Origin of the sequence: Paenarthrobacter sp. UW852, from assembly GCF_024608385.1 — a bacterium.
Classification (GTDB): Bacteria; Actinomycetota; Actinomycetes; order Actinomycetales; family Micrococcaceae; genus Arthrobacter.
Map to the genome: position 1 here is coordinate 1 of NZ_JAMSGY010000013.1, position 115,343 is coordinate 115,343.

Annotated in this window: 100 protein-coding genes, 1 tRNA gene and 2 pseudogenes (1 of these 103 running past the window's edge); 28 read left to right on the forward strand and 75 right to left on the reverse strand. The window is 62.9% G+C overall.

Annotation, left to right across the window (positions count from 1 at the left end; all coding sequences use genetic code 11):
- From NEK97_RS18350 to typA, 5 genes are all read right to left on the reverse strand, one after another.
- Window positions 1-1,271 (reverse strand): citrate synthase (locus tag NEK97_RS18350; RefSeq protein ID WP_257371171.1); only part of this gene is annotated, 1,271 nt, incomplete at its 3' end.
- A gap of 232 nt (window positions 1,272-1,503) precedes the next feature.
- Window positions 1,504-2,652 (reverse strand): succinyldiaminopimelate transaminase, encoded by a 1,149-nt coding sequence (gene dapC, locus NEK97_RS18355; RefSeq protein ID WP_257371173.1) that lies wholly within the window; start codon window positions 2,650-2,652, stop codon window positions 1,504-1,506.
- A 14-nt stretch (window positions 2,653-2,666) separates the two neighbouring features.
- Entirely contained in the window at window positions 2,667-2,993 is a 327-nt protein-coding gene (fdxA, locus tag NEK97_RS18360; RefSeq protein ID WP_211711286.1) for a ferredoxin, read from the reverse strand.
- A gap of 319 nt (window positions 2,994-3,312) precedes the next feature.
- On the reverse strand, window positions 3,313-3,726 hold the full coding sequence (locus NEK97_RS18365) for a hypothetical protein (protein WP_235516901.1): 414 nt from the start codon (window positions 3,724-3,726) through the stop codon (window positions 3,313-3,315).
- 34 nt (window positions 3,727-3,760) lie between these two features.
- Complete coding sequence (typA, locus tag NEK97_RS18370) at window positions 3,761-5,677, reverse strand: translational GTPase TypA (RefSeq protein ID WP_257371175.1); 1,917 nt, start codon at window positions 5,675-5,677, stop codon at window positions 3,761-3,763.
- Window positions 5,678-5,959: 282 nt separating this feature from the next.
- On the opposite strand from typA, the gene NEK97_RS18375 reads away from it, so the two are divergent.
- Window positions 5,960-6,811, forward strand: a complete 852-nt coding sequence (locus tag NEK97_RS18375; protein WP_257371176.1) for an SGNH/GDSL hydrolase family protein — start codon at window positions 5,960-5,962, stop codon at window positions 6,809-6,811.
- Window positions 6,812-6,908: 97 nt separating this feature from the next.
- On the opposite strand, the gene NEK97_RS18380 is transcribed toward NEK97_RS18375, so the two are convergent.
- From NEK97_RS18380 to NEK97_RS18395, 4 genes are all read right to left on the reverse strand, one after another.
- Complete coding sequence (locus tag NEK97_RS18380; RefSeq protein WP_235516907.1) at window positions 6,909-8,624, reverse strand: ABC transporter ATP-binding protein; 1,716 nt, start codon at window positions 8,622-8,624, stop codon at window positions 6,909-6,911.
- Between the two features lie 11 nt (window positions 8,625-8,635).
- Window positions 8,636-9,619 carry an ABC transporter permease gene (locus tag NEK97_RS18385; protein ID WP_257371177.1) on the reverse strand — a complete coding sequence of 328 codons (984 nt, stop codon included), beginning with the start codon at window positions 9,617-9,619 and terminating at the stop codon, window positions 8,636-8,638.
- Window positions 9,609-10,538, reverse strand: a complete 930-nt coding sequence (locus NEK97_RS18390) for an ABC transporter permease (protein ID WP_235516911.1) — start codon at window positions 10,536-10,538, stop codon at window positions 9,609-9,611. Before NEK97_RS18390 ends, NEK97_RS18385 begins: the two co-directional genes overlap by 11 nt.
- A gap of 210 nt (window positions 10,539-10,748) precedes the next feature.
- On the reverse strand, window positions 10,749-12,386 hold the full coding sequence (locus NEK97_RS18395; protein WP_235516913.1) for an ABC transporter substrate-binding protein: 1,638 nt from the start codon (window positions 12,384-12,386) through the stop codon (window positions 10,749-10,751).
- 305 nt (window positions 12,387-12,691) lie between these two features.
- Here NEK97_RS18395 and NEK97_RS18400 point away from each other — a divergent pair, with 305 nt between their 5' ends.
- The 3 genes from NEK97_RS18400 to NEK97_RS18410 are packed head-to-tail and all read left to right on the forward strand — an operon-like array spanning window position 12,692 to window position 14,727.
- Window positions 12,692-13,384 (forward strand): histidine phosphatase family protein, encoded by a 693-nt coding sequence (locus NEK97_RS18400; protein WP_257371178.1) that lies wholly within the window; start codon window positions 12,692-12,694, stop codon window positions 13,382-13,384.
- A gap of 24 nt (window positions 13,385-13,408) precedes the next feature.
- On the forward strand, window positions 13,409-13,960 hold the full coding sequence (locus NEK97_RS18405) for a DUF3090 domain-containing protein (protein ID WP_257371179.1): 552 nt from the start codon (window positions 13,409-13,411) through the stop codon (window positions 13,958-13,960).
- Window positions 13,960-14,727: an SCO1664 family protein gene (locus NEK97_RS18410; RefSeq protein WP_257371180.1), complete on the forward strand. Its 768-nt coding sequence runs from the start codon at window positions 13,960-13,962 to the stop codon at window positions 14,725-14,727. Before NEK97_RS18405 ends, NEK97_RS18410 begins: the two co-directional genes overlap by 1 nt.
- Window positions 14,728-14,817: 90 nt before the next feature.
- Here NEK97_RS18410 and NEK97_RS18415 read toward each other — a convergent pair whose 3' ends face one another.
- Window positions 14,818-15,072 carry a hypothetical protein gene (locus NEK97_RS18415; RefSeq protein ID WP_257371182.1) on the reverse strand — a complete coding sequence of 85 codons (255 nt, stop codon included), beginning with the start codon at window positions 15,070-15,072 and terminating at the stop codon, window positions 14,818-14,820.
- 717 nt (window positions 15,073-15,789) lie between these two features.
- Between NEK97_RS18415 and NEK97_RS18420 the strand changes: the two genes are divergently transcribed.
- Complete coding sequence (locus tag NEK97_RS18420; RefSeq protein ID WP_257371183.1) at window positions 15,790-16,407, forward strand: hypothetical protein; 618 nt, start codon at window positions 15,790-15,792, stop codon at window positions 16,405-16,407.
- A gap of 63 nt (window positions 16,408-16,470) precedes the next feature.
- Here the strand turns inward: NEK97_RS18420 and NEK97_RS18425 are convergent.
- A pseudogene (locus NEK97_RS18425) lies at window positions 16,471-16,769 on the reverse strand (DUF4193 domain-containing protein).
- A 1,104-nt stretch (window positions 16,770-17,873) separates the two neighbouring features.
- Here NEK97_RS18425 and NEK97_RS18430 point away from each other — a divergent pair.
- Window positions 17,874-18,773 (forward strand): alpha/beta hydrolase, encoded by a 900-nt coding sequence (locus NEK97_RS18430; protein ID WP_257371267.1) that lies wholly within the window; start codon window positions 17,874-17,876, stop codon window positions 18,771-18,773.
- 453 nt (window positions 18,774-19,226) lie between these two features.
- On the opposite strand, the gene NEK97_RS18435 is transcribed toward NEK97_RS18430, so the two are convergent.
- The 4 genes and pseudogenes from NEK97_RS18435 to ychF all read right to left on the reverse strand — a co-directional run bounded on the left by NEK97_RS18435 (window position 19,227) and on the right by ychF (window position 24,331).
- On the reverse strand, window positions 19,227-20,000 hold the full coding sequence (locus NEK97_RS18435) for a hypothetical protein (protein WP_257371184.1): 774 nt from the start codon (window positions 19,998-20,000) through the stop codon (window positions 19,227-19,229).
- A 206-nt stretch (window positions 20,001-20,206) separates the two neighbouring features.
- Window positions 20,207-22,111: a hypothetical protein gene (locus NEK97_RS18440; protein WP_257371185.1), complete on the reverse strand. Its 1,905-nt coding sequence runs from the start codon at window positions 22,109-22,111 to the stop codon at window positions 20,207-20,209.
- Window positions 22,054-23,030 (reverse strand): annotated as a pseudogene (locus NEK97_RS18445) (hypothetical protein). Before NEK97_RS18445 ends, NEK97_RS18440 begins: the two are co-directional and overlap by 58 nt.
- A gap of 215 nt (window positions 23,031-23,245) precedes the next feature.
- Window positions 23,246-24,331 carry a redox-regulated ATPase YchF gene (ychF, locus tag NEK97_RS18455; protein ID WP_257371188.1) on the reverse strand — a complete coding sequence of 362 codons (1,086 nt, stop codon included), beginning with the start codon at window positions 24,329-24,331 and terminating at the stop codon, window positions 23,246-23,248.
- Between the two features lie 115 nt (window positions 24,332-24,446).
- Between ychF and NEK97_RS18460 the strand changes: the two genes are divergently transcribed.
- Complete coding sequence (locus NEK97_RS18460; protein ID WP_257371189.1) at window positions 24,447-25,676, forward strand: DNA recombination protein RmuC; 1,230 nt, start codon at window positions 24,447-24,449, stop codon at window positions 25,674-25,676.
- Window positions 25,677-25,751: 75 nt separating this feature from the next.
- On the opposite strand, the gene NEK97_RS18465 is transcribed toward NEK97_RS18460, so the two are convergent.
- Window positions 25,752-26,837 (reverse strand): 4-hydroxy-3-methylbut-2-enyl diphosphate reductase, encoded by a 1,086-nt coding sequence (locus NEK97_RS18465; RefSeq protein WP_235516963.1) that lies wholly within the window; start codon window positions 26,835-26,837, stop codon window positions 25,752-25,754.
- 24 nt (window positions 26,838-26,861) lie between these two features.
- Window positions 26,862-27,725, reverse strand: a complete 864-nt coding sequence (locus NEK97_RS18470; protein ID WP_257371191.1) for a hypothetical protein — start codon at window positions 27,723-27,725, stop codon at window positions 26,862-26,864.
- Between the two features lie 229 nt (window positions 27,726-27,954).
- Here NEK97_RS18470 and xseA point away from each other — a divergent pair, with 229 nt between their 5' ends.
- Complete coding sequence (gene xseA, locus NEK97_RS18475) at window positions 27,955-29,232, forward strand: exodeoxyribonuclease VII large subunit (protein ID WP_257371192.1); 1,278 nt, start codon at window positions 27,955-27,957, stop codon at window positions 29,230-29,232.
- Between the two features lie 41 nt (window positions 29,233-29,273).
- Window positions 29,274-29,531, forward strand: coding sequence for an exodeoxyribonuclease VII small subunit (locus NEK97_RS18480; RefSeq protein WP_257371193.1), 258 nt, complete (start codon window positions 29,274-29,276; stop codon window positions 29,529-29,531).
- Window positions 29,532-29,546: 15 nt separating this feature from the next.
- Here NEK97_RS18480 and NEK97_RS18485 read toward each other — a convergent pair whose 3' ends face one another.
- The 9 genes from NEK97_RS18485 to NEK97_RS18525 all read right to left on the reverse strand — a co-directional run bounded on the left by NEK97_RS18485 (window position 29,547) and on the right by NEK97_RS18525 (window position 39,142).
- Window positions 29,547-30,398 (reverse strand): polyphosphate kinase 2 family protein, encoded by an 852-nt coding sequence (locus tag NEK97_RS18485; RefSeq protein WP_257371194.1) that lies wholly within the window; start codon window positions 30,396-30,398, stop codon window positions 29,547-29,549.
- A gap of 54 nt (window positions 30,399-30,452) precedes the next feature.
- Complete coding sequence (locus NEK97_RS18490; RefSeq protein ID WP_211711254.1) at window positions 30,453-31,673, reverse strand: pyridoxal phosphate-dependent aminotransferase; 1,221 nt, start codon at window positions 31,671-31,673, stop codon at window positions 30,453-30,455.
- 119 nt (window positions 31,674-31,792) lie between these two features.
- Window positions 31,793-32,749, reverse strand: coding sequence for an ABC transporter substrate-binding protein (locus tag NEK97_RS18495; protein WP_235516976.1), 957 nt, complete (start codon window positions 32,747-32,749; stop codon window positions 31,793-31,795).
- Complete coding sequence (locus NEK97_RS18500; protein ID WP_257371195.1) at window positions 32,746-33,489, reverse strand: ABC transporter permease; 744 nt, start codon at window positions 33,487-33,489, stop codon at window positions 32,746-32,748. Before NEK97_RS18500 ends, NEK97_RS18495 begins: the two co-directional genes overlap by 4 nt.
- On the reverse strand, window positions 33,486-34,226 hold the full coding sequence (locus NEK97_RS18505; protein WP_257371196.1) for an ABC transporter permease: 741 nt from the start codon (window positions 34,224-34,226) through the stop codon (window positions 33,486-33,488). Before NEK97_RS18505 ends, NEK97_RS18500 begins: the two co-directional genes overlap by 4 nt.
- The gene (locus NEK97_RS18510) at window positions 34,226-35,320 is read right to left on the reverse strand and encodes an ABC transporter ATP-binding protein (protein WP_306673156.1); all 1,095 of its coding nucleotides are present in this window, start codon (window positions 35,318-35,320) and stop codon (window positions 34,226-34,228) included. The genes NEK97_RS18505 and NEK97_RS18510 overlap by 1 nt, the downstream gene beginning before the upstream one ends.
- Window positions 35,321-35,475: 155 nt before the next feature.
- Complete coding sequence (rsgA, locus tag NEK97_RS18515; protein WP_257371197.1) at window positions 35,476-36,639, reverse strand: ribosome small subunit-dependent GTPase A; 1,164 nt, start codon at window positions 36,637-36,639, stop codon at window positions 35,476-35,478.
- A gap of 217 nt (window positions 36,640-36,856) precedes the next feature.
- Window positions 36,857-37,309 carry an NUDIX hydrolase gene (locus NEK97_RS18520; protein ID WP_257371198.1) on the reverse strand — a complete coding sequence of 151 codons (453 nt, stop codon included), beginning with the start codon at window positions 37,307-37,309 and terminating at the stop codon, window positions 36,857-36,859.
- A 36-nt stretch (window positions 37,310-37,345) separates the two neighbouring features.
- Window positions 37,346-39,142 (reverse strand): beta-galactosidase family protein, encoded by a 1,797-nt coding sequence (locus tag NEK97_RS18525; protein WP_257371199.1) that lies wholly within the window; start codon window positions 39,140-39,142, stop codon window positions 37,346-37,348.
- A gap of 50 nt (window positions 39,143-39,192) precedes the next feature.
- Between NEK97_RS18525 and NEK97_RS18530 the strand changes: the two genes are divergently transcribed.
- The gene (locus NEK97_RS18530) at window positions 39,193-40,224 is read left to right on the forward strand and encodes a pirin family protein (protein WP_257371200.1); all 1,032 of its coding nucleotides are present in this window, start codon (window positions 39,193-39,195) and stop codon (window positions 40,222-40,224) included.
- A 2-nt stretch (window positions 40,225-40,226) separates the two neighbouring features.
- On the opposite strand, the gene NEK97_RS18535 is transcribed toward NEK97_RS18530, so the two are convergent.
- Window positions 40,227-41,162: a BadF/BadG/BcrA/BcrD ATPase family protein gene (locus NEK97_RS18535; RefSeq protein ID WP_257371201.1), complete on the reverse strand. Its 936-nt coding sequence runs from the start codon at window positions 41,160-41,162 to the stop codon at window positions 40,227-40,229.
- 41 nt (window positions 41,163-41,203) lie between these two features.
- On the opposite strand from NEK97_RS18535, the gene NEK97_RS18540 reads away from it, so the two are divergent.
- Window positions 41,204-42,247 carry a nitronate monooxygenase gene (locus NEK97_RS18540; protein WP_257371202.1) on the forward strand — a complete coding sequence of 348 codons (1,044 nt, stop codon included), beginning with the start codon at window positions 41,204-41,206 and terminating at the stop codon, window positions 42,245-42,247.
- On the opposite strand, the gene NEK97_RS18545 is transcribed toward NEK97_RS18540, so the two are convergent.
- Entirely contained in the window at window positions 42,222-43,196 is a 975-nt protein-coding gene (locus tag NEK97_RS18545; RefSeq protein WP_257371203.1) for a LysR family transcriptional regulator, read from the reverse strand. The two genes, NEK97_RS18540 and NEK97_RS18545, sit on opposite strands and share 26 nt — an antisense overlap.
- Before the next feature lie 117 nt (window positions 43,197-43,313).
- On the opposite strand from NEK97_RS18545, the gene NEK97_RS18550 reads away from it, so the two are divergent.
- Together NEK97_RS18550 and NEK97_RS18555 are read left to right on the forward strand one after the other, a co-directional pair.
- Window positions 43,314-44,522: an MFS transporter gene (locus tag NEK97_RS18550; protein ID WP_306673161.1), complete on the forward strand. Its 1,209-nt coding sequence runs from the start codon at window positions 43,314-43,316 to the stop codon at window positions 44,520-44,522.
- A 57-nt stretch (window positions 44,523-44,579) separates the two neighbouring features.
- Complete coding sequence (locus NEK97_RS18555) at window positions 44,580-45,086, forward strand: Lrp/AsnC family transcriptional regulator (protein WP_257371205.1); 507 nt, start codon at window positions 44,580-44,582, stop codon at window positions 45,084-45,086.
- Between the two features lie 10 nt (window positions 45,087-45,096).
- Here NEK97_RS18555 and NEK97_RS18560 read toward each other — a convergent pair whose 3' ends face one another.
- Window positions 45,097-46,332 (reverse strand): MFS transporter, encoded by a 1,236-nt coding sequence (locus tag NEK97_RS18560; protein WP_257371206.1) that lies wholly within the window; start codon window positions 46,330-46,332, stop codon window positions 45,097-45,099.
- Between the two features lie 190 nt (window positions 46,333-46,522).
- Between NEK97_RS18560 and NEK97_RS18565 the strand changes: the two genes are divergently transcribed.
- The 4 genes from NEK97_RS18565 to zapE are packed head-to-tail and all read left to right on the forward strand — an operon-like array spanning window position 46,523 to window position 49,616.
- Window positions 46,523-47,029, forward strand: a complete 507-nt coding sequence (locus tag NEK97_RS18565; protein ID WP_374111552.1) for an Lrp/AsnC family transcriptional regulator — start codon at window positions 46,523-46,525, stop codon at window positions 47,027-47,029.
- Between the two features lie 10 nt (window positions 47,030-47,039).
- On the forward strand, window positions 47,040-47,465 hold the full coding sequence (locus NEK97_RS18570; RefSeq protein WP_235517004.1) for a DUF1761 domain-containing protein: 426 nt from the start codon (window positions 47,040-47,042) through the stop codon (window positions 47,463-47,465).
- Window positions 47,466-47,475: 10 nt separating this feature from the next.
- The gene (gene corA / locus NEK97_RS18575) at window positions 47,476-48,471 is read left to right on the forward strand and encodes a magnesium/cobalt transporter CorA (RefSeq protein WP_235517006.1); all 996 of its coding nucleotides are present in this window, start codon (window positions 47,476-47,478) and stop codon (window positions 48,469-48,471) included.
- A complete protein-coding gene (zapE, locus tag NEK97_RS18580) occupies window positions 48,462-49,616 on the forward strand; it encodes a cell division protein ZapE (protein WP_257371207.1) in 1,155 nt (384 codons plus the stop codon). Before corA ends, zapE begins: the two co-directional genes overlap by 10 nt.
- A 53-nt stretch (window positions 49,617-49,669) precedes the next feature.
- Here the strand turns inward: zapE and crcB are convergent, their stop codons facing one another.
- The 12 genes from crcB to galU all read right to left on the reverse strand — a co-directional run bounded on the left by crcB (window position 49,670) and on the right by galU (window position 58,521).
- The gene (gene crcB / locus NEK97_RS18585; protein ID WP_257371208.1) at window positions 49,670-50,035 is read right to left on the reverse strand and encodes a fluoride efflux transporter CrcB; all 366 of its coding nucleotides are present in this window, start codon (window positions 50,033-50,035) and stop codon (window positions 49,670-49,672) included.
- Entirely contained in the window at window positions 50,032-50,475 is a 444-nt protein-coding gene (locus tag NEK97_RS18590; protein ID WP_257371209.1) for a CrcB family protein, read from the reverse strand. Before NEK97_RS18590 ends, crcB begins: the two co-directional genes overlap by 4 nt.
- The gene (locus tag NEK97_RS18595) at window positions 50,462-50,986 is read right to left on the reverse strand and encodes a universal stress protein (RefSeq protein WP_257371210.1); all 525 of its coding nucleotides are present in this window, start codon (window positions 50,984-50,986) and stop codon (window positions 50,462-50,464) included. Before NEK97_RS18595 ends, NEK97_RS18590 begins: the two co-directional genes overlap by 14 nt.
- Before the next feature lie 60 nt (window positions 50,987-51,046).
- Window positions 51,047-52,753: an AarF/ABC1/UbiB kinase family protein gene (locus NEK97_RS18600; protein WP_257371211.1), complete on the reverse strand. Its 1,707-nt coding sequence runs from the start codon at window positions 52,751-52,753 to the stop codon at window positions 51,047-51,049.
- Between the two features lie 5 nt (window positions 52,754-52,758).
- Window positions 52,759-53,301 (reverse strand): PadR family transcriptional regulator, encoded by a 543-nt coding sequence (locus NEK97_RS18605; protein ID WP_235517017.1) that lies wholly within the window; start codon window positions 53,299-53,301, stop codon window positions 52,759-52,761.
- A gap of 105 nt (window positions 53,302-53,406) precedes the next feature.
- Window positions 53,407-54,225 carry a hypothetical protein gene (locus NEK97_RS18610; RefSeq protein ID WP_235517019.1) on the reverse strand — a complete coding sequence of 273 codons (819 nt, stop codon included), beginning with the start codon at window positions 54,223-54,225 and terminating at the stop codon, window positions 53,407-53,409.
- Window positions 54,218-54,907 carry a helix-turn-helix domain-containing protein gene (locus NEK97_RS18615; RefSeq protein ID WP_235517021.1) on the reverse strand — a complete coding sequence of 230 codons (690 nt, stop codon included), beginning with the start codon at window positions 54,905-54,907 and terminating at the stop codon, window positions 54,218-54,220. Before NEK97_RS18615 ends, NEK97_RS18610 begins: the two co-directional genes overlap by 8 nt.
- Before the next feature lie 144 nt (window positions 54,908-55,051).
- Window positions 55,052-55,124 (reverse strand) — tRNA-Ala (locus tag NEK97_RS18620).
- Between the two features lie 36 nt (window positions 55,125-55,160).
- Complete coding sequence (locus NEK97_RS18625) at window positions 55,161-55,961, reverse strand: SDR family oxidoreductase (RefSeq protein WP_257371213.1); 801 nt, start codon at window positions 55,959-55,961, stop codon at window positions 55,161-55,163.
- 9 nt (window positions 55,962-55,970) lie between these two features.
- On the reverse strand, window positions 55,971-56,852 hold the full coding sequence (locus NEK97_RS18630) for a hypothetical protein (protein ID WP_374111553.1): 882 nt from the start codon (window positions 56,850-56,852) through the stop codon (window positions 55,971-55,973).
- Window positions 56,853-56,982: 130 nt separating this feature from the next.
- Window positions 56,983-57,609, reverse strand: a complete 627-nt coding sequence (locus tag NEK97_RS18635; RefSeq protein WP_257371214.1) for a GNAT family N-acetyltransferase — start codon at window positions 57,607-57,609, stop codon at window positions 56,983-56,985.
- A gap of 6 nt (window positions 57,610-57,615) precedes the next feature.
- Complete coding sequence (galU, locus tag NEK97_RS18640) at window positions 57,616-58,521, reverse strand: UTP--glucose-1-phosphate uridylyltransferase GalU (RefSeq protein ID WP_235517027.1); 906 nt, start codon at window positions 58,519-58,521, stop codon at window positions 57,616-57,618.
- A 131-nt stretch (window positions 58,522-58,652) separates the two neighbouring features.
- On the opposite strand from galU, the gene NEK97_RS18645 reads away from it, so the two are divergent.
- From NEK97_RS18645 to cpaB, 3 genes are all read left to right on the forward strand, one after another.
- Entirely contained in the window at window positions 58,653-59,255 is a 603-nt protein-coding gene (locus NEK97_RS18645; RefSeq protein ID WP_257371215.1) for a 5-formyltetrahydrofolate cyclo-ligase, read from the forward strand.
- A gap of 154 nt (window positions 59,256-59,409) precedes the next feature.
- Window positions 59,410-59,682 carry an FmdB family zinc ribbon protein gene (locus NEK97_RS18650; RefSeq protein ID WP_235517030.1) on the forward strand — a complete coding sequence of 91 codons (273 nt, stop codon included), beginning with the start codon at window positions 59,410-59,412 and terminating at the stop codon, window positions 59,680-59,682.
- A 69-nt stretch (window positions 59,683-59,751) separates the two neighbouring features.
- On the forward strand, window positions 59,752-60,537 hold the full coding sequence (cpaB, locus tag NEK97_RS18655) for a Flp pilus assembly protein CpaB (RefSeq protein ID WP_257371216.1): 786 nt from the start codon (window positions 59,752-59,754) through the stop codon (window positions 60,535-60,537).
- A gap of 23 nt (window positions 60,538-60,560) precedes the next feature.
- Here cpaB and NEK97_RS18660 read toward each other — a convergent pair whose 3' ends face one another.
- The 11 genes from NEK97_RS18660 to NEK97_RS18710 form a co-directional block, all read right to left on the reverse strand.
- Window positions 60,561-64,724 (reverse strand): DUF4011 domain-containing protein, encoded by a 4,164-nt coding sequence (locus NEK97_RS18660; protein ID WP_257371217.1) that lies wholly within the window; start codon window positions 64,722-64,724, stop codon window positions 60,561-60,563.
- 161 nt (window positions 64,725-64,885) lie between these two features.
- Window positions 64,886-66,475, reverse strand: coding sequence for a glutamine-hydrolyzing GMP synthase (guaA, locus tag NEK97_RS18665; RefSeq protein WP_257371218.1), 1,590 nt, complete (start codon window positions 66,473-66,475; stop codon window positions 64,886-64,888).
- A 109-nt stretch (window positions 66,476-66,584) separates the two neighbouring features.
- On the reverse strand, window positions 66,585-67,085 hold the full coding sequence (locus NEK97_RS18670) for a DUF3817 domain-containing protein (protein ID WP_257371219.1): 501 nt from the start codon (window positions 67,083-67,085) through the stop codon (window positions 66,585-66,587).
- Window positions 67,082-67,957, reverse strand: coding sequence for an SURF1 family protein (locus NEK97_RS18675; RefSeq protein WP_257371220.1), 876 nt, complete (start codon window positions 67,955-67,957; stop codon window positions 67,082-67,084). The genes NEK97_RS18670 and NEK97_RS18675 overlap by 4 nt, the downstream gene beginning before the upstream one ends.
- Window positions 67,958-68,017: 60 nt before the next feature.
- A complete protein-coding gene (locus NEK97_RS18680; protein ID WP_211711216.1) occupies window positions 68,018-68,506 on the reverse strand; it encodes a PTS sugar transporter subunit IIA in 489 nt (162 codons plus the stop codon).
- Between the two features lie 48 nt (window positions 68,507-68,554).
- Window positions 68,555-70,309: a glycerol-3-phosphate dehydrogenase/oxidase gene (locus tag NEK97_RS18685; RefSeq protein WP_257371222.1), complete on the reverse strand. Its 1,755-nt coding sequence runs from the start codon at window positions 70,307-70,309 to the stop codon at window positions 68,555-68,557.
- Between the two features lie 131 nt (window positions 70,310-70,440).
- Complete coding sequence (locus NEK97_RS18690; RefSeq protein WP_211711214.1) at window positions 70,441-71,577, reverse strand: GuaB3 family IMP dehydrogenase-related protein; 1,137 nt, start codon at window positions 71,575-71,577, stop codon at window positions 70,441-70,443.
- A gap of 71 nt (window positions 71,578-71,648) precedes the next feature.
- The gene (locus tag NEK97_RS18695; RefSeq protein ID WP_257371223.1) at window positions 71,649-73,541 is read right to left on the reverse strand and encodes an ABC transporter ATP-binding protein; all 1,893 of its coding nucleotides are present in this window, start codon (window positions 73,539-73,541) and stop codon (window positions 71,649-71,651) included.
- A 93-nt stretch (window positions 73,542-73,634) separates the two neighbouring features.
- Window positions 73,635-75,146: an IMP dehydrogenase gene (gene guaB, locus NEK97_RS18700; RefSeq protein ID WP_235517040.1), complete on the reverse strand. Its 1,512-nt coding sequence runs from the start codon at window positions 75,144-75,146 to the stop codon at window positions 73,635-73,637.
- A 242-nt stretch (window positions 75,147-75,388) separates the two neighbouring features.
- Window positions 75,389-77,470, reverse strand: a complete 2,082-nt coding sequence (locus NEK97_RS18705) for an acyltransferase family protein (protein WP_257371225.1) — start codon at window positions 77,468-77,470, stop codon at window positions 75,389-75,391.
- A complete protein-coding gene (locus NEK97_RS18710; protein WP_257371226.1) occupies window positions 77,467-79,566 on the reverse strand; it encodes an acyltransferase family protein in 2,100 nt (699 codons plus the stop codon). The genes NEK97_RS18705 and NEK97_RS18710 overlap by 4 nt, the downstream gene beginning before the upstream one ends.
- 186 nt (window positions 79,567-79,752) lie before the next feature.
- Between NEK97_RS18710 and NEK97_RS18715 the strand changes: the two genes are divergently transcribed.
- Entirely contained in the window at window positions 79,753-80,730 is a 978-nt protein-coding gene (locus NEK97_RS18715) for a DUF389 domain-containing protein (RefSeq protein WP_257371227.1), read from the forward strand.
- Window positions 80,731-81,157: 427 nt separating this feature from the next.
- On the opposite strand, the gene groL is transcribed toward NEK97_RS18715, so the two are convergent.
- The 3 genes from groL to NEK97_RS18730 form a co-directional block, all read right to left on the reverse strand.
- A complete protein-coding gene (groL, locus tag NEK97_RS18720; protein ID WP_235517053.1) occupies window positions 81,158-82,771 on the reverse strand; it encodes a chaperonin GroEL in 1,614 nt (537 codons plus the stop codon).
- Window positions 82,772-82,855: 84 nt separating this feature from the next.
- Window positions 82,856-83,152 carry a co-chaperone GroES gene (gene groES, locus NEK97_RS18725; RefSeq protein ID WP_011775524.1) on the reverse strand — a complete coding sequence of 99 codons (297 nt, stop codon included), beginning with the start codon at window positions 83,150-83,152 and terminating at the stop codon, window positions 82,856-82,858.
- A 192-nt stretch (window positions 83,153-83,344) separates the two neighbouring features.
- Complete coding sequence (locus NEK97_RS18730; RefSeq protein WP_235517056.1) at window positions 83,345-83,707, reverse strand: hypothetical protein; 363 nt, start codon at window positions 83,705-83,707, stop codon at window positions 83,345-83,347.
- 67 nt (window positions 83,708-83,774) lie between these two features.
- Here NEK97_RS18730 and NEK97_RS18735 point away from each other — a divergent pair, with 67 nt between their 5' ends.
- Window positions 83,775-85,001: a class I SAM-dependent methyltransferase gene (locus NEK97_RS18735; protein WP_257371229.1), complete on the forward strand. Its 1,227-nt coding sequence runs from the start codon at window positions 83,775-83,777 to the stop codon at window positions 84,999-85,001.
- Window positions 85,002-85,004: 3 nt separating this feature from the next.
- Here NEK97_RS18735 and NEK97_RS18740 read toward each other — a convergent pair whose 3' ends face one another.
- Genes NEK97_RS18740 through NEK97_RS18750 form a run of 3 tightly spaced genes read right to left on the reverse strand, consistent with a single transcriptional unit; the run spans window position 85,005 to window position 87,160 of the window.
- A complete protein-coding gene (locus NEK97_RS18740; protein ID WP_235517059.1) occupies window positions 85,005-85,817 on the reverse strand; it encodes a shikimate 5-dehydrogenase in 813 nt (270 codons plus the stop codon).
- Between the two features lie 39 nt (window positions 85,818-85,856).
- On the reverse strand, window positions 85,857-85,979 hold the full coding sequence (gene ykgO / locus NEK97_RS18745) for a type B 50S ribosomal protein L36 (protein ID WP_011775528.1): 123 nt from the start codon (window positions 85,977-85,979) through the stop codon (window positions 85,857-85,859).
- Between the two features lie 29 nt (window positions 85,980-86,008).
- The gene (locus NEK97_RS18750) at window positions 86,009-87,160 is read right to left on the reverse strand and encodes a GTP-binding protein (protein ID WP_257371230.1); all 1,152 of its coding nucleotides are present in this window, start codon (window positions 87,158-87,160) and stop codon (window positions 86,009-86,011) included.
- 182 nt (window positions 87,161-87,342) lie between these two features.
- On the opposite strand from NEK97_RS18750, the gene NEK97_RS18755 reads away from it, so the two are divergent.
- Window positions 87,343-88,494, forward strand: coding sequence for a glutamate--cysteine ligase (locus NEK97_RS18755; RefSeq protein ID WP_257371231.1), 1,152 nt, complete (start codon window positions 87,343-87,345; stop codon window positions 88,492-88,494).
- A 59-nt stretch (window positions 88,495-88,553) separates the two neighbouring features.
- On the opposite strand, the gene tsaD is transcribed toward NEK97_RS18755, so the two are convergent.
- The 6 genes from tsaD to NEK97_RS18785 all read right to left on the reverse strand — a co-directional run bounded on the left by tsaD (window position 88,554) and on the right by NEK97_RS18785 (window position 93,835).
- On the reverse strand, window positions 88,554-89,687 hold the full coding sequence (gene tsaD / locus NEK97_RS18760; protein WP_257371232.1) for a tRNA (adenosine(37)-N6)-threonylcarbamoyltransferase complex transferase subunit TsaD: 1,134 nt from the start codon (window positions 89,685-89,687) through the stop codon (window positions 88,554-88,556).
- Window positions 89,684-90,154: a ribosomal protein S18-alanine N-acetyltransferase gene (gene rimI / locus NEK97_RS18765; RefSeq protein WP_257371272.1), complete on the reverse strand. Its 471-nt coding sequence runs from the start codon at window positions 90,152-90,154 to the stop codon at window positions 89,684-89,686. Before rimI ends, tsaD begins: the two co-directional genes overlap by 4 nt.
- A gap of 14 nt (window positions 90,155-90,168) precedes the next feature.
- Window positions 90,169-90,840 carry a tRNA (adenosine(37)-N6)-threonylcarbamoyltransferase complex dimerization subunit type 1 TsaB gene (tsaB, locus tag NEK97_RS18770; RefSeq protein ID WP_257371233.1) on the reverse strand — a complete coding sequence of 224 codons (672 nt, stop codon included), beginning with the start codon at window positions 90,838-90,840 and terminating at the stop codon, window positions 90,169-90,171.
- Complete coding sequence (gene tsaE, locus NEK97_RS18775; protein WP_257371235.1) at window positions 90,840-91,424, reverse strand: tRNA (adenosine(37)-N6)-threonylcarbamoyltransferase complex ATPase subunit type 1 TsaE; 585 nt, start codon at window positions 91,422-91,424, stop codon at window positions 90,840-90,842. Before tsaE ends, tsaB begins: the two co-directional genes overlap by 1 nt.
- Complete coding sequence (alr, locus tag NEK97_RS18780) at window positions 91,421-92,671, reverse strand: alanine racemase (protein ID WP_257371236.1); 1,251 nt, start codon at window positions 92,669-92,671, stop codon at window positions 91,421-91,423. The genes tsaE and alr overlap by 4 nt, the downstream gene beginning before the upstream one ends.
- A 69-nt stretch (window positions 92,672-92,740) precedes the next feature.
- Window positions 92,741-93,835, reverse strand: a complete 1,095-nt coding sequence (locus tag NEK97_RS18785; RefSeq protein WP_257371237.1) for a carbohydrate kinase family protein — start codon at window positions 93,833-93,835, stop codon at window positions 92,741-92,743.
- Window positions 93,836-93,881: 46 nt separating this feature from the next.
- Between NEK97_RS18785 and NEK97_RS18790 the strand changes: the two genes are divergently transcribed.
- Window positions 93,882-95,261, forward strand: coding sequence for a 6-phospho-beta-glucosidase (locus NEK97_RS18790; RefSeq protein ID WP_257371239.1), 1,380 nt, complete (start codon window positions 93,882-93,884; stop codon window positions 95,259-95,261).
- Here NEK97_RS18790 and NEK97_RS18795 read toward each other — a convergent pair.
- Window positions 95,258-95,776 carry a GNAT family N-acetyltransferase gene (locus tag NEK97_RS18795; protein WP_257371273.1) on the reverse strand — a complete coding sequence of 173 codons (519 nt, stop codon included), beginning with the start codon at window positions 95,774-95,776 and terminating at the stop codon, window positions 95,258-95,260. The two genes, NEK97_RS18790 and NEK97_RS18795, sit on opposite strands and share 4 nt — an antisense overlap.
- 111 nt (window positions 95,777-95,887) lie before the next feature.
- On the opposite strand from NEK97_RS18795, the gene mshA reads away from it, so the two are divergent.
- Together mshA and NEK97_RS18805 are read left to right on the forward strand one after the other, a co-directional pair.
- Entirely contained in the window at window positions 95,888-97,132 is a 1,245-nt protein-coding gene (gene mshA, locus NEK97_RS18800; protein WP_257371240.1) for a D-inositol-3-phosphate glycosyltransferase, read from the forward strand.
- Window positions 97,133-97,232: 100 nt separating this feature from the next.
- Entirely contained in the window at window positions 97,233-98,921 is a 1,689-nt protein-coding gene (locus NEK97_RS18805; RefSeq protein ID WP_257371242.1) for a formate--tetrahydrofolate ligase, read from the forward strand.
- Window positions 98,922-99,009: 88 nt separating this feature from the next.
- On the opposite strand, the gene NEK97_RS18810 is transcribed toward NEK97_RS18805, so the two are convergent.
- From NEK97_RS18810 to glmS, 8 genes are all read right to left on the reverse strand, one after another.
- Window positions 99,010-100,095, reverse strand: coding sequence for an inositol-3-phosphate synthase (locus NEK97_RS18810; protein ID WP_257371243.1), 1,086 nt, complete (start codon window positions 100,093-100,095; stop codon window positions 99,010-99,012).
- A gap of 167 nt (window positions 100,096-100,262) precedes the next feature.
- Entirely contained in the window at window positions 100,263-101,300 is a 1,038-nt protein-coding gene (gene mgrA / locus NEK97_RS18815; protein WP_257371244.1) for an L-glyceraldehyde 3-phosphate reductase, read from the reverse strand.
- Between the two features lie 95 nt (window positions 101,301-101,395).
- On the reverse strand, window positions 101,396-103,168 hold the full coding sequence (gene treZ / locus NEK97_RS18820; protein WP_257371275.1) for a malto-oligosyltrehalose trehalohydrolase: 1,773 nt from the start codon (window positions 103,166-103,168) through the stop codon (window positions 101,396-101,398).
- Between the two features lie 58 nt (window positions 103,169-103,226).
- Window positions 103,227-105,539: a malto-oligosyltrehalose synthase gene (treY, locus tag NEK97_RS18825; RefSeq protein WP_257371245.1), complete on the reverse strand. Its 2,313-nt coding sequence runs from the start codon at window positions 105,537-105,539 to the stop codon at window positions 103,227-103,229.
- Window positions 105,536-107,842 (reverse strand): glycogen debranching protein GlgX, encoded by a 2,307-nt coding sequence (gene glgX / locus NEK97_RS18830; RefSeq protein ID WP_257371246.1) that lies wholly within the window; start codon window positions 107,840-107,842, stop codon window positions 105,536-105,538. The genes treY and glgX overlap by 4 nt, the downstream gene beginning before the upstream one ends.
- A 68-nt stretch (window positions 107,843-107,910) precedes the next feature.
- A complete protein-coding gene (locus NEK97_RS18835; protein WP_257371248.1) occupies window positions 107,911-109,488 on the reverse strand; it encodes an NAD(P)H-hydrate epimerase in 1,578 nt (525 codons plus the stop codon).
- A gap of 18 nt (window positions 109,489-109,506) precedes the next feature.
- Window positions 109,507-109,854 carry a holo-ACP synthase gene (locus NEK97_RS18840; protein WP_235517100.1) on the reverse strand — a complete coding sequence of 116 codons (348 nt, stop codon included), beginning with the start codon at window positions 109,852-109,854 and terminating at the stop codon, window positions 109,507-109,509.
- A gap of 4 nt (window positions 109,855-109,858) precedes the next feature.
- Window positions 109,859-111,739, reverse strand: a complete 1,881-nt coding sequence (gene glmS / locus NEK97_RS18845) for a glutamine--fructose-6-phosphate transaminase (isomerizing) (protein WP_235517101.1) — start codon at window positions 111,737-111,739, stop codon at window positions 109,859-109,861.
- A 139-nt stretch (window positions 111,740-111,878) separates the two neighbouring features.
- Here glmS and coaA point away from each other — a divergent pair, with 139 nt between their 5' ends.
- Together coaA and NEK97_RS18855 are read left to right on the forward strand one after the other, a co-directional pair.
- The gene (gene coaA / locus NEK97_RS18850) at window positions 111,879-112,850 is read left to right on the forward strand and encodes a type I pantothenate kinase (RefSeq protein WP_211711187.1); all 972 of its coding nucleotides are present in this window, start codon (window positions 111,879-111,881) and stop codon (window positions 112,848-112,850) included.
- 64 nt (window positions 112,851-112,914) lie between these two features.
- Window positions 112,915-113,697: a D-alanyl-D-alanine carboxypeptidase family protein gene (locus tag NEK97_RS18855; RefSeq protein WP_257371277.1), complete on the forward strand. Its 783-nt coding sequence runs from the start codon at window positions 112,915-112,917 to the stop codon at window positions 113,695-113,697.
- 65 nt (window positions 113,698-113,762) lie between these two features.
- On the opposite strand, the gene glmM is transcribed toward NEK97_RS18855, so the two are convergent.
- The gene (gene glmM / locus NEK97_RS18860; protein ID WP_257371251.1) at window positions 113,763-115,127 is read right to left on the reverse strand and encodes a phosphoglucosamine mutase; all 1,365 of its coding nucleotides are present in this window, start codon (window positions 115,125-115,127) and stop codon (window positions 113,763-113,765) included.
- Window positions 115,128-115,276: 149 nt separating this feature from the next.
- Window positions 115,277-115,343 carry the final stretch of a 30S ribosomal protein S9 gene (gene rpsI, locus NEK97_RS18865; protein WP_024817562.1) on the reverse strand. The gene runs 443 nt beyond the window's last position, so the window shows 67 of its 510 coding nt (coding positions 444-510); its start codon lies off the right edge, out of view — the gene reads right to left on this strand; the stop codon is at window positions 115,277-115,279.

Genomic DNA, 115,343 nt, shown 5'->3' on the forward strand with positions numbered 1-115,343 from the left:
TAGTTGCGCTCCGGCTCCCCTGTGTAGAGCTGCCGCGGACGGCCGATCTTGGTCTGGGGATCGTTGATCATTTCGCGCCACTGGGCAATCCAGCCCGGGAGGCGGCCGATGGCGAACAGAACAGTGAACATCTTCTCCGGGAAACCCATGGCCTTGTAGATCAGGCCGGTGTAGAAGTCGACGTTCGGGTACAGCTTGCGCTGGATGAAGTAGTCATCCGCAAGGGCCTTCTCTTCAAGGCGCATGGCGATGTCCAGGAGTTCGTCGTTGCCGCCGAGCTTGCCAAGAACTTCGTGTGCCGTTGCCTTGATGATCTTGGCGCGGGGGTCGTAGTTTTTGTAGACACGGTGTCCGAAGCCCATGAGGCGGACGCCGTCTTCCTTGTTCTTGACCTTCTCCATGTAATCCTCGGGCTTGATGCCGTCGGCCTGGATCTGGCGGAGCATCTTCAGCACGGCCTCGTTGGCACCACCGTGGGCGGGACCGAAGAGGGCGTTGATGCCGGCGGACACCGAGGCGAAGAGGTTCGCGTTGGACGAACCCACCAGGCGCACGGTGGACGTGGAACAGTTCTGCTCGTGGTCGGCGTGCAGGATGAGCAGGAGGTCCAGGGCCTTGACGACCACCGGGTCCATTTCATACTGCTCGGCCGGAAGGCCGAAGCTCAGACGCAGGAAGTTCTCCACCAGGTTCATGGAGTTGTCCGGGTACAGCATCGGCTGGCCAATGGACTTCTTGTGCGCGTAAGCGGCGATGACCGGGAGCTTGGCCATGAGCCGGATGGTGGAAACTTCCACGTGCTCCGCGTTAAAGGGGTCCAGCGAGTCCTGGTAGAACGTGGACAGCGCGGAAACGGCCGAGGAAAGCACCGGCATGGGGTGGGCGTCGCGCGGGAACCCGCCGAAGAAGCCCTTGAGTTCTTCGTGCAGGAGCGTGTGGCGGCGGATCTTCTGGTCGAACTCTTCCAGCTCCGTGGGAGTGGGGAGGTTCCCGTAGATCAGCAGGTAGGAAACTTCGAGGAAGCTCGAGTGCTGCGCGAGCTGCTCAATCGGGTAACCGCGGTAACGCAGGATGCCTGCGTCGCCGTCGATGTAGGTAATGGCCGAGGTGGTGGCCGCTGTGTTCATGAAGCCGGGGTCATAGGCGACGGCGCCCGTCTGCTTCAGCAGCTTGGAAACGTCGTAGCCTTCGTTTCCTTCTACAACCTTGATGCGCGGCAGTTCGAGTTCGCCGCCGGCATGGCGCAGTGTCGCGCTGGTGGTCTCAGTCATGGAGTCCCCTTCATGAGGCCTTTGGGCCTCTATCGAACGCTTGTCCAACCAACTTCTGGTGTCGCCGCCTTCGGCCCTACTGTTGCAGGGCTCCAACGGCCGAAGTGCTTTCTTAGAGAAGGCCACCATTGATAGTCAGTTAAAAAGCTACCGCCAGTAACCCTGCGGAACTAATCCGTGCCGTCCGGTTACTGGCGGAATAGCGCTATAAGTGGCGCAAGTCACAGCTTTGTTATGAGCCTGTACCCAAGCGCTCGACGGCGGCATCAATACGTTCGTCGCTGCCCGTGAGCGCTACACGGATAAAGCCGCTTCCAGCGTCTCCGTAGAAAACACCCGGCCCCACCACGATGCCCAGCTCCGCGAACCGCGCCACGGTGTCCCACGTTGGTTCTCCCGCAGTGGACCACAGGTACAGTCCGGCCTTGGATTCCTGGATCTGCAAACCGAACTTCTCCAGCGCCGGGACCAGCCTTTCGCGGCGGCCACGGTACAGATCTTTTTGGGCCAGGACATGGCCGGCATCCCCCAGTGCCACCCGCATGGCTTCCTGGACGGGGTAGGGAACGATCATGCCGGCGTGCTTCCGGCTGTTCACCAGGTTGGCCATGATTGCTGAGTCGCCGGCGACAAAGGCCGCACGGTACCCGGCTAGGTTCGACTGCTTGCTCAAGGAGTACACACACAGCAGACCGTCCGTGGAACCGCCGGTAACACGGGGATCCAGGATGCTCGGTACAGCCTCTCCCCCGCGCTGGGCGTCCCATTCGCCCCAGCCGAGTTCGGCATAGCATTCATCGGAAGCCACCACGGCACCAATCTCGCGGGCCTGTGCCACGAGCCGGCGCAGCGACTCAACGTCGCGGACGCTTCCGGTGGGGTTGCCGGGCGAATTGATCCAGATCAGCCGTACCTTCGCACGGGTGGCGGGGTCCAGTGCATCGAGGTCATCCGCGGCAACCGCCGTGGCGCCGGCCAGCGAGGCTCCAATGTCATAGGTCGGGTAAGCAACCGTAGGGCGCATAACGACATCCCCGGTGCCCAAACCGAGGAGGAACGGCAGCCAGGCCACCAACTCCTTCGAGCCCACCGTCGGCATGACATCCTTCGGATCCAGCCCCGGTACGCCGCGCCTGGCCGCGAACCAGTCCACTACAGCTTGGCGAAGTGCCTCAGTGCCGTGGACTGTCGGATAGCCATGCGCGTCCGATGCGTTGGCAAGGGCCTCACGAATCAAGCCAGGAGTGGGATCCACCGGCGTGCCGATGGAGAGATTCACCACGCCACCAGGGTGCTTGGAGGCGGTGGCAACGTAGGGCGCCATGGCCTCCCACGGGTAGTCAGGCAGGTTCAGGCCGAAAGCCGGCGCCGCGGAAATCAACGAAACTACCGCCCTTAGTGGTCTTGGTTCTGCGGGGGCAGTGCCGCAATGAAGGGGTGGTCCTTGCCCGTGTTGCCCACCTTGGCGGCGCCACCCGGCGAACCGAGGTCGTCGAAGAACTCAACATTTGCCTTGTAGTAGTCGGCCCACTCTTCGGGGGTGTCATCCTCGTAGTAGATGGCCTCAACAGGGCATACAGGTTCACAGGCACCACAGTCGACGCATTCATCGGGGTGGATATAGAGGGAACGCTCACCTTCGTAAATGCAGTCGACAGGGCATTCTTCAATACATGCCTTGTCCTTGACATCCACACACGGCTGCGCGATTACGTACGTCACGTCCCAGACCTCTCCACAGTTTGTCCCGGTGATGACCGGGGTAATACGGCCGGCATCATGCCGGGCACTCAACTTCCGAGCCTATTATCCAACAGTGCGCCGACGCCAACCTAGCCCGCGTCTTAGTATGAATCCGTGACTTCGCCGCATTTGCCACCCGGACAGTTCCTTCGCAGCGCAGAGCCGGGAATCCGGGTCGTGGTGCGCTACAGGATCGAAGACGGCTTAACGGACGCGCTGGGCTACCTATTGAGAAGCAGCGACAGCAGCTGCACCGTGCGGACCCGGACGTCCGACGTCGAGATTCCCCTGGCGATGGTCATCGCCGCGAAAGAGGTTCCGCCGCCACCGCCGCGGCGGGCTTCCCGAATCGCAGGCGACTGACAACCACCAGCATGATCATTGTCACTGCGCCGATGCCGAAGACCCACACATTTCCGACGGCGTCGCCCAGCACCAGTTGCTTGGCCGCGCCCGCAGAGGACAGGACGCCGACGGCGGCATAGCTCACCACGCCGGCTACCGCCGTTGGGGCTATCGAGCGCGTCCAGGCGGCCAGCCACAGCTGCACGGACGCCAGAAGCACCAAGGCCGCGGCGACTCCCCACGGGACTTCGACGCCGGACCAGAGCGCGCTTTGACGGTGCAGGGCGGTTCCTGCCGCGGCAACGAAAAGAGCCGCCGGGACGGCCGTGGCAATGCCACGGGCCGCACCGGCGACTCCTCTCTTCATTCAGCTGTTCCTGGCTGGTTCAGGCCAGTACAGGCTAGGACTTGGCGCGGGCGCGGTTGGCCTTCGCGCGCTCGTTGGAGTCCAGGATGACCTTACGGATACGGATGGCATCCGGGGTGACCTCGACGCACTCGTCTTCACGGGCGAATTCGAGGGACTCTTCGAGGGTGAGGTCGCGCGGCGGCGTCAGGTTCTCGAAGGTGTCGGAGGAAGCCGCACGCATGTTGGTGAGCTTCTTTTCCTTGGTGATGTTGACGTCCATGTCATCTGCGCGGGAGTTCTCGCCGACGATCATGCCTTCGTAAACCTCGGAGGTGGGCTTCACGAAGAAGGAACCGCGCTCCTGCAGGTTGATCATGGCGAACGGGGTAACAACACCGGCGCGGTCGGCGATCATGGAACCGTTGGTGCGGTACTCGATCGGGCCGGCCCACGGCTCGTAGCCCTCGGAGATGGAAGCGGCGATACCGGCGCCACGGGTGTCCGTGAGGAACTTGGTGCGGAAACCGATGAGGCCACGTGCAGGCACGATGAACTCCATGCGGCACCAGCCCGTACCGTGGTTGGCCATGTTGGTCATGCGGCCCTTACGGGCTGCCATGAGCTGCGTAACAGCGCCAAGGTACTCTTCGGGCACGTCGATGGTCATGTGTTCCATCGGCTCGTGGACCTTGCCGTCGATGGTCTTGGTGACTACCTGCGGCTTGCCAACGGTGAGCTCGAAGCCTTCACGACGCATCTGCTCGACGAGGATGGCCAGTGCCAGCTCGCCACGGCCCTGGACTTCCCAGGCGTCGGGACGCTCGGTGGGGAGGACCTTGATGGAGACGTTACCGATCAGTTCCTTGTCCAGGCGATCCTTCACCTGGCGGGCCGTGACCTTGGCGCCCTTGACCTTGCCGGCCAGCGGCGAGGTGTTGATACCGATGGTCATGGAGATCGCGGGATCGTCCACGGTGATCAGCGGCAGCGGCTGCGGGTTCTCGGCATCCGTGAGGGTTTCACCGATGGTGATCTCCTCGATACCGGCCACAGCGACGATCTCGCCCGGACCAGCCGACTCGGCGGGGACGCGGGTGAGCGCCTGGGTTGCCAGGAGCTCGGTGATCTTCACGTTCTTGAGCTCGCCGTTGGCACGTGCCCAGGCAACGGTCTGGCCCTTGCGGAGCGTGCCGTTGTAGATGCGGAGCAGGGCGAGGCGGCCAAGGAACGGCGAGGCGTCCAGGTTGGTCACGTGGGCCTGCAGCACGCCGTCCGGGTTGTACGTCGGAGCCGGGATGTGCTCGATGATGGTCTTGAAGAGGGGCTCGAGGTCCTCGTTCTCCGGTGCCGAGCCGTTGGCGGGCTGATCCAGGGATGCGCGGCCAACCTTGGCGGCAGCGTAAACAACGGGAACTTCGAGGACCTTGTCCAGGTCCAGGTCCGGAACTTCGTCCGCGAGGTCCGAAGCCAGGCCCAGGAGGAGGTCCATGGACTCATGGACAACCTCGTCGATGCGGGCGTCGGGACGGTCGGTCTTGTTGACCAGCAGGATGACGGGCAGGTGCGCTGCAAGGGCCTTGCGGAGCACGAAGCGGGTCTGGGGCAGCGGGCCCTCGGAGGAGTCGACCAGCAGGACGACGCCGTCAACCATGGACAGACCGCGCTCAACCTCGCCACCGAAGTCGGCGTGGCCGGGGGTGTCAATGACGTTGATGGTGATGGTCTCGCCATTGGACGACGGGCCGTTGTAGGCAACCGTGGTGTTCTTCGCGAGGATGGTGATGCCCTTTTCGCGCTCCAGGTCACCGGAGTCCATGACACGGTCCTCAACCTCACCATGGGAAGCGAAGGAGTTGGTCTGCTTGAGCATGGCGTCGACCAGGGTGGTCTTACCGTGGTCAACGTGTGCGACGATCGCGACGTTGCGCAGATCGCTCCGCGACGCAGTGTTGGTGATGGTTTCAGACATGCGTTAATGACTCGATTCAGTGGTGAAGTCAGCTGTTTGTATCCGCGCGCATACCTGATCGACTTGATCGGAACACACAGCGAAAAGACCCCGGGACACAGGGCACCTAAAGCAAGTCTAAACGCAGAAGCATTTATGCGCCTAAAAAGCAAGCCATCAGCGGCTGGGATGTGGCCTTGCTCACAGCACATCACTGTTCAGTAACCACACGTCCACTTGCTGGATTTTCCGGCGTTCGTGCCCCATGATTGCAGCAGAACCAGTGCCACACGGAGACCTACGATGCGCAAAGCCCCGGCAACGTTCCGCATGCTCGCACCATTGATCGCCGTCGGCGTTCTTTTGGTGGGCTGCGGACAGAACCAAACACCACCCGAAACCGTCTCAACGCGATCAGCCGCGCCCGGGCCGGCACAAACGTCCGCCGCGGAAAAACCCCTGCGGTCCGCGCCCTCCCCGACCGCACTGAACCTGCCTGTCGGTTCCCTGTACAAGAACCCCACGAACAACCGCAACGAACTGGTGCTGGCCGACGTACGCCACACGGCGGTACTGATCGGAGACTCGCAGGCCATGCCCAAGGACTCCTGGCCGCAGCAGGGCATTGCTGCCCTGGGATACAAGCTGCATGTCGTGGGCATGGGCGGCACGGGCTATGTTGCTTCGAACGGCAAGACGGGAAACTACATTGACGCACTCCAGCGTGGCGACTGGGTACTCCCCTATGGCGAGCCTCCCCTGATCGTCATCGAGGGCGGCGGCAACGACGCCACCCAGCGGGCAACGGACGCCCAGATCACCAGCAATGCCGAACGGCTGCTGGCGGCGCTGACCAAGCGCTACCCAGGCTCCAAACTCGCCATGATCGGTACTCTCGCCCGCGGTGCCAGTAACGGCGGCGCCCGACGCACCGAAGTGGACGCACTCGTAGGCAGGATCGCAGCAAAACACGGCATACCGTTCGTCAGCGCCGGCGACTGGCTCACCCGGTACAACGCCGTTGGAGATCTCCAGGACGGCGTCCATCTGAAACCCGCAGGACACGCCAAGCTGGGGGCCGTCCTGGCCCGTGAGCTCACCGCACTGGGCCTGACTGCGCGTCCTGACAGTGAAACCGGGACGCCGGCACAGTAGCGGCCTGCAGGCAGTTTAAACGGCAGGAGCCGGTGGTTTCCTTTGGGGAAACCACCGGCTCCTGCTATTTGCGGCTTTGTTGGAGTTCGACGCCGGGTCAGGCCACCTCGGGCGGCAGAAGCAGCGAACCACCGGGGATGGCATCCAGCAGGGCCTGGGTGTACGCCTCACGGGGGTTGTCGAAGACGTCGTCCGTGCTGCCCGTTTCCACCAGCTTGCCCTTCTGCATCACGCAGACGTGGTCCGCGATCTGCCGCACAACGGCGAGGTCGTGGGTGATGAACAGGTAGGTCAGGCCCAGGTTGTCCTGGAGCTCTGCCAACAGGTTCAGGACCTGGGCCTGCACCAGCACGTCCAAAGCGGAGACGGCCTCATCGCAGATGATCACTTCGGGGTCCAAGGCCAGTGCTCGCGCAATCGCAATGCGCTGGCGCTGACCGCCGGAGAGCTCATTCGGGTAGCGACGCATGGTCGACTGCGGCAAGGCCACCTGGTCCAGAAGCTCACGGACCTTCTTCTCCCGGCTGGCCTTGGTGCCGATCTTGTGAGTGCGCAACGGCTCTTCGATGGTCCGGAAGATGTTGTACATCGGATCGAGTGAGCCGTACGGGTCCTGGAAGATGGGCTGCACCCGGCGGCGGAACTTGAACAAGTCCCGGCTGTTCAGCGTGGAGGTGTCGACGCCGTCGAAAATGATCTTTCCGGACGTCGGTTCCAGCAGGTTCAGCACCATCTGGGCAACAGTGGACTTGCCCGAGCCGGACTCCCCCACAATCGCCGTGGTGGTACCGCGGCGAACGGAGAACGAGACTGAGTCAACAGCCGTGAAGTCAGTGGTCTTGCCAATACCTCCACGGAGCTTGAAGACCTTGGTCAGGTCCTCAACCTTCAGCACCTCCTCGGGAAGTGCCGACTCGACCACCACGGGTTCCGTGGGAGCCAGCAGCTCGTCGGACTCGACACCCTGTTCCTTGGCGACCTGGATACGGCGGGACGCCAGGGAGGGCGCTGAGGATACCAGTCGCTTGGTGTAAGGGTGCCGCGGGTTGCGGAGCAGCTCGAGGGACGGACCGGATTCCACAACCTGGCCCTTGTACATGACCACTACTTTGTCCGCCCGCTCGGCCGCCAGGCCGAGGTCGTGGGTGATGAGCAGAACGGCCGTACCCAGCTCGGACGTCATCTTGTCCAAGTGGTCCAGGATCTGGCGCTGGACCGTCACGTCAAGGGCCGACGTCGGCTCATCCGCGATCAGCAGGCGCGGCTGGCAGGAAAGGCCGATGGCGATCAGCGCGCGCTGGCGCATGCCGCCCGAGAACTCGTGCGGGTACTGCTTGGCGCGGCGGGCTGCGTCAGGCAGGCCTGCCTCGGACAGGACCTTGGCAACGTCCTCGGGGCCGGACGGAAGACCGTTGGCTTTCAGGGTCTCCTTGACCTGGAAACCGATCTTCCACACCGGGTTGAGGTTGGACATCGGGTCCTGCGGCACCATCCCAATGGAATTGCCGCGGAGTTCGATCATCCGCTTCTCGCTCGCGTGGGCAATGTCTTCCCCGTCGAAGAGAATCTCGCCGGCAGCTACCCGGCCGTTCCCCGGCAGCAAGCCGATGGCGGCGAGGGCCGACGTCGACTTCCCCGAACCTGATTCGCCCACGATGGCCACAGTTTCACCGGGCATCACCGTGAGGTGGGCATTCCTGACGGCGTTGACCTCACCATTGCTGGTGGCGAAGTTGATCGCGAGGTTTTTGATCTCCAGCAGGGGACGCTCGGAGCCGGCGACTTCTTCCTTGATGTGAACTGAAGAGTTCATGGCTTCGCCTTTCATCGCTTACGCGCTTTGGGGTCGAGGGCATCACGCAGGGCATCGCCGAGCATGATGAAGCTCAAGACTGTAATCGACAGGGCAATAGCCGGGTAGAGCAAAGGCATCGGGTTTGATCGCAACGAAGCCTGCGCTGCCTGGATGTCGTTACCCCACGACATGACGCTCGGTGGGAGCCCGATACCAAGGAAGGACAACGTGGATTCGGCCACGATGAACGTGCCCAGCGAGATGGTTGCCACCACGATGATGGGAGCCAAGGAGTTGGGGAGCACGTGGCGCAACAACGAACGGAACTTGGAAACACCCAGCGAGCGGGCAGCGACCACAAAGTCGGCATTCCTGACTTCAATCACTGCGCCACGGGTGATGCGGGCAATCTGCGGCCAGCCGAAGACGATCAAAATCAGTACCAACGTCCACACCGTGCGGTTCGCACGGAAAACGGGCAGCTGCATCATGACAATGGCGCCGAGGATAAGCGGCAAGGCAAAGAAGATGTCCGTCAGGCGCGCCAGCAGGGCGTCAGCCCAGCCACCGTAATAACCGGCCAGCGCACCAATGATGCCGCCAAAGAGAACGACGCCGATGGTGGTAAACAGGCCGACAGTCACCGAGGAACGGGTGCCGAAGATGACGCGGGCATAAACGTCACAGCCCTGCTGGGTAAACCCGAGTGGGTGCCCGGAAGCCGGCCCGCCATCGGAGTTGGACAGCTGGCAGGCCTCGGACGTGGGATCGATCTGCGAGAACAGGCCCGGGAAGAGCGATACAACCACGACAGCCAGGATCATGATCGCCGAGATGATGAACAGCGGCTGCTTGCGCAGGTTCTTCCACGCTTCGCCCCAGAGGCTCGAAGGCGCGGAGTCTTCCTTGACCTTGTCGGTCGCCTGGAGGGGCGTTTCTTCAAGATCGGCAACGAAGTGCTCGATGTGGCGCGGGGCGGTGTCCTGCCCAGTGAGGTTATTTTCAGGAGTCATAACGGATCCTCGGATCAAGCCAGGCATACAGAAGGTCAACGAGCAGGTTGGAGAGACAGTAGATCAACACCAGCACTGTGACGATGCTGACCACGGTTGGGCCTTCACCGGACAGGACGGCACGATACAAACGGTTACCCACACCAGGGACGTTGAAGATGCCTTCCGTAACGATTGCTCCACCCATCAGCGTGCCGAGGTCGGCTCCCAGGAAGGTCACCACCGGGATGAGCGAGTTGCGGAGAATGTGCACATTGATGACCCGGAAGCGGGACAGGCCCTTGGCCGTCGCGGTCCGGACGTAGTCGGCATTCATGTTCTCGATGACGCTGGTGCGGGTAAGCCGCAGAACGTAAGCGAATGATGCCAGGCCAAGAACGATGGCCGGCAGGATCAGGTCTTGAACCGTAGCCGCCGCACTGACCGTGGGTTTGGCCCACCCCAGTTGCACGCCAATGAAGAACTGCAGGATGAAGCCGAGCACGAAGATCGGGATACCAATGACGATCAGGGATGCGATCAACACGGTGCCGTCGAAAAGCTTGCCCTTGCGAAGACCTGCGACCAAGCCGAAGGCGATGCCGAAGACAGCTTCAAAAATCAGGGCCATGACGGCGAGGCGTGCCGTGACGGGGAAGACCTCGCCAAGTACGGCTGCGATCGGCCGGCCGGAGAAGTCCTGGCCAAGGTCGAACGTGAAGATGCTCTTGAGGTAGAGCAGGTATTGAACAATGAAGGGCTGGTCCAGGTTGTACTGGGCACGCAGCTTGGCCGCGACCGCTTCGTTGACGGGTTTGTCGCCGAAGAGTGCAGCAATGGGGTCGCCAGGAAGGCTGAAGACCAGGAAATAGACCAGCAGTGTCGCTCCCAGGAAAACGGGAATCAGCTGGAGGAAGCGTTTAAGGATATAGGTGGCCATCAGCTCACCACACCCCGATCAGCAGGCACCCGGGGCTGGGGTGCAGCGGAGTTGTTCATCAAAGAACCTTTTCGTCTGATGTGCAAACGTTCCATGCCAAGGCAGTGTAGGCCTGCACAAGGACGCCCAACCAGAGTTGGGCGTCATTGATTTGCAACGAGATAAGGCGGCGGAGGTGCTCAACTGAGCACTTCCGCCGCCGAATCGCGCTTACTTGCCGGTGATGTTGTAGTAGAGCGGGACGCCGTCCCAGCCGTAGTCAACATTCGAGACGCCGGTGCTCCAGCCACCCTGTGCTACCTGGTACCACAGCGGGATGGCAGGCAGGTCCTTGAGAAGGATTTCCTGCGCCTTGTTCATTGCCTTGTTGCCGTCGGAAACGCTCGGGGCGGACAGGCCATCGGAGATAGCCTTGTCGAACTCGGGGTTCGCGTAGCGGGCATCGTTGGAGCCTGCACCGGTCTTGTAGATCGGTCCGAGGAAGTTGTACAGCGACGGGTAGTCTGCCTGCCAGCCGGCACGGATCGAACCGGTCAGCTTGGCCGAGGTCGCGAGATCGCGGGCTTCCTTGAAGGTGGCGAACGGAAGGCCTTCGGCCTTGATGCCGAGGTTGTTCTTGAGCTGGTTGGTCATAGCCTCAACCCAAGCCTTGTGGCCACCCTTGTCAGCGTTGTAGGCAACGGTGAAGACGGTGTTCGGATCCCACTTCTGGATGGCATCGGCCTTGGCCCAGAGGTCCTTGGCCTTGGCGGCGTCGAACTTCAGGTTGTCAGAACCGGGGATGCTGTCGCTGTAGCCGTCCAGAACGGGAGCGGTGAAGTCCTTGGCCGGCTGGCGACCGCCGCTGAAGATGACCTTGGTGATCTCTTCGCGGTTGATGGCCATGGAGATGGCCTGGCGGCGCAGCTTGCCGGCTTCGCCACTCCACTCCGGAAGGTATTCCGGGATGGCAATGGTCTGGTTACCCGCGTACGGCTTCTCGATGAAGCGATCGCCAAGGTCGGTCTTGAAGTTCTTCAGTGCGCTGGTGGGGATGGTCTGCAGGATGTCCAGGTTGTTGGACAGCAGGTCCTGGTATGCAGCGTCGTCGTTCTGGAAGATCTTGAACGTCACGCCGCCGTTCTTGGCCTTGCGCGGACCGTTGTAGTCGGCGTTCGGGACCAGCTGGATCTGCACGTTGTGCTGCCAGCCGTTCTCTGCCATCTTGTACGGGCCGTTCCCTACAGGCTTTTCGCCGTAGGTCTTGGGATCAGCAAGAGCTGCTGCCGGAAGGGGCATGAAGGCCGTGTAGCCGAGGCGCAGCGGCCAGTCGGACTCGGGCTGCTTGAGCTCAACGGTGAAGGTGGTGTCGTCCACGACCTTGAGGCCGGACATGGTCTCCACTGTGGAACCTTCGGCGCTGGTCTCGTCGTAGCCCTTGATGCTTTCAAAGAACGTGGCGCTGAGCTGCGCGTTCTTTGCTGCTGCACCGAAGTTCCACGAGTCAACGAACGTCTTGGCCGTTATGGCTTCGCCGTTGGTGAACTTCTGGTCCTTCTTCAGCTTGATGGTGAAGTTCTTGGCGTCAGGCGCCTCGATGGACTCCGCCAGCTCGTTGACGGGCTTACCGGACGGGTCGTAGCTGACAAGGCCCGAGAAGATCAGCGTGGCAATCTTTCCACCGCCGACCTCGTTGATGTCTGCCGGCATGAGCGGGCGCTGCGGCTCAGAGCCGTCAGCAATGATGACCTTGTTGGGGTCGCCCGCGGATGAACCGGAGTTGTTGCTACCGCCGCCACCGCAACCGGTGGCTGCGAGGGCGATGATCGCCGCTACGCCTAGAGCTTTGGAAGTGCGCGAGAAACGCATTCCGCCTCCTATGAGTCGTGGAGTTGAGGAGGGGAAATTCGTGATTCCCCCCAGGCACAGGCACAGTTTCCTACTGTGACGTTGCCTACATGTGAGTGTAAGCCTACCCACATTGCGTCCGGATGTTGGGACTTGATGGCCAAACTGTAACCGTTCCGCAACCTCTACATGCCTAAACTGCCGGGAATTTCAAGTCAAACGCTACTCGGTGGTAGCATTCGCTGTCTGACAGCAGGACAGGAACGATTTTCGCCGGTGCCGGGCTGGCGACCGACCGCCGTCGGGCGTGTAGTTAGGCTAAGGGAATGGCGACAGTTATCCTCGTGCGGCACGGACGCACCACAGCCAATGCCTCCGGACTCTTGGCCGGGCGGGCCCCCGGAGTCAGCCTCGACGCGATCGGGCGCGACCAGGCAGCCGTCACCGGAGACCGGCTTGCGTCGGTGCCATTGGTCGGGGTGGTGTCGAGCCCCCTTGAACGTTGCCGGCAGACTGCCGGGCTCATCATTGACCGCCAGGCCGTCAAGCCGTACTCCCCGATCGAACCTGCGCTCACCGAGTGTGATTACGGCCAGTGGCAGGGACGCAAACTCAGTGAGCTCGCAACCGAGGACCTGTGGCAGGTCGTACAATCCCAACCATCCGCAGCCGTCTTTCCCGGCGGCGAGTCGATGGCCGCCATGCAGGCCCGCTCAGTAGCAGCCATCAGGCGCCACGATGCAGCCTTCGAAGCCGAACACGGCCCGGAGTCCGTATGGGTGGCGGTCAGCCATGGCGACGTCATCAAGTCCATACTCGCCGATGCGCTGGGAATGCACCTTGACCTCTTCCAGCGCCTCAGCGTTGACCCCGCCTCGGTATCGATCGTCCGCTACGGCTCCCCCCGGCCTGCCGTCGTCGCGACCAACACGGTGGCCGGCGATCTTTCCTGGCTCTCCCGGAGCGCGCCCTCGGGGGATGCCCCCGTGGGCGGCGGCGCCGGGCACACGACGCCCTGAGCGTCCTCTGCCTAGAATATTGACATGCCTACACGTGTTCACGAGTTTGCTTGGCCCGATCGGGTAGTGATCGGTACGATCGGCCTTCCGGGCGCGCGCACGTTCTACCTGCAGGTGCGCGCAGGGAAACAGATCGTAAGTATCGCCATGGAGAAGCAGCAGTCGGCTCTCCTGGCCGAGAAAATCGACGAGATTCTCGACCAGCTCATCACGGTGGGAGGCAATCCCTTCAGTGTTCCCACGGGCACTCCCATAGAGCTGGTGGACAATGATCCGCTGGAGCCCGTCCAGGAGCAGTTCCGTACCGGAGCCATCAGCCTGGGTTGGGACCCCACCACGGCCCAGGTGGTGATCGAGGCCTATCCCATCTCCGAGCTCGATGACGAAGACGATGATGCGCTGGACCTGGATGATGCTTCCGACCGCGAAATGCTGCTGGTACGGATGCCGGTAGGAACAGCCCGTGCGTTCGCTAAGCGCACCCGGGAGATCGTGGACGCCGGCCGTCCTCTGTGCCCGTTGTGTGGCAACCCGATGGATGCCGAAGGTCACGTCTGCCCCTCCCCCGGGCTCTGATGCCGACGCCGGACCTGCTGACCGCGGAGCTCACCCTCACCGGACGCATCACGACGGCATCCAACGCCACATTCCTTGGCCGCATCGGCGAGGTTGCGGTCGTCTACAAGCCGATAGCAGGCGAAAGTCCGCTCTGGGATTTTCCCAGCGGGACCCTGGCTCACCGTGAGGTGGCCGCTTTTCTGGTCTCGGAGACCTTCGGGTGGGGCGTCGTTCCCCGGACGTGGCTGCGCGATGGCCCACTGGGCGAAGGAATGGTGCAGCTGTGGCAGGACCAGGACCCGGCCCAAAACGCCGTGGATCTGGTGGCGGCGGATTCAGTGCCGGAGACGGGTTGGAAGCGTGTTCTCGAAGGCCAGGACGAGAACGGACGGACCGTTGCGCTGGTCCACGAAGATACGCCGGCACTCAGGCGCACAGCGGTGTTCGACGTCGTGGTGAACAACGCCGACCGCAAGGGTGACCACATTCTTGCCATGGCTGACGGACACCGGCACGGCGTGGACCATGGGCTCACCTTTCACCAGGACCACAAGCTGCGCACCGTGCTGTGGGGGTGGATTGGGGACGCCCTGAACGCAGATGAACTCGCCGGACTGGATCGTGTCCGCGACGGGCTCCACGGCGAGCTGGGTCAACAACTCGCGGGGCTGCTCAGTGCCGAAGAAGTCGAAGCATTGGCGTTGCGCTCCGACCGCTTGCGCTCTGTTGGGCAGTTCCCAGCGCCCAGCGGACAAGCGCCCGCGGTGCCCTGGCCGTTGTTTTAGGGGCGAGCTCCAGCCTCTGTGGAACGTCTGGATGTTGATGAACGAAGATGTTCCAATTGGTCACAAGCTTGGCTTCTGAAGATCCCTTTCTCAGTTGTGGTATCTGATGAATGACACCCAGAGAGCTGCGGCAGTAACCCCTGCAGCGTGACAAGGGGTGGAGACCTGGGCGCTGTAGCCCATTGCCTTCAACGCCCACAGCTTCTTGTCGACAGCGGATTGACAATTGGCCTGGGTCGATCCGGCGACATATGTGTATTGGTCCGCCGCGGCCTGTGCAGCAGGTGCCGCGACAGCACCCACTCCAGCCAGCACTCCGACCGAGAGAACTACGAATGCGAACATCGTCGGCTTCTTCTTCGTGATGACTCCACTTCTTCGGGATCCTACCTCAGAGGCATTTCGAGCTCAGGCGAGAATTCGAGGCCTTGACCATCACATAGTCGCCAGAGCCTATTCTGATGACAAAATCGTCAGAGACCAGCACGCATCCGGGGCCTCGGCGCCGTAGGGCACCCGAACGCATGCTCTGCTGCCAGTTTCTAAGCGCCCGTGGCAACCCAGGCTGAGCAACCATAGATGCCGGTGCCGGCGCTTCGGTTGTTGAGGCACGCCCGGACATACACGGCCGCTGCCCTGGGTTTGACCAACAGATCCATACCCAGCGCTATTGGTCAGGGTCGCACTGTAAGTAGTTCCATTCGACACATACCTCAGTTGAGCCACAGATGAGACACCGTCCGACTTTGTGTCCTGGCTTGTCAGGACTTTGCTGGACGAGCTGTAGTAGGCGTAGGAGCCGGTCACTGACGCCCCCGCACTGGCAGAAGCCATCGGCGCGGTAGCCAGCATTGCGATTGCCATGGCGCCAGCTGCTGCAGCACCGGAAAGAGCCAATAGTGATTTACGCATGTCGTAATTCCTTCCCCAAAAGTTAGTGAATTAGTGGCACCACATCCGCCTGGAAACGTGCTGGCGATCACCCCGCGAAGCCGCTCTGGTACCTTCACCGGTCGGTGAAGACGGGGAAATTCGCAGTCAATCAAGCGTCACGTTCACGTTATGCGCCTCACACATCAAGTAGCAGCTATTTCTGAATTCGCTGCAGTCGCTTGGGGTCATTCGGACACCGAGCCTTACGGCGCGAAAGGTCAATTGATGAAGAAGTTCAGGCTGTTTTCCAGCCACTCAGAAGATTCCACCGTTCCCGGCAGCAAATCAGCGATTGCTCAAGCGCAAAATGACAAGGCACGAAGAAGGCGTTTCAGGGCACTCACTGCTGTCTCCATCGTCGGTGCCACCCTGTCCGTGACGATGATGGCAGCCCCTGCCAATGCCGCCGGCACGAAGCTGTCCAGCAACATCCAATACTGTCGACAGTTTCCTCACAATGGATGGGGCGGCCAGCTCTACTACAGCGACGGCGGCTCGAAATGCGCGCAGGTCTACACGAACAACAACCTCAACATCAGACGAGGACCCGGCACCGGCTATGCCCTCACTGGTTCCATGCTGAGCAGCGGCCGGGTCTATGAGTTCGACTGCTGGACAACGGGCACCTGGGTTGACGGGGACAACATCTGGCTAAAGCTATACCCCGGCGCCGGGGGCGCACAGTACGTCTCGGACCGCTACGTCTACACCGGCCCTAACATCACGAGCTTCCTGCCGCACTGCTGACCCGCTTCGAAAGTATAAGGGTCTGGCGCCGAAGCGCCAGACCCTTATAAATCAGGAACAGACTCAGCCTTCGCACTCCACGCAGTACGCGTGACCGTCCTTCTCACGGGCAATCTGGGAGCGGTGCCGGACCAGGAAACACGAGAAGCACGTGAACTCGTCATCGGACTGCGGTACCACCTGGACCACCAGTTCTTCGGCGATGAACCGCCACCGGGACCCTCGTGGTCCAGCCCGTCAGCCTGGTCGAGTTCCAGCACAACACTGCCTGCGTCAGGAGCATTGGCGGACTTCAGCGCGTCCAGAGAGCTTTCCTGGGATTCCTTGACGTCGGAGGGTACCTCGTCGTAATCAGCTGCCACGGTGCTCGTTATCTCCCTCTTACTGTATTCAGATCCTCGTCCTGAAAGGTACACGATCACAGACAAATTCCCCAGCCCCAATACGCTCCAAAAAACAGCCTCAGAGCAGTCCATCCGCCGAGGCTGATTGGTAGGGTAATGCAGTGTGGCCGTGCAGACCCAGACCGTTTCTCTGAATCCAGGGTCCCTGCTTAGCCACGCAGGAGGCGGAACCTCAGCGCACCATGGTGTGCCGATGCACATGGGGCGAATCGGACTACAACTTGTCCGCCGTCGCCGGCGTCCTTATCCCACACTTCCGCGAGAACAATCAGAGCTTCGCGGCCATGGTGTCCACGCGGAGAAGGCGACAGAGCAGAATCCGTCTAGTGCAAAGGGAGTCAGGTGGTGATGACTTGGAGTTGTGGTTGGTTCTGGCCGAGTCTGGTGTCCAGGACGCTCACCAGCCCCACGGCACCAAGTGGCTCGTAGACAGCGAACGAGACAGTTCTTGACGCTGACGAAACGGTTCTGGTTACGTCGAGCGCGATCCAATCCCTGGTTGTGGCCACGACCTCGGCACAGTTCCCAAAGCGCCGCTCCCCAGGGTATTGCCGAGTGCGGGGCGAAGTTGTTCCAAGTTACCGTTGACTCCGACCATGAGGCCGGGGCCAAAGAGAATGCCTGTAGTGCGGCTTGTGGGCCTCCCGAGTACTGCCAGTCTGCACTGTGGCTGAAGCCCTTGTCGGGCGGAGATACAGACGGTCATAGTGAAGATGCTTTTGTCCAAGCGCTCAGGAATGATGGGCCCGTCCAGGGTGCCACGTTCCAGCTCGGCGTCGGCGGCCTACCCTCTACCTCCTTTGCATCGTAATAGCTCAAGAGATTTTGTCGCCTTGGACATCACGCAACTACCGCATGAGCCCAGTCTGACCACAAAGTCATATTCCGCGGGTCAACATGCGTGCAATTCTTCTTCGTTTTCTCCGTCCCAGGAGCGATGGCGAGCCGGCGGTTTCAGCTACCGCGGCCCGCCCCTCACGTCGGTGCCCTGAAGACAACCACGAGCATTGCCGGCCAGAAGACCAGTTGCTCTTTTTTCAGCTCTGCGGGTTGCTCATGCAAATGTCGAAAACCCTCGGGTCTATCTCGATCAGCCCAGGAGATCCTTGGCTCGTTTGTTCCAAAAACTGCTTGAATTGCTCCGGCGTAAGCGGCTCCTTCGTACCGTCATGGCGATTCACGCAATCAGCCCCGGGTGTCGATACAACGGTGGCCACGAGCATGCCAGATCTAGTCCGGGCCGCCGACGGCCAATACGGAGAGCAATACCGCATTGCCGAGCTGAGTTCGACCCCGGCAGGAAACCCGCCACGGCTGGCAGTGGTGGGATGGTTAGCTTTTGAACCTGCATCAGCTGCAGGTGTCTTTGACGACACCAATGCCAGGACAGGTGGGTCGTTCCTGAGGAAAGACATCAACGCTCTCGCGGCCGTTCAGGACAGCCTTGGAAACGTTGCCAGAAATAACATCTCTGGCTTGTCCTATGGCACGTTGACGGCCCAGGCTGCAGCTGTGGAGGGCGTAGCTGTCGACAGCGTCAATCTCAACGCTGATATTGGCGTTCTGCAGGGAGTGTCAGGCGTAAAGGACTTTCACCTCAACCCCGGGGCAGATGTCTACCAGACCAAGTTCACCGTCGACAATGTCTCCGAAATTGGAAACGTAGGCAGAGAACGTATTCAAGGCTTCCACACGCAGACGTTCCAGGCTCCTCAGGGTGGCCCGTCGTTCACAGTGCCCATACCCGGTTATGGTGCAACGCAGCTCGGAGCCGATGGCACCGGGACTGCCGAAAACGAAGTGTCAGCATTACCAACCGAGAACCACGGCTGGCTCCAGGCAGAAGGCAAACTTGGATACGCTTCCGTAGGTACCGAGTCCAGCATCAACCAAGCCAACGCCTCACTGGGCCTGACAGATAGGCTGACGAACTCAGGAAAACCCGTGGTGCATAACAAATGAAGGAACCAGAATTGCTGAACAGACGAAGAATGACGGCAACCGTTTTCACGGCCTGCTCGGTCCTTCTGCTCGCGTCCGGATGCTTCTCCACAACACCGGGCAATGATGGAACGGCAACTCCCTCATCTTCGCAATCGAATTCAACAAGCGATCTTCCCAGCAGCGGAGAAGGAACGACAATGACGCCAGAAGCAGCCAGCACGGAGTTCTTCGGACTACTCGATGAGATCCAAGCGATGGCGCCGGGTGATTGGACCAATAAGGATGTTCCGGCAGGTGGCTACTGCAACTTCCAGAGAACCGGAAGCGGCAAAGAATTCGGCGGATCCAGGACCAGAGGGCCCCTTGGCGACACCGAGCGCGAGATGCTAAGGCAAAAGGTCGAGGCGTTCTATAAGTCCCGCGGGTACGACGTGAAGGTCTTTGATCAGTCGACGGCCACGAACAAGCTCATCATAACCAACGGCTTCGGACCGGATGGATTGGTTCTTCAGGTGTATACCGGCGATCTCGGCACAACTGTCGCTGGCAATAGCCGTTGCGTTGCTGATCCGGACGGTAGTAAATAGCCTGCCCGTCCGCGGGGTCATGATTACGACGGCGAATGAGGAAATCGCCATTGTTGAATCGGCAACAGATGCTATCCATGCCGTACCGCAGATTGTTCGTCCAGGGAGCTGAAGCTGGCCCTAGCGCTCGGCACCTCAACCGACTGCGCAGCGAATCCGGCTTCAGCTCAGGATTCTTTGCATAAAGCCTCGCCAAGTACGCTTCCTTCCTCTGCTCGGTCTGGGCAGTAACATCCGATAGAGCCTTCTGCTGTCTACCGACCTCGGCAGTGTTGGCAGCCGTGTTCGGCTCGTAGAAGCCGTCGGCAAGTTCGCTCTGCAGGCGCGCCCTGCGGCTGACTCTCGTATCCTCACGGATCCGCTCGGTCTCGACTTCACCCCAGAGCTTCCACTGCGATTCGTTCGCCGGCTGACCAAGCTCAACTCGCTTTTCGCGAATCTCGTGGATCTGGGTATATAGGATTCGTATCTGGTCTTTCTTGAGCTCACGCGCCTGAAGCTGCGCACGTACCTCGGGGTGCAGTCCAGGTCCCTGGCTCTCCAGGAACGTCGGACCGATGCCGTGGGGAATCGACGACTCACCCAGACGCTCACCACGCTCACTGACACCTTTGAGCCTCTCCATCATCGCGTCACGGGTGCTGAGCGGCTGCTCCACGACCGGCTCCTCGACGCTGGTCGGGATTCGGAGTAATCTCGGCGGGCTCAACCGCGGACTCAAGATTCAGCTGCTTGACGAGCTGTACCCTGGCCTGCGCCGTCAGATGCGTCGAAGCATTCAGCACGCGGACCGCGAGGACGTCACGGTCCTCGTCTGGAACCTTCTCGACGTCCCGCAGTTCGACCGTATCGACCCCCCCGTGGTCAGAAGTCCAGGCAGCTGCTCGTCAACCCGTGAGCCTGCACGTAAGCCCAGACGTTGGTGACCGTCGGAGCCAGGAGGCCCGCATCCACGATCAAAGGCCAGGTCAGCTGCGGGACAGCCTCGATCTTTTGGATCGTGGCGAGAGCGGAGCTCTGCTCAATCACTTCGCGCAGCTGGTCCTCGGTCCATGACTCGTGCTGCTCGTTGATGACATCGACCAGCACGGACTCCGTGAGCACGATCGGCCCGATGGCATCCATTGAAGCGATGTAGTCCCCGATGCGCTTATTGCAGAACTCCCACACGCTTTGCTTTTGGCGCACTTCGTCGAGCGTCGGGTCTACGTCGATCCCGAGTGCCATCTGCAGGTTTGGTGAGCTGAGCTTGTACCTGTGCGCTGCCACGATACGGTCCCGGAGCGGCGTGCTCAGGCCACTAAGGTCCGTGACCACCAGCTCCACCGCCTCGAGGATTTCGAAGACCCGCTCAGTCTGTGCTGCAGTCTGACTCTGACTGAGGGCGGTGAGACGCTGATAGGAAGACTCGAGCAGCGCCCTCGAGGAATTGCCGATCTCATAGACGTCGATACTCAGCGCGTTCAGGAGCGCCGTGTCGAACAGCTTCAGCCGCGTCTCTTCGTCCGGGATGCCAGGGCGCTTCGCGACGTACTCGAAGACATCGGGCCACGGGTGCTCTGTCAGTTGTTGGATGAGGAGCTCGCGAGGGGCGTCAGGTGTGTTGAGGAAGGCATCCATGAATGCATGGACGTCCTTGCCGTCATGCGTGACGACGTACGCGACAAGTTTCTTCGCGTCTTCTGGTTTTTCATTGAGCAAGTAGGACGCGACTTGGAGGTTCAGAGCACTGATGGTGCTCATGAAGTCCGCCGGCACCTGCTCAAGCAGGTTGCTCATGGCCTTTTCCGACGTGAACTCGTAGTCGAGGTACATCTCGTTCGGCTGGACACTGTGGTTGTAGAAGAACGCCACGTCGACGCCGACGTACTTGCCGTAGAAGATCGCGGAGTACTCAGCGTAGTTGCGCGTGATGAAACCCCGCCGCACGAGATCGCGCGCCAGCTCTGACTCAAGTACCTCGGTGATGCGCTGATCGAACCTGATTCGCCCCTTCGGTACGCCTTCGTAGCTGGCCAGTCCGGCGGAGTCCGCACCTCGCAACCCCGCGATGTCCTGGTCGTATTGACGAAGCTGGCGGGCCGATTCGGCGGGATCGGGATCCAACCATTGCGCGGAACTCATGACCTCTGGAAAGACGCGGCCAATCTGTCCTGCAGAGGGCGTCACCGTAGCCCCGCAGTTCTGCACGAGAGAGAAGGACTTCGACTTGGCCACGCACTCCCAGAATTCCATTGTGTCGACGGCATTAGACCCGTAGCCCTGGTCATCGACCATGACGGACGAGTATGAATAGCCGTTCGGGGAAGGGAACATGTCCTTGAGATCGCGAAGCCTGCCCCCCAACTCCACTGCGGTGGCTTCTTTCCGATCGCGCTGCTCCTCGGTCCTCATCCGCTTGCGCCGCTGCTCCTGCAGACCTTCGATAAGGGTCCTGACCTCGTCGCGATGGAGCTGTTCGAGCTTATCGAGGGTGCTGGTGCGCTGCGAGATTGCCTCGAAGTCAGCGAGGTGGAAGTTTTTGTGCGCGACAAGTGCGAAGAGATGGTCCGCCGTCATGCCCGGCGCACGGCTCTTCTTCTTCCACAGCAGATGCTCAGCGAACACCACGAACTCGTTGCAGATGTTCTTCATCAGACGCATGTCGGTGGTGTGCCGTGCGATCAAGTCCAGGAGAGGACGTGACACGACGTTCTCGGCAAGACCGAGTTTTACCAGCTCCTCGGCGAGGAGGTCACGGGCGTTGCGATGCGAAATGAACGGCACCATGGGAATGACGATTTCGAAGAACTTGGTCCGGTTCGCGCGCCGGACGGCCTCGGCAGCAATGTCGAGCCGGGGTTTATCGTTAGAAGGGGGCTGCCCTGGCCGTCACTGGTTTCGGCCTCGCCGTCCTTGAGCTTCTCTTCTGCATCTTTTTCGTCTTTGGATTCCGGATCCGTTCCGAGCCGCTCGAACAGGCTGTCCTTGATCGCGTAGATGAACCGAAGAGGCTCGTTCCCCGCCTGCCGGTTCGCGGAAGCATTGACGAGGGTGTTCAGTTCCCGGAGCGAGTCGAAGATCCGCGGATCCTCGAAGCGGTCCAGATCTTCGAAGATCACGAACTTCGGCTTGAAGGTGTCAAAGAAGGCAACGATCTCGTCGAGAAAGCTGTCAAAGTAGGTGGTCGGGCCTTCGCCCAGGGCGATTTTCGTGCCGGCAGTCGTAACCTCCGAAACGATCCGGTCGCCGATGATCCACCGTGCCGCCCACAGCGACGCCAGAACAAGGCCGAATAGCATTCCAGCCCGTACGAGGTACCCGGGCATGTCCGCTGCGGCGTCCGGCCAGCCGGGCCCGGAACGCACCCCCAGCACCCACAGAAGCCCCAGACCCACAACACTGACAAAGAGGGCGTGCAGGAACGCCCTGAACTTGGTCACGGGTTTGGGGCGGGCGAACCGGGATCGACGGATCTTCCCTGGTGTCAGCCGGTGACGAGTTGTTTGACCAGTTCCTTCTGGATCCGGTTGGTCAGGTCCTCGTCGTCATCATCCGGGCCAAGGGTGTTGATACTGATGCGGATAGTGTCTTTGTCGTGCTTCTTCTGAAAGTTGTCGAGCACGCTGGACTTGCCGGCTCCGTAGCGGCCGGTGAGGGCGATGTTGCGGTTCCTCTTGTCGAGGACCGCCTCTTCAAGGTGCCGCACGTAGATCCCGTGCTGGCCGCTCTGAATTCAGGGGCGAGGCTGCGCAGCTTGATCGGCTGCTTCGGTGCCTCTGGCTGCTGCGGACGTTCCTCGGCCACGGTTCCTCTCGCCCCAAAAAACGTTAGACGTCAGCGTCCAGCTTCAGAGGCACGGTCGGGCGTGCTTCTGAAGCTGGACGCCAGGTGATTCTATGAACTACTTCTTGCCTTGATTCGCTAGACGTTAAAGCGGAACTCCACCACGTCGCCGTCGGCCATCACGTATTCTTTGCCTTCAATGCGGACCTTGCCGCGGGACTTTGCCTCAGCCATGGAGCCGGCGTCGATGAGGTCGTCGAAGGAGACAACTTCGGCCTTGATGAAGCCACGCTGGAAGTCGGAGTGGATGACGCCGGCTGCCTGGGGTGCCGTGTCACCCTGACGGATCGTCCACGCACGGGTTTCCTTCGGACCAGCAGTGAGGTAGGTCTGCAGGCCGAGCGTGTGGAAACCAACACGGGCCAACTGGTCCAGGCCGGACTCGCTCTGACCGTTCATTTCCAGCATTTCGCGGGCTTCTTCCTCGTCCAGTTCCACGAGGTCGGATTCCAGCTTGGCGTCGAGGAAGACCGCATCGGCCGGAGCCACCAAGGCCCGAAGTTCTTCCTGCTTGGCCGGGTCGCCGAGGATGCCTTCGTCAGCGTTGAAGACGTAGATGAAAGGCTTGGCCGTGAGGAGGCCGAGTTCCTTGAGGTGCCCCATTTCGAGCTTGTCGCTCTTGATGGAGGAGAAAATCGTGTCGCCGCGCTCCAGCACAGCCTGGGCAGCCTTGATGGCGGCCAGTTCGGCAGCTTCGCGCTTCTTGATCTTGACTTCTTTTTCGATGCGCGGGATCGCATTTTCGATGGTCTGGAGGTCGGCCAGGATCAGTTCAGTGTTGATTGTCTCCATATCGGAGCGCGGATCAACCTTGCCGTCGACGTGGATGACATCCGGGTCATCAAACACACGGACTACCTGCGCAATGGCTTCGGCCTCGCGGATGTTGGCAAGGAACTTGTTGCCCAGGCCTTCGCCTTCGGAGGCGCCCTTCACAATGCCCGCGATGTCCACGAAGGATACCGGCGCAGGCAGCAGCTTCTGCGAGCCGAAGATCTCGGCCAGCTTCGCGAGGCGCGGATCCGGCAGGTTGACTACACCCACGTTCGGCTCGATGGTCGCGAACGGATAGTTCGCGGCGAGCACCTGGTTTCGGGTCAGTGCGTTGAAAAGGGTTGATTTGCCGACGTTGGGCAGTCCGACGATGCCAATAGTAAGAGCCACGAGCATTGATTCTACCCGTTGATACCTTGTCCATGCTTGTTCGGCCCGACGCTGTGGCGACCCCCACGGCCACAACCTCACTAAAACTGTCGTACCCCTGTGACAGGGTTGCCACATGGATGGATTTGGATTCGTTTTGGCACTGCTCATGTTGCTGATCGGCGCGGCCGTGGGTCTGGCGGCCGGCTACGTCGTCTTCCGACGCCGGGGCGCCGGCTTGGAGGAGGACTTCGACGCCGTATCGTCGCGCCTTTCGGAGGTGACGGCACAGCTCGCAGCAGCCGACGCCGAGCGGCGGCTTTTGTTTACACAGAACCGCGAGCTGAGCGCAGCAAGGAATTCTGACGGAAGTGTCCTGCGCGCCCTGGCGCCCGTGGCGGAAAAGCTGACCGCGGTGCAGCAGCAGGTTTCGCTGCTCGAACGTGACCGCGTTGAGCAGTACGGACAGCTCGCCCAACAGCTGCAGGACGCCCGTTCGTCCGATGAACAACTACTTCGGTCAACCCATGCCCTGGCCTCTGCCCTGCGTTCCAACAGCGCACGCGGGCAGTGGGGCGAAGTCCAGCTTCGCCGTGTGGTTGAAGCTTCCGGGATGCTCAGGCACGTGGACTTCCATGAGCAGGTCCACTCGGGCCGCACCGAGAACACATTGCGACCCGACCTTGTGGTCCAGTTGCCCGGGGATAAGCAGCTGGTGGTGGACGCCAAGGTCCCACTGGCCTCCTACCTCGCGGCACAGGAACAACTCCACGGAGAAGGGGCATTCGGTGAATCGGTAACGCAAGCCTCCGCCCATGACTCCAAGACTCTTTTGGCCCAGCACGCCAAGGCCCTGAAGGCCCACATCGACGCCTTGGCCGGAAAGAAGTACTGGGACATCCCGGGGAACTCGCCGGAACTGGTGATCTGCTTCCTCCCGGCCGAGTCCATCCTTGCCTCTGCCCTTGAGGCCGACCCCGGCCTGCTTGAACACGCCCTCTCCCGGAACGTCGTCCTGGCATCACCGGGGACGTTGTTGGCAGTCCTCAAGTCAGTGGCTTTCACCTGGCGGCAGGACGTCCTCACGGACAGCGCGCACGAACTGTTCGAGCTCGCCAAGCAGCTCTACGAGCGCATGGGCACACTCGGTGAGAACGTCAGCAAGCTGGGAAGCTCCCTCAAGACATCGGTGGACCGGTACAACGCCATGGTGGGCACCCTCGAAGCACGTGTGCTCCCAACCGCGCGGAAGCTGAACACCATGGACGATGCTGGCCTCACGGCCCCCATGTCCGTGGAAGCTGTCCCGCGGGCTTTGGCCGCTCCGGAACTTCTTAGCGAAGAGCCCCAGGAGTCTGCGGCTTAACGAACTGGCCCGCAGCGGCGACCACTTCCGTCAGGAAGGGCGCCCACTGCGGGCCAGTTCAGTAAGAGCTTATTGCTAGGACGTAGCCCGGTTCCCGCGGCCACCCAGGGCCCGGGAGACATCCCCGGCCTTTTTCAAAGTAGCCCGCAGCTCCTTGGGGAGCGAGAAGAGGAGATCTTCCTCCGCTGTTACGACTTCCTGGACCTCGCCATAGCCGTAGTCGGCCAGCAGGCGCAGGACATCCTGGACGAGAACTTCCGGGACAGACGCGCCGGAGGTGACGCCAACGGTCGCGACACCTTCGAACCAGGCTTCATCCACCTCGTTGGCGAAGTCCACGCGGTAGGAGCTCTTGGCCCCGTATTCGAGCGCAACCTCAACCAGGCGCACCGAGTTCGAAGAGTTGGCCGAGCCAACCACAATGACCAGGTCAGCCTGCGGTGCGATCTTCTTGATGGCCACCTGACGGTTGGTGGTGGCGTAGCAGATGTCGTCGCTGGGAGGATCCTGCAGAGTAGGGAAGCGGTCCTTCAAGAGGCGCACGGTCTCCATGGTTTCGTCCACGCTCAGCGTGGTCTGCGAAAGCCAGATGGTCTTCTCCGGATCGCGCACTGTGACCTTGTCCACCTCGTGCGGACCGTTGATGATCTGGATGTGCTCGGGGGCCTCGCCGGCGGTGCCCTCGACTTCCTCGTGGCCCTCGTGGCCGATGAGAAGGATGTCGTAGTCGTCCTTGGCAAAGCGCACGGCCTCACGGTGGACCTTGGTGACCAGCGGGCACGTCGCGTCGATGGTGCGCAAGCCGCGGTCCTCTGCCGACTGCACCACTGCCGGTGAAACTCCATGCGCGGAGAAGATCACCAGCGCGCCTTCGGGAACCTCGTCCGTTTCCTCGACGAAGATGGCCCCTTGTTCTTCCAAGGAGCTGACCACGTGGACGTTGTGGACGATCTGCTTGCGGACGTAGACGGGCGGGCCGTAATGCTCCAAGGCCTTTTCGACCGCAATGACAGCCCGGTCCACGCCGGCGCAATAACCGCGGGGTGCCGCCAACAGCACTTTCTTGGGACCCGTGACGGGTGCCGCTGCCAGTACCTCTTCCGGCGATCGCCGTCTCCGGGGCACGCTGGGCATCGGAATGGAAATTGCTGTGGAGGTCATCCCACAATGTTACCGGTCAGGTCATTATCCCCGGGCATAAGGTGATGGTCGTCTCGCGGAAATAATCCAGGCGACCAAACCGATGACCAACAAGGCGGCCGAGATCAGGGCAGCCACCGTTATCCAGGGACCAAAACCGGACTGGACGGCGGTGAAAAACTTCCCCATGAACAGCCCTGCCAGTTCGTTGCCCTTGGAGAGGTTGCCCACGGCTCCTTCAGAAACATTCAATCCAACCGACCAGAGCCCCGCCACGGCCAGGCCGCCCAGCCCCAGGAATGCCAGGACCACGGGCCTCCTGCGTGCCACAAGCAAAGCCAGCAACGCCGAAACGAGAGCTCCCAGGGCGGCAACCCACCATAACGGAGCAAAGGCTGCGACCCTTTCCACCAGTTGGCGGTGGGACGGTTCGCCCAGCGAAATAAGCCGTTCAGAGGGGACCTCGAGCCGGACGCGCGTAGCGTCGGCGAAATGGTCACGGATCAGCCTGACCAGGGGCCCGATGTCCAGGACCAAGGCCGTGGACGCACCTGATTCTTCCCGCTGGCCAGCCGCCCGGAAATTAAGCCGGTGACTGTTCCTCACTGTCTCTTCCCAAGCCTGCGGATAGTCGCTCCAGGACTGCATCCCGGACGCCGCCTGTTCAAGAACCCCGGCGGCCAGGGATTTGATGGGCCCTGGGAGGTTGACTGAGGATTCGAAAGAGCCGACAGCGGCGTGCGCCAGACGCGCCTGGAAATCGGGATCACTGCCCAATCCACCGGCGATGCGGGCAAAGCCATCTTCCTGAACAATGTTTTGGTCCACCCACGCGGCCGGAACGGCGACGGCAGTGAGCACCAGGGCGAGGATCACTCCCACTGCTGAAACGAAGGTACGCAAAGTCATCCTCGGGGTCGGGGGCCAGTGCCACCATCCTAGGTCTGTCCACATGATCCGAAAAATGTCGGAGCCACCAGGTAAAGCTATGGATAGAGTTGGAACGCGGCCCGGCACTACACCCGAGCAGGTTGCCGCACCTAAGCGAGTTGCGCACCCGAGCAAGTTGCCGCACCCCGAGCGAGGATAGTGATCATGCTGGTACACCCACGGCTTCCGGGCCAATCACGGACCTGCCATGTCCGCTGAAGCGACTCCGGAGTCCACCCTTCCGGGGACTGCTGCCGAGACCAGTCCGGATAATCCCTGGCCCTTGCAACTTCTTTCCCGCAAGCTCAAGGCTCACATTGAGAGGGCTCCCGCAGCCTGGATCGAGGGCCAGGTCATCGAGCTGAACCGCCGGGGTGGCAATGCCTTCCTGACACTGCGTGATGTCGACGCCGAGATTTCGCTGCCTGCTTCGGTGTGGTCCACGGTCCTGGACCGGCAGAAAGTACCGCTGGAGCGCGGGTCGCGGGTAGTTGCCTTGGTCAAGGCGGATTTCTGGGTGAAGACCGGACGCCTGAACATGTCGGTCAAAGACATCCGTCCCGTTGGCCTCGGCGACCTGCTGGCGCGGATCGAGCGGCTCCGCCAGGCTTTGGCCGCCGAAGGACTGTTCGCTGATTCGCGCAAACGGAAGCTGCCCCTCCTCCCCCACCGCATAGGTCTGATCACGGGCCGTGACTCGGACGCCAAGAAGGACGTGTTGCGTAACGCGGCCCTGCGCTGGCCAGCTGTGGAATTCGATGTTCGAGAGGTAGCCGTGCAAGGCAACACGGCGGTCTCCCAGATCATTGCTGCCCTGAAGAAGCTGGACGCAGATCCACATGTGGACGTCATTGTCCTGGCCCGTGGTGGCGGCGCACTGGAGGATCTGCTCCCCTTCAGCAACGAGGACCTGATTCGTGCTGTCTCTGCAGCAACCACCCCTGTTGTCAGTGCTATTGGCCACGAAGCAGACCGGCCCATCCTGGACGACGTCGCCGACCTCCGCGCTTCCACTCCCACCGATGCTGCAAAGCGGATCGTCCCGGATGTCGCCGAGGAACTGGCCATGGTGCGCCAGGCCCGGGACCACCTCCGCCGCAGCATTGGCCGGACGGTGGATAGGGAAACTGACCGGCTCCACTCCTTGAGATCCCGTCCGGTCTTGGCATCCCCCGCGTCCATGGTCGATGCCCGGGCCGAGGATATTCACCGCCTGCAACGGCGCTCACATGCGGCGGTCAGCACAGCCGTTGTGCGCGCCTTGGACCAGGTGCACCACCTGCGGGCACAGGTCAGGGCCCTGTCGCCCCAGAAGACCCTGGACCGCGGCTATGCAGTTGTCCAACTCGTCGGCGACGACCAAGCCGGGCATCAGGTGGTCAGTAGCCCCGAGGAGGCTCCCAAAGGCGCGGAATTGGCGATACGTGTAGCGGAGGGTCGGTTCCGGGCTGTCTCCGAGGGCCAAGGACAGATCCTGGAACATTGATTCCACAGCCAACATTGTCAGCATCACAATCAAAGGACATCATGACCGAGAACAACTCAGCGGCGTCGGCACCTGATTCCCTGGACGCCTTGAGCTACGAGGAAGCCCGGGAACAGCTCGTGGCCGTTGTTGGCCGACTCGAAGCCGGCGGAGCCAGCCTCGAGGAATCACTGGCGCTCTGGGAGCGTGGCGAGGCGCTGGCCAAGCGCTGCGAGGATTGGCTTGAGGGCGCCCGCAAGCGCTTGGCCTCGGCACGCGATGCAAGCAACGACGCCGGGGCTTCCACCACTACCGACTAACGGTCCGGCAGGGGCTCAGGATGCCTCGACGAGCTTCCGTTCAGCGGCGACATCGAAGTCGGCTTTGGGCCAGTCCAAATGCATCCCTTCGAGCGCATCCAACAGCAATTGCTGAACCGCGATGCGGGCATACCACTTCTTGTTGGCTGGTACGACGTGCCAGGGGGCAATGTCAGTCGAGGTCTTCTGGAACGCCACGCTGTACGCGTCCATATAGTCGTTCCAGTAGGCACGTTCCGTCAGGTCGCCGTGGCTGTATTTCCAGTGCTTGCTGGGATCGTCCAGCCGGGCAATGAGACGCTTCTTCTGTTCCTGTTTGCTGATGTTGAGCATGACCTTGACGATCGTGGTGCCCTGCTCCGCCAGGCCTGCCTCGAAGGCGTTGATGGCCGTGTACCTGCGCTCCAGCTCAGCAGGGTCCGCCCACGCGTGGACGCGGTGGATCAGGACGTCCTCGTAGTGTGAACGGTCAAAAACTCCCACCATGCCGGCATCGGGAACGTGCTTCTCGATCCGCCAGAGGAAGTCGTGGGCCTTCTCTTCGTCCGTGGGTGCCTTGAAAGCTGCCAGTTGCACACCTTGCGGATCCATGGCGCCCACGACGTGGCTGACAATGCCGCCCTTACCTGCAGTGTCCATGGCCTGCAGAATCAGCAGAAGCCGCTTGGTATTGCCGAACTTGCCCTCGGCGAACAGTCTTTCCTGTAAGTCCGCCAACCGTGAATCCTGGGCAGAGAGCAGCGACTTTCCGTCGGATTTCGCACCGTCGTAGCCCGGGGTGGATTCCGGATCCACCTCCGCCAGCGAAAACCCTGACCCGACCTTTAATACGCTGGCCGGACTCTTGGCGAACTCAACTTCAGCCATCAGGCGTGCCTTTCTGCCGGGCCGCGCCCCCGTGGCGCGGCCATGGACCTCAGGCTAGTTGCCCGGGTACCTCGACAGGAAGTCCGCCATGCGGCCAATCGCTTCTTCGATGTCTTTGACGTTGGGCAGCGTGACCATCCGGAAGTGGTCCGGGCGTACCCAGTTGAAGGCTCGCCCGTGGGAGACCAGGATTTTCTGTTCCTTCAGGAGGTCCAGGACAAATTTCTCGTCGTCCCTGATGTGGTAGACCTCCGGGTCCAGTTTGGGGAAGAGGTAGAGCGCTCCCCTGGCCTGCTGCGTGCTGACCCCGGGAATGGCATTGAGGAGATCGTAGGCCTTGTTGCGTTGTTCCAGCAGGCGGCCTCCGGGCAGGATGAGGTCGTTGATGCTCTGGTAGCCGCCAAGAGCCGTCTGAATGGCGTGCTGTGCCGGAACGTTGGCGCACAGGCGCATGTTGGCCAACAGGTTGATGCCTTCAAGGTAGTCGGCAGCGTCTTTCTTGGGCCCCGAAATAGCCATCCAGCCTGCACGGTACCCACAGACCCGGTAGGCCTTGGACAGCCCGCTGAACGTCAGGCAGAGGACGTCGTCTCCGGTTAGTCCGGCGAGATTGACGTGGACTGCGTCCTCATAAAGGATCTTTTCGTAGATCTCATCCGAGAAAAGAACCAGCCCGTGCTTCTCGGCCAAGGCAACAATTTTTTTGAGGGTTTCCTCGGGGTAGACGGCGCCGGTGGGGTTGTTGGGGTTGATGACCACGATGCCCTTGGTCCGGGGCGTGATCTTGGCTTCGAGGTCCTCGAGGTCGGGCTGCCAACCGGAGTCTTCGTCGCAGAGGTAGTGAACGGGGCGGCCGCCGGCCAAAGCAACCGATGCCGTCCACAGTGGGTAGTCCGGAGTGGGAATCAGGACCTCGTCGCCGTCTTCGAGGAGGGCCATGAGGGACATCGTGATCAGTTCGCTGACCCCGTTGCCCAGGTAGATATCGTCGACGTGGATGTTCTGGATTCCGCGGGTCTGGTAGTACTGCGAGACTGCGGTCCGGGCCGAGAAAATGCCCCGTGAATCGCTGTAGCCCTGGGCGTTTGGCAAGTGGCGGATCATGTCCACCAAAATGGCGTCAGGCGCTTCAAAGCCGAAAGGAGCCGGGTTTCCGATGTTCAGTTTGAGGATCCGGTGACCCTCCGCCTCCATCTGCTGGGCGGCCTGAAGAATCGGTCCACGGATGTCGTAGAGGACATTATGAAGCTTGGTGGACTGCTTGAAATTCGCCATTCCTCAAATATGCCACACGGGTGATGGACTTCCGCTGAGACTTGACTCACACAAACGACGACGGCGGTGACGGGCCCGCGCGGGTCCGTCACCGCCGTCGTACGCGGTTTCGTCAGGTGTTACTTGACGATGCCCTTGTCCTTCAGCCAAGCGGCTGCAGCATCCTTGGGGCTCTGCTTCTGGTCGCCACTGACTGCACGGTTGAGGTTGATCAGGTCGTCCGTGGTCAGGGTCTTGGAAACGTTGTTGAGCGCTTCCTTGGCCTTATCGGTCATCTTCGCCTTGTTGTACAGCGGCAGGACCTGCTGGGCCTTGAAGTTGTTCTTGGGATCCTCAAGGACCACGAGGTCGTTGTCAACGATGGACGGGGTGGTGGTGTAGATGTCAGCCACCTGGACCTTGTCCTCCAACAATGCCTGCAGCGTCAGGTTGCCACCCCCGTCGTTGAACGGCTGCAGCCCCTTGAGCTCGCAGTTGTAGTTCTTCTTCAGCCCCGGGAAGCCGTAGGAACGGGTCTCGAACGTGGCCGGAGCAGCCATGGTGAAGTCCTTGCAGACCTTCGCTAGGTCCTCGATGGACTTCAACTTGTACTTCTCCGCCGTGGCTTTTGTAACCACCATGGCGTCCTTGTCCTCGGCCTTGGAGGCTTCCGCGACGGCCAGGCCGTCAGGGAGCTTGCCCGAAAGTGCCTTATAGACGTCCTCAGCTGAGACTTCGGAGGCCTCGGTATCAACGTAGGACAGCAGGTTGCCCGAGTAGTCCGGGACCAGGTCTACGGAGCCATCCTGGACGGCCTTGAAGTAGATCTCGCGCGATCCAATGTTCGGCTTGGACGTTGCCGTCAGGCCGGCGGCATTCAGGGCACCCACATAGATCTCGGCGATGACCTGGCTTTCCGGGAAGTCGGCGGAGCCGACCACCAGCGAGCCGCCGGCGGCCGAGCCACTGGGGGCCGAGGTGGATGGAGAGGCCAGCGGACTGCCGCCACAGGCGCTCAACGCGAGGGCTACACCCAGGCCGGCTGCGAGGCCGCCGAGACCACGGCGCGTAAGGGTCATGGGGACGGGGTTTTTCATGGTGTACCTCCTTGAACGGCAGCCTCGGCGGGAGCTGTGGCTGTGAGATCGTCGGTCGCCTTCTGGCGGCCGCTTGAATCGAGGGTCAGGCCGGGCGAGAGGACAAGCCTCTGTACGCCGGCAAGAATCAAATCCACGGCGATGGCGAGCCCGGCGATGAGCAGGGAACCGCCAAGCATGCGCGGGAAATCCTGGAGGACGAGCCCGTCGAACAGGTAGCGTCCCAGTCCACCCAAGGGCAGGTAGGCCACCACCGAGACTGTGGCTATGACCTGCAGGACCGCGGTACGGATGCCACCGAACATGACTTGCAAGCCGTTGGGAAGTTCCACCCGGAAGAGGATCTGGAGTTCCGTCATTCCCATGGCCCGGGCGGCGTCCACCACCACGGCGTCGACACTGGAGATCCCGGCATAGGTCCCTGCGAGAAGCGGGGGGACCGTCAGGATCACCAGGGCCCAGACCGGGGGCATCAAACCACTTCCGGCGAGCAGGGCGAACAGGACCAGCAAACCGAGCGTCGGCAGGGCACGCAGCGCACCGGCCACCGCTACGGCAACTACCCGCCCACGGCCGGTGTGGCCGATGAACAGCCCGATGGGCACGGCGATGACTGCGGCAATGAGGAGCACCAAAGCACTGTATTGGAGGTGTTCGAAGGTTCGGGTTGGGATCCCGCCGCTTCCCCTCCAGTGTATGGGATCGATCAACCACGCGATGGTCTCCGCGAAGATGTTCACGAGGACACCTCCGGGTCCGCGCGCATGCCCGGGTGCGGAACGGCGGGTCCGGACTTTGGCTCAGTCAGCAGCGCGTTGGCGTCCTGGCGTTGGGACTTCCCGCCAACTGCCCGGGTCCACGGGGTCAGCAACCGCTCGAGGATAACCAGGATGGCGTCCATGATCAGCGCAAGCACCAGGATGGCGATAATACCCACCACCACTTCGGTGACGAAGGTGCGCTGGAGGCCGTCTGTGAACAGGACTCCAAGATTCCCCACACCAAGGAGCGCTGCGACGCTGACCAACGAAATATTGCTGACCGAAACCACGCGAAGGCCCGCGAACATCACGGGCAGGGACAGCGGAAGGTCCACCTGGAAGAACCTGGGCAGCGGTTTGAAGCCCATGGCCACGGCTGCGTTGCGGAGGTCATCGTCAACGGAGTCGAAGGCATCCATGGCGGCTCGCACCAGAAGGGCAACTGCATAGATGGTCAGCGCAACCACCACGTTAATGGGGTCCAGGATCCGTGTGCCAAGGATCGTGGGAAGAATGATGAAGAGGGCCAAGGACGGAATCGTGTAGAGCAGCGACGTCGCGGTCGCTACCACCGACCGTAGGGCAGAATTGCGCCGGGCCAGCTGGGCCAAGGGAATCGAAATCAGCAGGCCAAGGACCATCGGAACAATGGCGAGCACCAGATGCTGCCCGGCCAGTCCCAGGACCATGCCGCTGTTGGCGAGGAACCACTCCATCAGGTGGCGTCCTCCCTGTGGTGCCGGACTTCCTCGATCAGGGCAAGGACTTCCGGCCCCTTCAGGACTCCGGCCACCCGGCCGTCGTCGTCCACTGCGACGCCAAGGCCCGACGGCGACGACAATGCAGCATCGAGCGCGCGGCGCAGGGTATCGCCCTTGCGGAACAGCGAACCGCCCGGAACCAGGCCTGCTCCGTCGCGCGGAGAAGACCAACCAAGTGGCCGCGATTCTGCGTCCACCACCAAAGCCCATTCCCCCGACCGGCGGCCCGCATCGGGGCCATCGGAGGGACTGACCATGGTCACGGGGTGCAACGTCACGGCGTCGGCGGCGTTGAAGGCAAGGTGGCGGAAACCGCGGTCACGTCCAACAAAGGAGGCAACAAAGTCGTTGGCCGGCGCCCGGAGGATTTCTTCCGGCGCCGCGTACTGGGCGAGCTTGCCGCCGACAGCGAACACAGCGACTTTGTCTCCGAGCACGGTGGCTTCATCGATGTCGTGCGTGACGAAGACGATGGTTTTGGCCAATTCCCGCTGGAGCCGCAAGAGTTCCTGCTGCAGTTCGTCGCGGACCACAGGGTCTACGGCGCTGAAGGGTTCGTCCATGAGCAGGACCGGCGGGTCAGCAGCGAGCGCCCGGGCCACCCCGACGCGCTGCTGCTGACCACCCGAGAGCTGGGACGGGTACCGCTTGCCAAGCACCGAAGCCAATCCAACGACGTCGAGCAGTTCCGCTGCGCGCTTCCGCGCCGCCGCCTTGGAAACACCGTTGAGCCGCGGAACGGTGGCGATGTTATCCAGCACTGAGCGGTGCGGCAGCAAACCGGAGGACTGCATGACGTACCCCATGGAGCGGCGGAGCTGCGCCGCGGGAACGCGGGAGACGTCGTCGCCGCCCACCGTGATGGTTCCGCTGGTGGGCTCCACCATCCGGTTGATCATGCGCAGCGAGGTGGTCTTGCCGCAACCCGAAGGCCCGACGAAGACGGTAATCGAACCTTCGTCGATCGACATACTCAGAGCGTCCACCGCAGGCTGCCCGCCTTGGTATTGCTTAGTGACGCTCTTGAACTCAATCATGGCTTCAGCCATACCCGGGCTTACCTATCTTTGGCGGACATTATCGGTAGAGCCAAACGATCATATGCAGGCTTATTACTCGGCTGCAAAGCAATCTTCACCCAGCGTAGCCAGCGGCACCGACGATTGTCAGCGCCGCCACGGATTCCGTAATGAATCGGCAATGTTCAACGTCTGCGCCGTTTGCCTCCCTTCGCTGCGCGTTCTTCAGCTTGATCGTGCCTGTGGCGCTCAGCGGCACGCTGACCCCTGTCCGCAGTCATGACCTTTTGGTGCCATTCCCGCTGGTAGGCACGGCGTGCCGCTGCGTCGTGTTTCCTGGTGAGGGCGGCAAGTTCGCGCTGAAGTTTCAGGTAGCTGGCCCAACGCCTGGGGTCGAGGGACTCGTCGGCGAGCGCCTCCTGAACGGCGCACCCTGGCTCTGCCTGGTGGGCGCAGTCGGCGAAACGGCACTGTGCGAAGAGCTCGTCAAGGTCCCCGAACATCTCGTCCATGCCGTCATCCGCGTCGAAGAGCCCGAAACCGCGAACGCCCGGGGTGTCCATCAGCACGGCGCCACCGGCCAATGGCACCAACTCCCGGGACGTTGTGGTGTGTTTTCCTTTGCCGTCTCCGGCCCGGACGGCTCCGGTCTGCTGGACCTCCCGTCCGGCGAGTGCATTGATGAGGGTTGATTTACCGGCGCCGGAGGGGCCTAGCAGGACCAGCGTTGCACCCCCCGGGATGTGCCGCATCAGTTCATCGAGACCGTCGCCCTGCTCGGCGGAGGTGGTGACCACCTCCACACCGGCGGCCTGGAGGATCACCTCCCCCACTACGTCATCTGCCAGGTAGGCAAGGTCCGCTTTGGTGATGACCACCAACGGCGTGGCGCCGGAGTCCCAGGCGGCAACAAGGGTTCGTTCCAGGCGGTTGTGGGTCAGCGGACGGTCCACGGGAACCACCACTGCCACGATGTCGATGTTGGACCCCAGGATCTGCTCCTCGGAGGAAGCCTCGAAGGCGCGCTTGCGGCTCAGTGCCGATTGCCGGGGCAGGACCTCGACGACGGCTGGCTCGCCTGCGTTGTTGTGGCCGAGCCACACCCAGTCCCCCGTGGCTGGAACCACGCCGTGGGCCGGGTAGGGCAGGTGGAGGAGACCGTCATGTGATGCCACGAGGACGCGGTTCCGGTCGAGACGGACGACGCGGCCGGGCGTGGCCCGCGTATCAGGAGCCGTGTTTGCGCGGAAGAGTTCCGCAGTGCTGGCGGTATAGCCATAGTCGATCGGCCCGCGCAGTTGCTGGGTAGAACTGTTTGAAGGGTTGCTTGAAGAAGCGAAAGTAGTCAATGGAAACCTCTGCTGAGGCCCGGCTGCCCTAGTTTTGGCAGGCTGATGCCGGGACAGGAATGGTGGGGTGATGACGGTGCGCTGCAACTGTGTGCGGGGCGCGCAAGATTACGGCAATCATCAAAATCCACCTCCTCGGCATCTGGAACCGGCTACTGAAAACCGGCAACGAAGTTCAGCGTAGCCAACAGCCGCCGCTTTTGGCTAGGCCTGCCTGCTAGTTGAGCTTCCCGTTCTCGGGTCGCTCACGGTGCAGGCGCAGGGCTGTGTCCACCAGCGCGACCCTGTTCAGCTTCCCGACGTCTTCCAAGGGGATCCAAGCCGCATGCGTGGTGCTTCCATCCACCTCATGGGTGAGCTCGCCTCCCACGACGGTGGCTTCATAGACCAAGCGAAGCGCCTCGAAGTCCGTCACGGTCCCATCGGGCCGGGTTTCGTCCTGCCAGTGGCCCACGTCGATGCCCAGCATCCGTTCGATCTTCGCCTCATAGCCGGTCTCTTCAAAGACTTCCCGCCGGCATCCGTCCACCGGATGTTCCGCAAAGTCCAGTCCCCCGCCGGGAAGTGTCCACCCTTCCTTATCGTCCTGTTTCCAGTAAGCAAGCAGGATTCGTCCATCCCTGACGATCACGGCGTAGGCGGCTGGGCGGGTATCGAACTGCAGGGTCATGGTGCCAGCATATGTGCCGCTCCGGGGGTCTTCCTGCTAGGAAAGCTCCGCAGCGGAAATAGGCCCGTCTTCTTCCGGGCCGAGGTCTGGCTTTTCGCGAAGCTCGACGACGGTCCCCGCCGTGCCCAGTTCAAGTACCTTGATCGTGTTGCGGCCGGCTTTGACCAAGGGGGCCGGGGCGTAAAGGGTGCTTTGAGGGCCTCTTTCCCAGTACCGTCCGAGCAGGAAGCCATTGAGCCAGACGAAGCCTTTGCCGGAATCAGGCAGCGCAATATAGGTATCGGCGGGCTCCGTGACGTCGAAGTCGGCCCCAACCAGGCCCTCCAGGTCTTCTTCCTTCCACTCTGCCAGCGCAATGGGCGTCTGCGTCCAGTGGAAGGTGTAGCGCTGGTTGATCAGCACGCCACCCAGGATGCCTTTCCCGTGTCCGGTCAGGGGGCCGTAGTTGATGCGGCCAAGGTTCTCAACGAGGATCTCGAGCTTGGCCTGCACGCCACGTCCGGTGACAACGAGCCCCTCAGCACCAGTGACATCATCCAGGACCCCGGCGAAGTCGCCGTCCACCCACACATAGGCCCGATCGTTCAGCCCATCGATTTTCAGGCGGCTTTCCGTGGGGGCATCGGCGCGTCCGGGAAGGATGGCTTCGGAGGCGTAGAGGACCATTCCGGCGTCGAGCCCCAATTGCTCGAAGCTGAGGGGCTTGACGCTGCTGGTGGGCTTACCGGCAGTCCGGAGCAACTCCAACAGGTCCGGAGCGTCCGGCAAGGCCAACGAGCGTGCGGGGATCACCGGAGCTTCGGCGAGCAGTTCTGCGGGGATCTCCGGCAGGTCCTCAATGCCTTGGGCGCGGTAGAACTCACCCCGGAAAGCGTGGAATTTGGCGGTCAAGGCACCGTTTTCAGCGATGGGTGCGTCCGAGTCGTAGCTGGTGACTGTCGGCTGCAGCATGGTGCCGTCGTGGTTGCTGCCGGACCACAGGCCAAAGTTGGTCCCACCATGGGCCATGTAGACGCAGAGCGAGCCGCCAAGGTCGAGCATTTTCCGGGCTTCCAACGCCGCATCCCCGGCATCCCTGCGGTGGTGGTGTTCACCCCAGTGATCGAACCAGCCGCCCCAGAATTCGACATTGAAGAACGGCTCGTCGGGCCTGCGGCGCTGCCAGGTTGCCACCGCTTCGTCACCCCGGCTCCCCAGCGTTGCCGTCGCCCAGGTTCCCTCCACTGAGCCGCCGTCGAGGAAGTAGTCGGTGCCGCCGTCAGCAGTGAAAAGCAGTTCGGTGATTCCGCGCGCTTCGAGGACGCGCCTGTTCCAGCGGATGTATTCGTGGTCGTCGCCGTAGCTGCCGTACTCGTTCTCGATCTGCACGGCAACGACGGGACCGCCCGCAGATGCCTGGCGCGGAGTGATGATGGGGAGGAGGTGGTCGAACCATTCCTCGATTGCTGCGGTAAAGACCGGATCCATGCACCGGAGGCCGATGCCGGGTGTGCCAGTCAGCCAGGCAGGAAAGCCGCCGTTGTCCCATTCCGCGCAAATGTAGGGGCCCGGGCGGACAATCACGTCCAGGCCCTCCTTTGCAGCGAGGTCGATGAACCGCCCCAGGTCACGCCAGCCGGTGAAGTCCGGGGCCTGATCCTGCCGGGGCTGGTGGAAGTTCCAAGCGACATAGGTGTCCACCGTGTTGGCACCCATGGCCTTGAGCCGACGCAGCCGGTCCTGCCACAGCTCCGGGTGGACCCGGAAGTAGTGGATGGCTCCGGCGAGGATGCGGTACGGTTCACCCGAACGGTAAAGGACAGCGTCGTGGTAGCTCAAGAGGGCGTTGTTCACGTGGAACAGATTAGCTCAATTTCCAACATTTATGCACAGGTGATGAACACATGACCAATCTTGATACTTCCCCGGCACAGGAAGTTTGCCCCGCTGCACCAGAGGGGCAAGGTCCATGCGTTCAGCTGTGGCCCGAGCGGGAAGTTCCCCTCGGTGGGGTGCGTGCCATGAATGTCATGCGCACCCTGCCCCAGCGCGGGCTGCCAACTGTCGGAGCCTGGTGCTTCCTGGACAGCTTCGGGCCCGACCGGGTTGCCATGAGTGTGCTTCCCCACCCGCACTGCGGGCTCCAAACCGTCACCTGGCCACTGGAAGGTGCCGTCCGGCACCGCGACAGTGTCGGCAGCGATGTGGTGGTGCGTCCGGGCGAGCTGAACATCATGACAGCGGGCCACGGTATTTCGCACTCGGAATTTTCCGTCCTCCCCGCAAACACTGACTCAGGTCCAAGCCCCCTGGTGGCCGAGATCCCCATGTCCCGGGGGCTGCAACTCTGGGTTGCCCTTCCTGACGAGCACCGCCACCGGGCACCGTCCTTCGAGCAGGTCCGTGATCTTCCGGTAGCTGCCGGACCTGGCTACACCGCGACCGTCATGGTGGGAGAGTTCGCCGGACAGCGTTCCCCCGCTACCATGTTCAGCCCTATCGTCGGTGCCGACATCGTTGGCACGGGACTTCTTGAGCTGCCACTCCGCCCGGACTTTGAACACGCTGTGCTCGTGTTGGATGGCGGCGTCGTGATCGACGGACTAGACATCGGAGCCGGGCCCCTGGCCTACCTCGGCGCCGGGCGGACAACCCTGTCCGTGGATGCCCAGCCTGAGACCCGCTTCATGCTCCTTGGCGGCGAACCGTTCGGTGAAGACCTGCTGATGTGGTGGAACTTCGTAGGACGGACACATGAGGAAGTGGAAAAGGCCCGCGAGGAATGGGAAGCCGAAGGGCTGCTCGACGACGACGCTGCCGCCACCTCGCGCTTTGGCTTCGTCCACGGCCACGGGCCCGACGCCGGCCCCGAAGCCGGACGAATCCCGGCTCCCCCGCTTCCCGGAGTCAAACTCCGGCCACGCACCCGCGGCTGAGTTTAGCCGCGCTGCTCGGCCACAAGCCGGGGAACCCCGAACACCGGATCCTGCTGCAGGATCCGGACGTCCACAATGCCGGCGTCGGCCAACCTGGCTTTGAAGGCATCCTGGAGCTTAGGAACGTTCATGCCCAGTCCGCTGCCCAGGATCACAGGCCCGTCCAGGCCGAGTTGGCGAATGGCTTGTTCGGCGAGGTCGGCGAGGTCGGCACCGGCCTGCTGCACCAGTGCAAGGCTGACGCCGTCACCGGCGTCGGCTGCTTCCACCACCAAGCGGGCCTGCTGCGCCCAAAAACGGCGTCCCGTGTCCGGCGAATGGAAGAGGGCGATCAACTTACCGGGTTCCTCCACGCCGCAGGACTCCAACAGGGCACGGCTGAGCTGATCCGGCTCCAGGCCCTGGTTCATCCGGCGGAGGCTGTGGCGGACGGCTTCGCGCCCCAGCCAGTACCCGCTGCCTTCGTCGCCCAGGAGGTAGCCCCAGCCACCCGCCCGGGCCTCGTCGCCGGCGTCGTTCCTCCCCCATGCCGCAGAGCCGGTGCCGGCGATGACGGCCACACCAGTGCTCGCACCACCAGCTGCCAACAGCAGCCGCGAATCGTGGACCACCGTGATCCGGGCCCCGGGTGCGTGCGGGGCAATCAGGTCTGCGAGCGCCTGGGCGTCTTCGTCAGTGTCTATGCCACCCGCTCCTGCGTAGACCTCCTCGACAATGCCTCCGCCGATGCTGCCAAAGAGTTCGGCGAGGTTGGCTGCCGCCTGCTCGCGGGTTACGTTCTGGACATTCGAGCTGCCCGCACTCGCATCCCGTACAGGCATGCCGTTCTCGAACCGCACGCCGCGGGTTTTCGTCCCACCAATATCGAGCCCAATGACTGTGCCACTCAGGACTTCCTCATGGTCAGGGGAATGTTGGGAAGAGTCAAGATTGTTCACCGTGAAAGACTAGCTTGGAGCGTCCTGAGGAGGAACCGCACATGCCTGGATCCCTGTTTGGCACCCCGTTCATCGCAGCCCCCATGGCTGGCGGAACATCAACCCCGGCCTTGCTGCGGGCTGTCCAGGAGGGCGGGGGCATCGGTTTCCTTGCCGCCGGCTACAAGAGCCCGGAGTCCATGGTCGGGGAGATCGCGGCGGCACGGAACCTCAACATCCGGTTCGGCATGAACGTTTTCGTCCCCAACCCGGACCAGCTCCCACCCAATGCCGCAGCAGTGGCACGCCTCGAGGAATACCGGCGCGAACTGGAGCCCGAAGCCGCCCGCTATGGTGTAGCCCTGCCGGAGCTGCGCCTCGATGACGACGACGCGTGGCAGGACAAGATCGACGCCCTGCTTGCCGATCCGGTAGAACTGGTGAGCTTTGCTTTTGGCCTGCCCGGAAAAGCGGTTGTTCGTGCGCTGCAAAAGGCCGGCACCACGGTCATCTCCAGCGTGACCAACGTCCGGGAGGCCCTCGCCGCCGCGGAAGAAGGCCCGGATGCTATCGTGGTGCAGCACGGGTCCGCTGGCGCCCACAGCGCAGCTTTCCTCCCGCACGCCAACGAACCAGCCGATGCACCGGAAGCCCGGACGACGGCGGAACTGGTCGCCCAGGTGCGGGCCGCCGTCGGACTTCCGCTGATAGCGGCAGGTGCGGTCATGGACACCGCGACGCTTCGCGAGGTGTTGGCGGCCGGGGCGGAAGCCGCGCAGATCGGCACGGCCCTGGTCCGGACAGACGAAAGTGGCGCCAGGCAGGTGCATAAAGATGCCTTGGGCGATCCGGCGTTCACCGCGACGGCCTTGACGCGGGCGTTCACGGGACGCACGGCGCGTTCGCTGGTCAATGAGTTCGTTCGCGATCACGCTGACGCGCCGGAGGGCTACCCTGCCATTCACCACCTCACCTCACCCGTTCGGGCAGCTTCGTCCGCCGCCGGGGATCCGCACCGCCTGAACCTGTGGGCGGGTACCGGTTGGCGGCAGTCGCGGACAGGTTCGGCAACGGACGTGGTCAGGGAGTTCCTGACCGGGCTCTGACAAGTTCGGCCAGCAGGCCGCCGCCCTCGGTGACCACCATTTCGCGGAAGAGCCGGACGGCGTCGGGTTCAAAGCTCCGTTCCCGCCATGCCAGGCCGATTTGCCTGAAAGCGAGTCCGGACTCGATGGCTACTTCGACGAGTCCAAGTTCGGCTTTCGGAAGGAACTGTCCGGTTCCTGAGCCGGGCCCTGCAGGCGGGAGGATGCCGAAGCCCAGGCCTGCGGAAATCAGTCCGCGTGCGGTAGTGGATTCCTGGACTTCGAAGGCGATCCGGGGGCGGAAGCCAGCCTCCCGGAACAGTTCCTCGCCCAGTGCCCTGAGCCCAACACCGGTGGGCAGGGTGACGTAAGGCTCGTGCCGGAGTTCGGAAAGGCGCACGCTGGGCCGCCCTGCCAGCGGGTGGCGGTAGTGCAGGACAGCCCGCAGCGGTTCACGGTAGAGCGGGAGGGACCGGATGCCCTTGCCATCGGGCGCAATAGGGGCGATCAACGCGAAGTCGGTTTCCCCCGCTGCGAGTTCCTGCAGGCAGTCGTCCCGTGGACCCTGCCTGAGTTCGAAGACGGCCTGGGGATGGCGCCCGCGGAAGGCGCTGATGAGCAGCGGCAGGGTGGCTTCCCCGAACGTGTGTTGGAAGGAGACGCCAATGCGCCCCCGCACCACATCAGATTCATGCCTCACCCGGTCCAGCCCGGCCTGGAAGTCCTCCAGGGCATCTTCGATGTAGGGCAACAATGTCCTGGCTGCGGGAGTGAGGCGGATGCCCCTGCCATCCCGGATCAGCAAATCCATGCCAATAATCGCACTGGCCCTTGCCACGGCCCGGCTGACTGTGGACTGGGGCACCCCTAGCAACTCGGCTGTCTCGGTCATGTGCTCGGTACGGCCAAGTTGCGCGAGGACAGGCAGGAGCGGGAGAAGCTGGATGAGCTGATGGTGATCGGGTTCCATGGCGCTCCTTGGCTTGGCCAATGATTCATGCCGTATTGCATGAATCATAGCTAACCTATGCATTGGATCATGAAGATGCCTGAAGCCTACTGTTGCCCGGTGAGTAAAACGAAGGTCATGGGAAACACGCAATCGTGGGACGGGCATGCCAAAGGCTCTTCCGGTTACCGTCGCGTCCTGGCTGCCTTGGCCCTTGCCGGGGTGGCGACGTTCGCCCAGCTCTACTCCACGCAGGCCGTCCTGCCGCTCATGGCAAGCGACCTCCACATCACAGCGGCTGAGGCGGCGCTAAGCATCTCCCTGGCAACCGTAGGACTGGCCGCCACGGTTTTGCCGTGGTCGTTTGTGGCAGACCGGATAGGCCGGGTACGGGCCATGGCCATCGGCATCGCCGCAGCCACCCTGCTCGGCTTGTTGGTTCCGCTTGCCCCCACCCTCCCCCTGCTGTTGGGTCTCCGGACGCTGGAGGGCATGGCTTTGGGCGGCATTCCGGCCATCGCCATCGCCTACCTCAACGAGGAAGTCACCAAGATCCATACCGCCCTCGCAGCGGGCAGCTACGTCGCGGGAACCACCCTGGGTGGGCTCGCCGGCCGGCTGGTTGCTGGTCCTGTCGGCGAATTGTGGGGCTGGCGCGCCGCGGCCTTGGCCGTCTCCCTGCTCGCCACCGTCTCAGCCGTGCTTTTCCTGGTACTCGTCCCCAGGCAACGCCGGTTCAGCCCCTCTCCAGCCATGGGATTCCGGGGAGCGGTCAGGACCTTGGGCGGACATTCCCGCAATCCCAAACTCCTGGCGCTGTATTTGCAGGCCTTCTTGCTGATGGGCGGATTCGTGGCCGTCTACAACTACCTGGGATTCCGCCTCCACGCTGAACCATTTGGACTCCCGACCACCGTGGTGAGTCTCATCTTCCTGGCTTACCTTTCAGGCACCGTCAGTTCACGATGGGCCGCCGGCCTGACTACCAGGTTCGGCAGACGCAACGTCCTCGTAACCGGGATCGCCGTCATGTCCGCAGGCCTGGCCCTGACCCTGACGGAGAACCTCGCAGCCACGCTGGCCGGCCTGGTGATCTTCACAGGAGGCTTCTTCGCGGCGCACAGCGTCGGCTCGGGATGGACCGGCGCCATTGCCACCACGGGCCGCGCCCAGGCAGCATCCCTGTACAACCTCTCCTACTACCTGGGCTCGAGCATCATCGGCTGGGCTGGCGGCCTGGCCTTTCAGGCCTACGGGTGGCCCGCTTTGGCATGGTCTGTCATGGCACTTTCGTGCACGACGGCGGTTGTCACCTTGGCGGTACACCGCCAGAGGTCCCCCGCCTGATAGTCAGCTGAAGATTTCACGGTCTAGGATGAATGACAGGCAATTTCAGGAGGATCCGTGAGCAACCCCACGAAGAATGTTCGGTCAACCACGGCCAGCACTGAGCCCTTGGACTCGATCGACGAACGGATCCTGGCGGCGTTGGTGGAAGATGCGCGGATCTCCAACAAGCAACTGGCTGAGCTCGTCGGAATCGCCCCGTCCACGGCTTTGATGCGGACGCGGGCACTGTCGGAGCGGGGCATCATCGAAGGCTTCGAGGCGGTCCTGAGCCTGCCCGCCATCGGCCGCTCCGTCCAGGCGCTGATTGCTGTCCGGCTCCGCGCCCACGACCGCGACCAAATCGACCGTTTCACGGCACGCGTTCCCAAGCTTCCCGCGGTGATCTCCACGTTCCACACCACTGGTTCGGTGGACTACCTCCTGCATATCGCAGTGGCCAACACCGATGATCTCCGAAATTGGCTCCTGGACAATCTCGCCACCGATCCCGTGGTGGGACACACGGAGACCACCATGGTGTTCCAGCACATTCCGGGAAACCGCGGACCGCTCCCGGAATAGCTGCGATCTGTCAGGCCCGCAGGGCGCTCCGAAGAGACACCGCCGCCAAGGCCAATGCCGCCACTCCGCAGAGGACCGTGAAACCCACGACGGCGGCCTGCAGCCCGAGTGATGAGACGGCGAGTCCCAGCCCAATCACCGGAACGGCGCTGCCCAAGTACGTGATCACGTAGACCGTGCTGATGACCTGTGCATGACGTGCCGCTTCGACTTTTCCGGCCACCTCGTTGAAGACCTGGCGGAAAGCAATGCCTTGGCCCGCTCCGGCCGTAATGCTTGCGGCCACAAGAAGCCATGGACTCGACCACGCAGCCGCTGCTCCCACCAGGACCACCGAGACACCCAGGACGGCCAACGCAACGGGGACCACGAATCGTCCACGGGTCCCGAGGAGTTGGCTTAGGGCCGAAGCTCCCAGGGTGAGACCGGCCAGGGCTCCTATCAACGGCCGCGAATCGGCGTGCACCACCGTGGCGAAATATCCCGGCGCCAGGGACAAGCAAAAGCCGAACACCGCAAAGCTCAGAAATCCGGTGGCCGCTGCCATCCAGAAGGCACCGCGCGCGTCCTTGGAAATGGACGGCTTCCTGGGGGCCAGGACCTTCAATGGCCTGGGGCCTTCCGCAGGCGCAATGGCCGGCCGGGCTTTGAGCAACCACAGCGGTATGAGGGCGGCCAGCAGCACTGCGGAGTGAACGTAGTAGGGCGTACGTGTGGGGTCCGGCAGGAGCGACAACAGGCCGCCGATTGCCGGGCCTGCCGCTACGCCGCCGGCCGAGGAGAGCAGAGTGAAACGTGACGCCCAGTCCGGCCTTTGGGGCAGCAATTCCCGGAGTGCAGCGGAGCTCGCACCGGTGGCCAGACCCACGGCCACGCCCTGGAGTGCCCGGCCCATGGACAACGTCACCAGGCTGTCTGCGTTGGCGAAGATCATGCCGCCCACCAAACCCACCAACACAGCCAGGACCAGCGCAGCACGCCGTCCGATGTGGTCCGACCAGTGACCGGCCACCATGAGGACCGCAACCAACGCCAGGACGTAGCTTGAGAAGGCGATGGTCACGTCCAGGGAGGACAGACCGATCCTGGCCTGAAGCAGCGGGTACAAGGGCGTGGCGAGGTTGGCGCCAACCAGCAGTGTGAAGATCACAACCCCGGCAAGGACCAGCCGGGCGGTGGTGGAGGCATCCCAGCCCCAGCGTGCGGCGGTGGCCGGACGCATGCGGAGTTCGCTCAAGACAGTCATTTCCATGCCTTCGGGCTCGGTGGCCGGGCTGGGGCGTCCTTGTGGGAGAACCAGCACGACTGAACAGTGATGGCAATAGAATGCAATAGAGCTGCGCTCGAAGAAGCAAACATGCGCAGGAATTGATCAAAAGGCTCAAAGTGTAGCCCTCAGAGTGAGCTGGAGTGACCATTTGAACAGCCTTGACCCCATGGACCTGAAAATCCTGCTGGAACTCATCCGGGACCCTCGCATCCAGGTCGCCGAACTGAGCGAAGCACTGGGCATAGCCCGTAACACTGCCCAGAGCCGGATCAAACGCCTCCTACGGTCCGGGGTCCTGCAGGCAGCAGGCCGTGAAGTGGATCTCGAGAAGGTGGGGTACGACGTCGTCGCTTTCGTCACGATCGAGGTCACGCACCGTGAGCTGGACGGCGTCATCGGGGCGTTGCGCCTGATACCGCAGGTGCTCGAAGTCCACGAAATCTCCGGCCGGGGTGATCTCTGGTGCAGGGTGGTTGCGACGGACACCCACAACCTCCAATCCGCCCTGCGCGCCGTCCTTCGCACCAAGGGAGTGATCAGGACCGAAACGGTTCTGGCGCTGCACACGCATATTCCCTACCGGACCGAGCCGCTGATCGGAAGGATGGCTGCAGCTCCAACACGCGGCAAGTCCGAAGGGCAGAGCCCCGGAGCGGCGGCCCGGGCCGACTAGGATTTCTTGCATGGATTGGCTCTCACACATCTCCCAGATCAATTGGCTCGCCGTGCTTTTGGCATTCGTTTCAAGCATGGTGATCGGCTTTGTCTGGTACATGCCAGCCGTTCTTGGAGGACGGTGGATGCAGGCAATTGGCAAGACCGAAGACGATCTCAAGAACATTGAGGGCGGCGCCGGCATCTGGGTCCCCATGATGGTTGCAGCAGCCGTCACAAGCATCCTGCTGGCCATCCTCATCAGCGCGCTGGGACTGAACACATTCCTTGCAGGTGGCTTCTTCGCCCTGGTCATTGCCTTGGTTTTCCGCTCCGGCGGGCACGTTATCCATAACGGATTCGCAGGACGCCCCACGGCAGTGACGTTGATCGATTCGGGCCACGACCTGGTGGCCATGACTGTCGCCGGGGCCATCATCGGGGCCATGCAGTAGCGTTCAACCAGTGACCATCATCGACAATGCCGTATATGTGGACGGCGTACGCACTGCCACCCCCAGCAGCCTTGAGCAGACTTTCGAAACCCTTTCGGTCCACGGGGGCATGGCCTGGATCGGCTTGTACCGGCCAACACAGGAGGAAATGGCGGCGGTTGCCGCTGAGTTCGGCCTCCACGAACTGGCAGTGGAAGACGCTGTCTCGGCGCATCAGAGGCCCAAGCTGGAGCGCTACGACCACAGCCTGTTCACGGTGCTCCGCCCCGCCCGCTACCTGGACGAAACCGAGACCGTCGAATTCGGCGAACTCCATGTCTTTACCGGTCCGAACTTCGTGGTCACCATCCGGCATGCTGAAACGGGAGGAGTGGCCCGCGTCCGCAAGCGTTTGGAAGAACGCCCCGATCTGCTGCGGCACGGTCCGGAAGCCGTGCTGTATGCGCTCGTGGACCAGGTGGTGGACGATTATGCGCCCGTGATCGCCGGGCTGGAAAACGACATCGACGAGATCGAAGACCAACTTTTCAGCGGCGACAGTTCGGTCTCGCGCCGGATCTACGAACTCTCGCGGGAAGTTATCCAGTTCCAGCGGGCCATCCATCCCCTCCCGGAAATGATGGACCTCCTGAAAAGGGGCTTCGAAAAATACGGTGTGGACATCGAGTTGCAGCGTTCCCTGCGGGATGTCGAGGACCATGCACAACGGGTCATTTCCCGTGCGAATTCGTTCCGGGACATCCTCCAGAACGCACTCACCCTGGACGGAACGCTCACGGCGAACCGCCAGAACGAGGCCAGTGCCGCACAAAACGAGCAGGTCAAGAAGATCTCCTCCTGGGCGGCCATCCTCTTCGCCCCGTCCTTCGTGGCAGGCGTCTACGGAATGAACTTCGACAATATGCCTGAGTTGCACTGGGAGTACGGGTATCCGCTGGCAATTGGCCTGATGTTCGGCGCCGCCCTGCTTATGTACCTCATCTTCAAGCGCAAAGGATGGCTGTGACACCAACCCTGGGGATCGGTCCGGCGGTACGTTCCGCCCGCCTCGCCATGGTTGACGACATAGCGGACGACGCCGGCCGCTCCGGTTTCGAGCTCGAGTACAGCCAGCGCCAAGCAGCCGAGCGGTTGGCGGCTTTTGGCGCCCAACTGACCGGCCGCCGTCGTGCGCTGTCCCGAAAGGTGCCACGAAGCCTCTACCTTCACGGCCCTGTGGGCCGCGGCAAGACCTGGCTGATGGACAGCTTCTACGCTAGGTTGCCGGTAAGGAAGCGGCGGGTGCATTTCCACGATTTCTTCCGCTCGCTCCATGCCGGCACGCATGGGCCTGCTGCGGGTAACGGAACCATGATCCAGAAGTCCGTTGATGCGCTGCTGGCTGACATCGATGTGCTCTTTTTTGACGAGTTCCATGTCCATGATGTCGGAGACGGCATGTTCATCGCCCGTCTCCTGCGGGATGCGGCCAAACGACGCATTCCCTTGGTGGTGACCTCAAACTACGCTCCGGACAACCTCCTGCCCAACCCCTTGTGGCACGAGCACTTCGTGCCCACCATCCAGGCCATCAAAGACATGATGGACATCGTGGAGATCTCCGGCGCGTTGGATTTCCGGCGTGTACCTGCAGGCGCCGACTCCCCCGAGAACCCCTCGGAAGGGTTCCGGTCCGGCCGCATCATTACGCCCGGGACGCCCGCGCAACTGGGTCGCCTTGGCCTCTTCACACCTGCCCCGATCCAGAGCCGCGTTTTGACCCCCACCACGCATCCGATCGTCGTCAGGAATTCCGATCCGGATCTGCTCTGGGTGGGCTTTGACGAACTGTGCGGAGGGCTGACGTCGCCCGCGGACTACCTTGCCCTGGCTGACAGCTACGCCACGTGGGTGATCGACGATGTTCCCTCACCAGCAGGAAACCACCCTGCGCTGGCGCCCGCCTGGCAGCGGTTCAGCAACGTAGTAGACGTGCTCCACGATCAGGACATCACACTGTTCCTGGTAGGCAAGGGTCCCTTGGACTGGGACGGCGCCGGTTCCGGAAGCGTTATGCCGGTGGATCTGGCACGTATCGCGAGCCGCCTGTCCCTGCTGACCCGATGCAAATCAGCCAATCCACTCGAACGCGAGGAGTCCGCCGGAAGCTGAACTTCCGGCGGCCGTCCTGGTGGCCGAATGCCTGGAGGGCGCCGCCAGCGGGGTCAAAGAACAGCGATCCACACGCCGGTTGCAGCGGCCAGAACGCTGGCGGCCATTGTTCCCAGCCCGTTGACCAGCGCCAAACCCGTTCGACCGCTTTGGACCAGGCGAATGGTCTCAAGGCTGGCAGTACTGAACGTGGTGTAGCCACCCAGGAAGCCTGTGCCGGCGATCAGCAGCAGCGACTCGGGCGCCTGCCCACGCATGACAAGTCCTGCTAGGAAGCCCAGCAACAACGAACCGGAAACGTTTATCACAATGGTGCCCCACGGCAACGCGGTCCGGAAGCGTGCACGGACGAGTCCATCCACGACGAATCGGGCCGCCGCGCCCAGTCCGCCTGCGAGTGCCAGAAGGACAACTGTCATGGCGTCCGGCCTTTGACGATCCTGTGCTGCCACGAACCCAACCAGATACCTGCCGTGGTAGCGGCAGCACCGCCCACGAGGCTGGCGGCAAGATAACCCATGGCTGCGGGTGCCGTTCCCGCTGCGAACAAGTGCACAGCGTCCACTGCCAAGGTGCTGTACGTGGTGTAGGCGCCCAGGAACCCCGTGCCCAAGGCGAGCCTGAGGACCCGGCGGCTTCCGGCGTCGGGCCCCCTGCGTGACAATCCTTCGAGCAGTGCACCGAGCGCCAAAGCGCCGGTCAGGTTGATCACCAGGGTGGCAAGAGGCCACCCCCCTGGCGCCGGAATGACCAAACCAAGGCCGTAACGCGCCAGCGCTCCCAGGACCCCGCCTCCAGCCACCGTTCCAATGAACCGCCAATGAAGGTGGACTGGTCGCTTGGCCTCAGTTGTCGTCATCGTCGGCCGGAACCCTCGGATTTACGGGGACAACCAGCACGGGACGGTCCTGACGGTGGCTTAGATGGCGGGCCACGGATCCGGAGGTCATTTCCTTAAGTGCGGCCGCCAGCGTATGGTCCCGGGTGCCCACCACGATCATGGACGCGTCCAGTGCATGGGCTTCGCGGGCCAGCGCGTGTGCGGGCTCCCCAGCCAGTGGCACCAGAGACCATTCGACGCCCGCCCCAGCGAGTTGGGCGGTCAACGATGCCTTCAGCGAGCGCGGAATGGCCTCGGAATCCTCATCAACACCGTCAGGATCTATCGGCGCCCAGGGACCCCCGGCGGTGCCATCAACCGGATAGACCGTAGCGTCAGCGTAAGCGCACACCAAAGGCCGTCCCAGAAGGGCCGACATGCGGGCTGCCTGTTCAACCACAACCGGGTGTTGACCGGGCATGACGCCCACCAGGATTGGGCCGGCCAGGCTGCCGGGTTCCGGCGGGAGGCGTTCGGGGATGTCAGTCACACGGCAAGTCTAAGACGCGCTTCCGGGCGCACCTGCAACGCCTTGCCCATTCCGCGCCCATCATCCACGGCGACCGGCCCACCAGCCGGCAAGCAGCGGCAGCAGCGAGCCGATCATCAGAACGGTACCCAGAGCAGGGTCGGTTGGCCGAACGACGGCGCCCGCAATCAGGACGGCCCCAAAGACCACTGCGCCCACAGCCCTGTGTGCAAGACGGATGAGGCGTGCCACTTGCCGTTCCAGCCGTCGGCTGGAAATCTGCAGCGTGCCGTCCTCGATCTGCGTGATCACGCCATCCAGGCGTTTGGGCAACCGCAGGGCTACCACCGCGGCATCCAACGCCTGGGCCGCCACATCCTTGGCGAGCCCACCGCGCTCATCACGGATCAACTGTGCCGCGTAAGGCTCCACCGAATCCCAAAGATTGAACCGGCTATCCAGCGAACTACAAACGCCCGAGGTGAGGGACATGGCCCGGATGATGAGCAGGAAATTCTCCGGCAACTGAAAGGGCAGCGACCGGACCACCGTGCCGAACTCGGCACCAAAGTCACGGAACTCGCGTGGATCCACGTCCCGCAGTTTGGCAAAGCCCATCCCGCCAAACCTGTCGAAGAGCTGCGACATGGCCCGTTCAAGCTCAGGTTTGTCAGCCGAAGGCATCAGCACTCCGACGTCGCCGATGGCGTTCACCAGCCCCTTGCCATCACGGGATGCGGCCGCAATCAGGAGTTTGCGCAGGCCACTTCGAGTCCCCGGGGCCACCTCGCCCATCATGCCGAAATCGATGAACGTCAGCCGCCATGGATGTTCAGCCTGGCCTTTCGTTGGAGTGACGAAAATATTGCCCGGATGAGGATCTGCGTGGAAGAAACCGTTGGTGAAAAGCTGGTCAAACATGACGGAGGCGAAAACCGGCGCGACCTCGGCAGGGTCAATGCCGGCTTCCCGCAACGCCTCGGCGTCGGTGATTTTGATGGCCGTGACGTCTTCAAGGGTGAGTACGCGCCTGGTTGTCCGCTCCCAGACGACGGCGGGCACCGTCACCCGCGCATCGTCGGCGAAATCAGCAGCGAATCGTTCTGAGTTCGCCGCCTCGTTCAAATAGTCGATTTCCTCGAGGCTGGTCTTCTCGAACTCTTTGATCAGGGCCGCCACATCGGCCCGGTCAGACACGAGGCGGATGCGGCTCAGCCAGCCTCCGACCCTGCGCAAGGCGGCCAGGTCGACGTCGACAATTGCTTGGATGCCCGGGCGCTGAACCTTGAACACCACGCTGCTGAGTCCGGTGTCAGCGGCATTAGCGGGCAGAAGCTGTGCCCGGTGCGCCTGGCCGAGGGAGGCCGCGGCGATGGGCACTTCCTCGATCGAAGCAAAAACTGCCCCCAAGGGCGCGCCCAGTTCGGCCTCGGCAAGGGAACGGATCGCGGGGAAAGGCACCGCAGGCACCTCATCCTGCAGCCCTTCCAATTCGGCAGTGATCTCCGGCGGAAGGACATCAAGGCGCGAAGACATGAACTGCCCCACCTTGATCATCAGGCCCCCGAGCTCAACCGCCAGGTCATGGAACCGTCGGGCGAAGGAGCGCATCCTGCGGGCCCGGTTCCGCTCCCCCACCCAACGCAGCCCCACCCGCGGCAGTAAGAGCTCAAACCACCACGTGACGGAAAGGTGCCAAGCGGCGAAACGCAGGATTCGGCGATAGCGGGCACGGGTATTACCCCCGCCCGGTACTGGATCTGCCCGATCGCGCCGAACCGACGTCACCCCTGTCAATCCTGGGCGAGGATGGAGTAGAGCCGGCGTCGTGCCTCTTCGAGCACGGTAACAGCTTCCTGCACCTGCTTGGGCGTCCCGGTGCGGCCCACCTGCGCCGCCGCTTGCGCAAGCGCCATTCCGGCTTTGGGAAGGGCCCCGAACCCTGGGCCCGCACCAGTACCCGACGACTCCCACGGCGCGGACGTTTCAGACTCAGCCAGGTACTCCCGACCGGCCTCCGTCAGGGAATGGATCTTGCGTCCGTTGGATTCCTCCGAGCTGATGAACCCTTCGTCCGCCAGCAGTTGCAGGGTGGGATAGACGGACCCGGCGCTTGGCTTCCAGCTCCCCTTGCTGCGCTCATCGATTTCACGGATGATCTGGTAGCCGTGCATGGGACGCTCTGCCAGCAGTGCTAGGACAGCCGTGCGGAGTTCGCCCCGCCCTGCCCTGGTTCCGGACCGTTTCTCAAACCGGGAACGAAACTCGTCAACGGCCTGCCACATGCCGTCAAAACTGTTGCCCATAAATCCGCCTGCGGGGAATGAATCCTGCATCTTGCCCACCTCAATACGTTGCGAACGATACTGAACGATAGTTAACGATATGCCGCAGACCGGGCGCAGACAATGGGGTTATCTTGTCGAATGCGGCCGAGGCGGTCAAAACGATTTGAGGCGGTTAGCCGGTGGCAGACTGTGATTGACGGCAAGTATGTGGAGTGCGTCCATGGCCTGTGTTCGGTCGGCTGGGTCCAGCAGCTGCCACGATCGGTGCCCCGGGTCGGCCAGTTCTTTGTGCAGGGAAAGAACCCGTGACCTATCGCTACCCTTCATTTGGGCCGCAGTGACCAGCGGCGTTCTGAGGGTCGCGCAGATGACGACTGCATCGTCGAGGTGCCGGTCCCTGTCGCGGGAGTCTTCGCGGTAGGCCGCGCCTTTCAAGACCAACGCCCCGAGGGCATTCGGGATGCTGATGAGGACAGGTGGGTCGTCGTCGACGGCCAAGCGGCAGTTCACGGTCCGCTGCAGCGCCTGCGTGCCTCCGGATACCTGGAACGGTTTGCGTCCGCCGAGGGCCGGAATCTTTACCGGGGCCAGATGGTCGGCCACCATCACGTCGATCTGCTGCTTGCCGCGGACGAAACGGTGGGCTGGTGCGTCATGGGAGATGGATTCCTCCAAGGTGTACCCAAGTCCGTTCAGGACAGCACTAACTCTCGCCGTGGTCGCCGCACCTGTCTCGATGTGCAGCACGATGTCGACATCCGCTGTTGGTCGGAAGACGGCAAGACCAGCAGCCGCAGCGTGCAGCTGCACCATGAGCCCACCGACCAACGTCCATTGGGTGGACGGCAGGGCTCGGGCCAGTTCCACGCATTGTGGCCATGGCGATAGCCAGCCTCCCTGGGGTAGGGGCACGTCCCAGGTCTCGCGGTCATGGGTTGCTTCGGCGACGGCGTCCGGTTCAGCTTCAGACATGGAGCAGTTCGTTGATGACTCGCTGTCCGGCACTGCGTTCGCGGGTTGCCAGTGAATCCATGAGGTCTACTGCAATGGCTGCCATGGGTGCCCGGCCATCGGCGAAGGGTTCATGCAACTCGACTTCACGAATGATGGCGTTGCCGTCAGGATCTTCAACCAAGCCGAATGCATCCGCGAGGGCGGCTACGTCGCCGATCATGACATAGCCTTCGGCAGTCCCGCTCCCGCCAGCCATCCCGAAAGTCTCTGCAATGGATTCTTCGCGCGTGGCCGAGGCACCACTCGGGATCAGATAGTCGTTAAGTGCGGCCAGCCCGTCGGGTGTAGCCCTGTAGCGGTGGGTCTTGTCCTTTTTTCGGGCAAGAACACGAACGGCGTCTGCGTCCAGCTCTCGTAGTCGGCTCTTCAACCGGGATTTCTCCGAAGCGCTGATCCACGTGGGGTTCTGACCAGAGAGCATCGCCAGTGCAGCCCATGCAGTCTTGGCCGCCCAGGCGCGGCCGCGCCGGGTGCCGGCATGGGTCAGACGCTCTACCGACGATCGATCGATGAGTAGCACGCGGCCAGCACGACCACTGGCCGTCAGCCGGCCAGAGTCGATCAGGTCATGAACTGAAGCGCGGGTGATGCCCAGCCTGTCCCCAACCTCCGCGACGGTTATTCCGTCCACCTTCTGCATACACTAAACCCTACGGGCGTAGGGCTTAGTGTCAATAGCTGGGCAGATTTTGGCGTTAGGAGAAGCGACAACAGTCCGGCCTACCGCAGCTCTCAGGCAGATCAAGTGTTGCGGTTCGCACTCAGGAAATCAGACCGCAAAGTGTGGAGCTAAGGAGATTCGAACTCCTGACCTCTTCGATGCGAACGAAGCGCTCTACCAACTGAGCTATAGCCCCCTGGGTCCGGCTTGATGCCGGACCAGTGTCCCTAGGCTATAAAGTTTCGCGGCGCTTTTCCAACCACGACACGAACGTCTCGGAACCAACCCTTTGTTCGGGGACCAGGTTATGGCCTGCACGCAGGTAAGCGCCCATCGGGCCCGGCAGCGGCAGCCCGATGATCTTTCCGCAGGCGCCCGTGACGCGTTTCCAATCCTCCGCCATCTGCCGCATGGTGAGCTCCTCCGGGCCACCTACAGTGCGGACACTGTGCGGTGGAGCCCCCGACTCAGACGTGGCTGCTTCGAGCAGGGAGGCCGCGGCATCCGCCGGCGAGATGGTCTGGAACCTGGCGCCGTTGAAAGTGGGGACGAGCCCTAGTCGCGCGCCTGCGGCGAAGACCATCGCGATGAGGCTGTGGAACTGTGTGGCCCGGACGACCACGGTTTGCAGCGGCGACTCGGCGTACGCGCGCTCCTTTTCGGCCTTGGAAACGTAATACGAATAGGTGCTCAGATCGCAGTTGATGATCGACAGCGCCACAATCCTGGCCACCCCGGCCAGGTGGGCAGCCGCGGCGAGGCGCGCGCCGCCGTCGGCGAATTGCTTTTTGGCTTTGCCGAACTGTCCCTCAAGGCAATCAATAACGACGTCGGTACCCGTCAGGGCGGCGGCCAGCCCGTCGCCCGTGGTGACGTCGGCAGCGAAGTAGGTTGCGCCGTCGAGACGATCCGCTGAGGCCATGGCTGGCACGTGGCGGCTGAGAACGGAGACTGTGTGCCCGGCAGCCACGGCGAGGCGGACAACTTCCCGGCCAACCTGGCCGGTGCCCCCTGCAACGCAGATGCTGGTCATGGAGGGCTGTTAGGCGCGACGGCGCTGAAGGACGTCATCCAGGTTGCTGAGGGCGCTTTGGCTCTTGACGGAAACCGCAGCCGCTTCGGCCTGTTCGGCGTTCTGCTTCAAGATGGGCTTGCCCACGGGCTTGGGGGCTTCCGGGAGATCCAGCGGCTCAGGTGCCGGGCGGGCTGCTTTCGCGGCATCGACATACGTGGGCTTCGGGACCTCGATAGGCTTCCAGCTTGCGCCCTTGGATTCCTGGGCAGACCTGGCCGAATCATCCCCGGCGGCAACGGCAACTGCCAGCGCGGCTTGACGCAGTTCATCAGCTGTAGGCCGGTTGGCTTCGCGGCTGGCGGCCTCGGCATCGAAGACGGTGGTCGCCTTGGGCTCGGCCGGCTCTTCCTTTGGCAGGTAACGGGCGGGAGTCGGGATCGGCGCTGCCTGCGCTGCACGCCGCGCGCGTCGTTCGCGCAGGTCCCGAAGGGCAAGCCTGCGCAACACCACGACGGCGACTACCGCACCGACCAGCGAGACGAGCGGCAACCACAGCGATCCCTTACCGAAGAGGCTAAGGATGCCTGAAACGATCGCCGTCAAAAGCAGGGCAAGGCCCGACAACGCCAACGTAAAGCGGGCGTACCGAATGGTGAAGGGTGTGGAGGACGAGTTCCGGGCATCAGTTTCGGCCGCTGAGGATCCCTGGGGCGACGCCGGTGCTGTCCTGTGCATGGTCTCCATCGGTTTCTCCTGCTGAGGTGCCAAAGTCAGTACCACCCCTGCCTGCGGTTCGTCTGGTTCGTCGTCGATTGCGTCTGCTGGAACAGCCACTGTTTGGACTTGCGAACGCCTGTTCCGTAAAACATAAGGCGCCACCCAGACCATCCACAGCGCGACAGCGACCACGAGTATCACTGAGCTGCTGAGAGGGAAGTCCACATTCAAAACCGTAGAAGCAAATGACCGGGGGCGGCGGCATTGAGGCCGGTGTGTCGTGGGCGAGTCCGCAAATGACTGGAGTTAGGGCCGAAAAGGCCTATGACCTGCCCGTTTGTCCGCTGAGCCACCTGCGCAGGAGTCCTTCGGGAACTTCATCGGAAGTAAGTGCAAAGGAACGGTGGTCGGCCCACTCGCCATTGATATGCAAGTACCGTTCCTTGTAGCCCTCATCGCGGAAACCCAGTTTCTCCACAACCCTGAGGCTTGGCGCGTTCTCCGGGCGGATATTGATTTCCATGCGGTGCAGGCCCAGCACGCGGAAGCAATGGTCGGTGGCCATCGCTACGGCTGTGGGAGCGATGCCATGCCCGGCACGGTCCTTATCGACCCAATAGCCCAGGGTGGCCATCATCGCCGAACCCCAGACAATGGACGATACCGTCAACTGGCCTACGATTTTCGGTTCACGGAAGCCGGGCGTCCGCTCGACAATGACAAATGGCAGCGCGGTGGACTGACGGGCCTGGTCGTTCAGGGAGCCCACCATCTGGCGGTAGCTGGGAAGGCGCCCACCCGGAGCCGGGTTGGACGCCTCCCATGGCGCCAGCCATTCACTGTTGCGTGAACGTACTTCGGTCCACTCCCGCTTATCGCGGTAGCGGATGGGCCGCAGCAACAGGTCTCCGCTTTCCAGCGTCACCGGCCAGATCGCAGAGCCGTACATCCGTTGTTACTTGGGAAGCGCTGCAGTGAAGTTCGGCAGCCACTCGCGCAATTCGGGACCGAGGTCCTCACGTTCGCAGGCAAGCTCGATGCATGCCTTGAGGTAGCTAAGTTTGTCGCCTGTGTCGTAGCGGCGGCCGCGGAATACAACGCCGTACACGCCGTAGCCTTCGCCCTCGCCCGCAGCCAGTACCTCCAGTGCGTCCGTCAGCTGGATTTCCCCGCCACGGCCCGGTCCGGTCTTCTCCAGGACCTCGAACACGGCCGGGTGAAGGACGTAGCGGCCAATGACAGCCAGGTTTGACGGAGCTTCTTCCGGTGAGGGCTTCTCCACGAGCTGCTTGATGCGCACGTAGCCGTCCTCACCTTCGTCCTCCACGTCCGCGCAGCCGTAGGCGCTGATCTTTGAGGGCTCAACTTCGATGAGGGCCACCACGGATCCGCCGGTCTTCTGCTGGACCGCAATCATCTCGCTGAGCAGGTCGTCCTTCGGATCGATCAGGTCATCACCAAGGAGCACGGCGAACGGTTCGTGGCCGACGTGCTGCTTTGCACGAAGGACTGCGTGGCCGAGCCCGTTGGCGTCGCCCTGGCGAACGTAGTGGATGTCGCCCAGGTTGGTGGCCGACTGAATGGCCTCCAACTTGGCAGTGTCACCCTTTTCGGCAAGCGTGGCCTCAAGGGCCGGCACACGGTCGAAGTGATCTTCAAGGGCGCGCTTGCTGCGTCCCGTGATCATGAGGACGTCGTGCAGGCCCACCTTAACGGCTTCTTCGACGACGTACTGGATGGCTGGCTTATCAACCACGGGCAGCATTTCCTTGGGCATCGCCTTTGTTGCAGGCAGGAACCTGGTGCCAAGGCCCGCTGCGGGGATGACGGCCTTACGGACAGCATTGTTATCGAGAGTCACCGGACTAATCTAACGGAAGGAAGACATCAACGGCTAAACCCCGCCGCACCGAAAGAGGGTTTTTTGTTTCAGGGAAGGGCAGCCCTATTGCTCCTTCCGGTGTTACGTACGGACCCAAAGAACGGATACATATGGCAACGAAGGAAGAGATCCGGAGCAGCCGCCGGCTTCACAGGCGAAGCCTTGCGCCAGAGCAGATTGCAGCCGCCGGCGCGTCTATAGCCCGGCACGGCACGGAATGGGCCGCAACAAGGGCCACCGCCACCGGCACTTTTGCGGTCTACGTTGGAGTCGCTTTCGAACCCCCCACGCTGCCCCTGATTCAGGCGCTGCACGACGCCGGGCACCGTATCCTGCTCCCGGTCTGCGAGCCGGAAAGGCAACTGAGTTGGGTGTATTGGACGCCGTCGACCGTGTTCGTGCGGTCCTCCTACGCCCCCATCGACGAACCCGAGGGCGAACGGCTGGAAAGTTCGGTCGTGGCCGACGCCGCAGGGATTTTCATGCCGGCTACGGCTGTTGACCGGGACGGAAACAGGATCGGCCAAGGAGGTGGCTACTATGACCGGCTCCTCCAGGGACTCGACGCATCCGGCCAGCGGCCGCCCACCATCGCTGTGGTGTACGACGACGACCTGTTGCCTTCCGGTTCCATACCCGCCGAAGCTTTCGACCGCCCCGTGCGGGAAGTGCTCACGCCCTCTGGAACCGTTCGCGTCGACGGCCCGGAATAGGTGGCCCCGTTTCGATGTTATGAGCTTCAGTCCGGCACGAATGCTGCAATGGCACCGGATGATAGAATTGGCACTCAGGCCCTGCGACTGCTAACCCGGAGACGCTCCGGATGCGTGGCACAGGACCTGAACCATGTCCTGAAGGAGGAATTCAGTGCCCACTTACGCATACGCCTGCAAAGACTGTGACCATGCCTTTGACATCGTCCAGTCCTTCTCTGACAGCTCCTTGACGGAGTGCCCCGAATGCAAGGGAGCGCTTCGGAAGAAGTTCAACAGCGTTGGCGTTGTTTTCAAGGGCTCCGGTTTCTACCGCACTGACTCCCGCGACGCCAAAGGAAGCACGGTTTCGGCCGCTCCCGCAGCGCCCGCGCCTGCGTCGTCGGCTCCCGCCGCGACTCCGGCACCGGCAGCCGCAGCCAGCTAAGAGCTCCCTTTTCCACATAGCCCAACCTGGCACTGTTTCCGTGGGTGCCGTGCTGGGTAGCGTGGCTGCATGCCACATCAGTCACGAAGCACCCTCCTTGCCCGGGCAGAGCGATCAGCGGCAGCCGCTGGTAAATGGTCTCCCCCATCGCGTATGCCGCTGCGCGCCCCCCTTGATTCCAGGTTCAGCCAAAACCGTCCGGGCAACCCTCGTGGCCTGAAGCGCAGGTTCGGATCCTTGATCGGACGAAACCGCCGCCTCACTGTCGCGCTCCTGCTCTGCCTGGCTGCAGGTATCGCAGTCCAGCAGCTCACGCCCGCTTCTGAGCAACGCGTCAACGTACTGGTGGCTGCCCGGGACCTCCCCGGCGGAACCAACCTGGCCGCCTCCGACTTCACGACCATTCCTGTAACCCAGGGTTTGGCAATCCCCACCGCATTTGAGGACCCTGGCGCCCTTGCAGGGCGTCAGCTCGCTGCACCCCTTGGCCGGGGCCAGATCCCCACGGAGTCCAGCCTGCTGGGTCCTGGCTTGCTCACCGGAACACCGCCGGGCACGGCAGCGGTTCCACTCCGGATGGCCGACCCTTCATCCATCCAGTTGCTCTCCCCCGGCCAGTTGGTGTCCGTGGTCCTTACCGCAGCCGGATCCTACGATGAGTCCCGCGAAAGCCAGGTCCTGGCTGGTCCTGTTGCCGTGCTGTGGACCTCTGCCCAAGGCGGGAAGGCCGGGGAGTGGCTCGGTACGGGTGACAACGACGGCCTGGTGGTTGTGGCTGCCGACCCACAGCAAGCAGAAAAGCTTGCCGGCGCATCAACGCAGGGCAAGCTTTTCTTTGTACTGGTCAGCCCGTGAAAGGACGTTCCATCAGGCTGGCATCAGCCCCAGTGCGGGGGCTTTTGCTCCTTGAGCCACTCCTCGTGGTCATAACCGGACTCGTCTCCCCAACGGCGGGGGTCGTCCTCTGCAGCCTTGGTTGGAAGAATGCCCTGCGGGGCCGGCTTGGCTGGAACAGCCTTCGACTCCTCCGAGCCCTCAGCGCCGGCCTGGCCGGTGCTTTCCGAGTCCTCAGCAGCGTTGTCTTCCCCGCCGGTTACTTGTTCCGTCATTGGTGCTTCTTTTCCGTTGTCGGCTGCAGCATCGGCCGGCTTGGAGCCAACCTCGCTCCTGCCGGCCGCCCTTCGTGCGCTGGGCGCGAAGGAAGGCGGTGCTTTGTCAAGGTTCAATTGTTCAACATCCACGTCCAGGAAGCCATGCTGGGGAGAGGAAGCGAGCTGCGGGATGTGGTTTTCCAGTCCCAGGTAGGATCCGATGCGGTCGGCGCAGGACGACGGGTCCGTGAACACTTCGATCGTCCACAACGACATGTACCGCCACCCCATGCGCTCCAGCAGTTGTGGCCGCAGACGGCTTCGCTCGCGCACGCTCATACGCCTGTAGCGTTCGGTGCCATCGGATTCGATGGCCACCGGGGTGGGGATCTCAGCGCCTTCCCTGCCAATGGTGTGCACCGGATCCGCGGCGGCAGCGATGTCCAGCACGCCATCGTAGAGATGCCACACACGTGCTCCACGAGCACGCAACCGCTCCCCAAGATCTGCCACCAAGGGATCTTCACCCAGCGCTTGTTCGCTGGCCACGGCGCGGGAAGCAGGCGTTCCAAGATTGCTGTTTCCAGAGAGTTCGCGGTCCAGCAATTCGTAGAAGTCCACGGCACCGTGAGCCAATCGATCCTGGTCAAGGTCTTCGGGGCGGAAGCACGTCAGCACGTGCATGGACCGCCGGGCACGGGTCATTGCCAAAGCAAAGCGGTTACGCCCGCCTTCGGTGGACAAAGGCCCGAAGGAGTGGAGCGCACGCCCGTGAGGTGTGCGACCGTAGCCGAGGGAGAAGATGACGTGATCCCGCACCAAGCCCTGGGCGCGCTCCAGGTCCACTACCCTGAAGGACTCTGGACCGGCCCCGAAGAAAGTGGACAGGAGGGGATGGTTTGGCAGTTGGAGCCTGATGGCCTCACCGATCCTGGCCGCATGGCGGAGGCTGGCCGTTACTACGGCCAAGGATGTGCGGGGACGAAGCCTGGCGTGTTCGAACACCAGGTCCACCACACGGTTGACTTCCGCGGTGACGGACTCAACACCTTCGTGGTCAGCCCCCGGGAGGCCAGTGCCATCGGGGATGTATTCCACCAGGATCGAACGGTCCAGGCCGGTGACGGAATTGCCCTCGGGCAGGCGCCGCAGTCCGCCGTCGTAGTAGTTCTTGCTCAGCTGGAGGATCAGGTCCTCGTCCACGGCACGGTAAACCCAATTCAACTGCCATGTGGGCAGCACGCGGGCAAGCGCCTTGAAGGCGCTGTCCACAACCTCGTGGCTGGCTACACCGGCAACCGGAGGTTCCACGGCAACGCTGAAAGTGCGGGCGTTGGCGATCTTTGCATCTCCGAAGGCCACTACCTGCTGTGCCCGGGCAATGGCGGGAAGAACTGCCTGCAGGGAGGTCGACTCAGCGTCGATGATTACCACAGCATCAAACTTCTGTTCTGCAGGAAGTACTCCGGTCAGCAGGTAAGGACTGACCGACCAGACCGGCACCAGCAGCGGAACAAGGTCCGGTGCCTGGGCGCTCAGTGCCGGCAACGTCACACGCCCATCCTTCAACAGGGCACGAAGCAACTCGGCCTGCCGCGGGTGTTCGAGGATGCCTTGACGCCATTTCTGGGCCAGCTGCCAACGAAGCCGGGCCGCGCCACTGGCGATGTGGGCCTGGTCCGCGAGGCGGTATTCGGCCTCGAGGCGGCGCAGCGAATCGCCATCGGACATAGCAAGGTAGTCGTCGCCGCTGATCATGGCTTCCAGCGCAGACTGCCACCAGGCAAGGTCCAGCTCCGCGGCCACCGAGGGTGCCGGGACTTCGCGGGCAGCAAGGTCAGCGAGCAACTCACCAAGACCGTGCTCGCGCATCTCTTCAATCAACAGCGTCCGCTCGGGCAGGGTCTCCAGGGTGGCTGTGTCCGCTACAAGGCGTTCCAACCGCTCCATGAGCTCCGGGTACGGCGTCTGGTGCAGGGAGCCTCCGGCAGCAGTGTGCTTGAGGGCTTCGCCGAGCCGGTGCAGTTCGCCGTCCAATTCCCGGTAAAGAGCACCGAGGTCGGCAAGGCCGGACGGCACAGCCGGGTGACGCTGCGTCGTCGCGTAGCCGGCCCACAAGGCTCGCTGTTCCTGGACGAGTACCAGCGAACTGTGGAGGTCCGCGATGTGGACGCCGGGCCGTACGTATTCCTTGGCTACGCGCCGCAGCCTGGAGCGCTGCATGGACGGCATTTCCAGGTTCCGTTCACGTCGCCATGCGGAGCTGGCTGTCGCGGAGATGAGGTCATGGACAGGCCGGTCAAAGATGTCCGGGGTGAATTTGTCCAGGCTTTCCCGCACGGCAATCAGCAGTTCAAGCTGGGCTCCCCATTCGGTGAACGTTTCGCCCAACCTGATTTCGGCGTGGTCGGAAACCTGCTTCATGCGGTCACGCAGGATGGGGAGTTTCTCCTCAGCCAAAAGAACCAGTTGCTGGGCTTCTTCTGTCTCCTTGCGGGTCACCAGGCGTGCGCCATACCAGGGGCTGGAAGTCGAGGCTCGGCTAAAGCTGCCCAGTTCGGCCGCACGGCGCAACCGGCCGGCAAGTTCCTCGCGGTCCTTGATGTTGTCCAGGACGCTGCGCTTCAACCGCACCGTCGTGGATGGCGCAGGGTGGATGGACGTCAATTCGGCGAGCGATTGCATAGCCTGGTACGGCGAGCAACCCCAACGCTCACGGACATTGTGCAGGGATGCCACGTGGTCCATCAGGGCATGCCGGTGCTCGATCAACGTCTGGTGAAGGTTACCCTGCTGAGGCTCCAGGGCCTTCTCGCTGCGCATGATGGCACGGACCAGTTGGCCCTTAAGCTGCTGCGGCGTAGTTCCATTGCCCGGCCGGAAGAACATCGAATCAAGGCCCAGCGACTCCAGGTGCGCGGACAAACCAGCAAGGCTGGACTGCCTGTCCCCCACCACCAGTACGGACTTGCCTTCGCTGACCAAGGCACCGATGACGTTGATCGCGGTCTGTGTTTGCCCACTCCCCGGCGGAGTGCTGACAACAAGGGAATCTCCAGCCCGCACTGCGTCCACCACGTACTGCTGGTCCGTGTCGGCGTCGAGCAAGAGGAGCTCATCGGCGGGATTCCGCTGGTCAAGATCGGGGAACCTGCCCGCTTTGATGGGTTCAGGCTCAATGTCGCCACCGTTGGCTGCACTGGCCAAAGCGGCCACAGTGGGGTTGTTCATGTTGATCCACGGATCATCCAGGTTCCCGGAAAGGTCAGCCAAGGTGGTGACGAGCAGGTTGAACTCCACCTCCGCGCCGTGAATGGGCTGGACCAAGGTAGCCAAGCGGTCCAAAACCGGCTGGGGGTCGAGCCTTGCGGTGTTGTAGGCCATGCGTGCGACCGCATTGACGTCAAAGACGATGCCGTGCACCGTTTTCAGGTGCCGAACCAGGGCCGGGTTCATACGGGCCTGTTCGGTGAGCTGGAGTTCGAAGTCGTCCTCGCCCGGCCGAACGGTGAGGACAATGGACGTAAGCATGACCGGCGCGGAAACGCGCTGGGGCTTCCCACCTACTGCCGATGTCCACACCACGGTACCGGCGGACAAGTATCCGGCTTCGATACCGCGGTCGTTGCTGAGCTCGAAAATTTTGGACCGGATATTCCGGGCTGCCCGGGCAGCGACCAAATACTGTTGCCTGTCCCTGATCAGAGTTGACAGGCGCGTCCTGCGGCCCGCGAGCAGCTGGGCGAGGCCCGACGGGTGCGCATTGCTGAGGTCAATGGCGCCTTCCGGGGTCTTAACGAAACGCAGCATCGTATCTGCCCCGGTAACGGGCTTAAGACCAGACAGCCATTTCCTGAGCTCCTCGGAGCCCTCTTCCTGGCCTAGACCTAATGACACAACTTCTGCCTTCTTTTCTGTACTAGCTTTAGACGCCCTGGACCATACCGGCATACTTTCGAGGGTAGCCGGAATACCCCGCCAGCCCACTTCGCAACGCTGTTCCGACGCGAAATTCGCCGCCAGTTCGCAACCAACTGGCCCTTGGAGGCTCACGATGCCCCCGGTTTGAGCACAATGGCCGGCCTCCCAAGGGAGGCCGGCCATTCAGAATGCTATTCCCACTCGATGGTTCCCGGTGGCTTGCTTGTGACGTCCAGCACCACGCGGTTCACGCCATCCACCTCATTGGTGATGCGGTTGGAGATGCGGGCCAGGAGGTCATAAGGCAACCTGGACCAGTCAGCCGTCATGGCGTCCTCGGAGGACACCGGACGGAGCACGATCGGGTGCCCGTAAGTGCGACCGTCGCCCTGTACGCCAACGCTGCGGACGTCTGCGAGCAGGACGACCGGCATCTGCCAGACGTCGTTGTCCAAACCGGCGGCCGTCAGCTCCGCACGGGCAATGGCGTCAGCCTTGCGCAGCAGGTCCAGGCGCTCTTTGTTCACTTCGCCAACGATGCGGATACCCAGGCCGGGGCCGGGGAACGGCTGGCGTCCAACGATTTCCTGCGGCAGGCCAAGCTGAGCGCCGACGGCACGGACTTCGTCCTTGAACAGGGCGCGCAGCGGCTCGACAAGCTCGAACTGCAGGTCCTCGGGAAGCCCACCCACGTTGTGGTGGCTCTTGATGTTCGCAGCACCTTCGCCGCCGCCGGATTCGACGACGTCGGGGTACAAGGTGCCCTGGACCAGGAACTTGATCTTCTCACCGTCGGCTGCGGCCTGGGCGATGATGGCCCGTTCCGCTTCCTCGAAGGCGCGAATGAACTCACGGCCGATGATCTTGCGCTTGGTTTCGGGATCGCTCACGCCGGCAAGAGCCGAGAGGAAGCGTTCCTGCTCATTGGCAACGTACAGGTTGACACCCGTAGCGGCAACGAAGTCCCGTTCAACCTGCTCGGCTTCGCCTTCACGCAGGAGGCCGTGGTCCACGAAGACACAGGTCAACTGGTCGCCGACAGCACGCTGGACCAATGCAGCTGCGACGGCGGAGTCAACGCCACCGGAGAGACCGCAAATGACCTTGGAATCGCCGATTTGCTCGCGGATACGATCCACTTGCTCTTCGAGGATGTTCCCGGTTGTCCAGTTCGGGGTAAGGCCCGCGCCCTTGAAGAGGAAGTTTTCCAGGACGTGCTGGCCCAGGACCGAGTGCTTCACTTCGGGGTGCCACTGCACACCGTAAAGGCGCTTCTCGTCGTTGGCGAAGGCCGCTACCGGGGCACCGGCCGTAGTAGCCAGTACCTCGAAGCCCTCGGGAGCTTCGTGTACGGAGTCGCCGTGGCTCATCCAGGTGTTCTGCGACGCCGGGACGCCATCAAGGATGGAACGTGCGTCACCCACGAGGAGCGCTTCGGTTGCACCGTATTCCCTCAAACCGGTCTGGGCCACTTTGCCACCCAAGGCATTTGCCATGGCCTGGAATCCGTAGCAGATGCCGAAAACCGGAACGCCGGCCTCGAAGAGGTCCGGGCCCACGAACGGCGCGCCCTCGGCGTAGACGCTGGAGGGTCCGCCGGAAAGAATGATGGCTGCCGGGTTCTTGGCCAGAAGCTGCTCGGTGGTGAAGGTATGCGGAACGATTTCCGAATACACATTCGCTTCACGGACGCGGCGGGCAATCAGCTGCGCGTACTGGGCACCGTAGTCAACAACCAGCACCGGCTTCTGGGAAGTCTGGGGTGCGGTGGGAGTAGTCACCCACCAAGACTACTTTGCCGGACCGCCCCGGTGCACCTTGACGATGGCGCGGAAGGGCCAAAACCGGGCCGGTCGTTAGGCATCTCACACCCGCGGCGCCCAGTGGTGCCTAGTAGCGCTTGGAGGCCTGGGGGTTCGCGGCCAACTCGGCCTCAACCTCTGCGTGGAATTTCTTCTCGACAAAGAACGACAGCAACGGAATGACGCCACCGAGTGCCAGCAGGACCATCTTGGAGAACGGCCACCGCATCAGGGACCACAGCCGGAAGTTCGAGACCAGGTAGACCACGTACATCCAGCCATGCACGATCAGCACCGACGTGGAGATGTTGAAGCCGCCAAGGACTCCCTTCGGCTCAGACTCGGCAAAACCGAAACCGAACGGCTGTCCGGTGACCGCATCGGTACCGCCAGCGTAGAGCGAAACACCGAAGGCGTAGCGGGCAATCAACTCCGCGCACAGCAGAAGAAGCATCGCACCCGTGAGGTAGGCCATCACCTTGTAGAACTTCAGCGCAGAACGGATCTGGGCTTCCGTTCCGCCAAACCGCCGCTTCTTGGGCTTGTTTCCGGATTGCTCGGGCTGGATGGCCGGTTTGGGCTCAATCATTGCTGCACCTTTTGTTGTTGCTCTGGGCTTGTCGAATCTGTGCTGGTGGGCTCTTCAGCGCCGTTTTCGCTGACTGTACCGTTTTCGCCGTCGAACTCGTCGTCCTCATCCTCTTCCAGGTCCCGGCGGTAGTCGTCCTTGACCAGCCGCCACCAGATGAAGATCGAGAAGCCGGCAAAGACTACCCACTCCACCGCGTAGAAGAGGTTCAGCCAGTTGACCTGCTCGGCAGGCGGCTGCGCGGGGATATTGAGGGGCTTCATCGTGTCGGAGGCCGGCACAGCTACCCCACCGGCCATCTCCGACGTCGCGGCGACGAAGCCGGGATAGCTGGAGACTTGCCAGTCGTTGATGAGTTCCGCGGTAGACACTGCCGACGCGCGTCCTGGACCGGCGTCGACGTTCGGTACGGGGGCTTCAGACGGGATGAGGCGACCGGTCAAGGTGATAGTGCCCGACGGCGGCGGCCCGGCTTGGGAGGCGTCGGCCACCCAGCCGCGGGCTACCGGAATCCAGGTCCGGGGCGAGGCGGCAACGCCGCTGAGCTTTGGGGCGTCATTGACCGCGAAGGCGGAGACGATCCAGTAACCCTTTTGGTTGTTGTACAGGCGGCCCTCCACAAGGACCTGCTTGTCGGGGTCATAGCTTCCGGTCGCGCTGACCATCTGGTCGGAGACGGATCCATGGAAGAACTCGCCCGGCTTGAGGACGTCCACAAGGGGTTTTACTTCCTCGATGCTGGACGGCGCGGGAGGCTCGTGCTGGGTGGACCGGCTGAGCTGCCATTGGCTGAGCAGCACAAACACCCCGGACAGCACAAGCGCAAAGACCAGTCCTGCGATCCAGCGGGGTTTCAACGCGGTTTTTAACACCCCTTAACCGTACTTCGTCCAGCTGTAGAACAACGAAACGGGTGTTCAGTGCACAAGACTTCAGTGGTCGAAGAACACCAAGCTGGAGTTGATGAGCTCTGAGATGACTTCGGGATCGTGCGCCCGGCGGAGTGATTCCCGGAAAGATTCCTTCGACAGGGACCGGGCAAGGGTGGCCAGCACCTCAAGGTGGTCCGAGAAGGAGCTTGCCGGGGTGGCGATGAGGAGGATCAGGGTTGCAGGCCCATCGGTTGCGCCGAAATCCAGGGCGTGGCCGAATTTGGTCACGCCCACCGCGATGGAGATCCTGTCCACGTACTCGCTGCGGGCGTGCGGAAGGCCTATTCCCCCGGGAAGCCCCGTTGCCAGTTGGTGTTCACGTGAATGTACCTGCTCCAGGAAGCCCTCGAGGTTGGTGATCCGGCCAGCCGCGTGGAGCTTCGTGGCCAGTTGGGCCGCAGCATCGATCTTGTCCTGGGCGACGAGTTCGAGGATGACAGTGTCCGGGGTTGTCAGTTCCGCGTCATACCGGTCAAGTGGTTCAGCCAAGTCGTGTTCCCTCCAGTGTGGCCCTGGGACCGCATTTCCCTGAACTGGTCAGCGAAGGGGAACGATGTCATCCACCCCCATGCGTGCGGCATCGGCCGATTCGTCATCGGGTTGCTGCTGACTAAGTCGTTCAGCTTCCACCCGCGCCAGGTAGTGCTTGATCTCGCTTTCGCGCTGGGTCTCGCTCCAGCCAAGGATTTCTCCCATCAGCTTAGCTACTACGGGCGCGGCAGACACACCGCGGTCCCAGGCTTCGATGGAAATACGGGTGCGGCGGGTCAAAACGTCATCAACGTGACGGGCGCCTTCGTGGGTTGTTGCATATACGACTTCTGCGGCGAGATAGTCGTCTGCACCTGGAAGGGGCTCTGCCAATTCCGGTCGGTTGGAGATGATGTCCAGGACTTCCGGGGTCATTGAGCCGAAACGGTTGAGCAGGTGCTCGACGCGGGCAACGTGGACACCGGCCTGCTCGGCGGACCTGCCACGCCGGTTCCACGCGGCCTTGAATCCTTCGGCGCCGAGCAGCGGAATGGTTTCCGTGCAGCTGGAGGGAACACGCTCGTCCATGGCCCTGGTCGCCTCGTCCACTGCATCTTTGGCCATGATCCGGTAGGTGGTGTACTTTCCACCGGCCACTACTACCAAGCCCGGCACGGGATGCGCCACAACGTGTTCGCGGGACAACTTGGCCGTGGAATCGTTGTCGCCGGCCAGGAGCGGACGGAGCCCTGCGTAGACTCCCTCCACGTCTTCCCGTGTCAATGGACGCTTCAGGACCTTGTTGACATGGTCCAGCACATAGTCAATGTCCTTGCTGGAAGCCGCCGGGTGCGCCTTGTCCAGCTTCCAGTCGGTATCCGTAGTCCCAATGATCCAGTGCCGCCCCCAGGGAATGACGAACAGCACTGACTTTTCCGTACGCAGAATTAACCCCACGGTGGACTGGAAACGGTCGCGGGGCACAACGAGGTGTATGCCCTTGGAAGCCCTGACTTTGAGCTGCCCACGATCTGTGACCATTGCCTGGGTTTCATCCGTCCAGACGCCGGTGGCGTTGACTACCTGCTTGGCCCTGATCTCAAAGACACTGCCGTCCTCTTGGTTTTCGACCTTGGCGCCCACCACGCGTTCACCTTCCCGGAGGAAGTCGACCACCCGGACACGGTTGGCTGCGTGCGCACCGTAATGGGCGGCAGTCCTGACCAGGTTGACCACCAGCCGGGCGTCATCGACCTGGGCGTCGTAGTAGCGGATGGACCCAACGAAGGCGTCGTCCTTGAGACTCGGAGCAGCGCGCAGGGTGCCGCGCCGGAAGAGGTGCTTATGCATGGGCACGCCTCGGCTGTGACCGGATGTCAGGCCCAGGGTGTCATACAGCATGATGCCGGCGCCCACGTAGGGGCGCTCCCAGAAGCGGCGGGTCAGCGGATACAGGAAAGGAACGGGGCGGACCAGGTGGGGTGCGATCTGCTGGATCAGCAGCCCGCGTTCCTGCAGTGCTTCCTGGACCAGTCCGAAATCGAGCATCTCCAAATAGCGGAGTCCCCCGTGGATGAGCTTGGACGAGCGGGACGAAGTTCCTGAGGCCCAATCCCTGGCTTCGACGATCCCTACGGTCAGGCCGCGGGTCACGGCATCCAAGGCTGCGCCGGCTCCCACCACCCCGCCGCCCACGATCAGGATGTCGAGTTCCTTGCCGGCTTCGGCCGTGGCTTTCAGGACTTCGATCGACGCGGCGCGGGATTCCGGGCTCAAAGCTCCCTGCGAATTTCCCTGCGGACCGCCTGCGATATTGCTCATCGGACCCCTCCTCAAACGCAACAGCTGGTAGTTCCCTACCCTACTTGCTGGGTGCTTCCTTGGGCAGGGCACCGGAACGCAAAAACCCCTGCTTCCGGATGCTATCCGGAAGCAGGGGCTTCAAAGCAGAATCAGTTGCCCGAGTACGGTGACACGACGACGTCAACGCGCTGGAACTCCTTGAGGTCCGAGTACCCGGTGGTGGCCATCGAGCGCCTCAGCGCACCAATCAGGTTGGACGTGCCGTCCGTGTGGTGGCCCGGTCCGAAAAGTACCTCTTCCAAGGGACCGACCGTACCGACGTTGACGCGGTCCCCGCGGGGTGTTTCAAGGTGGTGCGCTTCCGGGCCCCAGTGCCAGCCGCGACCGGGGGCTTCCTCGGCGCGGGCCAAAGCGCTGCCGAGCATGACGGCGTCGGCTCCCATGGCGATGGCTTTGACAATGTCGCCCGAGCTGCCCATGCCGCCGTCGGCAATGACGTGGACGTAACGGCCGCCGGACTCGTCCATGTAATCGCGGCGGGCGGCCGCGACGTCGGAGATTGCCGAAGCCATGGGCGAGTGGATCCCCAGGGCGCGGCGGGTGGTGGTTGTTGCGCCGCCGCCGAAGCCAACCAGCACACCGGCAGCTCCCGTGCGCATAAGGTGCAGGGCTGGTGTGTAGCCGGCGGCTCCGCCCACGATTACGGGTACATCGAGCTCGTAGATGAACTGCTTGAGGTTCAACGGCTCGTGGTTCTTGGAGACGTGTTCCGCCGAAACGGTGGTACCGCGGATGACGAAGATGTCGACGCCGGCCGCCACCACGGTCTTGTAGTGTTCCTGGGTCCGCTGCGGTGTCAGGGAGCCAGCCACAGTAACGCCAGCGGCGCGGATCTCGGCGAGGCGGGAGCTGATGAGCTCAGGCTGGATGGGTGCCATGTACAGGTCCTGCATGCGCCGGGTGACGGCCGGGCTGCTGGTCTCGTCCGCCAGTCCTGCGATCTCGTCGAGGACCTTCTGCGGGTCCTCATAGCGCGTCCAAAGGCCCTCAAGGTCAAGGACGCCAAGACCACCGAGACGGCCAAAAGCGATGGCGGTATCGGGGGACATCACGGAGTCCATGGGGGCTGCGATGACCGGAGTCTCAAACTTGTAGGCATCGATCTGCCAGGAAACAGAGACGTCCTTCGGGTCACGTGTCCGGCGGTTCGGAACGATCGCAATGTCATCCAGGGAGTAGGCACGACGCCCACGCTTGCCACGGCCAATCTCAATCTCATAAGTCACTGCTCGAGTTTATCCCACCAACCCCACGCCACCGGCCCGGCCCCGCCACGCGGCGCCACGAGACACCGTGACTAAGGAACGTTCCGACTGGTTTCGTCCACGGACAGCTGGGATTCGAACATCCGGAAATACCGGCCACGCAACGCAACAAGCTCCTTATGCGTCCCCTGCTCGGCGATCCGGCCGTCTTCGAGCATGTACACGATGTCCGCCTTTTCGATGGTGGCCAAGCGGTGGCTGATGGCAATGATGGTGCTGCTGCGGTCGGCGAAGAGGCGGGTGAAGATGCGGTGCTCGGCCAGCGCATCAATGGCGGATGTGGGTTCGTCCATGACCATGAACGAAGCGTCGCGGTAGAAGTTGCGCGCCATGGCCAGCCGCTGCCACTGGCCTCCGGATAGTCCGCTTCCCTTCCGGCCCCGGGGGTCTTCCATCCAGTTGCTGACGTGGTTCTCCAGGCCGTTGGGAAGCTTGTTGATGAACTCCATGGCCTCGGCGTCGGAGGCAGCACGCCGGACGCGGGCATCATCGCGTGGCGCATCGACATCGCCCAGGTAGATGTTGTCGGCCGCCGTGGCGAACTCGTACTTGAGGAACTCCTGGCTCAGGACCGCGAGGCGCCTATGCCAGCTGGTGACATCAATCCCGGCCAGGTCCACGCCGTCGAGCAGGACCTGGCCCGAATCAGGCCGGTACAGTCCGGCCAGGATGCGGATCAAGGTGGACTTTCCTGCACCGTTTTCACCGACAATGGCAATATGCTGGCCCGCTGTGATGGTCATCGAAATGCCTTTGATGACTTCGATGTCACTGCCGGTGTAGCTGAAACGGATGTCCCTCAGTTCCACTGTCGAGGGAGATACGGCCAGGGGCTTCTCCTTGCCACTTGGAACCGGCAGCGCCATGAAGAGCTCATAGTCCTTGAGGTTGGCCAGGTCCTCATCAATGGAACTCAGCGAGGAAACGAGGTTGTTGGCTGTGGACAAGGCACGGCTGACGATCTGCTGGACGTAGAGGAACTGACCTACCGGCTGCGCCCTGGCGATGATCTGACCCACCACCCAGATCAGCGACACGACCTCGGCACCGTACTGCAGGGAGTCTGCTGCCAGTTGCTTGGGGATATAGCGCTTTTGGAAATCCAGGCGCCTTTTCTCGTCCGCGTCCCGCAACCGGGAGCGCAGGTCCATCAGGTACCCCACGATTCCATAGAGCCGCATTTCCGCAATGTGCTGCGGCCGGAGCAGGTTTTGCTCGATCATCCGCCGTTGCCGGCGCGAATCCACCTGGGTGTTCCAGTGCGCGATCTGCTCACGGGAGAGCTTGAACTGCAAATACACGCTGGGCACAATCGCCACCAGCACGATCACTGCGATCCACCAACTGACAAGCAGCAACGCACCGATAGCGAGGATCACGGACACCAGCTGCGTAAAGATGGCAGCGATACGGTCCAGTACCCGGGCATACGAATCGGAAAACCGTTTGGCGCGATCGTAGAGGTCCACCGTCTCTTTGTCGTCATAGCGCCAGAAATCCAAGGCCAGGAAGCGTTCGTACATCATGTCGCCCACGATCGCGCCAACCCGGAAGCTCATCAATTGCTGGATGTACCGGTCAACGCTGCTGAACGCACCCCAAAACAACCCCAGGGCCGCGGTGACGACCACGTAGAGGACTGCCCGCGGACCGGCGTCGGGATCCCCCGCGTAACCGGCCGCCAGGGCGGTGGTGGTCAGCGCGGCAAAGTAGGTGGTGACCAGCGGCAACGTGGCCGAGATCAGTGAACCTAGAACCTTCATGACCACCGCTGCAGGTGAAGCCTTGAAGCTCACCTTGAGGACCTGCCCGACGGCGCGCGCGTACGGACGCAGCGCCAGCTTGCGGGGCGGGGCCTTGCCAGGTTGAAGTGGGTTCAGCCGGACCGACTCCGGGTGCCGCGGTTCCGCGGGCTTTTCAGACATATGCCCAGCCTATGCTTCCGGACCGACATTTCAGCCGCCCCGGCTTAAACAGCTGGTCCCCGTGGATTACTCCACGGGGACCAGCAGATCAGATCAGCGGGAGCCGTAGTTCGGCGCCTCGACAGTCATCTGGATGTCGTGCGGGTGTGATTCCTTAAGACCCGCCGGCGTGATTCGGACGAACTTACCGCGCGCCTTGAGCTCGGGAATGGTGGGAGCGCCGGTGTAGAACATGGTCTGGCGGAGGCCACCGACCAGCTGGTAAGCCACCGAAGCCAGCGGGCCACGGAATGCCACACGGCCTTCGATGCCCTCAGGGATGAGCTTGTCATCACCGGAGACGTCTGCCTGGAAGTAGCGGTCCTTCGAGTAGGACGTGTTCTTGCCGCGGGACTGCATGGCACCCAGCGAACCCATGCCCCTGTAGCTCTTGAACTGCTTCCCGTTAACAAAGATGAGGTCACCCGGGGATTCCTCACAACCGGCCAGAAGGGAGCCGAGCATGACGGTGTCCGCACCTGCAACCAGGGCCTTGCCGATGTCACCGGAGTACTGCAATCCGCCGTCGGCGATCAGCGGAACACCTGCCGGAATGGCAGCCTTGGCCGACTCGTAGATGGCGGTGATCTGCGGAACGCCGACACCTGCCACCACGCGGGTGGTGCAGATGGAACCCGGGCCAACGCCGACCTTGATGCCATCGGCACCCGCGTCGATCAGTGCCTGGGCGCCTTCACGGGTTGCCGCCTGGCCGCCAATGACGTCCACGTGCGCAGCAACCGGATCGGACTTAAGCCGCGAAATCATGTCGAGCACGCCCTGGGAGTGACCGTTGGCCGTGTCAACGAACAATGCGTCCACGCCTGCGTCGATGAGCTTCATCGCGCGCTCCCACCCGTCACCAAAGAAACCAATGGCTGCGCCAACGCGGAGCCGGCCCTCATCGTCCTTGGTAGCCAGCGGGTACTGCTCGGCTTTGGTGAAGTCCTTGGTAGTGATGAGGCCCTTGAGGCGGCCCTGCTCGTCTACCAGTGGGAGCTTCTCGATCTTGTTGGTGGCCAGCTTGTGCGAAGCTTCCTCACGGCTGATGCCCACGTGACCGGTGATCAGCGGCATCTTGGTCATGGTGTCGGCGACACTGCGGAGCGGGAAGTCGGACTCCGGAATGAACCGGGTGTCGCGGTTGGTGACGATACCCAGGAGCCTGCCATCGGTGTCGACAACGGGCAGGCCCGATACGCGGTAACGGGAGCAAAGCTCGTCCAGTTCCTGCAGGGTGGCTGACGGGCCAATGGTCAACGGGTTGGTGATCATGCCCGATTCGCTGCGCTTGACGCGGTCCACGTGCTCGGCCTGGTCATCAATGGACAGGTTGCGGTGGACAACACCCAAGCCACCCTGGCGGGCCATGGCAATCGCCATGCGGGACTCGGTGACCGTGTCCATCGCGGCGGAAAGCAGCGGGGTCTGCACGGTGATGCGCTTGGAAATGCGTGATGTGGTGTCTGCCTCGGACGGAATAACATCGGTGTGTCCGGGGAGCAGCAGGACGTCGTCGTACGTCAGGCCAATGAAGCCAAACGGATTGTGTTCGGGCTGGGTCATGAGTGTGCGCCTCTTACCTGGGTTCTTGGGGGCTTAACTGGTAGGGGTTGCAACTGATGACCAGCCCGTCATTACGGGACTGGCCTGTGCATAGGTACTGCATGGCAGAAGGTGCTGCCGGTATTGAATAAATAGTAGAACCTCCGCGGCGATCGCCATATTCCGCGACGCCTGACTGTGAGCAACAGCACTGGCGGCAGGCCGCCGTCGTACGTTGTCCAAGCCGCCGGCCGGTGCCAAAGCTAGCTGTCAGACCAGCCCGTAGCGGCCAGCAACCGTTGCTCGAACATCGGGATCATGGTCTGCACATACGTCTTGCTGAGGTGGTTGTCATCCTTGTAGACGTACACATTGCCCACGACTGCCGGGCATGTTCCCTGCTCACAAATGAAGTCGCTCATGTCCATCAGGAACAAGCGGTCGACTTTGCCAACGTAGTCGTCCAACGGCGAGGATGCTGCCAAAGATTCCTCCAGCGGAACATTGCAGTCGGGCGAATCCTTGCCCTTTTTCTGGACGCACTCCGGCATGTTGAAACTGAATCGCGGGTTATCCCGGACGCCCACCACGTCAATGCCAAGGTCCGTGAAAGGTTTGATGCCCTCAAGGTAGCCCGGTACTTCAGTTTCGAACGGCGCGTCCACGTGCGTCAGCGACGCCACCGTGAACACGGCATCAGGCTTGTGCTCCAGGACGTAAGCGGAGCTTGCCCTGTTGAAGTCGTTGCAAAAATCGGCCCGCTCCGACGATTGCGCTCCGAACCGGCAGCCGCCTTTAAGGAGCGTCACCACCTCCCAGCCATGCTGCTTGGCGATGGGGCCCAGGGCAGCCATGTACTGCTGGGAATGCGAGTCCCCCAGCACGACAATTCTCTTGGTGACCACCTCAGGCTCCCCGTTCTGGAGGCAGCCCTCCAGCACAGGATCACTGGGCACGTTGTCCCCGGTGCACTCACCATCAACGTTCGCCCACTCATCCTTCATGGCCGCCGGCGCAGGGATGACCAGGGCCTCCGCCGACGGCTCCCCCGCATAATCCGGGGACAGCGCGGCCGCGCCCGGGGTCAGCTCATGGGGCTGGGAGGCAATTGCCGTTGCCTCTGCAGTAATGGCGCCCTGCCAGGCAGTGACCGGCAACGCCAACAGCGCGCCGCAGGAGGCAATCACGACGGCGGCACGCCAGGACCGCACGTCCGGCCACTTCCAGCGCCGCAACGGTTGCTCGACGTACCTGGTAGTGGCCACCGCAAGCACTGCGGCGGCGGCCATAATGCCCATACCTTCCAGGATGTTCGGCGTGGTGGTCCCGGAAGCGAGCAGGAAGAACACCAGGATGGGCCAGTGCCACAGGTACAGGGCGTAGGAAATACCTCCCACAGCGACCAACGGGCGGGAACTGAGGAGCCGGTCAACACCCCACCTGCTGCCGCTCTGCCCCGCGACGATGACAGCCGCCGCAGCCAGGGTGGGCCACAGTGCCACGAAGCCCGGGAATGAACGGTCAACCGTGAGCAGCAGCCCACAGGAGAGCATGGCTGCGATGCCGGCCCAGCCCAGGAAAACCCGGAGTCTCCGCCCCGGTTTCAGGTATGGCAGGGCCAGCGCAAGCAAGGAACCCAGGGCGAACTCCCACAGTCGGGCGCGGGTGTCGAAGTAGGCGTAGGCCTGGTTGCTGTAGGTCTCCTGGATCGAGAACAGCAGTGACGCCACGAACACCACAGCGAACGCCACGAAAAGCAGCTGCCGGTGACCAACGGCTTTCCGCCCCGGAAACCGTTTGGCAAGGTGCGGCTGCAACAGTGCAATGCCGGCAAAGATCAGCGGCCAAAGAATGAACACCTGGCCCTGCACGGACAGCGACCAGAAGTGCTGGAACGGGCTGGCATCCACGTGCTGCTGGGCGTAGTAGTCCACCGCGAAGGCAGCAAGCTGCCAGTTTTGCCGGTACAGGAGGGAAGCCCACGCTTCAGTGAGGACATCGGGCCAACGGCTCTGCGGGATAAGTGCCCAGGTCCCGGCGAGGATCGCCAGCAACACCACGACGACGGCCGGCAGCAAACGCTTGAAAACGTGCAGCCAGTGCCCCACAAGGCGCAAGGGCCGGTTAGCCTCAAGTTTGCGGGTGAAGGACAACGTCAACAGGAACGCCGAGATCAACAGGAAAGCGTCTACCCCGCCGGAAACCTTGCCGAGCCAGATATGGTAGGCCGCCACCATGACCACAGCCAAGGCACGCAGGCCCTGGACTTCCGGACGGAAGCGGCGTTCCGACGTCGTGGTTGCCGGGGTTCCTGACGCAGCCGTGGCGCTCTGGGTTTCCATCATTCTTGCCACCCGGTCGCGGCAAACCACCTCTCGTCGAGCATGTCAGCCATGCTCTTTACATACGTTTTGGTCATGTGGTTGTCGTCCAGGTATACGAAGGTGTTTCCCACGATGGGAGGGCAGTAGGTTCCGTCGCAGATGAGGTCGGTCATGTCCAACACGAAAAGATCCTGGTACTTGCCCATGACGGCGTCGAAGGGACTCTGTGCCGCGAGCACATCCGATTCCAACGGTCGGCAGTCAGGGCTGTCCGGTCCCTTGGAAAGCGTACAATCCGTCAGGCTATAGGTGAACCGGGGGTTGTCGCGCATAGCGATCACCTGGGTACCAACGGCGTTGACTTCGGGGATGAGTTCCTCAAACCCGTGCGTGAGCTGCTCATCCGGTGTTGAGGGAGTCGCCGCGGTCCCCACCATGAAAACGGCGTCCGGTGGGTGGGCCGCAATGTGGCTGCGAACCTCACGGTTGAACTCATTGCACACCGGGTCCGCATCCGGATTATCCGTCATGAAGGGGCAGGCGCCGTAAAGCATGGCGTAAAGCCGCCAATGGTGTTGCTCAGCCAGCACCCCAACAGCCTCCAGCCATTGCTGGGAATGCGAATTGCCAAGAACCAGCACGGTCTTGGTCGCGTCATCGCCCACGTTGTTTTGCTGGCAGTTCTCCAGCAGCAGCGACGATTCCGGTTTGGTCTCGCCGGAGCACGACTCCGTCAGGTGCGCCCAGTCCGAAGGAAGCTGCTCAGCGGTGGGCAGCGTCATCGCGTTTTCGCCCACCTGGTTCACATATCCGGGAAGGAGAGCCTGGGCTCCGGGGTTATCGAAAGCGGCCTGCGCCTGGGCGGCCTTCAAGTCCAGGTCCTGCTTGTACTGGAATCCCAGGAGGGGCGCGCACGCCACGGCCAGGCAGGCAGCGATAGCAATGGCGGAGCGACGGCGGTTCACCTCCGGCCACTTCCATTCCCGGAACGGCTTCTCAACGTACTTGGTGGTGAGGAAGGCCAGGACCAAAGCCAGGGCGATGATCAGTGTTCCGGAGAGCCAGCCCGCATGGTCCTTGCCACTCCAAGCCAAGGCGATCACCAAAATGGGCCAGTGCCAAAGGTAGAGGGCGTAGGAGTTGTCGCCAAGCCGGACCAGGAAGCGTGAGCTCAGGATCCTGTCAACGCCCAGCCGGCTGCCTGTCTGGCCAGCGGCGATCACCGCGACTGCAGCAAGCGTTGGCCACAAAGCAACGAAACCCGGGAAGGCAGTCTGGACCTGCAGCAGGATCCCGCAACTGAGCATCGAGGCCACTCCGATCCAGCCCATGACGACGCGGACCGGCTTGGCGAAGTTCAGGCCAGGCAAAACCAGCGCGAGCAACGTTCCCAGCGCGAACTCCCACAGTCGGGCAAAGGTATCGAAGTACGCCACAGCCTGGTTATTGGCCGTGAATATGATCGAGTAAGCCAGGGAGACAACGAAGATGATCGCAAAGACATAGGCGAGCGTCGCCCGGTATTTCAGGCTGAAGCGCCGGCACAGGAGCGCTACGGAGGCGAAGATCGCGGGCCACAAAATGAAGACCTGGCCCTGAATGGACAGCGACCAGAAGTGCTGCAGCGGACTCGCCAGGCTATGGTCCGCAGCGTAGTAGTCAACCGCGAGGCCCTGCAGGAGCCAGTTTTCGTAGTAGAACAGCGAGGCCCACCCTTGGTTGACCACCTCGACCCAGCGGGTGGCCGGCAGGAAGACAAAGCTGGCCGCGAGTGTCGCGAGGAGGACCACCACGACGGCGGGGAGCAGTCGGCGGAACAGGTGCAGCCAGTGCCGCAGCAGATCCATCGGCCGGCGTTGTTTATAGCGTCCGGTGAACTGCAGGGTCATGAGGAACGCCGAGATGAGGAGGAAGACATCCACACCCCCGGAGACCCGCCCGATCCAGACGTGATAGCTCACCACCATCAAGACAGCAAGCGACCTCAGACCTTGGATTTCAGGGCGGAACTTCGACTTTCCAACGGGTCCCGAAGCCCGCCTGCCGGGTCGGGCAGGGGCTGGGATCGTTGGCGTAGTCACGTTAGGCAGTTCCTCAAAAGCTGTGGCACAAAGCATCCATCATACGCGGTCCGGCCGCGCCAACCCACTTGGGTCCGTCATCCGGGCTGCGTTCCAAGGCCCTCATTAGCTCAGGTTCAACTATGGATTATCCCAGTCTTGGCTGTGCGTCGCCTGTGCCCGTTGCGCCCCCCGGACCGTCCCGGGAACTACGCTGAAGCCTGAAGCAACGGAGGGAGCACCATGATAGTCCAGCTGCGCCTATGCGTGCCGGCGGAATTGTCTGAGTCGGTTCTGGAATGCTGCCTTGAGCAGAACGGAGCGGCCGAAACGGCGGTACACAAGGGAGCCTCCGTGGAGCCGCCCGGGGACGTCATAACAGTCCAAATCGCACGGGAATCCGCCGAAGAGCTGATACAAAGGCTGCACAATTTGAAGCTTCCGGAACTCGGCTCCATCTCAGTTTCCTCGCCGGATCTGGTCCTGTCCGCACGCGCGGATGAGGCCGAGGCGTCCGCCCCAGGGGAATCCGCCGATTCCGTCATCTGGGACGAGGTATCCCGGCAAACCGGGGAGGACTCGAAACTGACGTGGAGTTTCCTCGCGTTCCTCATCATTGCCGCTCAGTTGGCAGCGATCGGAATTGTGACCGATTCCACCATCGCCATAGTGGGTGCCATGGTGGTTGGCCCGGAGTTCGGCCCGCTCGCTGCGTTGTCCGTGGGATTGGTGGAACGGAAGTGGCGCCTGGTACGGAGTTCCTGTCTGGCTCTTGGAGTCGGGTTCCCCGTGGCGATGGCCGTGACTGCAGCAGCAGCATGGTTGTCGGTACCGCTGGGTTTGTTTCCCGCCGACGCTTTGGACCAGGGATCCGCGGTGGAGTTCATCTACCACCCTGGGCCGTACTCGCTGATTGTGGCCGCACTCGCCGGCGCTGCGGGGATGCTGTCCATGATCAGCCACAGGTCTTCCGCCCTGGTGGGAGTCTTTATCTCCGTCACCACTGTGCCAGCGGCCGGTTATGTTGCTGTGGCCCTCGTCCTGGGTGAGTACAGCAAGGCTGCGGGATCGGCGATGCAACTGGCCCTGAACCTTGTGGGCATCGTGGCAGCTGCCGCCGCGGTGCTGGTGTTTTACCGGCTCATAGGCAAACGCACACCCTCAAGCCGCCGACCGGCTTCTCCCCCGCGACAGCTCGGTGCCATCCGGCGGCCCGGGTAGCCGGTTCCTTGCGCAAACCCTCACTCACAACCCACCCCCATCAACCCAACCCTCACTCACAACCCACCCCCTTCAGCCCGACGCTGCCCCACACCTAGGACGTAAGAGAGCGTCCCTGCCAAACAGGCGGGACGTGAGAGAGCGTCGCCGCCAAACAGGCAGAACCTGAGAGAGCGTCCCTGCCAAACAGGCGGGACGTGAGAGAGCGTCGCCGCCAAACAGGCAGAACCTGAGAGAGCGTCCCTGCCAAACAGGCGGGACGTGAGAGAGCGTCGCCGCCAAACAGGTGGGACGTGAGAGAGCGTCCCTGCCAAACAGGCGGGACGTGAGAGAGCGTCGCCGCCAAAAGGGTGGAACGTGAGAGAGCGCGCACAGCAAAAAACCCCGGCCACGAATCAACGTGGCCGGGGTTTTTGGCGCAGACAGCTTAGTGCTGGTGACCTGCGTGTGCGTCTTCGTCCTCAGCCGGCTTTTCGGCAACCAGGGTCTCGGTGGTGAGAACCAGGGCAGCGATGGAAGCGGCGTTGCGGAGTGCGGAGCGGGTGACCTTGACGGGGTCGATCACGCCAGCGGCGATCAGGTCCTCGTACTCGCCGGACTTGGCGTTGAAGCCGTGGTTGGCTTCGAGCTCGGAGACCTTGGCCGTCACTACGAAGCCGTCGAAGCCGGCGTTCTGTGCGATCCAGCGGAGCGGCTGAACCAGTGCGCGGCGGACAATGCCAACAGCTGCTGCCGCGTCACCTTCCAGTGCCTTGACGGCCGGGGACTCGTCCAGCGCCTTGAGGGCGTGGATGAGTGCGGAACCGCCACCGGAAACGATGCCTTCTTCAAGGGCTGCACGCGTGGAGGAAACGGCGTCCTCAATGCGGTGCTTCTTTTCCTTCAGCTCGACCTCGGTGGCTGCGCCAACCTTGATCACGCCGATGCCGCCGGCGAGCTTGGCGAGGCGTTCCTGCAGCTTTTCCTTGTCCCAGTCGGAGTCCGTCCGGGTCAGTTCGGCACGCAGCTGTGCAACGCGGTCGGCCACGTCCTGGGCGGAGCCAGCGCCGTCCACGATGGTGGTGTTGTCCTTGGTGACCGTGATGCGGCGTGCGGTACCGAGTACCTCGAGGCCAACGGAGTCCAAGGTCAGGCCGAGGTCCGGGGAAACAACCTGCGCGCCGGTGAGCGTGGCGATGTCCTGGAGCATGGCCTTGCGGCGGTCGCCGAAGCCCGGGGCCTTGACGGCCACAACGTTGAGCGTGCCGCGGATGCGGTTGACGATCAGCGTGGAAAGGGCTTCGCCTTCGATGTCTTCAGCAATGATGAAGAGCGGCTTGTTGGCCTGCAGAGCCTTCTCCAGAAGCGGCAGGAAGTCCTGCAGCGAGGAGATCTTGCCCTGGTTGATCAGGATGAGGGCGTCCTCGAGGACGGCTTCCTGGCGCTCAGCGTCGGTGACGAAGTACGGGGACAGGTAGCCCTTGTCGAACTGCATGCCCTCAGTGAGGACCAGCTCGGTCTGCGTGGTGGAGGACTCTTCAATGGTGATGACACCGTCTTTGCCCACCTTGCCGAAAGCTTCGGCCAGCAGTTCGCCAACCTCGTCGCTCTGGGCAGAGATAGCGGCAACGTTGGCAACCTGGGTGCCTTCGACTTCGCGGGCGTTCTCCAGGAGGCGGGCAGCCACGGCTTCAACCGCAACCTCAATGCCACGCTTGATCTCGCCGGGAGCGGCGCCGGCTGCAACGTTGCGCAGGCCTTCCTTGACCAAGGCCTGGGCCAGCACGGTAGCCGTGGTGGTGCCGTCGCCTGCGACGTCGTTGGTCTTGGTGGCTACTTCCTTGGCCAGCTGTGCGCCAAGGTTCTCGTAGGGGTCGTCAAGCTCGACTTCGCGGGCGATGGTGACGCCGTCGTTGGTGATCGTGGGAGCGCCCCACTTCTTGTCCAGCACGACGTTGCGGCCGCGCGGACCAAGCGTCACCTTGACAGTGTTGGCGAGCTTGTCGATACCGGCCTCAAGAGACCGGCGGGCAGCATCGTTAAAAGCAAGCTGCTTTGCCATGGTTGTGTCCTTTCAAGACAGAAAACCCGCACCGCTGACGGGTCGGAATGATTCCAACGCGGCGGCGGTGCGGGCTCCGGGAAGTTACTTTACGACGATCGCGAGGACGTCGCGGGCGGACAGAACGAGGTACTCGTTGCCACCGGTCTTGACTTCGGTTCCACCGTACTTGGAGTAGATGACGACGTCGCCAACAGCTACGTCAACCGGTACGCGGTTTCCGTTGTCATCGAAGCGGCCGGGGCCGATTGCAACAACTTCGCCTTCCTGCGGCTTCTCCTGTGCGGAGTCCGGAATAACCAGGCCGGAAGCCGTGGTCTGCTCTGCTTCGAGCGGGCGAACAACAATACGATCCTCAAGAGGCTTAATCGAGACCGACACTCGGACTCTCCTTTTCATGAGCTGATTCATGGACTAAGAACTGGGGTGCCGGGGCGTGCAACCGTCGTCGCGGTGCCGGAGGAACGCCTGGCGTGGTTAGCACCCTCCGGGGGAGAGTGCTAATAAGACTCTATGTAAGCGTTAGCACTCGGTCAAGGTGAGTGCCAGCATTTCGTCATGGGTGAACTCCGGTCACCTGCCGGTGAGGTCGTCCAGGCCGTAGTCCTCGCCGTCGTCGTCCCCATCCACGGGGGCATTGCCGCGGTTCCGGTACAGCACCACTGCGGACAGGACAGCCACGACGCCGGAAATCACCAAGCCGATGATCCCGCCCATCCAGGCGCCGCTGTAGAGGTCACGGATCTCCCGCGCCTCGTCAGTGGCATCGTTGACACTCTTGCCGGTGACGGAGTACGCGGCAGCATTGAAGGAGTCCAGGGCAAGGATGATGATGAGCAGGGCTATGCAGACCACGGCTATCACGATGCCCGCAATAAGTGCGGGACGGGCATATCTGGTGATGCGGGACGGCTGTGCGGCTGCGTTGTCTTCCATGAAAACAACCCTATCTGGCTGATTCCCAAGTCACGCTGTCATATCCTGCGACGTTAGGCTTGATCCCATGCCTCACGCACCGCAGGAACAGATCGCGCCCTTGCTGACCACCGAAGGATGGGAACTTCTTGCCTCACTTGGGCCTTACAAAGAAGCCGCCGCTTTCAGCGTCAACGCCGACCTCCGGAAAGCGGGCCACTCCCCCGAAATCGTCGCTGCCGTCCTGACGCAGTCCCGCCTCCGGACCCGGGCAGAGGCCAAGTTCGGCGAATTTGCCCGCCAAATGCTGTTCACCCAGGCCGGGTTGGAGCAGGCGACCCGGTTGAACGTCGCCGCCCGGCACGCCGAGCGCTTTGCACAAGCCGGCGTTTCGCATGTCGCGGACCTCGGTTGCGGCCTGGGAGCTGACTCGATGGCCATGGCGTCCATGGACATCGCCGTGACTGCCGTGGAGATGGACGAGACGACTGCTGCCTGCGCCACGATCAACCTGATCCCCTTCCCGCACGCCACAGTGGTCCATGCGGACGCTACCTCCGTTGAGCTGGACGGTATCGATGGAGTGTGGCTGGATCCCGCCCGACGCACCACCTCCACCTCCGGAACAAAGCGGATCTGGGACCCCGAGGCCTTCTCTCCCCCTTTGTCGTTCGTGGAAAACCTGGCTGCCACGGGCCGCGCCGTTGGCGTCAAGATGGGTCCGGGCATCCCGCACGATTCGGTGCCCGCAGGTTGCGAAGCTCAGTGGGTTTCCGTCGGCGGCGATGTCACCGAGGTCACGCTGTGGTTCAACGCGGTGGCGCGCCCCGGGGTACGGCGCGCAGCGCTGGTCCTCGGCAGCCAGGGCGCTGCCGAAATCACCAGCGGCGAGGATTTCGACGGCGGTCCGGTAGCCGCCGTCGGTCCGGTGGAAGGATTCCTGTACGAACCGGATGGGGCGGTGATCCGCGCGGGCCTGGTGGCCGATGTCGCTGAACGCCTCGGCGGTCACTTGGTGGACGAGCACATCGCCTACATCTGCGCCCCGGCGTTACACGACACCCCGTTCGCCCGCGCCTACAAAGTGCTTGAAGTCATGCCGTACAACGTCAAGGCCCTGAAAGCCTGGGTGAAGACCAACGGCATCACTGTGCTGGACATCAAGAAACGCGGTACGGCAGTCACCCCAGAAGAGCTGCGGAAGCAGTTGCTTCCCGCCAAGCCCGGCAAGGGCCAAGCGAAAACAGCCACCCTGGTCCTCACCAGGATCGGCGAGGAGCGAGTGGCTGTCGTGGTGGAGCCGGTCACTGCATAGCAGTCAGCGGCGCGAGAATTCAGAAGCTTCGCGCACCTGGCCGGGGGTCGGACGCACCCCTGTGTAGAGGACGAATTGTTCTTCGGCCTGGATGGCGATGACTTCGGCGCCCGTGATCACCGGTTTGCCGGCTGAACGCGCAGCGGTGATAAGCGGCGTCTCGGAAGGCAGCGCAACGACGTCGAATACCACCTGCGCGGCGGCGATGGTGGCATCGTCAAAGGACTGGGCGGTTTCATCCGCGCCGGCCATCCCCAAGGGTGTGACGTTGATGATGAGATCCGCGGTGGCTCCGTTGACGTCGTCCTGCCAGCCGAAACCGTAGAGGTCGGCGAGGGCGCGGCCGGCGGTTTCATTACGGGCCACGATGGTGACGGCGGTGAAGCCCGCGTCGCGTAGCGCTGCCGCTACGGCCTTGGCCATGCCGCCCGCTCCACGGAGGAGCACGGTGTGGCTGCTGGGGACCTCATGGTCCTTCAAGAGCCGCGCTATGGCGATGTAGTCGGTGTTGTAGGCGGTGAGGACACCGTCGTCGTTCACGATGGTGTTCACCGAATCAATGGCTTTGGCCGACGGATCCATCACGTCAACCAGCGGGATGACGGCTTCCTTGTAGGGCATGGACACCGCGGCGCCCCGGATGGGGAGGCCGCGGATGCCCGCCACCGCGAGGGTGATGTCAGCTGGCGCGAATGCCTTATAGACAAAGTTCAAGCCGAGCAGATCGTACAGATAGTTGTGGAACCGGGTACCGATGTTGCTGGGCCGGGCCGCGAGCGAAATGCACAGGGACATGTCTTTGTTCAGGATGGGCATCCACCCATTAAACAACGCCCGATGGATGCAGCACCGGGATCAGCCCTGCCGCGCCTTCATCCGCGGGTTGTTCTTGTTGATGACGAACGTGCGTCCACGCCTCCGGACGATCTGCGCTCCGGGGATCTTCTTGAGCGCACGCAGTGAGTTCCTGACCTTCATGGTGTTTCTCCTTTTGTTGGTGGTGCGGCTTAGAGGGCGTCGCTGAGTTCCAGGGGATCGTCCCAGACGCCAAAGTCCAGTTCCATTTCCGCCTCCGTCAGTTGGCATTCGTCCAGGATCCCGCGGATTACGCGGGCATCAATATCTTCCGAGCGCCCGGTCATCGCCAATACCGTGCCGCGGTCGCCGTGGCTCGGATGCCAGTCAAGGACGGAGTCGACGTCGGGACCCGGCTTGCCTGCCGATGCGCCGCTGGGTGCCGTGTCAGCCGAGTCGGCGAGCCATTTCCCGGTACTTTCGAGCCAAACCCTGGGCCCGATTCCCTGGACGGCGATCCGTGTGGCGGGAGCAGAGGCAATCCATAGCCGGCCACGCATCCAATGCGTACCCGCGGCCAACCGTGGCAGTGCATCACGGAAGCGGCCCGGATGCAGTGGGCGGCTCGCTTTGTGAAGCACCGTGCGGAAGGAACCTGGTGTTTCGCTCGCCGCCACATGGACGACGCCGGGCCGGTTACGTGCCGCGGTTTCGGCCTGGTCGAAGCAGCCCGGACGGTAGGGGTCGGCCGTACCGACGGCAGCGGCATGCGGTGCCAATTCGACGAGCAATTCCATGCCGGTCGCCCATGACGCCGATCCTTCAGGGTGGGCGCCTGTCAACGTTGCGCCCAGGCCCGGATACACCATGACCGTGTCCACGTGGCCGAACTCCCCGATAAGGAACTCACCGCTGGTGCGGTCATCCTGCGGCATGGACGTGAAGCCGGACTCGAACAAGGTATGGCGGTCCCAGATGTGGTCATCGAGGTCTGCGGGATCCAGCGCCAACACGGCATTGTCGATGACAGCCGGGCGGCTGAGCCCCTGGCGAAGCCCGGCAACTGCCATCCCGGCGGCGACGCCCGGCGGCAAGCCAAGCACAACATGGTCGAACCCGTATGCGGCGAGGCGTTCCGCCGTCGGTACGACGTCGAGCCGAACGGTGCAGCTGAGGCAGCCGTGCTCCAGGACTGTCGTTTCGCGTTCAACCAGGCGTCCATCCCGGTAAACCCTGCGCAGGACCAGCAAACCATCCAGCAGGTCATGGAGAACCACTGCCGAGTTGGCGTGGGTTCGACCCAACCTCCCCGTGGCTGCTTCCCGGCATTGGCTGTCGAGGGAACTGACGACTGTGAGATGCATGCGTTCATACTAATGAGAATCATTCTATTTAGCAAATGACGACTCATTGCGGGCCTGAGCCCCTCGATATCACGGGTGTTCCGGCTGCATTAGACTTGATTCGACCGCTGGCGGCCCCGCAGCGGGGAATCGTGTCCGGCTGACACAACACAAGGCCGGAAAGTACAAATTGAGGGGACTACGTGCAGATTGATTTTGCGCCATCCAGGCAGTCGACACTGGGTGTGGAATGGGAGTTGGCGCTCGTCAATGCACGCACCGGGGAACTGGTATCGGTCGCAAACGATGTCCTGAAGGGCGTCGCCGCGAACCACCCGGACCTCAACGAGGACGACGAACACCCCCATATCAAGCGCGAACTGCTGCTGAATACCGTGGAGCTTGTCACCGGGATCTGCGAAACGGTCAAGGACGCCAAAGAGGACCTCAGCCGCTCCCTTGCAGCTGTCCGCGAAGTCACCGACCCCATGGGCGTTGAGGTGTTCTGCGCAGGCAGCCACCCCTTCAGCCCTCCCCTGCTCCAGCCTGTCACCGACAAAGAGCGCTACGCCAAGCTCATTGAGCGGACCCAGTGGTGGGGACGCCAAATGGTCATCTACGGCGTCCACGTCCACGTGGGCATCGATCGCCGGGACAAAGTCCTGCCCGTCCTCGATGGCCTGGTCAATTACTTCCCGCATTTCCAGGCATTGTCTGCCTCCAGCCCCTACTGGGCAGGCGAGGAAACCGGCTACGCTTCCCAGCGGGCCCTGATGTTCCAGCAGCTTCCCACGGCCGGGTTGCCCTTCCAGTTCGAAACCTGGGAGGCCTACGAGTCCTACGTCCAGGACATGTTCACCACCGGCGTTATCGACGCCACCTCGGAAATCCGATGGGATATCCGGCCGGTAGCCAACCTGGGCACCATCGAAATGCGCATCTGCGATGGCCTTGCCACCCTCGAAGAAGTTGGAGCCATAGCTGCACTGACCCAGTGCCTGGTGGACGAATTTTCCTCCATCCTGGACGCCGGTGGCAGCATCCCCACCATGCCACCCTGGCATGTGCAGGAGAATAAATGGCGCGCCGCCCGCTACGGCATGGAAGCCATCATCATCCTGGACGCAGACGGCAACGAACAGCTCGTCACCGAGCACCTCGCGGAAACAGTAGCCCGGCTGGAACCGGTAGCTGCCAAGCTGGGCTGCTCCGAGGAGCTGGCCGACGTCCTCCGGATCATCGAGCGCGGCGCCAGCTACCAGCGCCAACGCCGCGTCGCAGCCGAGCATGACGGCGACTTGAAAGCAGTGGTGATGGACCTGGTGCAGCAAATGCGCAAAGGCCCCGACGCCTAGCTTCCGGCTGGGTGGCATGCCCGGGTTAACACCCGGGAGTTAATACCCTTTGGGCTGGATTACGCCTGGGCAGGCAGTGACACCGAAGTGACCGGCATGGACGAGTCCGGCGCGAAGGCAAGACCGCTCGGCCCGATGCCCGCCATGATCAACTGCGAACCCAATGCCGCCACCATGGCCCCGTTGTCAGTACACAGGTCCAAGGGCGGGACGTGGAGGGTGATCCCGGCTGAGGTACAGCGCTGCCAAGTCAATTCGCGCAGCCGCGAGTTCGCCGCGACGCCGCCGCCCAACAGGACATCGGTGATGCCGTTCTCCTTGCAGGCAAGGACCGCCTTGGAACTGATGACATCCACCACGGCTTCCTGGAAGGCCGCCGCAATGTCGGCCACGGGCACTTCCTCGCCGCGGGCCTCGAACTGCTCCACACAGCGGGCCACGGCTGTCTTCAGTCCACTGAACGACCAGTCGTAGCGGTGTGGGCCCTTGTCCCCGGCGGTCCCCATGTACTTGGGCTGCGTCAGTCCCCGCGGGAAACGGATGGATTTCGGATTACCCTGGCGGGCCAGCTTGTCGATGGCGGGGCCACCGGGATAGCCAAGGCCAAGGATGCGGGCCACTTTGTCGTAGGCCTCGCCGGCCGCGTCATCGATGGTTGAGCCCAGCAGCTCAACGTCGTCCGTGATGCTCCTGATCCTGAGGATCTCCGTGTGGCCGCCCGACACCAGGAGCGCGCCAAGGTTCTCCGGCAACTGACCGGCGCCCAAGCCGGCGGCAGCACCGGCGTCGGGCTTTCCATCCAGCAGGCCGACGCCCACGTGGGCCACCAGGTGGTTGATCGCGTACAGCGGCTTGCCGGTGGCCAAAGCCAGGGCCTTCGCGGCACAAACGCCCACCATCAGGGCGCCGGCAAGGCCAGGTCCTGACGTGACTGCAATGGCGTCGATGTCCTCCAGGGTGACACCGGCTTCATGCAATGATTCCTGCAGCGTGGGAACAAAGGCATCCAGGTGGGCCCGGGAAGCGATCTCGGGGATGACACCACCGAAGCGCACATGCTCGTCCATGGATGAAGACACCGTGTTGGTCAGCAACGTGGTCCCCCGGACGATCCCGACACCGGTCTCATCACACGAAGACTCAATGCCGAGCACCAGCGGCTGCTTCAGTTCCTGCGGAAAAGTCGCGGTCATGCCGGAGCTCCTTCAGAAGAAGTGGAATCGGTCAGCGGGAGGCGCATGATCAGGGCGTCGGTGCCATCCCGGTAATAGCGCGGGCGGACGTGGATCTGTTCGAACCCGAAACGTACGTACAGCCTCTGGGCGCGCGGGTTGTCCGCGCGGACCTCCAGGAGTACGTCCGCGGCCCGCCTGCGCCGCGCCTCTTCGATGAGTTCGGTCAGGACCGCCGAGCCGATGCCCTGGCCTTCGAATTCAGGCACGACGGCGATCGTCTGGACATCCGCGATGGGCTCGATGCACATCAGCCCGGCATAGGCCACGATCTCCCCAGCGACCTCTGCAACCACGTAGCGGCGGGTTTCGGGCTGGGCCAATTCATCAAAGAACATCTGCAGCGGCCAGGCATCCACGGGGAACAACCGACGTTCCAACGCCTCGACCACGGGAATATCGGCCTCGGTCATGTCGCGCAGCAACATCTCAGCGGCCCCGGTCACAGCGCACGCTTCCGTGGGCCCGGGACCTGGGCGTCCGATTCCCGCAAATAGAGGGGCGTTGAGTCGAGGAGTGCCTGTCCCGCGGCGAGCCGGGCCAAGGCGAACTGACCCAGGGATGCCGCATTGGGTTGTGTTCCGGCGAAGTCCGGGTCCGCGCTGAGGACGTCCGCGTACAGACCTGCGCCTGCCCCAAAGACGGGCAAGTCCGGCAGCTCAGAAGCGAAACCCACATGCGGGCCATCCACGAGTTCCGGGAGCCGGCCATCGGACACGGTGTACCGGGCCCAATAGACCTCTTTGCGCCGGGCATCGGTAGCCACAAGGAACTCGGAAGCCGACACCGTGGATTCCGCAACTTCCAGGGCAATCGCGTCCAGGCTCATCAGTCCGTGCAGCGGCTTGTTCCACACGAATGCGAGGGTGCGGGCCGTGGCAATACCGGAACGCAGCCCGGTGAAAGGACCAGGACCTACCCCGGTGACGATCGCATCGATGTCAGCTCCGGTAACACCCGCCCCCGCCAAGAGCTTCTCAATGCCCGGTGCAAGGACCTCGGCGTGGCTGCGGGTGTCCTCGGTGGCGAAGGAATCCACCACGCCTTCCATGGCGTCATCGGAGATCAGGGCCGCGCTGGCAACAGCGGAGGTGTCAATGGCCAGGATCAGCATCAGTTGCCTCCTTCTTCGGCAGGGCGGGATCCCGTTTCGTCCAGCAGGCGGGGTGCTACGGCCCAGCGGGGACCAAAGCCCCGGAACACAATGGTGCGGGGCTCGTCGTCGTCCTCGGTATCAAAATCCAGGACGCCGCCGGTCCCTGCGGCACTGTTGCCGCCCACGGACCTGTGCAAATCGACTTCCAGGCGGCTCTCGGAGAGATGCTCCACCCGGTCCCTGCCCCACTCCACCACTGTCACAGCGGAGTCCATGGTGTTCTCAAGATCGATATCGTCCACCTCCGCGGCCGAGTCGAGCCTGTAAGCATCCACGTGGACCAGATCCGGGCCACCGGGCCTGGGACCATCAGGGAGGTTCGGGTGGATCCGGACCAGGACGAAAGTGGGCGAGATGATTCCTGCGCGGACGCCCAGCCCTTCCCCGAGTCCCTGGGTAAACGTGGTTTTGCCCGCACCCAGTTCCCCGGTCAGCACCAGGAGGTCCCCCGCTTCAAGCACCCCACCAAGGGCCGCCGCGAGAGCGTGGGTCTGGTCCGCCGTCGTTACCGTGACTGTGCGTTCCCACTGGGATTGGTTCACAGCGCCGCCGTTTCGGCGTCGGCGGCACCGGCAGGCGCCGCTGGACCGGTGGCGAGCTCGTTGACGTAGCTGCGCGGAACCCGGGAACTGATGCGGGTGACAATCTCGTAGTTGTTGGTGCTTGCTGCGGCTGCCCAATCATCCGCGGTCGGACCACCGTCGGCACCGTCACCGAACATGACAGCTTCCGCGCCCTTGAGGGCATTGGCGGCCTCGACTGTCATGGGGCCAAGGTCGATCACCATCTGGTCCATGGCGATCCTGCCCACCACGGGGTAGTTGGTACCGTTGACGCGCACAGGGCCGCCAGTGGCAATCCGAGGGACACCGTCTGCGTAGCCCAGCGGCACCAGGCCCAGCGTGCTCTCCCCGGTGGTGCGGTAGTTCAGCCCGTAGGAAACTCCCTGGCCTTCGGGGACCTTTTTGCAATTGGACAGCAGCGTGCGGACCGTCATTGCCGGATGCAATCCAAGGTCAGCGGACGTGGCGCCCTCGAACGGCGAGAGCCCGTACACGCCAAGACCCACACGGACAAGGTCGAAATGCGAGTCGGGGCGGGACAGCGTGGCGGGCGTGTTGGCGATGTGGCGGACCTCGGTGTCCACGCCTGCGTCCTCGGCCATGGCGATGGCCTCACGGAAGACAGTGAGTTGCTCGTCGGTTTCAGGACGGTGCGGTTCGTCGGCCACGGCGAGGTGCGAGAAAATACCCACAACGCGCAGAAGCCCCTGGTCCTGGTAGTCCATTGCCTGGCCCACCAACTGGTCCCAGTCCTCGATGGTGCAGCCGTTGCGGCCAAGCCCGGTGTCCACCTTCAGGTGCACCCGCGCCGGCCGTTCCTGTTCCCGGGCAGCAGCTACCACTGCGTCGAGTTCCCAACCGGAAATTCCGACGTCGACGCCTGCGGCGACTGCCGCTTGGAAGTTGCTTTCGCGGGTGTGCAGCCAAGCCAGCAGCGGCGCATCCACCCCGGCAGCGCGCAAGGCGAGCGCCTCGGAAATGTGCGCCACACCGAGCCAGGCAGCTCCGGCGTCGAGGGCGGCGCGGGCCACTTGGACGGCACCGTGGCCGTAGGCGTCAGCCTTGACCACCGCCATCACGGAGGCCGGCGAGGCGATGGCGACGAACTGGCGGACATTGTGCCGCACAGCGTCGAGATCGATCACAGCCGAACGTTCCAGCAGGGCCGACCTTGTTATGGAGGCCTTGGATCCGATCCCGATATCTGCTGCTGCTTCGTAAGTCACCCTAGAGATTCTAGTGGTGCCAGTGAATTCGGGTTAACTGCGGTGGGCCGCGGACGGTGGCCGCGCGCGTTACTGTGCGTCGGAGAGGTGCGCGATGGTGGCGCGTGCCCGCCGCTGCGCCTCTGCCGGGATGTCCTTGACGATCGGTTCCAGGAACGCGAAGCGACGGACCCACTGGCTGGATTGGCGCTCCTTGCGCGCATTTGCCCGGTGCCACCAATCGGCGATGTCACCCCATCCGGGCGCAGCCAGTGATCCGCCGACTTCCTGGACTGCCAGCGAGGCACAGAGGTTCGCAAAGCGCAGCCTGTCCCCCAGCGTCCATCCCGCCAGGCAGCCCACAATGAAGGCCGCCCCAAAACAATCCCCGGCGCCCGTAGGGTCGGACGCAGAAACCGGCAGGGACGGAACCCACTCCTCTTCCCCGGTTTCCGAATCCACTGCCACAGCTCCTTGCGGGCCAAGGGTCACCACCGCGACGGGCACCCGGTCGGCCAGCGAGTACAGGGCAGCCCACGGGTCTGCTTTGCCGGTGAACGCCATCGCTTCGGGCGCGTTGGGCAGGAAGGCATGGAAGTTCCCGAGTTGTTCGAGCCGACGCTCGGACCATTTGCCGGTGGGGTCCCACCCCACGACGCCGAAGAGTTTGGTTCCCGCTGTCTTCGCGGCCATCATCCACGGCTCCAGTTCCTCACCCAGGTCCGCGACGGCGGCGAGCGCCTTGGGTGGCTGCCCCATCAGTTCGGATGCACTGATGGGAGCCGGGTGGCCGTGGGTCACCATGGACCTGTCCTGGTTCACGCACATGGACACCGTGACCGGAGAGTGCCAGCCTGGAATCCTCCTGGACAGGGACAGGTCCACGTGTTCCTGGCTCTCCAATATCTGCCAGTTGTAGTCGCCGTAGCCGTCGTCCCCGAACGTTGCTGCCAGATTGGTCCGCAGTCCCAGCCTTGCGGCGGCGATGGCCTGGTTGGCCACGCCGCCCGGGCAGCTTCCCATGCCTTCGCTCCAGACTTCCGTGCCGGGTTCAGGTGCGTGCGGCAAGCCCGTGAAAATAATGTCCTGGAACACCGTGCCGGTCAGGAGGAGGTCGCATTGGTGATCGCCGTCAGACCTGACGGCGGCAAGAGGATCGTAACGTCGCTGGGGCATAGCGTCCATGCACGGCACACTACGCTGCACCCTCCGGGCTGCATAGACTCGGACCATGCGGCTCATGATCGCCGGTGGCGGCGGATTCCGGGTTCCCCTTGTGTACCGGGCTTTGTGCGCGGGCCCCTTCGCGGGGTTGGTGGACTCACTGGTGCTTTACGACGTCGACGCGTTGCGGGTTGCGGCCATTGAGGCTGTGCTCCGCGATATGCCTACCGCGGCAGGTTCCCGGCCCGACGTCGTGGTTTCGACGGACCTGGCACAGGCCCTTGAAGGTACGGATGTGGTGTTCGCGGCGATGCGCCCCGGTGGAACGGCGGGCCGCATTGAAGACGAGCGCGTCGCCCTGGACTTAGGCCTGTTGGGACAGGAGACAACCGGGGCGGGTGGGATTTCCTATGCGCTGCGCTCCATTCCCCGGATGCTTGAACTGGCAGAGGCCATGCGTCGCCACTGCCCGGATGCGTGGCTGATCAATTTCACCAACCCCGCCGGAATGGTCACCGAGGCGCTGCGTCCAGTGCTGGGCGGGCACGTGATCGGGATCTGCGATTCCGCAGGCGGACTGGTGCAGCGGGCGGCCCGCGCCGCAGGGGCGCCGCTGAAGGACGGAATGCTCGACGGCGTGGGCTACTTTGGGCTGAACCACCTCGGCTGGCTATACCGGCTGGCTCCGGGTGGGACTGACCTGTTGCCCGGCCTGCTCGAGGACGAGAGGGCCCTTGGGTCCATGGAAGAGGGTCGGCTGTTCGGCCGCAAGCTCCTGAAGAGGCTCGGCTGCCTTCCCAACGAATACCTTTACTACTACTACCAAACCGCGCAGGCAACTGACGCCATCAGGGCCCAACAGGAAACCCGGGGCACCTCCATCCACCAGCAGCAACGCTCGCTGTACCCGGCGTTGGTGGACTCTGACCACGCCTATGCGCTGTGGGATGCCGCTCGACGGTCCCGGGAGGAAGGCTATTTGGCCGAAGCCCGCACCCACGGCGAACAACGGGATGAGGAAGACCTGGCCGGTGGCGGCTACGAGCGGGTGGCGTTGGCCCTCATGAAAGCCCTTTTCGGGGGCGGGAGGACCCAGTTGATCCTGAACGTTCCCAATTCTCCGGTGTCTGCCGCCGGCGGCCCGGCCACAGCGGATGGTGCGGTGCCCGGCCTTCCCGGGGACGCCGTCGTCGAGGTTCCCTGCGAGATAACGCCCGACGGCGCCCTGCCGCTTGCGCAGGAGCGTCCCGGCAGGCAGTTCCTCACTTTGATGAAACGCGTTAAGGAGGTGGAGAAACTGACCATTCGTGCTGTCAGGGAGGGCGACCGGGAATCCGCCGTACGGGCCTTCGCCGCGCATCCGCTGGCGGGTTCCGCATCGCTGGGGAAGGAACTGTTGGATCGGTACGAGCAGGCTTTCCCCGAACTGCGCAGGCTGTGGTCCTAGAGTTTCCGGTACATCACGTGCAGTCCGACGTACCCGATCTCAGGATGGTTGAACGCTTCAGGCACGGTGGCGAGGATGGTGAATCCCATGGATTGCCAGAGCCAGACCGCGCGGACGTTGCTCTCCACCACGGCGTTGTACTGCATGGCGTAGAAGCCGGCTGCCTTGGCTTCCGCCAAGGAGTACGCACACAGGGCCCGGGCAATGCCCTTGCCGGAGTGCTTGGCCCCCACCATGTACCCGGCGTTGGCCACGTGGCTGCCACCACCGCCCTGGTTCGCATGGAATTCGCCGGTTCCCAGCACCTCACCGCTCCCCCGGTCGACGGCCACGAAGGTCTGTCCCGGAGCCTCCTTGAACCACTTGGCCCGCGCTGTCCCTTCCGTGGTGTCACGGTCCCAGGTGAACGTTTCACCCTCCCGGATCACGGGTTCCAGCACGGCCCAGATGCCGGGCCAGTCCGCGGTTGTTGCTTGTCGAATGTCGAAAGTCTTTTCGTCGGTCACAGCGGCCACGGTAGCAGCGTTGTCCACATAGCGGGTTTGCTTCGGCCAGGCGATGCCCGGCAGGAGTAGTGTTTTCTGCAGGGCAAACAGCCTTTGCCCCGTCTTGTCAGGAGGAACGCCATGCCATTGATTCGTCGCGTGGCATTCCTGTCCTTGCACACCTCCCCCATGGAGCAACCGGGTGCCGGGGACGCCGGCGGAATGAACGTCTACGTGCGAGCCCTCGCCATGGCATTGGCTGAGACCGGCGTGGAAGTGGAAATCTTCACGCGCTCCACCAAAGCCAACCAGCCCGCCGTCGAGCATCCCGGGCCAGGTGTCTGCGTCCACAACGTCATGGCGGGGCCCCGCCGGAAAATTCCCAAAGAAGAGCTGCCGGAGCTCCTCCACCAGATGGTGGGCGAGATAGACCGGATCCGCCATGAACAACTGCACGGCCGCTACGATGCCATCCACTCGCACTACTGGGTTTCGGGGGTGGCAGGGCTGGAACTGTCGGAGCTTTGGGGCGTTCCCATGGTTCACACCATGCACACCATGGCCAAGGTCAAGAACCTGGTGCTGCAATCCGGCGAGCGCCCCGAACCCCGTAGACGGGAAGAAGGCGAGCAAAAGATCGTCGACGGCGCAGCCCGCCTGGTCGCCAACACCCCCGCAGAGGCCGAGGAACTCGTCTCCCACTACGGGGCGGACCGCGACCGCATCGACATTGCACCGCCCGGGGTCGACCTGAACGTCTTCACACCGTCCTTCCGCAAGAAATCCCGCGCCCTCCGGGGAGTGCGCCCGGACAGTTTCCATATCCTCTTCGCCGGCCGGATCCAGCGGCTCAAAGGTCCGCAGGTGTTCGTGAAAGCCGCCGGAATCCTGCGTAGGCGTCGGCCCGACATCGACCTCGAAATGACCATCCTGGGATCCCTCAGCGGATCGAAGGACTTCAACCTCAAGCAGATCATCCACGACGCCGGGCTCGACGACGTCGTCACCCACCGCCCGCCGGTCGTGGCTCCCGAGTTGGCCAGCTGGTTCCGCTCCGCCGATGTCGTGGTCATGCCCTCCTTCAGCGAGTCGTTCGGCCTGGTCGCCTTGGAAGCACAGGCGTGTGGCACACCCGTCGTTGCCACCAACGTCGGTGGCCTCTCCCGCGCCATTTCCGACGGCCGCACCGGACTCCTGGTGGATGGGCACGACCCCTTGGACTGGGCGGACGCCCTGGAAGACCTCTACGACGACGTCCAGACCCGCGAAGGCATGGGACGGCTTGCCGCCACCCATGCGGAGTCATTCGGGTGGCAGCGAACGGCCGCGATCACCCTGGAGAGCTACCGGGAAGCAGTCAGCGGCTTGTTGGTCCCCAGGCGCTGAGTCCTCGCCTGTTTGGCTCAACGGTGCTGGTAGATTGTCGCGCACAGCGCAAGTACGCCCGGCCCGCAGCACCCTGTATGGCCACAGCCAAAGGACAACGATGTCTGAACAGAAGGTCCTGAGTGACCTGGAAATCGCCCACAAAGCCACCATGCTGCCCATCGAGCAGATCGCCGAACGGGCAGGAATCCCTGTGGCCGCCCTTGAGTTGTACGGGCTCTACAAGGCCAAAATCAATCCGGCCAAGCTGCAACTCCCCCAAGGCAGGAAACCGGGCAAAGTGGTGCTGGTATCGGCCATGTCACCCACCCCGGCGGGCGAAGGCAAATCAACGACCACCGTGGGGCTCGCCGATTCCCTGGCACGGGCCGGGAACAACGTGATGATCGCCCTGCGTGAGCCCTCGCTTGGCCCAATCCTGGGGATGAAAGGCGGAGCCACGGGAGGCGGTTACTCCCAGGTCCTGCCCATGGACGACATCAACCTGCATTTCACCGGGGATTTCCATGCCGTGACGTCGGCCAACAACGCCCTCATGGCATTGGTGGACAACCACATCTTCCAGGGAAACGCCCTGGGCATCGATCCTCGCCGGATGACCTTCAAACGGGTGCTGGACATGAACGACCGCGCGCTGAGGGAGGTCGTTATCGGGCTTGGCGGACCGGCACAAGGAGTGCCCCGACAAGACGGCTTCGACATCACCGTCGCCTCCGAAATCATGGCAGTGTTCTGCCTTTCCACGGATCTGGATGACCTGCGAAGCAGGCTCGGTCGCATTACGTTCGGCTACACCTTCGACCGGTCCCCGGTGACCGTCGCCGACCTCGGTGTCGAGGGAGCCCTCACCATGCTGCTCAAGGACGCCATCAAGCCCAACCTGGTGCAAACCATCGCAGGCACCCCCGCGCTGGTTCACGGCGGCCCGTTCGCCAACATAGCCCATGGCTGCAATTCGTTGATTGCAACCCGCACGGCCATGGAGCTCGCCGATATCGTCGTCACCGAGGCGGGCTTCGGAGCAGACCTCGGCGCCGAAAAATACATGGACATTAAGGCGCGCATCGCAGACGTGGCGCCCTCCGCCGTCGTCATTGTTGCGACCATCCGCGCGCTCAAGATGCAGGGCGGGATTCCCAAGGACCGGCTCAACGAGCCCAACGTCGAGGCTCTGGCAGCCGGCGTGGAGAACCTGAAGCGGCACATCGGCAATGTGGCAAAGTTTGGCATCTCCCCCGTGGTCTCCATCAACAGGTTCGCCTCTGATACTCCGGAAGAACTGGACTGGCTCCTGGCCTGGTGCGCAGCCGAGGGCGTGGACGCAGCCGTCGCCGACGTCTGGGGGCGCGGCGGCGGAGGCGACGGCGGTGATGAGCTCGCAGCCAAGGTAACCGCCGCGCTGGAACGGCCCTCGGACTTCCACCATCTGTACACGCTGGAGCTCTCCGTCGAGGAGAAGATCCAAACCATTGTCCAGGAAATCTATGGGGCGGACGGCGTGGACTTTTCCGTACCGGCGCTCAAACGCCTCGCCGAGATCGAGAAGAACGGCTGGTCAGGACTTCCCGTGTGCATGGCCAAGACCCAGTACTCCTTCACCGACGACGCCTCCAGGCTGGGCGCGCCCAAGGGTTTCAAAGTGCACGTACGGGATCTGATCCCCAAGACAGGGGCAGGGTTCATTGTGGCCCTGACCGGTGCGGTGATGACCATGCCCGGCCTCCCCAAGGAACCGGCCGCCATGCGCATGGACGTCGACGCCGACGGCAACCCCACGGGCCTGTTCTAGCCCTCCCCCAGAAAATCCACCCGCTAACGACAAGCGCCCCCGCACCCAGGTGTTGTTCACCGGGGTGCGGGGGCGCTTGTTGAGGGCTTTAGCGCTCGATGTCGCCGCGAATGAAGGCTTCCACCTTGTCGCGGGCGAGGTCGTCGTTGAACTGCTCCGGCGGGGACTTCATGAAGTAGCTGGAAGCGGAGAGCAGCGGGCCGCCGATGCCGCGGTCCAGGCCGATCTTGGCGGCGCGGATGGCGTCGATGATCACGCCGGCCGAGTTCGGGGAGTCCCATACTTCAAGCTTGTACTCCAGGGAGACAGGTGCGTCGCCGAAGTTGCGGCCCTCAAGGCGGACGAAAGCCCATTTGCGGTCGTCGAGCCAGGCAACGTAGTCGGACGGTCCAATGTGGACGTCGTCGGCGTGCAACTCAGCCTCGACGTTGGAGGTCACGGCCTGGGTCTTGGAGATCTTCTTGGACTCGAGGCGGTCGCGCTCCAGCATGTTCTTGAAGTCCATGTTGCCACCGACGTTCAGCTGGTACGTCCGGTCCAGGGTGACGCCGCGGTCTTCGAACAACTTGGCCATGACGCGGTGCGTGATGGTGGCGCCGATCTGGCTCTTGATGTCGTCGCCAACAATCGGAACACCGGCCTCGGTGAACTTGTCGGCCCACTCCTTGGTGCCGGCGATGAAGACGGGCAGGGCGTTGACGAATGCGACGCCGGCGTCGATGGCGCACTGGGCGTAGAACTTGGCGGCCTGTTCCGAACCCACGGGCAGGTAGCACACCATGACGTCAACCTTGGCTTCACGGAGCGCTGCGACGATGTCCACGGCCTCTTCGGGGGCTTCGACGATGGTCTCGCGGTAGTACTTGCCCAAGCCGTCCAGGGTGTGGCCGCGCTGAACGGTGACACCGGTGGCCGGGACGTCGGCGATCTTGATGGTGTTGTTTTCGCTGGCACCGATGGCGTCGGCCAGGTCCAGTCCAACCTTCTTGCTATCGACATCGAAAGCAGCGACGAACTGGACGTCATTGACGTGGTACTGACCGAACTCAACGTGCATCAGACCCGGGATCGTGGCCTTCGGGTCAGCGTCGCGGTAGTACTGGACACCTTGGACCAGCGATGCAGCGCAGTTTCCTACACCAACAATGGCAACACGAATCGGATGTGAAGACACGGAACTCCTTTGAGAAATAACCTCAGGTGCCAGGCGGGTCCCTGAGTATGTCCAGGGCGCGGCTAATTGGCACGGCGCCATTCGGCGCACACTTGCATTCTAACCAACACAGCAGGGACCGGTTTTGTTCCTTACCGGCCCCTGCTGTTTGTGTCAGTTCCTGCTGGCTACTTCTGCGCCCAAAGGTTGATGTCGGATTCCACCGCGAATTCGTCGATCGCCGTCAGCTCGTCCTTGCTGAACTCCAGGTTGTTGATAGCGCTAAGGGTGTCCTCGAGCTGCGCGACGCTGGACGCCCCGACGAGCGCAGAGGTAACGGGCGAGCCCTTCGGCTGCTCGCGCAGGATCCACGCAATCGCCATCTGGGCCAGGGTTTGCCCACGTCCTTCGGCTATCGCCTTGAGTCCGCGCACACGGTCCAGTTTTTCTTCCGTCAACGCGGACTCGGAGAGGAACCTTTCCTTGGCCGCGCGGGAATCCGCCGGGACACCGTTGAGGTACCGGTCGGTGAGCATCCCCTGGGCGAGGGGCGAGAACGCGATGGAACCTGCTCCCACCTGATCCAGTGCCTCATAGAGGTTGGGTGAGCCATTCTCCGTCCAGCGGTTGAGCATGGAATAGCTGGGCTGGTGAATGAGCAGCGGCGTACCGAGTTCCTTCAGGATCCGGGCGGCCTCGATGGTCTGCTCCGGAGTGTAGGAGGAGATGCCGGCGTAGAGGGCCTTGCCGGAGCGTACTGCGTAGTCCAGCGCCCCCATGGTCTCTTCCAGCGGGGTCTCAGGATCGGGGCGGTGGCTGTAGAAGATGTCCACGTAGTCCAGGCCCATCCGCTCCAGCGACTGGTCAAGGCTGGAGATCAGGTTCTTGCGGGAGCCCCACTCACCATAAGGTCCGGGCCACATGTAGTAACCGGCCTTGGTGGAGATGATGAGTTCGTCCCGGTACGGTTTAAAGTCGTCTTTGAGGTGGCGCCCGAAGTTCGTCTCGGCGGACCCGTCCGGTGGCCCGTAGTTGTTGGCGAGGTCAAAGTGGGTGACCCCCAGGTCGAACGCCCGGCGCAGGATGGCGCGCTGTTCGTCGAACCGCTTGTCGTCGCCGAAGTTGTGCCATAGGCCCAGCGAGATGGCGGGAAGCTTCAGTCCGCTGCGTCCGACACGGCGGTAGGGCATGGTTTCGTAGCGGTTCTCCGCAGCCGAATAAGTCATACGTTCCATCCTGCCACTGCACCTGGCAAGGGTGACGGCGCGTCCGCTATGTGGGCGCCGTCACCCTCGGGTCAGGTCAGTTGAGTCAGGCGGGGTCAGTTGATACGTACGACGACGGCGCTACCGCCAGGAAGCGTCAACGTCCCGTCGTCCAGGGCTGCTTCGTGGTCGGTGGCCAGCAGCACGGAGCCGTCCAGGGGTGTCGCGAGTGCCTCGTCCCCGAAGTTGCAGACAACCCGTACATCGCCGCGGGACATCTGCAGCCAGCGTTCGTCGTCGTCGAACTCAACCGCGGTATCCCCAAATCCGCCGTCCGCCAGTTCCGGGGTGTTATGGCGCAGCTGTGCCAAATCCTTGTACAGCTGCAGCAGGCGGGCGTGGTCTCCCTCTTCTGCTTCCTCCCACTTGAGCTTGGAGCGCTGGAACGTTTCTGGGTCCTGGGGGTCGGGAACTACCGCCGGGTCCCATCCCATGCGTTCAAACTCCTTGATCCGGCCTTCGGCTGTGGCCTTGCCCAGCTCCGGTTCCGGATGCGAGGTGAAGAACTGCCAGGGAGTGGACGCGCCATATTCCTCACCCATGAACAGCATGGGCGTGAAGGGGGACGTCATGGTCAGCACGGCACCGGTGGCCAGTTTCCCGAAGGAGAGCGAGGCGGTGAGCCGGTCGCCGATTGCACGGTTCCCGATTTGGTCGTGGTTCTGCAGGCAAACCACCAGTGCTGACGGGTGTGCCAGGTCATGCCGGATGGGTCGGCCGTGGTGCCGCCCGCGGAAGCTGGAGTAGCTGCCATCGTGCAGGAAGCCATGTTCCAGGACCTTGGCCAGCACAGCCAGGGAGTCGAAATCCGAGTAGTAACCGGTGGTCTCGCCGCTGAGATTGACGTGCACCGCGTGGTGGAAGTCGTCGCTCCACTGGCCTTCCAGGCCGTATCCGTTGTCCTGGCGCGGGTAGATGAGGCGCGGGTTGTTCAGGTCCGATTCCGCGATCAGGGTCTTGGGAATACCCGTCTCGGCTTCGATCCGGTCCGCCAACGCCCCAAAGTCCTCCAGGATGTGGACGGCCCGTTCGTCGCGCAGGGCATGAACAGCATCCAGGCGCAGCCCGTCCACGTGGTAATCGCGGAGCCACATTTCTGCGTTCTCCAGGATGTAGCGGCGGACATCGTCCGAGCCGGGGCCATCCAGGTTCACGGAGTCACCCCAGGTATTGCCCTCCCCCGATTTCAGGTACGGGCCATACTTGGGCAAATAGTTTCCACTGGGTCCAAGGTGGTTGTAGACAACGTCCTGGATGACGCCCAAACCTGCTGCGTGGGCAGCGTCGACGAACCGCTGGTATGCCGCGGGTCCGCCGTATGGTTCGTGCACGGCGTACCAAAGGACGCCGTCGTAACCCCAGTTGTGGACACCGTTGAAGCCGTTGACCGGCAGCAACTCGATGAAATCCACGCCAAGGTCCACAAGGTAGTCCAGTTTCCCGGCGGCCGCATCCAGCGTCCCTTCCGGGGTGAAGGTGCCCAGGTGCAGCTCGTAAATGACCGAGCCCTTCAGTGCCTTGCCCTTCCATTCGGCATCCTGCCATTGGTGGACGTCGGGATCGAAGATCGCCGACAGGCCGTGGACGCCATCAGGTTGTCGACGGGAACGGGGGTCCGGGAAAGGACCTTCCCCGTCCACGAGGTAACCGTAGGAGTCACCGTCCGCTCCCTGTGCCACCGCGTCAGCCGGGGCGCGCCACCAACCGGTGGCCGCGCCGTCGTGCTGTTGTTCCATGGCGTACTCTTGACCGCCTGCGACCAGCCGCACCGAACCAGCGTTCGGCGCCCAGACGTCATAGCGGTTTTTCCCAGCAGCGTGCTCCAGCATCATGCTCCCTTTAGGTGTTCAAGCGTGCATTGCAGTGACGACGTTGGTCGTTCAGGAATCAGGTGGCAGGCACCAGCAGGGCCACGGGGTAATGCTGAAGCAGCCGTGCAACCGGCACAGCCCCGGCACTGTAGGACGCACCGGTCAGTTGGTCGATGCTGTCCACCGTGAGATCGATAACGGTGTCCCGCCACCCTCCGTCCCGTTCGAGCCGCCTGGGCAGCCGGGTGGCTACCGTGAGGGCTCCCCGCTTTTCCGCTCCCCTGTCGAAGGCCACCACATGGCCTGCCGCCGAACCCCGAGCTGCCACCGGCAGGTAGCCTGCGAACAGCTCCGGCCGATCGCGGCGCAGCCTCAGGGCGCGGGAGAGCACCAGCAGCTTGGCCGATTCCTGCGTGAACGCCGGCTTGGCACCGGCGTCCAACTCGGCGAGTGCCGCGATGCGGGCCTTGAAGTCCACGGGCCGCCTGTTGTCCGGGTCGGTCAGCGAACCATCCCGGAATTCCGTGCCCTGGTAGACGTCCGGGACGCCGGGCATGGTCAGCTGGATCAGCTTCGCCGACAGCGAGTTCGTCGTCCCGAAGGGTTCAAGCTCGGCCACGAAGTTGTCCAGCGCGGCCGCAACTTCGGGGACATCAAAAGCGGCGTCGACGGCGGCAGCCAGGTGCCGTTCAAACTCGGCGTTCGGGTCGGTCCAGTTGGTCGAGTTTCCTGCTTCCCGCGCCGCTTTCAGGGCGTAGGACTGCAGGCGTCCACGATCAGCCGGCCAGGCTCCGACGATTGACTGCCATATCAACGCCGCGAGGGGGCCGTCCGGTATCGGAGCGAGTTGCTGAACTGTTCCCAGGAATAACTCCCACTCGGGAACAGCCTCCGAAATGACCGAAATCCGGGCGCGGGCATCCTCGCTGCGTTTGGTGTCGTGCGTGCTCAGCGTGGTCATCGACAACGGCAGGAGCTGTTGACGACGTGCCATCCGCTCGTGGAAAACCCCCGCGGGAATCGAGAACTCGGTGGGGTCAGCTCCCACTTCTGTGAGCGTCCCCAGCCGGGTGTAGCGGAAGAACGCAGTGTCTTCCACGCCCTTGGCCATGACCATCCCGGAGGTCTGCTGGAAACGCCGGGCCAGCGGGCCGGATTCATCAAGGAGCAGTGGCTCCAAGCGACGCAGTACGGTGTCAAGGTCCGGACGATGCCGTGCTGCTTCTTCGATGGACCGGCTCAGGACCTTGGCGCCGTAGGGCAGGTAAGTCCTGTAGATCGGGAAGCAGCAAATAACCTCAGCGAGGGCATCCGCGACTTTCCCATGGGGAAGTTCCAGGGATTCAGGAACCAAACGCGCCAGCCGCAGTATCTCGGAGCGCAGGATCCCATCGGCAATGCGTCGCTTCGTCCCACGGATCATGGCGTGGTAATCAGCGGGCGCATCCGTTCCACGGAGCCGGGCGTCGAGGGAGTTCAGGTACTCCTCGGCTGAGGGGTCCACGAACAAGCGGTCCACATCGGCAAGTGCGTCATAGCCGGTGGTGCCTTCACAGTCGAAGGTCTCCGGAAGCTGTTCGCCCGGTTCAAGGATTTTTTCCACCAGCAGGTATGCCCCGCCGGTAGCCTCCCGCAGCCTGGCCAGGTAGCCTTCCGGGTCGGCCAAGCCATCGGGGTGGTCAATCCTCAGCCCGTCAACCAGGCCGTCATGGAACCAGCGGACAATTTCCTGGTGCGCTTCATCGAAAACCCAAGGGATTTCGACCCGCACGCCAGCCAACGTGTTGACCGCGAAGAATCGCCGGTAGTTCAGCTCGGCATCGGCACGCCGCCAGCCGACCAGCTCGTAGTGCTGCCGGGCATGCACGTCCTTCGGGCTGTCACCATCGGCGTATGTTCCCTCTGCCAACGGAAAGGCATGATCGTAGTAACGCAGTTCACCGTCAACGACCTTGAGTTCGTCGAGGTCGTCATCGCTGCCCAGGACGGGAACACGGAGCTTGCCGCCGCCAAAGTCCCAGTCGACGTCGAAGGCTTCGGCGTACTTGGAACCCTGGCCTTCTTTCAGGAGCTGCCACCACCAGGAATTCTGCTTGGGTGAAGCTACGCCCATGTGGTTTGGCACGATGTCAGCCAGGATGCCAAGGCCCTGTTCCCGGGCTGACCGGGCCAGGGCTTCGAGCCCCTCAGGGCCGCCGCGGGAGGCATCCACGGTTGACGGATCGGTGACATCGTAGCCGTGATCAGAGCCTTGTTCGGCCGTCAGGATCGGTGACACGTAGACCCAGTCGACTCCCAAGGAGCGCAGATAGCCGGTCAGCCCGGCAGCGTCCTGGAGGGTGAAGCCCGGACGGATCTGCAGCCGATACGTCGAAATGGGAGTTTTCACGCCTGGTTCTCCTTTGAAGCCGGCTCAGCTGCAGCGTCGGCGTCCTGGCCGCTCTCCTGCGTGGCGGTCCCCTCCCCCTTGTAGTCGAAGGGCAGGGACGTTACGGCGGGAGAAGTGAGCGATGCCGTTTCCGGGGTACTCGTCTGGGTCAGGGCAGCCAGGGAAGCAGCCACGGAATGATCGGGCTCAACCTCGGGCGTGCTGTGGGCGCGGAGGACCACCAGAGACTTGCCGCTGACCTTCAGGTGCTGCTCGGGCTTGATGACGCCGGCTTCGGCGCCCTCTCCAGCGGTGTCGATCATGACGTCCCACGCCGGCGCGTACTCGTCCGAGGGGATCTGGAAGTCCACATCTTCCTGGTCGGCGTTGAAGTAGAGCAGGAAGTTGACGTCAGTGATGCGCCGGCCCTGGGTGTCGCGGCCGTTGATACCGTCTCCGTTGAGGAACACGCCCACGGAGCGGCCGAAGGCTTCGTCCCAATCGGACGGGCTCATGGTGCTGCCGTCAGCATCCAGCCATACGATATCCGGGAGCCGCTCACCTTCGCCACGGAGGACCGGGCGTCCGTCGAAGAAGCGGCTGCGTCGCAGGCTGGGGTGCTTGGCGCGCAGGGCGCTCACCGCCGCCGTGAATTCGATCAGCGGCTGGTCCACGTTGTCCCAGTTGATCCATGTGAGCTCGGAGTCCTGGCAGTACCCGTTGTTGTTGCCGTTCTGTGTCCGCCCAAGCTCATCGCCGTGGAGCAGCATCGGTACACCCTGTGAGAGGAACAGGGATGCAATGAAGTTGCGTTGCTGGCGTGCCCGCAGCGCAAGCACTGTGGGATCTTCGGTCGGCCCTTCCTCGCCGCAGTTCCATGAGCGGTTGTGGGATTCGCCGTCGTTGTTGTCCTCGCCGTTGGCCTCGTTGTGCTTCTCGTTGTAGGACACAAGGTCCATCAACGTGAAGCCATCGTGTGCCGTAACGAAGTTGATCGAGGCGTAGGGCCGGCGTCCGGAGTGCTCGTAAAGGTCTGCCGAACCGGTCAGGCGGGACGCGAATTCACCCAAGGTGGAGGGCTCACCGCGCCAGAAATCGCGGACGGTATCGCGGTACTTGCCGTTCCATTCGGTCCACTGAGGCGGGAAGTTGCCCACCTGGTAGCCGCCGGGGCCGACATCCCACGGCTCGGCAATGAGCTTCACCTGGGAAACAACCGGGTCCTGCTGGATGAGTTCGAAGAACGTGGAGAGCTTGTCCACATCGTAGAACTCACGAGCCAGGGTGGACGCGAGGTCGAAGCGGAAGCCATCAACGTGCATTTCGGTGACCCAGTAGCGGAGTGAGTCCATCAACAACTGGAGGGAGTGCGGGCTGCGAACGTTGAGCGAGTTTCCGGTGCCCGTGTAGTCCATGTAGTACTTTTGGTCGTCCTCCACCAGCCGGTAGTACGCGGAGTTGTCGATGCCCTTGAAGGACAGCGTGGGTCCCAAGTGGTTGCCTTCGGCCGTGTGGTTGTACACGACGTCAAGAATCACTTCGATGCCTGCGCTGTGCAGTGCGCGGACCATGGCTTTGAAGTCCTGGACCTGTTGCCCGGTATCGCCCTTGGAGCTGTAGCTGTTGTGGGGCGCGAAGAACCCGATGGTGTTGTAGCCCCAGTAGTTACTCAGGCCTTTGTCCTGCAGGATGCCGTCATTGACGAACTGGTGCACGGGCATGAGCTCGATCGCTGTGATGCCGAGCTTCTGCAGGTGTGAAATCACGGCAGGGTGGGCAACGCCCGCATACGTTCCGCGCTGCTCTTCGGGCACCTCCGGATGGGTCTGCGTCAGGCCCTTGACGTGTGCCTCATAAATGACCGACTTGTGGTACGGGATCCGCGGGAGCTTGTCGCCGTCCCAATCGAAGAAGGGGTTGATCACCACACCGAGCATCATGTGCGCGGCGGAGTCCTCGTCATTCCGGGACTCCGGGTCACCCATGTTGTAGGAAAACAATGACGGATCCCAATCGATCTGCCGGTGGACAGCCTTGGCATAGGGATCCAGGAGCAACTTGTTGGGGTTGAACCGTTGACCGGCGTCGGGGTCGTAGGGCCCGTGCACGCGGTAGCCGTACTTCTGCCCGGGTTGAACCTGCGGCAGGTAACAGTGCCATACATAACCATCAACCTCGGTGACATCTACGCGGACTTCCCCGCCGTCGTCGTCGAAGAGGCACAACTCCACTTTTTCGGCCTTCTCGCTAAACAGCGCGAAGTTGGTGCCGGTGCCGTCAAAGGTGGCACCCAGCGGATAAGCCGATCCGGGCCAGACTTCCATGCGTTCTCCTCTTGATGATGCGAACAACTGTTGCAAGACTACAGAGAACCCCGACAACGACAGTAACCTTAGGGTCTTGTGTGGTCGTATTCCGCGCTGAGCGAACCAATGACGGCTGGAACGGCCTTCATGATCGCTGAGGCTGTAATGGGTCCACCGTCAAAAATGGCAGATGCGCTGGCTCCTGCCCTGCCATGGACGCTCGCCGCGACGGCTGCCACGGCAGCCCAGCGGTCCGCTTGCTCCAAGCCCAAGGCGGCATAGGCGCCGTCGTCGTCCCTGACCTCTTCGGCGGACTGCGCCACCAAGGCACCCAAAACGCCGGCCAAGACATCACCGCTCCCGGCGGTGGCCATCCACGCCGTGCCCTCCGATTGACTGAAGACAACGCCCGACGGCGAGGCCACCAGTGTGGTGGCACCCTTCAGCAGCACCGTGGCGCCGGTCAGTTCGGCGGCCAGCCGCACGAAATGCAGTGGGCGCGCTTCCACGTCGTCGCGGGTCACTGCGATCTCACCCATGGCCGGAAGTGAATCGAGCAGGGAGGCCAGCTCCCCCGCGTGCGGTGTCAGGATCCAGTGTGGCGGACAACGGTCCGGCAGGACGCCCAGCGCTCCGGCATCAACCACCACGGGCAATCCGGCGTCCATGGCTTTCTTCGCCGCGTCCCCGGCGCGCCGCAGTTGTTCATCCCCATCCACCCCTGGCCCCAGCACCCAGGCCTGGACGCGACCAGGATCGCCGGACTCCCACAAGGCCTCAGGGGTCAGGGCCAGCACAGCCTTCGCTGCGGCTTCTGGGCCCAAATACCGCACCATCCCCACTCCGGCAAGTGCTGCAGCGTGGACACTCAGGACGGCGGCACCGGCGAACCGCGCAGAACCTGCCACCACCCCAAGGACACCCCGTGAGTACTTGTGCGCGCGGCGATCCGGTGTCGGAAGCAGGGGTCCGAGGTCGCCGGCAGTGAGGCGTCGCAGCTCCGGGCTCACGGAACCAAGCCCGGATTCGATACCGATTGGCACCAGTTCAACCCGACCCGCACAGCCCTCCCCCGGGTCAGTCATCAGGCCGGCCTTGATGCCGCCGAAAGTGACCGTCACGTCCGCATTCAGCACGGGCCAGTGGACTTCCCCTGTGCCGGCGTCCAGTCCGCTGGGAAGGTCGCAGGCTACTACCAGGGAGGGGCGCAGTTCCTGCAAGGCGGCAACCAGCTCGGCTGCAGCCCCACGCAAACCTCCACGGGCCCCCGTACCAAGCAGGGCATCGATGATTGCATCGTCGCCGGCGCACATGACGGCGAGTTCTTCGGCGTTCCCGGGCTCCATGCGCAGGGTCCGACCACCGGCGGCGGTAAAAGCAGCCAGTGCCCCGGGATGGACTTCCGGGGCGGCGAGGACCGCCGTCGTGCGCATTCCGCGACGGGCAAGGAAGGCTGCGGCGAAAAGACCGTCTCCACCGTTGTTTCCCTTGCCTGCAAGGACCGTGACACCGGCGCCGCTCAGCTTGCGTTTCCTTTTGACCTGCCGGACCACCTCTTGCGCCAGCCCGTAGGCTGCCCGCTGCATAAGAACAGCGCCCTCACCGGAGTCCAGGAGCGGTTGTTCCGCATCCCTGATCTGTTGTCCGGTGAAGGCGCTGATCATTGTACTGTTATGCCTGCCCTAGCCCTCGGCAATAACGGTGGCCGTAGCGATGCCGCCGTCGTGGCTGATGGACAAGTGCCAGCGCTTGACGCCTTTGGCCTCAGCCACGGCAAGTACCGTGCCCTTGACCTGAACGGTAGGCCCGTTTTCGTCCAGCCCGATCCAGCAGTCCTGCCAGTTCATTCCCGCAGGCGCGCCGAGCACTTTGGCCACGGCTTCCTTGGCCGCGAACCGGGCAGCCAAAGAGCGGGTGTTGAGCTCGCGTTCCGCGGGAACAAACAACCGGTCCCGGAGGCCGGGGGTCCGCTCCAGCTGCTTGCCGAACCGTTCGATGTCTACGACGTCTACGCCAATGCCAACAATCATGCCGTTATTCTACGGTCACGCTCTTGGCGAGGTTACGCGGCTGGTCGACGTCGTAACCCTTGGCACCGGCAAGTTCAGCGGCAAAGATCTGCAGCGGAACCGTGGTGAGCAGCGGCATCAAGAGGGTGGGCGTCTCAGGAACGTAGAACACCTGCTCTGCGTAGTCCTTGACCGACTCGTCGCCTTCCTCGGCAATCACCAGGGTGCGGGCGCCACGTGCGCGGACTTCCTGGATGTTGCTGACGACCTTGGAGTGCAGGGAGTCTCGGCCACGCGGGGACGGCACCACGACGAAGACCGGCTGGCCGTCGTCGATCAGGGCGATCGGGCCGTGCTTGAGCTCGCCGGCTGCGAAGCCTTCTGCGTGGATGTACGCAATTTCCTTGAGCTTCAAAGCACCTTCGAGGGCTACCGGGTAGCCGACGTGGCGGCCCAGGAACAAGACGGACTTTTCGTCCTTCATGCTGCGGGCGAGCTCGCGGAGGGGGCCTGCGTTGTCCAGGATGTGCTGGATCTTGGCCGGGATCTTGGACAGGTCCGCGAGGACGTCCTTGATCTGGCCGGAGAAGATGTTGCCGCGCAGCTGGGCCAGGTACAGGCCCAACAGGTAAGCGGCAGTGATCTGCGCCAGGAACGCCTTGGTGGACGCGACGGCGATCTCCGGGCCTGCGTGCGTGTAGAGCACGGCGTCGGATTCACGCGGGATGGTGGAACCGTTGGTGTTGCAGATGGAGATGGTCTTTGCGCCCTGTTCGCGGGCGTAGCGGACGGCCATCAGCGTATCCATGGTTTCGCCGGACTGGCTGATGGAGACCACCAGCGTGTTGGAATCGACGATCGGGTCGCGGTAACGGAACTCGTGTGCGAGCTCCACTTCCGTGGGGATGCGGCACCAGTTCTCGATCGCGTACTTGGCAACCAGGCCGGCGTAGGCCGCGGTGCCGCAAGCGAGGACGATGATCTTGTTGACCTGCTTAAGCAGCTCCGGGTCGATGCGGAGCTCATCCAGGGTCAGCTTGCCGTCGAGGTCCGAACGTCCCAGGAGGGTCTGCGCTACGGCGTCAGGCTGGTCGTGGATTTCCTTCTCCATGAAGGAGTTGAACCCACCCTTTTCTGCCGATGCCGGGTCCCAGTCAACGTGGTATTCCTTGCCTTCGGCCGGTGCGCCGAAGAAGTCGGTAATCTCCACCGAATCAGCCGAGATGGTGACGATCTGGTCCTGGCCCAGTTCCACGGCACGGCGGGTGTAGTCGATGAAGCCGGAGACGTCGGAGCCGAGGAAGTTCTCGCCCTCGCCCAGGCCTACGACCAGCGGGGAGTTGCGGCGGGCGGCCACGACGACGTCGGGCTGGTCCGCGTGGACGGCCAGGAGGGTGAAGGCACCCTCAAGGCGCTGGCAGGCGAGGCGCATGGCCTCGGTGAGGCTGCCGCCGTCGTTGAGTTGGGTACGGAAGATGTCGCCGATGAGCGCAGCCGCTACTTCGGTGTCGGTTTCCGATTCGAAGGTGACGCCCTTGCCGAGGAGCTCCTGCTTGAGCTCGGCGAAGTTTTCAATGATGCCGTTGTGAATCACGGCCAAGCGGCCGCCGTCGGAGAGGTGCGGGTGCGCGTTACGGTCGGTTGGTCCGCCGTGCGTCGCCCAGCGGGTGTGACCGATGCCGGTCAGGGACTCCGGGATGGGGTTTGCTTCGAGCTCGCCAATCAGGTTGCTCAGTTTTCCGGACTTCTTACGGGACGAGATGGTGCCGTCAGCCACCACTGCGACGCCGGCGGAGTCATAGCCGCGGTACTCAAGACGACGCAGCCCCTCCACAACGACGTCCAGGGCGCTGTGACCAGCTGCCTTACGGGACGAATTGCCAACATAGCCTACGATTCCACACATGGGCTCAAGCTTAGCGGCTCATGCAAACAACTGATGTGGGACGTCCCAGCTCTTAGGCTATATGACGAGAGCCAAGTCACTCACAATTCACCCTACCGTCGTCGCGCATTTCCTGATCCGCCCCGCGGAGGGCAGAATCATGAGCGTGACTTTGCAACGCACCGAAGCTAATGGCGACGGCGCTTCCCCGTTTGTTGAGCTGGACCGCCAGACCTGGTCCAGGCTTGCAGCACAGATGGAGCAGCCCCTCAACGAAGAGGACATATTCCGTCTCCGGGGCCTCGGCGACCCCCTCGACATGAAGGAAGTCCGGGAGGTTTACCTCCCCCTTTCGCGGCTCCTCCACCTGTACGTGCAGGCCTCCCACCAACTCCACGCCGCCACCACCACGTTCCTGGGCGAGCAGACACAGCGCACCCCCTTCGTCATCGGCGTCGCAGGTTCCGTTGCCGTCGGCAAGTCGACCATCGCCCGCGTGCTCCGGGAAATGCTCAGGCGCTGGCCCGGTACGCCCAATGTGGAACTCATCACCACTGACGGCTTCCTCTACCCCCTGGCTGAGCTAAAACGGCGCCACCTGCTCGAACGCAAGGGTTTCCCCGAGTCCTACGACCGCCGCGGGCTCCTCCGCTTCGTTTCGGAGGTCAAGGGAGGTGCGGAGGAAGTCCGCGCGCCCTGGTACTCGCACGTCACGTACGACATCGTGCCCGGTAAGGAAGTCGTGGTCCGGCGTCCCGATGTCCTGATCGTCGAAGGCCTGAACGTCCTTGCACCGGCGCGCCCCCGCATGGACGGCAAACAGGGATTGGCCGTCAGCGATTTCTTCGACTTCTCCATCTATGTGGACGCCAAAACCTCATACATCGAGGAATGGTACGTGGACCGTTTCCGCAAGCTCCGCAGTACGGCTTTCGCGCAGCCCGAATCCTATTTCCACCGTTACGCCACGCTCTCCGACGACGACGCCGAATCGACGGCCCGCGGCATCTGGAAGCGAATCAACGAGCCGAACCTTGAGGAGAACGTGCTGCCTACCCGTGGAAGGGCCCAACTGGTGCTCACCAAGGATGCAGACCACTCAATCCGCCGTATGCTCCTCCGGAAGGTCTAAGCCGTTGGCTACCCCACAACCAAGCCGCAGGGCCTTCACAGGCCTGCTAGCGGCCGGCGCCGGGATGCTCGCACTGTCAGCCTGCACGCCGGATAACACTACACCCCCCACCGCCGTGGCCGATGCCTCCACTGGATCTCCGAGCCCCACCGTGACGGCCACGTCCGCGTCGCCTGCCGTCGCCCCCACCGACGTCGCGGCAACTCCGCTACCCAGCGCCACGCCGTCGAGCGCTGCCGCCCCACGCTTCTCCCTCACCGACCCCACCAGCCCCTGGGTGGTGGTGAACAAGCACCGGCCGCTGAACCCGCAGAACTTCGTTCCCGCGGATCTCGTGCAACCCAACATCCGGCTCGCCGTCAGCGGCGAAGCGTCATTGGTCAACAGCACGACGGCGGCTGCCGCAGAGAAGATGTTCGGCGCCGCAGCCGCGGAGGGCGTCATCATGACGTTGGCATCGGGATACCGCTCCTATACCACCCAGGTAGCCACCTACAACGGCTATGTCGCCAGCACGGGGCAAGCAGCCGCCGACCGCGCATCCGCCCGCCCCGGACACTCCGAACACCAAACAGGCTGGGCCTTCGACATCGGCGACGGTGGGGGCGCCTGCAGCTTCCAGCCGTGTTTCGCTGAACAGCCCGCCGCCGTGTGGGCCAAAGCCAACGCAAGCAAATTCGGCTTCGTGGTCAGGTACCCGTGGATGTTCCACGAAACCACCGGCTACTTCTACGAGTCCTGGCACCTGCGTTACGTCGGCGTGGAAGCGGCAACGGATATGGCGGCACGCGGTATCGCCACCTTGGAGGAGTACTTCGGGCTCGAAGCGGCGCCGGACTACCTCTGAGCGTTTGTGTTTTAAAGAAGAATGGCCCGCTCCCCGATGAATCAGGGAGCGGGCCATTTCGTTTCTTAGACAGCCAATTCGCTGGAAGCGCCCAATCGTTCGCGGACAACAGCCGCAAGACCCGTACAGATCCGCTCAGCAGTTTCCATGTCGGCGGCCTCCACCATAACGCGCACCAGGGCTTCGGTACCGGACGGGCGAAGCAGCACGCGGCCGGTTTCACCCAATGCGAGTTCCGCAGCGGCAACCGCAGCAGCAACGCCTTCATCGGTACCTGCACGGGCCTTGTCCACGCCCTTGACGTTGATCATGAGCTGCGGGAGCTTGGTCATCGCGGTGGCCAGTTCCTTGAGGCTGCGGCCGGTCAGGGCCACCTGCGCTGCAAGCTGGAGGCCGGTCAGGACACCGTCGCCCGTAGTTGCGTAATCGGAGAAGATCACGTGGCCGGACTGCTCGCCACCGAGGTTGTAGCCGCCGTCGCGCATTCCTTCAAGCACGTAGCGGTCGCCCACTGCCGTTTCGAGGATGGTGATTCCGGCTTCGCGGAGGGCGATTTTGAGGCCAAGGTTGCTCATGACTGTGGCTACCAGGACGTTGTCCTTGAGCTTCCCTGAGTCCTTGAGGGCGAGGGCCAGGATCGCCATGATCTGGTCACCGTCCACCTCGTTGCCTTCGTGGTCCACTGCCAGGCAGCGGTCGGCGTCGCCGTCGTGCGCAATGCCGAGATCCGCTCCGTGCTTTACAACAGCTTCCTTCAGCGGGCCCAGGTGGGTGGATCCGACGCCCTCGTTGATGTTCAGGCCGTCCGGCTCAGCACCAATCACTACAACATCAGCACCAGCGTCCTTGAACACCTGCGGTGAGCACCCGCTGGCTGCACCGTGGGCGCAGTCGAGAACGACCTTCAAGCCGTCAAGGCGCTTGGGCAAGGTTCCAAGGAGGTGGACGATGTAACGGTCTTCGGCGTCGGAGAAACGCTGGATGCGTCCGACGTCGGCACCCACCGGGCGCTGCGGCTCTTGGCCCAGCTGAGCCTCGATGGCGTCCTCGACGTCGTCGGGGAGCTTCTGGCCGCCACGGGCGAAGAACTTGATCCCGTTGTCGGGCGCGGGATTGTGGGAGGCCGAGAGCATGACCCCAAAGTCAGCGTCCAGGTCTGCAACCAGGTAAGCGGCGGCGGGGGTCGGCAGGACACCGGCGTCGTAGACGTCGATGCCGGAGCTGGAAAGCCCTGCTTCGACGGCCGCGGCGAGGAACTCACCGCTCGCCCTGGGGTCCCTGGCGACGACGGCGCGGGGCCGCTTGCCGTTGGTTGCGCGGTCATGGCCGAGTACGACGGCGGCGGCCTGGGCAAGCTGCATAGCCAGCTCAGCAGTAAGCAATCCGTTCGCGAGACCGCGCACGCCATCTGTTCCAAATAATCTAGACATCGGCTCAAGTTTAGACGACGACGGGACACCATCAGTTCACGGACGCATCGGAGAGTCACACTGGAACCCCAATCCAGGCGCCTGCGGGCCGCCTTAAACGGCGAAAGCCCGCCCCGCCACAGTGGCGGAACGGGCTTTCGTGCAGCGAATTAACGCTTGGAGTACTGCTGAGCCTTACGTGCCTTCTTGAGACCAGCCTTCTTGCGCTCGATGACG

What these genes read in the sequence shown, in the direction of transcription:
- mgrA (WP_257371244.1), bottom strand. Translation starts at nt 101,300, where the DNA reads ATGACTTATTCGGCTGCGGAGAACCGCTACGAAACCATGCCCTACCGC.
- crcB (WP_257371208.1), bottom strand. Translation starts at nt 50,035, where the DNA reads ATGACAGTTGTCCTTCTGGCACTCGCAGGCGGACTGGGCGCGGCGGCC.
- NEK97_RS18395 (WP_235516913.1), bottom strand. Translation starts at nt 12,386, where the DNA reads ATGCGTTTCTCGCGCACTTCCAAAGCTCTAGGCGTAGCGGCGATCATC.
- NEK97_RS18390 (WP_235516911.1), bottom strand. Translation starts at nt 10,538, where the DNA reads ATGGCCACCTATATCCTTAAACGCTTCCTCCAGCTGATTCCCGTTTTC.
- NEK97_RS18785 (WP_257371237.1), bottom strand. Translation starts at nt 93,835, where the DNA reads ATGGACGCTATGCCCCAGCGACGTTACGATCCTCTTGCCGCCGTCAGG.
- NEK97_RS18510 (WP_306673156.1), bottom strand. Translation starts at nt 35,320, where the DNA reads ATGGCTGAAGCCATGATTGAGTTCAAGAGCGTCACTAAGCAATACCAA.
- NEK97_RS18740 (WP_235517059.1), bottom strand. Translation starts at nt 85,817, where the DNA reads ATGCCCATCCTGAACAAAGACATGTCCCTGTGCATTTCGCTCGCGGCC.
- NEK97_RS18550 (WP_306673161.1), top strand. Translation starts at nt 43,314, where the DNA reads ATGGGAAACACGCAATCGTGGGACGGGCATGCCAAAGGCTCTTCCGGT.
- NEK97_RS18560 (WP_257371206.1), bottom strand. Translation starts at nt 46,332, where the DNA reads ATGACTGTCTTGAGCGAACTCCGCATGCGTCCGGCCACCGCCGCACGC.
- NEK97_RS18750 (WP_257371230.1), bottom strand. Translation starts at nt 87,160, where the DNA reads ATGCATCTCACAGTCGTCAGTTCCCTCGACAGCCAATGCCGGGAAGCA.
- NEK97_RS18405 (WP_257371179.1), top strand. Translation starts at nt 13,409, where the DNA reads ATGCCTACACGTGTTCACGAGTTTGCTTGGCCCGATCGGGTAGTGATC.
- tsaB (WP_257371233.1), bottom strand. Translation starts at nt 90,840, where the DNA reads ATGCTGATCCTGGCCATTGACACCTCCGCTGTTGCCAGCGCGGCCCTG.
- coaA (WP_211711187.1), top strand. Translation starts at nt 111,879, where the DNA reads ATGAGCGTGACTTTGCAACGCACCGAAGCTAATGGCGACGGCGCTTCC.
- NEK97_RS18465 (WP_235516963.1), bottom strand. Translation starts at nt 26,837, where the DNA reads ATGACCTCCACAGCAATTTCCATTCCGATGCCCAGCGTGCCCCGGAGA.
- NEK97_RS18855 (WP_257371277.1), top strand. Translation starts at nt 112,915, where the DNA reads ATGCTCGCACTGTCAGCCTGCACGCCGGATAACACTACACCCCCCACC.
- NEK97_RS18660 (WP_257371217.1), bottom strand. Translation starts at nt 64,724, where the DNA reads ATGCCGGTATGGTCCAGGGCGTCTAAAGCTAGTACAGAAAAGAAGGCA.
- NEK97_RS18430 (WP_257371267.1), top strand. Translation starts at nt 17,874, where the DNA reads ATGTCGAAAACCCTCGGGTCTATCTCGATCAGCCCAGGAGATCCTTGG.
- NEK97_RS18415 (WP_257371182.1), bottom strand. Translation starts at nt 15,072, where the DNA reads ATGTTCGCATTCGTAGTTCTCTCGGTCGGAGTGCTGGCTGGAGTGGGT.
- NEK97_RS18440 (WP_257371185.1), bottom strand. Translation starts at nt 22,111, where the DNA reads ATGGTGCCGTTCATTTCGCATCGCAACGCCCGTGACCTCCTCGCCGAG.
- zapE (WP_257371207.1), top strand. Translation starts at nt 48,462, where the DNA reads ATGGCTGTGACACCAACCCTGGGGATCGGTCCGGCGGTACGTTCCGCC.
- ykgO (WP_011775528.1), bottom strand. Translation starts at nt 85,979, where the DNA reads ATGAAGGTCAGGAACTCACTGCGTGCGCTCAAGAAGATCCCCGGAGCG.
- NEK97_RS18420 (WP_257371183.1), top strand. Translation starts at nt 15,790, where the DNA reads ATGCGCCTCACACATCAAGTAGCAGCTATTTCTGAATTCGCTGCAGTC.
- NEK97_RS18400 (WP_257371178.1), top strand. Translation starts at nt 12,692, where the DNA reads ATGGCGACAGTTATCCTCGTGCGGCACGGACGCACCACAGCCAATGCC.
- NEK97_RS18715 (WP_257371227.1), top strand. Translation starts at nt 79,753, where the DNA reads ATGATAGTCCAGCTGCGCCTATGCGTGCCGGCGGAATTGTCTGAGTCG.
- NEK97_RS18735 (WP_257371229.1), top strand. Translation starts at nt 83,775, where the DNA reads ATGCCTCACGCACCGCAGGAACAGATCGCGCCCTTGCTGACCACCGAA.
- NEK97_RS18410 (WP_257371180.1), top strand. Translation starts at nt 13,960, where the DNA reads ATGCCGACGCCGGACCTGCTGACCGCGGAGCTCACCCTCACCGGACGC.
- NEK97_RS18685 (WP_257371222.1), bottom strand. Translation starts at nt 70,309, where the DNA reads ATGAGCAATATCGCAGGCGGTCCGCAGGGAAATTCGCAGGGAGCTTTG.
- NEK97_RS18490 (WP_211711254.1), bottom strand. Translation starts at nt 31,673, where the DNA reads ATGGCGAATTTCAAGCAGTCCACCAAGCTTCATAATGTCCTCTACGAC.
- NEK97_RS18645 (WP_257371215.1), top strand. Translation starts at nt 58,653, where the DNA reads ATGGCAACGAAGGAAGAGATCCGGAGCAGCCGCCGGCTTCACAGGCGA.
- NEK97_RS18365 (WP_235516901.1), bottom strand. Translation starts at nt 3,726, where the DNA reads ATGAAGAGAGGAGTCGCCGGTGCGGCCCGTGGCATTGCCACGGCCGTC.
- NEK97_RS18545 (WP_257371203.1), bottom strand. Translation starts at nt 43,196, where the DNA reads ATGGAACCCGATCACCATCAGCTCATCCAGCTTCTCCCGCTCCTGCCT.
- NEK97_RS18705 (WP_257371225.1), bottom strand. Translation starts at nt 77,470, where the DNA reads ATGATGGAAACCCAGAGCGCCACGGCTGCGTCAGGAACCCCGGCAACC.
- glmS (WP_235517101.1), bottom strand. Translation starts at nt 111,739, where the DNA reads ATGTGTGGAATCGTAGGCTATGTTGGCAATTCGTCCCGTAAGGCAGCT.
- treZ (WP_257371275.1), bottom strand. Translation starts at nt 103,168, where the DNA reads ATGCTGGAGCACGCTGCTGGGAAAAACCGCTATGACGTCTGGGCGCCG.
- glgX (WP_257371246.1), bottom strand. Translation starts at nt 107,842, where the DNA reads ATGGAAGTCTGGCCCGGATCGGCTTATCCGCTGGGTGCCACCTTTGAC.
- rimI (WP_257371272.1), bottom strand. Translation starts at nt 90,154, where the DNA reads ATGTTGCTGCGCGACATGACCGAGGCCGATATTCCCGTGGTCGAGGCG.
- NEK97_RS18605 (WP_235517017.1), bottom strand. Translation starts at nt 53,301, where the DNA reads ATGCAGGATTCATTCCCCGCAGGCGGATTTATGGGCAACAGTTTTGAC.
- xseA (WP_257371192.1), top strand. Translation starts at nt 27,955, where the DNA reads ATGTCCGCTGAAGCGACTCCGGAGTCCACCCTTCCGGGGACTGCTGCC.
- NEK97_RS18570 (WP_235517004.1), top strand. Translation starts at nt 47,040, where the DNA reads ATGGATTGGCTCTCACACATCTCCCAGATCAATTGGCTCGCCGTGCTT.
- NEK97_RS18695 (WP_257371223.1), bottom strand. Translation starts at nt 73,541, where the DNA reads ATGTCTGAAAAGCCCGCGGAACCGCGGCACCCGGAGTCGGTCCGGCTG.
- tsaD (WP_257371232.1), bottom strand. Translation starts at nt 89,687, where the DNA reads ATGACCGCGACTTTTCCGCAGGAACTGAAGCAGCCGCTGGTGCTCGGC.
- NEK97_RS18730 (WP_235517056.1), bottom strand. Translation starts at nt 83,707, where the DNA reads ATGGAAGACAACGCAGCCGCACAGCCGTCCCGCATCACCAGATATGCC.
- NEK97_RS18805 (WP_257371242.1), top strand. Translation starts at nt 97,233, where the DNA reads ATGTCTGAACAGAAGGTCCTGAGTGACCTGGAAATCGCCCACAAAGCC.
- cpaB (WP_257371216.1), top strand. Translation starts at nt 59,752, where the DNA reads ATGCCACATCAGTCACGAAGCACCCTCCTTGCCCGGGCAGAGCGATCA.
- mshA (WP_257371240.1), top strand. Translation starts at nt 95,888, where the DNA reads ATGCCATTGATTCGTCGCGTGGCATTCCTGTCCTTGCACACCTCCCCC.
- guaB (WP_235517040.1), bottom strand. Translation starts at nt 75,146, where the DNA reads ATGACCCAGCCCGAACACAATCCGTTTGGCTTCATTGGCCTGACGTAC.
- NEK97_RS18835 (WP_257371248.1), bottom strand. Translation starts at nt 109,488, where the DNA reads ATGATCAGCGCCTTCACCGGACAACAGATCAGGGATGCGGAACAACCG.
- NEK97_RS18625 (WP_257371213.1), bottom strand. Translation starts at nt 55,961, where the DNA reads ATGACCAGCATCTGCGTTGCAGGGGGCACCGGCCAGGTTGGCCGGGAA.
- NEK97_RS18470 (WP_257371191.1), bottom strand. Translation starts at nt 27,725, where the DNA reads ATGACTTTGCGTACCTTCGTTTCAGCAGTGGGAGTGATCCTCGCCCTG.
- NEK97_RS18790 (WP_257371239.1), top strand. Translation starts at nt 93,882, where the DNA reads ATGCGGCTCATGATCGCCGGTGGCGGCGGATTCCGGGTTCCCCTTGTG.
- NEK97_RS18505 (WP_257371196.1), bottom strand. Translation starts at nt 34,226, where the DNA reads ATGGAGTGGTTCCTCGCCAACAGCGGCATGGTCCTGGGACTGGCCGGG.
- NEK97_RS18520 (WP_257371198.1), bottom strand. Translation starts at nt 37,309, where the DNA reads ATGACCCTGCAGTTCGATACCCGCCCAGCCGCCTACGCCGTGATCGTC.
- NEK97_RS18615 (WP_235517021.1), bottom strand. Translation starts at nt 54,907, where the DNA reads ATGCAGAAGGTGGACGGAATAACCGTCGCGGAGGTTGGGGACAGGCTG.
- NEK97_RS18480 (WP_257371193.1), top strand. Translation starts at nt 29,274, where the DNA reads ATGACCGAGAACAACTCAGCGGCGTCGGCACCTGATTCCCTGGACGCC.
- groL (WP_235517053.1), bottom strand. Translation starts at nt 82,771, where the DNA reads ATGGCAAAGCAGCTTGCTTTTAACGATGCTGCCCGCCGGTCTCTTGAG.
- typA (WP_257371175.1), bottom strand. Translation starts at nt 5,677, where the DNA reads ATGTCTGAAACCATCACCAACACTGCGTCGCGGAGCGATCTGCGCAAC.
- NEK97_RS18485 (WP_257371194.1), bottom strand. Translation starts at nt 30,398, where the DNA reads ATGGCTGAAGTTGAGTTCGCCAAGAGTCCGGCCAGCGTATTAAAGGTC.
- NEK97_RS18565 (WP_374111552.1), top strand. Translation starts at nt 46,523, where the DNA reads ATGGACCTGAAAATCCTGCTGGAACTCATCCGGGACCCTCGCATCCAG.
- NEK97_RS18710 (WP_257371226.1), bottom strand. Translation starts at nt 79,566, where the DNA reads ATGCTTTGTGCCACAGCTTTTGAGGAACTGCCTAACGTGACTACGCCA.
- NEK97_RS18385 (WP_257371177.1), bottom strand. Translation starts at nt 9,619, where the DNA reads ATGACTCCTGAAAATAACCTCACTGGGCAGGACACCGCCCCGCGCCAC.
- NEK97_RS18530 (WP_257371200.1), top strand. Translation starts at nt 39,193, where the DNA reads ATGACCAATCTTGATACTTCCCCGGCACAGGAAGTTTGCCCCGCTGCA.
- glmM (WP_257371251.1), bottom strand. Translation starts at nt 115,127, where the DNA reads ATGTCTAGATTATTTGGAACAGATGGCGTGCGCGGTCTCGCGAACGGA.
- NEK97_RS18495 (WP_235516976.1), bottom strand. Translation starts at nt 32,749, where the DNA reads ATGAAAAACCCCGTCCCCATGACCCTTACGCGCCGTGGTCTCGGCGGC.
- NEK97_RS18380 (WP_235516907.1), bottom strand. Translation starts at nt 8,624, where the DNA reads ATGAACTCTTCAGTTCACATCAAGGAAGAAGTCGCCGGCTCCGAGCGT.
- NEK97_RS18670 (WP_257371219.1), bottom strand. Translation starts at nt 67,085, where the DNA reads ATGATTGAGCCCAAACCGGCCATCCAGCCCGAGCAATCCGGAAACAAG.
- NEK97_RS18840 (WP_235517100.1), bottom strand. Translation starts at nt 109,854, where the DNA reads ATGATTGTTGGCATTGGCGTAGACGTCGTAGACATCGAACGGTTCGGC.
- NEK97_RS18460 (WP_257371189.1), top strand. Translation starts at nt 24,447, where the DNA reads ATGGATGGATTTGGATTCGTTTTGGCACTGCTCATGTTGCTGATCGGC.
- NEK97_RS18375 (WP_257371176.1), top strand. Translation starts at nt 5,960, where the DNA reads ATGCGCAAAGCCCCGGCAACGTTCCGCATGCTCGCACCATTGATCGCC.
- NEK97_RS18540 (WP_257371202.1), top strand. Translation starts at nt 41,204, where the DNA reads ATGCCTGGATCCCTGTTTGGCACCCCGTTCATCGCAGCCCCCATGGCT.
- NEK97_RS18610 (WP_235517019.1), bottom strand. Translation starts at nt 54,225, where the DNA reads ATGTCTGAAGCTGAACCGGACGCCGTCGCCGAAGCAACCCATGACCGC.
- NEK97_RS18635 (WP_257371214.1), bottom strand. Translation starts at nt 57,609, where the DNA reads ATGTACGGCTCTGCGATCTGGCCGGTGACGCTGGAAAGCGGAGACCTG.
- NEK97_RS18590 (WP_257371209.1), bottom strand. Translation starts at nt 50,475, where the DNA reads ATGACGACAACTGAGGCCAAGCGACCAGTCCACCTTCATTGGCGGTTC.